The following is a 107307-nucleotide window of genomic DNA, read 5'->3' as shown; positions in this document are numbered from 1 at the left end:
CAGGCGGAACTGGAATTATTGGCAAATCATGCAGATCTGCAAGCTGCGAGACTGGCATTTTTACCTTCTTTAAATATTACTGGATTATTAGGATTTAATGCTTTTAAAGGTTCTTTATTGTTCAATCCCGGCTCGATAGCGTATAACGCACTGGGAGGATTAGCAGCTCCTATTTTCAATCGCAAAGGACTTAAAGCAGGCCAAAAACGTTTTGAAGCGGCTAGCATTGAATCGTTATATGCTTATAACAAAGCAATTTTGACTGGTTTCCAGGAAGTGAGTACAAGTTTGAAAAAGATTGAGAACACAAAGAAAATCGCCGATTTCAAAAAACAGGAAGTTGATGTTTTACAACTGGCAGTTATAACATCAAGAGATCTTTTCACGACTGGTTATGCTACCTACCTTGAAATCATTACGGCTCAGAAAAATGTTTTGGAAGCGGAACTGGCATTGACAGAAGTTCAAAAGGATCAGCATTTGGCTTTGATTGATTTGTATAGATCGCTGGGAGGTGGTTGGGAATAAATTTCGTTGGTTTTATATCGGCCATGCCTACGGCATTCTGTTATGATACAATCCGTCCTGAATCCCCCCGGGTTGAAACCCGGGGCTACAATGTCGGCCATACCTACGGCATTTTCTAAATATTCCATGACATGATTCGTCCCGGAGTTGAAACTCCGGGCTACAATGTCGACCATGCCTACCGCATTATTCCATCTGAATTGCCAACCCGACAATTTTACACCGCTGTTTGTTAACCTCAATATTTACGAAAAAATGCCGTAGGCACGGCCGACATTGTAGCGCAGGGTTTTAACCCTGGGCACTGGGATTCGGAATTTAAAAAAAGAACACGGCCAGCATCCGCCAACCGTGTTCTTTCAAGATAATTTATCTTCTAAAAGTTACTTCTTCTTAGCCCCTGCCAAACTTGGCTCTTTCGAAATTACGATTAGATCAGCAAGCATGCGTCCGGTTTCAGTAATGTAGATATCCTTCTTCTTTTTAGCTTCTTTCGGAGCATCAGCCGTTTTTGGTTTCGCGTCCGCCGAATCTTCGTCTTCATCATCGGACTCTTCGCCAAGCTGTTTCAAGGCAGCACGTTTCTTTTCAGCTTCATCACGTTCTACTTTACGTTTTGATTCCAATAAAGAAACCGTTTTGTTTTCACGCGCTTTTTTGAATTCGTCCATTGTTTTAACCAATGTTTTCAGCTCTTCATCCGATTTTAGCCGATGGTTATGTTTATCACGAAGCTGACTTACGATTTTCTCGCTGATATCATTTGTAGCTTCATATTTCGAAGATGCAATTTGATCCCATGGCAAAGCACTTGGCTGAGAACCTTCACCATATTCATTTACTTTGAAAGCTGTTGGCATTTCAAGATCAGGCATTACACCTTTCAACTGCGTACTGCTTCCGTTGATACGGTAGAATTTAGCAACTGTCAATTTAACCTGTCCTAACTGATCAGTTTCCTTTGGAACCCACTGATTAAGGTCGATCAAAGTCTGAACGGTTCCTTTACCATAAGTTTGTTCCCCTACGATAATTCCACGTTTGTAATCCTGAATAGCAGCTGCGAAAATCTCGGAAGCAGAAGCACTGAACCTGTTCACCATAACAGCCATTGGACCATTATAAGCAACAGTTGGATCATTATCCGACTGAACTTCTACTTCACCTTGTCCTTCTTTAACCTGAACAACAGGACCTCGGTTGATAAACAAACCGGTGAGAGAAACTGCTTCCGTTAACGAACCACCACCATTGTTACGAAGGTCGATTACGATACCATCTACATTTTCGGCTTGCAATTCGGTAATGATTTTTTGAACGTCGCGCGTTGTGCTGGAGAACTCCTTTTCTTTTTGCTGCGCTCCTTCAAAGTCACGGTAGAATAAAGGAACATCGATCACGCCAATTTTGTAATCTTTATTTCCATTATTTACAGAAACAATTTCCTTCTTAGCGCGCGAATCTTCAAGCTTTATTTTTTCACGTACCAGTCTGATTTCCTTTGGAGGCGTACTTGAAAGTGCATCCGCTGAAAGAATTTGTAAACGAACCACAGTACCTTTTGCACCTTTGATCAATTTCACAGCATCATCTACAAACCAACCTACCAAGTCAACAAACTTACCATCGTCACCTTGGGCAACACCGATAATCTTATCTTCTTTTTTAAGTTGCTTTCCTTTAAATGCCGGTCCACCTGGTATTACCTCAACGATTTTTATATAATTATCCTCCTCGCGAAGTAACGCTCCGATACCTTCAACCGACTGACTCATTTCCTGTTTGAAACGATCCGCAGATGTTGGTGCCATATAACTTGTATGCGGATCCAGAGATTCTGCATAAGCATTCATAAACATTTGAAAAACCTGTTCCGTACGGATCCGGCTTAAACCACGGTCACGGTTTTTATAACGATCACTCATTGTTTTCACAACTGAGGAATCCGCTTTTCCGGCAAGTTTCAAATCCAGTGCTTCACTTTTCAGATACTTTCTCCAGGTATCGTTAAGCTCTTCGTTTGACTTAGCCCAGGCCACTTTTTCGCGGTCCGTGTTCAGCGACTCATCAACTGTATAGTCAAACGGTTTTGGCGTTTTCAGAAGCGTCTGGATATATTCACTTCTTTCCTGATAACGCTTTCTGAAAAGGTTGTACATGTTGAATGGAACATCCAGTTCACGCTTTTGCAAAAAGTCGTCGAAAGAGTACCTGTACTTTTCAAATTCCGCCATATCAGAGGCAAGATAGTACAGTCGACCATGGTCGATACCATCAATGTATTTGTCAAAAATCGCCGACGATAACGAATCATTCAGTTTCGTTTTACGGTAGTGATAATTTGATAGTATTCGTGTCGAAAGCTCTTCCGCCTTATACTGAGCTGCCGTCGGTTTGATATCTTCCGCTAGCGAAGTTTCCGTAGTGACGATTGCATTTTGCTGTACGGGACCTCGCTGCCAGCCAAGTAATACAACAGGAATAAGAGTGATCAGGTATTTTTTCATTCGTCGAATTTTTGTTAACTATTTAACAATTTCTAATAATTCAACTTCAAAAACTAAAGCTGAATAAGCTGGAATCTGAGGACCTGCTGCACGTTCACCATAAGCCAGCGAATATGGAATATACAATTTCCATTTCGAACCAACCGGCATAAGCTGCAATGCTTCTGTCCATCCTTTTATTACACCATTCACCGGAAACTCAACCGGTTCACCGCGATCAACAGAACTGTCAAAAACTGTTCCATTGGTCAAAGTGCCATGATAATGGGTCTTTACTTTATCTGTTGCAGTAGGCTTCGGCCCATCGCCCATTTTTATTACAGAGTACTGCAAACCACTTTCTGTTGTTGTAACACCTGTCTTTTTCTTGTTTTCTTCCAAAAACTTTTCTCCTTCTATTTTTACCACGGCTCCTTTTTCTTCAGTTAATTTTTGAAAATATTCTCCTATAAATTTATTTGCTTCTTCTGACGAAAAAGTAGTTTTCTCTCCTTTAAGAGACGCTTGTATGGTTTTGGTTAAAATATCAGTATTGATATTACTGATTCCCTGGGACGTCAATGAATTAGAAAAACTTACACCGATCGCCGCTGATAGTGAATCCAACTTATTCCTGAGTACATTTGATGATGGCGCTGCTTTTGCTGCTGTAAGCGTAGTCTTTTTTGTTGTTGCGGCTGGTTTGGTAACTTTCTTGGGTGCTTGCGCAAATCCCTGTGAAGCGGCTAAACCGATACATAAAACTGAGGCTAAAATGGTTTTTTCTAATTTGTACATTCTACTTAAGGATGGTCTGAGGATTAAATTTTTGATAAGTAATTGTTATTAACGAACTCAATTACAACAAAAACACAATTAGTACCTAAAAAAGTTTTAAAAACCTTTTAAATGCTTGAATTTCCATATTTTTGCACCGCTATAATAGCGTAGAAAGGCAAACTTGGAAAAATCTAATTTTTATGGTGTAGTTTTTTAAGTGAAGTATTCTTTATTTAAAGAATTAACCCTACATTTGCGGCTGATTTCAAAAACTTACTACTATACTCTAAATAAGTCAATTATACTATGGTATCTGTTAGACCGGACGAAGTTTCGGCCATCCTGCGCGAACAACTTGCAGGCGCTAAATCTGAAGCAGAGCTCGAAGAAGTAGGAACAGTCCTTCAGGTTGGTGACGGTGTTGCCCGCATTTATGGCCTTTCCCAAGTACAAGCGGGTGAGCTGCTTGTTTTCGAGAATGGCCTGAAGGCCCTCGCATTGAACCTCGAGGAAGATAACGTTGGAGCCGTTTTACTTGGTGATTCAAGTGAAATTAAAGAAGGCGACACAGTGAAGCGGACTAAAGAGATCGCTTCAGTAAAAGTTGGTGAAGGTATTGTAGGCCGTGTTGTAAACACACTTGCTGAACCAATCGACGGAATGGGCCCAATCCAGGGTGAAACATTCGAGATGCCACTTGAGCGTAAAGCTCCGGGGGTAATTTTCCGTCAGCCTGTAACCGAGCCACTTCAAACGGGTATCAAAGCAATCGATGCGATGATTCCTATCGGACGTGGACAACGTGAGTTGATTATCGGTGACCGCCAGACTGGAAAGACTGCTGTTGCTATTGATACTATCATCAATCAAAGAGAATATTTTGATAAAGGCGAGCCTGTATTCTGTATCTACGTAGCTTGCGGCCAAAAGGCTTCAACAATCAAAGGTATCGAAGCAACACTTCGCCGTTATGGTGCAATGGACTATACGGTAATCGTAGCAGCCGGAGCATCAGATCCTTCACCAATGCAATTTTATGCTCCTTTTACAGGTGCTGCAATCGGTGAATATTTCCGTGATACCGGTCGTCCTGCGCTTATTGTTTATGATGACCTTTCAAAACAAGCGGTTTCTTACCGTGAAGTTTCCTTGCTACTTCGTCGCCCTCCGGGACGTGAAGCTTATCCAGGAGACGTATTTTATCTTCACAGCCGTCTTTTGGAAAGAGCTGCGAAGATCATCAATGATGATAGTATAGCGGCAAACATGAATGACCTTCCTCCTTCTCTTAAAGGTAAGGTTAAAGGTGGTGGTTCATTAACTGCACTTCCAATCATTGAAACACAAGCTGGCGACGTTTCTGCTTATATCCCAACGAACGTAATTTCGATTACTGACGGACAGATATTCCTTGAATCAAACTTGTTCAACTCGGGTATCCGTCCTGCGATCAACGTAGGTATCTCGGTATCACGTGTGGGTGGTAACGCTCAGATCAAGTCGATGAAAAAGGTTTCAGGTACGTTAAAACTTGATCAGGCTCAATTCCGTGAATTGGAAGCTTTTGCGAAATTCGGTTCCGATCTTGATGCTTCTACTAAACTTGCAATTGACCGTGGACGCCGCAACCAGGAAGTATTGAAACAACCTCAATATGCACCAGTACCAGTTGAGCACCAGGTTGCAACAGTTTATGCATCTACAAAAGGCTTATTAGACAGAATTCCGGTTGAAAAAGTAAAAGAATTCGACAAAGAATTCCTTACAATTCTTTCAGCACAATACAGCGAAACATTGAAAGCATTGCGTGCGGGTAAACTGGACAACAGTGTTACTGACGTGATCGACAAAGTAGCGAAAGAACTCGCAGCTAAATATTAATAGAGAAGCTTTAAGTAAAAAATCAGAAATGGTCTTACCATTTTTGATTTTTTACTTATTGATTACCTCAGGCGGACCGCATTTAATTTCCCTAAGATGGCAAGCTTAAAAGAAGTACGTAACCGGATCGTTTCGGTTAATTCAACCCAGCAGATAACCAAAGCCATGAAAATGGTGGCAGCTGCTAAATTGCGCAGAGCTCAGGATAATATCCTGCAAATGCGTCCTTATGCCCAGAAATTGGGACAAATGCTTTCAACTGTTTCCGCAGGTTCTGAAAGTTCAGTGGATAGCCCATTGAAAACAGTTCGTTCGGCTGAAAAGATATTGATCGTTGTCGTTACTTCCGATCGTGGATTGTGCGGTGCTTTCAATACGAATATTATTAAAGCTACGTTGGCGCTGATTGAAGCAAAATATTCAGTGCAGGCTGGCAAAGGAAATGTTGAGATTTTTGCAATCGGTAAAAAAGGTGCAGAAGCATTTAACCGCAGAGGTTTTACTGTGATCACTGCTTATACCGATTTGTTTACAAGACTTAAATTTGTCAACGTAAAAGAAGCAGCAGAAAAAATCATGAAGGACTTTTCAGTAGGCCGTTATGATGTGGTTGATCTGGTTTATAACGAGTTCAAAAACGTTGCTACGCAAATCATTCATACAGATCCATATTTACCGATCGTTGCGGATACTACTACCCAAAAAGTAAAAGCACCGGAGGTTAACTATATATTTGAACCAAATGAGGAAGAAATTCTTGCTGAGTTAATTCCAAAATCGTTGAAGATCATGTTATACCGTGCCGTTCTGGAATCAAACGCTTCGGAACAAGGTGCTCGTATGACAGCAATGGATAAAGCGACTGAGAATGCTCAGGATCTTTTGAAAGAACTGAAATTGATTTACAACCGTACGCGTCAGGCTGCGATTACAACGGAAATCCTTGAAATCGTTGGTGGTGCGGAAGCATTGAAGAATTCATAATTAGTTTTAAGAACTTATATATTTTGGCGAGCGGATCATCTTTTGGTTCGTTCGCTTTTTTTATGTGGAGTTTGAAAAATTGCACTTGCTTAAAACAGCTCGATTATCCGTTCGGCAAATAATTTTTTATGCAAAGTTTGAATAATAGTATCCTTGCCTGAACAACTTTTAATATCCGTCCGACGGCTGAAAAAAGCCGTCGGACGGAATGAGCGACCCCGTCGGTCGGCTTTTTCTGCCGTCCGACGGGTATTAAATATCATTCACTCAACAGCATGATAATCCACTCCTCCTCAATCAAATTCACAATTAAATTAATATTCCCTAGTTTTACACTTTATCAAAACAAACTCCACATGCTCAAAAAAACTTATTTCAAGTCGCTGTTACTTCTAATTATCTCAGGAATATTTTCTTCTGCGTTTGCTCAAAAAACACTTGACGAAATCGTCGCTTTGCATCTAACTGCTATGGGCGGCAAAGAGAAATTGTCGAAGCTGAAAAGTGTGAAAATTACAGCTGAAATGGAAGTAATGAAAATGCAGATTCCGGTTACCACAACCATCGTTCAGGATCGCGGCTTTCGCAGCGAAACGGTTGTTCAGGGATCAACAATCACGCAGGTTATTGACAACGACAAAGGCTGGTCTATAAATCCGATGGCGGGACAAACAAAAGCTACGCCGCTCCCTGACGAAGTTGTCAAATCACTTTCTGCTGAAACTGACTTGACCGGTTTGTATAACTATAAAGAAAAAGGCCAGACACTAACGTTGGACGGTGAAGATGATCTTGGCGGCGCAAAAGTTTACAAGGTTACACAAAACATGAAAAACGGATCCAAACGTACCAATTACATTTCCCAGGATACTTATTATATTTTAAAAGTTGTAGCCTCGGTTACTGTTCAGGGACAGCAAATTGAATCGAAAAATACGCAATCCGATTTTAGGCGGGTAGATGGAATAACCTATCCGTTTACATCCGAAGTTGAAACCTCCGCTATGCCGGGTGCTTCGATGGCGATGAAAATTAAAACGCTGGAAGTCAACCCAAAAATTGACGAAGCTATTTTTGTTATGCCAAAAGAATAAAAAATATTAAACCGTAAATATCTTATTACCAATACTTTAATTCTAAATCTAAAAAGATTGAGAATTTTTTTTGCCTAATATTAAACTTTTTCATTCAATTACATGTATATACATTAAATGTAGAAACATATTAATTAAAACAAAATATATTATGTCAACCAAAACATCATGGGTTATTGACCCAACGCATTCAGAAATTCAGTTTAAAGTAAAACACCTTGTAATCTCAACAGTAACAGGTTCATTCAAAACTTTTGAAGGGACGGTTGAAACAGACGGTGAAGATTTGACAACTGCCAACATTCAGTTTTCGGCTGATGTAGCAAGTATCGATACAAACCAGACACAACGTGACGAACACCTTCGTTCAGGAGATTTCTTTGATGCTGAAAACTATCCAAAATTGACTTTCACTTCAACAGGTTTGGAAAAAACAGGTGAAGATACTTACAAACTTGCTGGTGATCTGACCATAAAAGGCACAACGAAACCAGTAGTTTTGGAAGCTGAATACGGTGGAGCAATGACTGATTTTTACGGTCAGAGCAAAGCCGGTTTTGAAATTAACGGCAAAATAAGCCGTAAAGAATTTGGACTTACATGGAGTGCAACAACCGAAGCAGGTGGCGTGGTTGTAGGCGACGAAATTAAATTGGCAATCAATATTCAGTTGATTAAACAAGCTTAATTTTTCACAGAACAATTTAAGTGATCGGTTAGAAGAGTATTTACTCCTAACCGATCACTTTTTTGTATTTTAGAGGTTTATTAACCATACAATTAGTCGGAAAAATCCGTGACAATATTTCGATCCTACCCTTTTGGTCACCAAATTTATTAAGGGGCAAATGTGGAAAGTGTCGTCAATTAGTTACTACTTTTGACGCAAAAAAAGACTTACCTTGATCATTGAAACGCGCGCATACGCCCGGGCCGGGCTGCTGGGAAATCCTTCAGATGGTTTTTTTGGAAAAACAATATCGATTTCTGTCCGGAATTTCGGAGCATCCATTTCATTATATGAATCCCCTGAGCTTCATATAGAGCCCGAGCCACAAGATGGCAGCACGTTCAGGAGCATATTTCATTTGCGGGAATCTGTCAGCATGTTGGGCTACAACGGCGGCATTCCGCTTATTAAAGCAGGCATCAAGAAATTTGCGGATTACTGTGAGGAAAACAGCATCAAATTGCCAAACCGGAATTTCACGGTTAGATACCGTTCTTCAATTCCGCGTCAGGTTGGTATGTCCGGATCCAGTGCTATTGTCGTGGCGCTATTTCGTGCACTGATGCAGTTTTACAAAGTTGAAATTCCCATTGAAATATTGCCGCAACTTGTGATGGTTTCTGAAACGGAAGAATTGGGAATTGCCGCCGGTTTGCAAGATCGTGTCATTCAATGTTATGAAGGTTGTGTTTATATGGATTTTGATAAAACCTTGATTGAAAAACAGGGTCACGGACTTTATGAAAGAATAAATCCAGCATTACTTCCTAAGCTTTACGTTGCCTACAATACAAATCTGAGCAAGGTTTCCGGGAAAGTTCACAGTGATGTACGTGCAAGATTTGATCGTGGTGAACAGGATGTGATCGATGTTTTGGGACAGATCGGGCAGAAAGCAAAAGATGGATATACCGCTTTGCAAGAAGGCAGAGCAGAGGATCTGCATGAGTTAATGAATGAAAATTTCAATCTCCGTTGTAAAATCTATAACGTTCCGGAGTCTAATAAAAGATTGATAAATGCTGCCAGAGAATGTGGAGCATCTGCAAAATTTGCAGGTTCAGGAGGAACAATCATTGGAATTTATAAAGATGACGATATGCTTAACCAGCTTTTTGTCAAACTAAAAAAACATAACGCGAGGGTAATTAAGCCATTTGTAATATAGCTATCGGCAGTCGGCTTTCGGCAGTCAGTAACTGGCTCTATCAATTTTGTTGATACTTGCAATACATAAAAAATATTTAAAAACTTAACCAACTGGCAAAACGCTATCAACTGAACGCCGATAGCCGACCGCCGAAAGCCAAAACTTATGATTCGTAAAGCTGTAATTCCTGCTGCCGGACTTGGAACCCGTTTTTTACCGGCAACCAAATCGATGCCAAAGGAAATGTTGCCAATTATTGACATTCCTACTATTCAATATGTTGTACAAGAGGCTGTTGATTCAGGAATTGAAGATATTCTGATTATTTCAGGAAAAGGAAAACGTGCCATTGAAGATCATTTTGACAGAAATGTTGAACTGGAATCTCGTCTGGAAGAAAAAGAAGATATGATCTGGTTCAATGAAATGCGTCGTTTGGCCGATATGGCGAATGTGCATTTTGTTCGTCAGAAAGAAGCAAATGGTTTAGGTGATGCTATTTATTATGCACGTCATCATGTTGGTAATGAACCTTTTGCCGTTTTACTTGGGGATACTATCATGGATTCTGTCATTCCGGTAACGCAGCAATTAATGGATACTTATGAACAATATGGAGGATCCGTGATTGCGGTTGAACAAGTTCCTGCCAATAAGGTAAATCGCTATGGTATCGTTGGTGGAAATTCTTTGAGTGATACGATTCTTGAACTGACTACTTTGGTAGAAAAACCTGCCATCGAACTTGCTCCTTCTAATCTGGCCATTGCAGGACGTTACATTTTAACACCAGAAATTTTCAATTGCATTGAACAAACACCAAAAGGCAAAAACAACGAAATTCAGTTAACTGATTCGTTATTGCTTCTTTTAAAACGTGAAAATATTTACGCGCATCATATCGAAGGAAAACGTCATGATATCGGTGACAAACTTGATTATCTTAAAACAACGGTCGAATTTGCTTTGAAAAGAAAAGAATTCGCTGAGCCTTTCAGACAGTTTTTGATTGAGCTTTTGAACAAATAGTTTTAAAATAACGGAACAAACGTATGTCAAAAAACATAATCATCAGCGGCGCATCCGGAGGTCTTGGACAAGATGTTGTTAAAAAACTTTCTGATCTGGGAAATGACTTATACGTAACGTTTGGTTCGAAAAACGCACATGCTCTTGACACGTTTAAAAATGTGACAGGCTATGTCGTGGATTTGACAAATGGTGAAGACTCACTAAATTTTGTCAAGTCAACATTAGAAAAGGCAAAAACTGTTCAGGCAGGAATTTTCCTTGTGGGTGCATATGCGCCGGGAAGTCTTCATGAAACGGATGATGCGCTGCTTCAAAAAATGTTCAGTCTAAATTTCTTTACAACTTTCCATTTGGTAAAACCACTTATGGAACATTTTAAAGCAAATGGCGGCGGACAATTTATTTTCGTTGGTGCAAGACCAGCGTTGGAGGCTGATCAGGGAAAAGGAAATTTCGCATATGCACTTTCAAAATCGCTGTTATTTAAAATGGCGGAATTTATAAATGCAGAAGGAAAATCGGATAATATCACGGCAACGGTAATTGTGCCAAGCACCATTGACACACCCACAAATCGGGAAGCCATGCCGGATGCGGATTTCACTAAATGGATTTCAGCCGCTGATATTGCAGAAAGTATTGCTTTTGTATTAACCGAAAGCGGACAAAAACTTAGGGAAACTGTTTTGAAAATATATAATAACAGCTAAAAGCTATATCATAATTATACTAGAAAGTCCGCAAGCTACCCACCTTGCGGACTTATTCTTTTATATCAAAAATTTAATTCTTCCTCTTTTTGCTTTTTATTTTACTATCAGAATCTGTATTTCGATCCGTCGCTTTTTGTATTTCCGTTGTTCTGATAATTTCTGCTGGTACTGTAATTCGACCTGTTTTATTAATCCTGATTGAACCATCTGAATTAATCTGATTGGATACCGGAGCTTTTCCTCCCGGGAACTCATGAACTCCTTCCTTATTCGTTGGCAATCCATAATCAACCATTTCAGAAAATTTCGGTTTAATCTGAGCATTAACAAAAACAGAATCCGAAGTTTTTTTTGTTTGCCCGAAAGCTGTTTGAATGACTAAGCCCTGAACTAAAAATCCGATCAAAATTTTGGAATAAGCTTTCATAACTATGAGGTTGGGATGATGAAAATATCTAAAAACAGGTAGATTAGCAAGAGAAAACCCTTAAATTGAAAAAGATAATATTAAGGTAAATTCTCACTTCAACGTTGACAGTATGCGGCTTAGCTATTTTTACAAAGTTCTGGTTTGTTTTCAATTTATCTTCTTTCCGTTACTGTCCCAAAATAACCTTTACGTTTCTCAGAACGGAAATGATGCAAACAATGGAACAATCCTGTCTCCACTAAAAACACCGGCCGCCGCCATAACCAGGATAAGTAAATCAAAACAAACATATGTTGCCCTTCATATACGCAAAGGCACCTACAATCTTGATCAAACTTTATTGCTCAACAATAATAGGCTGAACGGAAAATCAGTCTTAATTGAAGCTTATAAAAATGAAAAAGTAGTATTAAGTGCTGGCCGGAAAATAATACCAAAGTGGAAAAAACACACAAGTACAATTTGGAAAACGAAAGTTGAAGGCCCCGATTTCGAAGCTTTGTTTATTAACGAAAAGCCCCAAATCCTTGCCCGTTATCCAAATTATGATTCCACGGCCAGAGTTTTTAATGGTACCGCAGAAGACGTACTTTCTCCTGAAAGAATAGCAAAATGGAAAAATCCCGCCGGAGCATATTTCCACGCTTTACATCAGGGTGAGTGGGGAAGTTTTCATTATCGCATCAAAGAAATTAAAGATGGAAAACCGGTTTTAGAAGGTGGCTGGCAAAACAACCGCCCTGCTCCTTTGCATTTAAAATACCGTTTTGTTGAAAATATTTTCGAAGAACTGGACGCGCCCGGCGAATGGTTTTATAATAAAAAGACAAAAACTTTATTTGTTTATCCTCGTTCCGGAATTGATCTGACAAGTGCCGATATTGAAGTTTCTCACTTGAAACATATCATAGAAATAAAAGGAACGCCAGAAAAACCTGTCCAAAATATCACAATCAAAGGCATTCATTTTGAGCATACGGAACGGACGATCATGGATCATTATGAACCGCTTTTACGGAGTGACTGGATGATCTATCGTGGCGGTGCCGTGTTGATGGAAAATACAGAAAACTGTGTCATCGAGGATTCTGAATTTGCCAATCTTGGTGGAAATGCGGTGATGATCAGTGGACATAATCATGCTTCCGGCGTAACCGGTTCCCATTTTCATGATATAGGATCCAGCGCCATTTGTTTTGTAGGTGATAGCTCCGCAGTCCGCTCGGCAGCTTTTGGTTATGATAATTTCATTCCCTACGCGAAAATGGACAAAACGCCTGGCCCGAAAAATAACCGTTACCCGTCCAATTGTTTTGCTGAAAATAATCTCATTCACAACATTGGTCAAATTGAAAAACAAGCAACGGCCGCACAAATTGAAATGGCGTCAGAAATCCTGGTCAGGCATAATACCATTTATCGTGTTCCAAGAGCCGGAATTAATATTGGTGATGGTTGTTGGGGTGGTCATTTGATTGAGAATAATGATGTTTTTGAAACGGTGATGGAAACAGGTGATCACGGTGCATTCAATTCCTGGGGCCGGGATCGTTTCTGGCATCCGAACAGGAAAGTAATGGATAGTCTGGTAGCAGCCCATCCTGAATTAATTTTGCTGGATGCCCAAAAACCAGTCGTAATCCGTAATAACCGTTTCCGCTGTGATCATGGCTGGGATATTGATCTGGACGATGGCAGCAGCAATTATCACATTTATAATAACGTTTGTCTAAGCGGCGGCTTGAAATTCCGCGAAGGATTTAAGCGTATTGCCGAAAATAATATTCTGATCAATAATTCATTTCATCCGCATGTCTGGTTTAAAAACAGCGGAGATATTTTCAGGCATAACATCGTCATGCGCCCTTACTTTCCTATTCTGGTCAATGATTGGGGACAGGAAGTGGATCATAATCTTTTTCCTGATGAAGTTGCTTTGAAAAGTGCGCAAGCCTTTGGTATTGATAAAAACAGTCGTTTTGGAGATGCTGAATTTGTCGATGCCAAAAATGGTAATTACCAGGTTAAAACATCCAGTCCGGCGCTAAGTATTGGTTTCAAAAACTTTCCAATGGACGATTTTGGGGTTACGAAAGAAAGTTTTAAAGCAATTTCGGAGAAGGTGCAGTTACCCGTTTTGCTTAATGCATCGCTCGAAAAAGAGTTGCAGGAAATAACCTGGCTTGGCGCGAAGATCAGGAATGTACAGGGTTTGGGAGACCGCTCTGCTTTTGGCTTACCGGATGAAAAAGGCGTTATTCTGGTTGAAATCCCCTCAACAAGTATTCTCACAAAAAGTAAACTACAAGCTGGCGATGTAATCAGAATGGCTAACAAAGAAGCTGCTGATAATGTAGTCCGACTTGAAGCGATCCGGCAGCAATATAACTGGACAGGAAGTATGGAAGTTGAGATTTTAAGAAATCAAAAACCATTAATCATAAAAATTGATCTGAAATAAAAAATTGATCCCCTAATCTTCCAAAGCAGTAATCTGAACCAATGAAATGGTACTGCGCTGCTTTTTCATCACCATAAATTCATAATCCTTGGTACGAACTTTTTCGCCGATAGAAGGAATACGGTTAAACTTGGAAATCAGGAAACCGGCTAATGTTTCATAATCACCTTCTTTGGAGATATCGTTTGGCAAATGTTCATTGATATCACTGATTGAGGCAGAACCCAAAACCAGATAATTCCCGTTTTCATTTTTAACAATCGGCGTTTCGTTATCGTATTCATCCTGAATTTCTCCAACCAGTTCTTCCAGAATATCTTCCATCGTTACAATTCCTTCAACACCACCATATTCATTAACAATAACCGCCATCTGCTGACGACTTAATTGAAAATCACGTAAAATAGCTCCGATTGGTTTCGATTCAGGAACCATGGAAATTGGCCTCACAAGCTCCGAAAGAACAATCTCACTTCCTTTCCGCATTTTCATCAACAGATCTTTCAAATGCAAAACACCTATAATCTGGTCCATGGAATCTTCATAAACCGGAATTCGGGAATATCCTTCTTCAATTATCTTTTCAAGATCTGCTTCTGTAAAATCATTGATATCCACACCTATAACTTTGGTTCGGGGAATCATAACCTGTCTTGCTATACGCTCTGAAAAGTTAAAAGCATTTTTGATCAGATCATAATCTGCGGCTTCGATCATTCCGCTTTCTTTCTGCTGCTGAACCAGATAACGTAATTCATCACTGCTGTGCACTTCCGTTCCATGTGTAGGCGTAATACCAATAGCACCTAAAATAAAATTGGCAATGCCATTTAAAATCCAGACAATGGGGCGAAAAACAAGGAAGAATCCGTGTAACGGATAAGACAAAAATAATGTAGTTGCTTCCGGACGCTGAATTGCTATGGATTTAGGCGCAAGTTCGCCAAAAACAATATGAAGGACTGTGATAATAGCAAATGCTGCTGGTAACGCAATTTGATGCGCTAAAACCGGGTCCAGCGATATGCCAACAAGCTCCATGCCGCTAATCAATATTTTAGAAACAACAGGTTCACCAATCCAGCCCAGGCCCAAACTGGCAAGCGTTATACCAAATTGTGTAGCAGCCAGATATCCATCCAGATTTGAAACAATCTGCTTAGACAAAATGGCCATTTTATTACCTTCCTGCGCTTTTTGTTCTAATTGGGAAGCTCTGATTTTAACGATAGCAAATTCGGCAGCTACAAAAAAACCATTCAGAAGTACGAGTACAAGGGTAATAATAACCTGAATTAACATTTTTTATTTTTTAAGTGATTTTAGCTTTTAATGGAGAGTAACCGGATCAATTGAAATAATAAAATCAGGTAAACTCAAAGATATAAAAAATGAGGTGATCAGAAAGTTTTTGTTTGATGACTGGTCAATTTTAGCCCGACTTTTGCGTTTTAAGCTTCATCACGGATTTTCCCATCTTCTGCCGGGCCGCGCATATGGATAATTAAACCGTTGAGAAAATTACGAAGCAACTGATCACCACAAGGTTTATAGTTCTCGTGTCCCTCTTTGCGAAATAGTGCGCCCAGCTCACTTGCAGTCACTTTAAAATCAACAAGCGCAAGAATTTGGATTATTTCGTCATTTCTCAAATGAAGCGCCACACGTAATTTTTTAAGAATATCGTTATTAGTCATCTTGTTCGGTTTGATTTTTTCAATTTAAATATCTGCAAATATCGCCCTAGTTTTGCTCTTGTCTTTCTTAAAATTGAAAAAACTAAATTTTGAGTAACTTACATCTATGAAAAGCGGACATGCTGATTTGCCTTTGCACTACGGAAGAGTGCCGGAATGGCTGGCTCAGCGAATGAGTTTATTGGGTGGAGCCATTGTGGAATCCATCGTGATTGAGTATGGCCGGGATGTTTTATTGCAAAAATTGAGTGATCCATTCTGGTTCCAGTCGCTGGGTTGTGTGTTGGGAATGGACTGGCATTCATCCGGAATTACAACGTCGGTTATGGGCGCTTTGAAACGCTCTGTAAATAAAAGATCTGCTGATCTGGGGATTTATATTTGTGGGGGAAGAGGGAAACAGTCCAGACAAACGCCGGCAGAATTACTGGCAATCGCAGATAAAACCGGTTTGGATGGGAATCTTTTAGTCCACAACAGCCGCCTTTCTGCCAAAGTTGATAATACCGCAATTCAGGATGGATTCCAGCTTTATCTGCATTCTTTTATTGTGTCAAAAGAAGGAAACTGGGCGGTAGTTCAGCAGGGAATGAATACGGATGAAAAAATGGCGAGGCGCTATCACTGGCATTCTCCGAGTATAAAATCTTTTATTGAAGAGCCGCATACTTCCATCTACGGAAAAAATCAGGGCATCATATTGAACCTTACGGATAAAGCAGCAGCTCCTACCCGCTCAGGAATTTTGGAATTAACCACTGAAAATCCTGACAAAATCATGCGGGAAGTTCGGAAGCTGATCATGCCTGAACATCATGACGTGCGCGCAGAAAATGTGAATCTGAAAAGATTGGGATCAGTATTAGCACTGGCACACGACAATCCGGTTCAGAATATGGAATCGTTGCTTTTGTTGGAAGGAGTCGGACCGAGAACGATTCAGTCGTTAACATTAGTAAGTGAAATTATTCACGGAACACCTTCAAGGTTTTCCGATCCTGCACGATTTTCCTTTGCACATGGAGGAAAAGACGGACATCCATTTCCGGTTCCGATCACGATTTACGATGAATCAATTCAAATTCTGGATAAGGCAGTTCAAAAATCCAGATTAGGCGATAATGATAAATCTGAAGCACTTAAAAATTTATCAAAAGTAGCCGCTCAACTGGAAAAAGATTTCCAGCCGAACAACCGCTTCGATGACCTGATCCAGGAAGAACGAGATAATTCCTGGAAATACGAAGGCCGAACCGTTATGGGAAAAGCAAAAAAACCAAAAGGAAACAACGGCCAGCTAGAATTATTCTGAAAAGAAAAACTCATAAAACTCCCCGCAAAAACCGCGCGGCGGACCGCTCCCCAAACACTGCGTTTAACAAAAAAAGAGTTACGCCAAGAAAAAACTCTCAGCGTAACTCTCCGAAAAAACTCCATTACGCTGCGTTTAACAAAACATTAAAACGCGTACCGCAACCCCAACTGGATCTGGTAAGGATTTCCCGAAGGAACCACAATACCTGTTGTTGGATTTACGTCATAATTGTAATTTTTTGAAGTCGCGTCAAAACTTTTAAGCGAGTAAATATTTTGTTTTGTAAGAATATCCTGTGTTCCCCATTTCTTATTCAGAAGGTTGGCTACGTTGAAAATATCAGCAGAAACTTCGATACTCTGACTTCCGAAAGTGCGGAATTTCTTTGCAATTCTTAAATCCCATGTACCATAAAAACCGTTGATACCACCGTTTCTTTCAGCAATTTTCCCCTGACTTTTACGGATGTAATCTTTCAGTCCGCTGTTTACTTCCGGATTATCAAGCAACGCCTGAATTCCTGTACGGTACTTGTCAGCTACTGCTGCGCTATTTGGATCGAAAATGTAAGCCAGGTCATTTGAGTTTACAAAATCACCATTTACGTTTCCGCCCACTGCAAGTGAATATCTTGTTCCACCCGTTCCTGAATAACGCACACCCACGCTCACACCATAGAAAGTTGGCAAAGTTCCGTAGATCACCAGCTTGTTACGGAATTGATTATCCGAGTAAGTAACCTGGCTCAAATTACGAGGATCGTCTTTTACCATCAAGGCAAGAGTCGCAGAATTCGCCACGTTTCCGTTATAAGAAGTATTGTCTTTTACATCATTGTAAGTATAACTCGCCGTAATTTCTCCGTCTTTGAAATACTGATACGTTGCATCCAATACCACAGCGTAAGAGTTAACTTTTCCTTTACTGTTCAATTCAAGCACACGACCAACTTTATCAGATTTACGACCTTTCTGCCAGTCAGTGGAGCCGTTTGAAGTAGCAATACTTGCAGCAGGAACAAACACACCGCGGTTACCTTCGTTCGATAAACGGAAGAATGGCTGATCCGCCATATTTCCATCCACGTACATATAATTATTACGGCCCAATGTCATATAACCGCTGATACCCATTTTGAAACGATCATTGAAAAAGTGACTATATGAGACATTCGCCTTATATATCGTAGGAACTTTTGCATCTGCCGCATTCATGTTAATGGTCGCGTTGTTCGTAACACCCGGAAGTTTAAGCAACTCCACGCCTGGTGCCGTTGCCGGATTATTTCTGTAACTTACAAAATCCGGTGTTGGCACATTTGCTCCCTGAATATCAACCGAAGCTACTTTTGTTCCATCAAACAACATGTTGTTGATCATAGCGTAGTTGTTGATATCCGATCCGAAAACACCTGCTCCGAAGCGTAAAATATCTTTTCCTCTTTCGTTGAAATCCCAGGTTACATTCGCACGAGGTTGAACCTGGAAAGTTTTGATCGTATTGTCCGTTCTCAATCCAAGTTCATTAAAAACCGTTTGGTTGAAATTTGGTCTGTTGATATAGTTGGCATAATCCACACGAACGCCTGCCATTAATTCAAAACCAGTAAATAATTTCGTCTGCATCTGGCCATAAACACCCATGTTCAGAATATTCTGTTTTACACTGTGATCAGGATTAAGTGCGATTTCACGTGCATAACGGTATGGTTTCAAATTCTCGAAATTGTCAAGACCAGTGAAATAAAAACGTCCGTTCATTTCACTTCCGTAAAGGGAATTCATGTTGGTATACATCAAATCAGTCCCGAAAGTGTAACTGATATTATTTGTATTGTAATAAACATTATCCGTAAACTGAACCGTATTGTTGTAAAAATGCTCAGGAATGTAACGCTGTCCACCAAGCTGAATCGTTGTAAAAACATCCTTTCCTTCAATTGATGAAGCTACACGTTCAACAATTGCACGTGGAATATTTCCAGCTGGTAATTGCGGGTTTGGAATACTGTTTTCCTTCGTATACATATGCTGTAATTTCGCCTCGTTGATCAAACGTGGATTTACAACCGAACGAAGCGTAAATAACAAACTGTTGTCCAAACCTCTTGATGTTCCGTAGGTTTCGTAGGTATTGATTGCACTATTATCACCAATGCTTTGGTTGTTTTTATCAAAACCGAAGTTATTACGAATGGTAAGCAAATGTTTCTTGCTCAACTGCCAGTCGATGCGTGCAAAAATAGATTCCGTTTGTTCTTTTTTGTCAAAAGAACCGAATTGCGCGGAGTTTGCAACGCCATATTTACTTCTGGCAATATTTTCGTAACGATCAAGAGAAGCCTTGGTTACACTAAAACGTTTTTCGTCCGTAGCACTCTGAATATCTGCAATTTGTAATGGTCGGGCATCCGCCTGATGATCCCATGCCACAAAGAAATGCGCTTTATCTTTAATGATTGGCCCGCCCAATGAAAAACCATACTGATAAGTTGAGAACGGAACATTTCTTTTGTTTCCGCGAATATCATAAGGACTTGACAACCAATCGGTACGGCCAAATACAAAAGCACTTCCGCTCAAAGTATTTGTTCCCGATTTTGTTACGGTACTAATAGATCCGCCGCCGCTTCTTCCGTATGTTACATCGTATTGGTTTGTAACAACCTTGAATTCACGAACAGCTTCCATCGAAATCGCGTAAGGAGAGCCGTTACGGTTTGTTGTGCCTCCGGAAGTTGCGTTTTTCGCTGTCATTCCATCAATGGTATAGTTGGTTGACGAAGCCAATTGTCCGGCAATACTTCCGCCTGATTTACTCAATGGAGACAAATCAATTAGTGACGTAAAATTCCGTCCGTTTACAGGAAGTTTGGCAATATCACGGGCCGTTACCGAAGTTGCAGCTCCAAAATTTCTAACTGCATTTTTCAAACCTGAACCGGTAACCTGAACCGCATCAAGTTCGTTTGCCTGTTCTTTAATTTCAAAATCAACGGTCACTAAATCTCCCTGATTTAAAGAATAACCCGTTTTCTTCTGTTCACCGTGACCGATGTAAGAGACAACGATCGTGTAAGGCTTACCCAAAGGAAGCTGTTTGATGATAAATTCTCCTTTTTCGTTGGTAGTAGTTGCCGAAGTAAATCCGGTTGATTCGTTGCGCACCTGAACTGTTGCGCCTGGAACGTGCGATTTGGTTCCGTCCACGACCGTTCCTCTGATCGTTGCCTGGTTCGTCTGGGCAAAAAGACTGGCCGTGAGAAATAAGGACATAATACATGTCCACACTGTAAATTTAAGTTTCATATCCTGGGATGAGTAGTTTTAAGGCTGCAAAACTAGAATCGTCAGGTTACGTGTATGTGTCGGTGATGTTATGAAAATGTGAAGGGGGATATTATATGACCCATAACAAACTTCAATCCAAAATTTTCATGAATTGTTAACTCAAATCAAAAGAGAGGAGCATAATTCTACGTACAAACAGCTAATCAAAAAAATAAGGTTGATCATGAAAATATAAATATTTCACGATCAACCTTAAAGTTTAGTACTCTTTTATACCCGTATATTTCTAATTATGCATTTTACCGGCAATATTTCAATCCAAAGATTTCAGCCATGGAGATTAATGTACAGCAGCAGTTTTACGGCAACAGCTTGGTAATTTATCATGTGCTTTTTGATTAGCAACCGATAAATCAGCGTCGTAGCCCGTATTGTTGATTGTGGCTTTGATCGCTTCTTCGGTCGTTTTATCAGGATTATATTTAACTGTCACAACCTTATCAGCCAAATCCAGATTCGATTCTTTAACTCCTTTTGACAAGCCCAGATTGCGTTCAATACGTGCCTTACACATTTCACAAATCGCAGAAGTTTTGAATTTCACTTCTTTGTCTTTACCATCCGCGTTGACAAAATTTACACTTAAAAAAAGTGCTGCTATGAATAAAATGATCGTTTTTTTCATGATTATGTTTTGATTAATAGTAAGTAAAAATTAATGACTATGAGCCGTAGAATCGGTTTCTGCGAGAGCGATTTCCCGTAAATCCATTTTACAAACCGGACATTTCCCAGCTTGTGCATAGGTCTTTTCTCCTTCGCATTGCATCGGACAAGCGTATTTTTTTTCAGCTACAGTATCCACTGCGGCATTTTCTACAACAGCCGGTTTTTCTGTTGTTTCTTTGGCCTTTTCCTGGTTTCCATCACAAGCGAATAGTAATGTTAATGACAAAGCAAAAAGAATTTTTCTCATGGTATATTTTGATTTATATGAATCATAAAGTTTTAATTTTCGACGCTCCTACCTGATCCAGCGCTTTTCTTGGAAGCGTATTCCCCTTTTTAAATTCCCCTGGTGTCATTCCGGTAACTTTTTTGAACTGATTACTCAAATGCGCCGCACTGCTGTAAGATAACCGCCAGGCCATTTCACTCAGACTTAATTCATTGTAAGAAAGCAATTCTTTAACTTTCTCCACTTTTTGGGCGATGATGTATTGTTCAATCGTTTGTCCGGTTTCGGATGAAAACAAATTGCTCAGATATGAATATTCATAACCCGTTTTTTGGGAAAGATAATCTGAAAAATTAACCGCAGCCGGTTTATGTCCTTTCAAATACTGCACTTCTTCGATAATAAGTGTTTTTATATTTTCTGCCAAAGTAGCACGTTTATCGTCCAGCAATTCAAATCCGTTTGCTTCAAGCATTTGCTTCACCTGAATTAATTTTTCAGCATCAAGTTCAGATTCCGTTTCAACTTCTCCCAATTCAATATGGCTTAACACAATACCAAGCTTGTCCAGTTCTTCGCGGACGACCTTGATACAGCGATCACAAACCATATTTTTGATGAATAACCTCATTTTTAATGTTTAATTATTAATGGTTAAGGGTTAATGACCTTTTCAATTCGAACTTCTTCGATTTATCTGATGATTTTATATCTGACTCCTGCATATACCATTCTGCCTATTACAGGCCCCCAAGCCATTCCTGCATCAAATTGTTTTCCAAATGGATCATTTGCCGCATAAATCGGGTTTTTCTGACGGAAGTTATTCAGGTTTTCACCTCCTAAATAAATGTCCCATTTTGGGAAAGTTCTCGTGATCTGTGCATTGACATTGAAATAGGAAGGAGCCTCTGTCGACATAAAGGATGAGGTATCACCGTGTCCCAGCATTCCGTACATGGGATCCATACTTGGTAAACGGCGTTTTCCATTCCATTGAACCGTAGCATCAAATTTCCATTTGTCATAAGGTAAAGCATATCCGGCGTTGAACAAAACCCGGTCGCGGCTTACCAGCATTTTTGGCAGCAATATGTTTTCATTATTCAATCCGTAAACCGTCTGTTTCACATCAAATAAACGATAAGCCAGTTTAAAATCCAGACGTTTTATAGGTGTTAAATTAACTTCGGCCTGAAAACTGTTGGCATATGCTTTTCCTTTCAAATTGTAAAAACGAATATATTTTGGATTCTCAAAATCGGCTACAAGCTGATTTTCAAAATTTGTCCGGTAAAAATCGGTAACAAATGTTCCTTGCATATCGCCAATTTTGAATTCCTGGGTCAGACTTGCGCCATAATTCCATGAAACTTCGGGACGTAATTTTTCCAGAAACACAACTTGCCGCGAGCTAACCAGATTTCCATAATATTCCGCCAATGGATTTGCTACCCGGAAGCCTCTGCCCGCTGATGCACGTAAAGTTGTGTTGCCCGTCAAACTGTATTTCATATGCAAACGCGGTGTAAACTGAGTGCCATAAAGATTATGAAAATCAACTCGCGAGCCGGCAACCAGTACAAATTTATCCAGATTGTTATATGTGTATTCTACAAAAACACCCGGTACGGATTCTCTTCTCTGTAAAGTGCTGTCTTTGTATTTTTCATTATAATTGTCAAGCATATAACTAACACCTGCTTTGTAAGAATGATTCGTGCTCCCCAGAATCGACTGGTAGATGAGATTTCCATACAAAGTTTCCTGGCGACCGTTATAGTTTGTCAGGCCAAAATAGGATTTAGAATCATGGACGGAAGCATTGATAATTAAGCCCAAACCTTTGTAAGGTTTGTCCGGGTAAAGACGGGCGATTTTAGAAAAGAATTCGTAACGATTAACGTTTGCGCCAAAACCATAAGCCTGGGTTGTGCCTTTCATCTCTTCCCGAAAACCCGTTTGTCCACCTACTCTGTCTTCGTGCAATGCCTTCACGCCCATTTGAACCATTGTTCTTTCACTCTGATATTTCCATCGGTTTATCACATTGTATTGATTGTAAAGTGGCAAATCCAGAAATCCGTCGCCATTTTTATCAATTCTGTTTCTTAAAGTACTGGCGTGCGTCAATAATCCTGTACTCCATTTTTCAGACAGCTTTGTTGCGAGATTAAGATTCATTTCCGCACGACCGAAATTGTTGACATACGTATTGAAATATAGCTTTTCACGTGTATCTGGTTTTTGAAGTTCCACGTTAATCTGTCCGGTCATGGATTCATAACCGTTCACTACTGACCCAGCACCTTTTCCCACATCAATCGATTGGATCCAGGTTCCCGGTACAAAATTCATCCCGAAAGTAGAAGCCAAACCGCGAATCGTAGGAATATTTTCAATATTAGTTTGAATATATGTTCCATTCAAACCCAGCATCTGAATTTGTTTGGCACCTGTTACTGCATCACTGTAAGAAACAGAAACGGAAGCATTTGTTTCAAAACTTTCAGAAAGATTACAGCAGGCGGCTTTTGCCAAAGCACGGGTTGTTATGATTTCAGTTTGATGCGGGGATAACCTGTCGATTGTGGAGGAACTTGCTTTTACGACAACTTCATTCAAAGTCTGGTCATTTTTCAAAACCACTTCCAATTCACTTTCCGCACCGATTTTGACAGTATCATTTTTAAAACCCACAAAACTGATCACCAGCTTATTGGATTGTGTAATACGTGGAATCGAGAATTTTCCACTTGTATCCGTTACAGAGGATTGCGAAGTTCCGGCCCAGTAAACATTAGCGCCGGTAAGTGGTTTTAATTTTTTCTCCCCCGCCAATTGTTCGAAAACTTTCCCGGTTATTCGTTGTGCAAACGAAAATTGCACGCATAGAAGCAGAATTGCTCCAATTAAATATCTTTTCATTATTGACTAAATCACGATGTAAGAGAAAAGCAATGTTTATCTCAAAAAGATGAGATACAAACATTAAAATCTAATAATCAGCGATTTATATCAAAAAAGACTGTACAAAAGACAGCATACTTCTCCCATGAAAGAGCGAGGAGAATGATATAGTATGAAGCGAAGATTGTGCAGGCGGATAAACCCATTCCTGCAACAAAAATACAAAAGACTGCACGGACCAAAGATCGCCATCAGCAACCATTTTCAGCGCTTTGGCATGAAGCTGAGCAATTGATGAAACGACATCAACTTTTTCAAATTTCTGTTGATCCTTGCAGCAATCGGTTTTTTTTAAGAAATTTTTCTTTGATTCTTTTAGGGCATTACTTTTCGCGCAGCAAGCAGAAACGACTTTCTCCTTACAGGAATCAGCTTTTTTTTCCGAAACAAATTTCATAGTCATCCCCTGCATCAGACACTGATGCTCCGTCAGTCCGAATCCTGTGCTGCTTATCAGCACCAGAACGGCCATCAGAATGGTTATAGATCTATGAAGTTTGTTTTTCATTTTTAGCTTTTAGCCAGATTCACAGGCAAAGTTATTAATTATCAGGCAATTTCAGTTGCAAGATATCCAGCTTTTTTAACAACATCAGCAACTTCTTCTGCCGATTTATCAGTTTCAACGGACAAAATACGATCCGGACTTTGCAGATCCACGGCCCATTTTTCGATTCCGTTCTCTGTTGTTAAAAAAGGCGTGACGGCGGCGATACAGCCTCCGCATTTTATATTGGTTTTGAATTTTATCGTTTCCATTGGATTGAAATGCTATTTGACAGAGATTCTATATTTTTCTCTTTGCAAAGATCGGCAGGAAAGATTTAAAAGTATTACAGAATTTTGGAAAGGTATTACAGAGTTATTGGTTTCTGTAAATTCTCTTCGAATTTTAATATCAGTTGCTATTGAAGTTTTAAAAACCAATAGACTTTATGTCTGGCAGCTCAACTTTATTGTAAATTTTTTCAAGAGAAATCGAACAATCTCCAATCAATACATATTCATCTTTTTCTGTGTAAGTGTGACTTAGCCATTCAGATTCATTGAGTTTCTTAATCACCTCAACTCTCTTCTTTTTGGATGAGACTAATACATATTCGTTAAAAGAGGGAATGGTTTTATAACAATCAAATTTTTCCAGTCTGTCATATTTCTCAGTAGAATCTGATAAAACTTCTATGATAATTACTGGGTTTTCAAGAGCATTTATTCCTTGTGGAGATTTTTCATAAACGGGTTTTCTACATACAACCACCACGTCCGGAAAGGTATATTTATCACATTCAAGAATTTTAATCAGTTGGTCACTGTTTAAAACCATACATTCTCCATCACTAAGGCAATTTTCCAGAGCCGTAGATAATGTAATACAAAGTCGATTATGAGCTGGTTGCGCCCCAGCCATAGCAAGAATCTCTCCTGCATGATATTCCAGTTTTACGTCAGATTTTGCCAATAAGTCAAAATATTCTTCGTGCGTCACCTGTGTAGTTGTTTGCATCATAACTTAGTATTTTAGTGTGTGATATTTTATCAAATTTAAGCTTTTCTGTATATGATCCAAATAATAAAATGACAAATTCCCGTCATAAACGTCACAAGCATACCTCGCAGATTCATTTGATTTTCAATTCATTCCATAATTGTTTATAATCACTGACAAGAACTAATAAATTGCATTTTTAAATTTTCCAGCACAGCTATTTATGAAAACATTCTCGTCCATTAAAGAACTGTTAACAGTCCTCAACCGGGAGCATAAGCTCATTATAGCATTGTTTGAAAAAAGGAAAAATCTTTCTTACAAATATGATCATGCGTTGGAACTGGTTGATTTCGATGAAGATAAAATAAGGACACTGATCGACTATTCTGTAATACGCGAAAACGGAACTAACCTTGAACTGGATGACCAATTCCTTCAATTTTTCGAGCAGGTATTAGCAGTGAATGAAGAAATCAATGTGTCCTATATCCATGAACATATTCAAAATATCAAGCACAATATCCTCTATTATTTACAGGAAAATAACGAAACCAGAAAATATGGATATCTGCGCCAGGTCAAAAATGCACTCAGAAAAATCGGTATTATCGCCCTGCGTAACGTCGTGGATCTGAACCGGAATATTGATCACGCCTTCAAACACGAACCCAACTATAAGATCAAAAAAGCAAAGCTGGAACATCTGGATGAAAAACGACATGATATTTATGCACTCATCGGGCAAACGGACCAGCTGATATCCGGCGAGGATGAGCAAACGTTTTTTAAAGTTGCTTCCGATGAAGAGTTAAACCGCATCATTATTATACTCAAATCACAGTTAAATGAATGTCAGCACAACCTGATCGATATTCAAAAACAGATTATTGAATTTCTTAACCGAATTAAATACCATAGTGGTGTCATTGAAAAACTCCGTCAGATCAAATATCTGAAAGACCAGTTTACACTGAAAAGTAAAACCAATATCCTGGAAATTCTTGCTGAAAATAACGCCGTTATTTTCGAACCAAATCCGGCTTATCCACTCAAAATATCGCTGGAAGTGTTACAGACTGACAATGAAATACTGGATTTAATTGGAAAAATATCCAAAAGAATCAGGTCAGGCGTGAAAGTAACACAGCCATTGGCGGGAAGTATTTCAGATGAATATCTGGAAACACAGGTAGAAGAAGAATTCCAGATCAATCTGGATGAAGTAAAAAACGGATTTCTGGCTGGCAGCAATAACCTTTTTGACTTTATTTTAAATTACAATTTTGATAAAGAAGTAAACTTCGACGAGCGTATCACGATTTACTGCCAGATGGTTTCTCAATATGATTCCTTGTTTAAAATTACAGAAACTTATAACAGCAGACAGGACGTAGAATTTGCCATGATTTATCCCAAATAAAACGACATGCAGGTACCCAAACAAACTTCTGATATATTCGAAATCATGAACAAGGGACAGTTTATTTGTTCCAACAGCAGTGATGAGAAGCTTCGCAAATTGTACTCCATTATTGACGACAGGTTTGACGACCTGTATGATTATTTTATATCAATCAATTTTATATTAGAAAAAGGCGACGAGTATTTTATGTTTACCAGAAAGGAAAATAAAACAGACCTTGAACGTAAACTGGAAGCTGCTTTTAAATGGATCGATATGCTCGACTTTTTTAAAACCTTTGATAATTCTTTTGGTTCGGGTTATCGGTTTACACCGTCGGATATTCTGGTAAAACTATCCGTGGATGCGGATTTGAAAAGTAAACTGGAAGGTTTGAAAAAACATACAAACGGAAAAGAAAAACATGCTGATATCCTCGACAAAATTTTAGATCTGTTGACGAAAGATAATTTCATCGATCTTGAAAACGAAATATCCACTTCCTACAAAGCACTTGCGTCGTTCAATTACATGGAGCAATTAATACTATCCATCAACATTCCAGAAGCCGTAATCAATGAGATTCCTGAATAAAATTATTTTTATTGAAAGCGCAAAAGTCAGATATGCCGAAGTAGCCATAGATGGGAATGTCCATTTCATTGGTACGCAAGGCGTTGGAAAAAGTACTGCATTACGGGCCATCCTGTTTTTCTACAATGCGGATAAAATGAAGCTTGGAATTGAAAAGAGCAAGGACTCTTTTGATGAATATTATTTCCCCAAGGGAAATTCCTCCATCATTTATGAAGTTATGCGCGAAACCGGCCCTTACTGCATTCTCGCTTACAGATCACAGGGCAGAGCCTGTTTCCGGTTTCTGGATGGACCTTATAAAATGGAAAACTTTATTGATGAAAACCGGATACCAAGGGAATGGGATGGTATACGTAATTCCCTGGTGCGCAATGGGCATCATTATTCCAGGAAAATTGATCGTTATGAAGAATATCGGGACATTTTATACGGCAACAACCGGGGGCTGGATTCGGAGCTGCGCAAATTTGCGTTGATAGAAAGCCGTCAGTATCAAAATATTCCACGTACGATTCAGAATGTGTTTCTGAATTCCAAACTGGATGCAGAATTTATCAAGCAAACCATCATTATGTCTTTGAATGAAGAAGATGTAAAGATACCGCTTGACAATTACATGCTCCATCTTCGCGACTTTGATACCCAACTGGCTGACATCAACAAATGGACGGAAAAGAACAAAGCAGGCGAAATCCCGGTACGGAAGCAGGCGGAAAAAATTGCCCGTTTACATGCAGAAATCAGGATTTTAAATCAGGAAAAACAGGGAGTTGCCGTTCAGTTATTCCAGAATTATGACGCTGAACAAAAGGATTTGCCGGAATTGGAAAAGCAGGCGGTTATTGAAGATGGCAAGTCGCAGATATTATTAAAAAGAGATAAAGATCTCTATGCCAGATTTGAAATTAAAAAAGAGGAAATTCAAAAGTTCATAAACAATCTGGAAAGCGATCTGAAAAAAGCAAAACGCAAAGCAGATGAATATGAGATAATGAATATATCTGGCATCATACAACGCGTGGCAAAAAAACAGGATGCAGAGCAGGAACAAAAAAGATTGCTGGAAGAAAAGGAATTACTTTCTTCAAAATTCAGGGAAATAAACAGTCGGTATGATGCACTGATTTTACAACAACAAAATGCATTTGCCGGTTTTGAAAATGAAACAGAAACCAGTAAGATTGCTTTACAAGCTTCATTACTACAATTCAAAAACGATATTAATGACCAGTATAAGGAATTGTTTGATGAAATAAGGAAACAAAATAAAGCCGCTTTGGAAACTGCCAGGGATACAGTTGGTCAAAAAAAAGAGGTTATTCAGGAGCTGAAACTTCAAAAGCAAAAAGCACAGCTTGAACGGTATTTCGAAAAAGAGACAGAGGCTGTAAATCTGGAAATCAATAAGTTAAAACAACAAATAAAAACAGCAAATGTTGATATAGCTGATTTCCAAAAACAAGTCGAAACGTTCCAAAAGCAATGGGAACTGGATACGAAGACAAATGAAATCAGTTTTGAGACAAAGGCCGAAAAAATAATTAGAGAGACGGAGAAATTTACAAAGTCTATTGCAGCAATTGAAACAAAACTTGTACAGAATCAAGATTCATTGTATAGCTGGCTAACGGAATATATACCGGGCTGGGAACTGACAATCGGGAAAGTGATAGATGAGGAGCAAGTGTTGTTCCATGCCGGACTTTCACCGCAATTGGTACCGGGCAACGACACGTTGTTTGGTATTAAATTAGATTTGGAAGAAATCAATAAAACAGTAAAAACAGTTGCAGATTATGAACAGGAGAAATTGCAGTTTCAAAAAAATACGGAGGTAAATAACATAAGTTTGAATGCTTTGCATGAGCAAAAAAAGGAAGATTCAGATAAGTTAAAACGAAAATATCAGCCTAAAATAAAAGACCTCAAAGACGCTGGATTTCAAGCAGAATATTTGTTGCAAAAATCAAAAGAAGATTTGCAGGAAAATGAAGTAAATCTTGCTGAATTAATAAAGAAAGCTGCAACGGAAAAGGCAAATACCATTTTCAAAATTGAACAGGATCTTGTAATTGCAGACGAAGAATTATTAAAAGGTCAGCAACATTATGCCAGTATTGAAACAGTGGTACAAAAACAAATTGAAAACAAAGAGAAAGAACAGAAGAAAAAAATAATAGCAGAAGAACAGTTGGCAATAGCACACATCAGCGAATTGGTCACTGAATTGGCAGTTAAAAAAGCACAAATTGATCAAAGAATAGTTGAGCTAAAACAACAGCAAAACGACGATCTCAAACGTGACGGTGCCGATACGGAACGTATTTCTGAAATTGACAATGCTCTGGATAAAGTAAAAAACGAACTGAATTTCATTGAAGATAACCGGGATAAAGTAGCTGAATATAATAAAGACAAAAGAGAGCTTTTTGATCATGTGGAACGCTTTAAAGCAGATAAAAAACTAAGAGAAAGCCAGCTTGAAACCGAAAAAGAGAAACATGAATTCCAACGAAAAAAGTTAAAGCTCGAAATCGATCTTTCAAATAATGTCATTATTGAATTAAGCAAAAGGGTTTCCACGGCCAAAGAAGGACTTAAAGCTTTCGAAGAATTTAAGCTGACAGAAAGTTATAGTGAGATTTCAGTGTATAACGTTGTCCAACAAAAAATTGCAAAAGAGAGACAAGCGCTTAAAGGGCTTATTGATTTGGTCAATGCGAAAATATATTCCTTGCAAGGCCGGTTCAGCAATTTGCAGGCAGCTGTTAACGCCTTTCTGGGCAACTTTTCTTTTAATAACATTTTTGATTTTAAAACCAGTCTCAGTGAACGGGAAGAGTTTATTGCTTTTGCTGAAATGTTATACGAGTTTTTGGAAGAAGATAAAATTGCACAATATGAAAAGCGGGTCAATGAACGTTTCGCCACTTTGATAAGACAAATTGGAAAGGAGACGACAGAACTGGTTTCCAAAGAAGGAGAAATTCAAAAGGTAATTACGGATATTAACGGCGATTTTGAAGAGCGGAATTTTGCCGGAGTTATCAAAAGTATCAAGCTAAGACTTTCCGGAAGCCAGAACAGGATTGTGACTTTGTTACTGGCAATAAAAAGTTTTAATGATGAACACGCATTAAGCCTGGGTGCTGCAAATTTGTTTTCAACGGTTGATAGCGATCTTCAAAATAAAAAAGCAATAACCTTATTGAAAGAATTTGCCAGGGAGATCATCAACAGAAAAGAAAAAGAGATCAGTCTTTCTGATTCATTTGAATTGCAATTCCGGATTGTAGAAAATGACAATGATAGCGGCTGGGTGGAAAAACTTGCCAATGTGGGTTCAGAAGGGACAGATATTCTGGTGAAGGCTATGATCAATATTATGCTGCTTAATGTTTTCAAAGATAACGCGTCCAGAAAATTTAAAGATTTCAGACTTCATTGTATGATGGATGAGATTGGGAAACTGCATCCCAATAATGTAAAAGGTATTTTGAAATTTGCGAATGACAGAAATATTTTGCTCATCAACAGTTCACCAACGTCCTACAACGCAAGCGATTATCGTTATACCTATCTTTTATCCAAAGACAGCAGAAGTATCACGAACATAAAAAGACTGATTAAAAAAGGAACTGATTTATGATACTGTCACTTTCATTGGCCGAAAAATTAATAATTCTTGCAAATGGCGGGCAGCTTTCGGCCAGCAGTGTAAAACATGCTTTTGTTAGTGATTTAATTACGGAAGGCATCATAACAGACAAGCGGTCTGGACGTACGAAAAGCACATTGCAGGTAATCAATACAGACGCATTAAATAAGTATTTGCTCAACAAATTTTCGATTACTGATTTGCAGCAATATGTTGAATTACTGAGAAATGCAGAAATTACGCGTGCTGAACTGGTACAGGTTGCCAGTAATTCAAAAACTATAAATCGCAGAACTTTCAAAGGTTTTCTTGTCAATAGTTACGAACCAATTGAAGCGCTTTTGAACGGCGTTCCATTTACTGTTAACCCAATTTCGGGTACTTTTCAGTTCATTTATGATTTTGAAAAATTCATTCCTGCGCCTGATGTGATTATAATCGGCGTAGAAAATTCGGAAAACTTTTCTAACATACAGAAACAACGTTATTTATTCCCCAATATTAAAGCTTTGTTTGTTAGCCGTTATCCGCAAAATCAAAGCAAAGATCTTATAAAATGGCTGCAAACGATCCCTAACCCATATTGGCATTTTGGCGATTATGATTTTGCCGGAATCAATATTTATGCCCGGGAATACAAAAAGTATTTATCGGATAAAGCATTATTTTTCATTCCTGAAAACATAGAACAGTTGATCCAGAAATATGGAAATCGGAAATTGTATGATCAGCAGCAATTGAATAACTTAGACTTGGCCGAGGAAAATATCCATTTCCTGATCGCTTTACTTCATCAATATAAAAAGGGATTAGAACAGGAAGCTTTGATAATTGGCAGATAACCTATTGATTAAATTCACTTCAAAGGTTCCAGAATAATCGATTTCAGCTTAAAAAGTTCTTTCCCCTCTTTCAAAGGTTTTACAACCAGATTATAAATCCCGGCTTTATCAATCGTAACCGTTGCTACCGGATGTTTTATAAACAACATAGGTTTATAAACGCTGAAATCAGAAGTGCGCAAGGTTTCGAAAAAGAATGTTTTTTGATCGAATTCCAGAACACCTTCCTGCTTGCTACCTTCCTCGGTACAGGCATATTCCAAATGTATTTTGTAATCCCCGGGCTCTGTTACTCTCACCTGAAACGTCACAGAATCAGTTGGTTTTCGCATTTCTGTAACACAGGTTTCATGCTTCCAATCTCCAAAATAATGGCTGAACGTGATGCTTTCAATTTTTGCCTTTCCTGAGACTTTTCCCATAATCGCATCAACTGAATTAAGCTCATATTGAGAAGAAACGATAACCGGCAAGTTCTGATCATAACTTTGCGGCTTTCCCTCATATTCAAGAACTAAAACCTGATCGGGATTATCCAAATCATTTTCCCGCAGTGAAATCTCAATATCTTCCCCTGTTTTTTTGAAATCCAGTTTATCTTTATTTTCCAAAGAAGAGATATTGGTAACCTGATTCGAAAAACCCGGAACCATCAGCTTTCCATTTTTGGGATAATTCAGGATATGCAAAAACAATTTACCGGTTTTGGAAGTCGTAACGCCCCAGGGCTGAGCAGGAATAATACCAAACGTGGACCCATAAATACTTTCCCCAAAACGATCCAGCCACTTCCCTGTTTCTTTTAAATATTTCACCGAATAAGGAGGAATATTCCCTTTTCCATCCGGGCCAACATTCAGCATCAGATTTCCTCCTTTGGAAGAAACGTTAGCCAATAATTGAATTATTTGCGTGGAAGATTTAAAATTCATATCATGCTGAATATAACCCCAGGAGTCATTGTGGGTGTATATCGACTCCCAGGCTCCGGCAATTAGCGCTGGCGGAACTTCCGAATCTCCAAAATCTTTATAATCACCCAATCCCTGACCTACCCGGCTGCTGAACAAACTTTTAGGCTGAATAACGCGTAATTCATCGATTAGCTTTTGCGTTTCTTTTTTGCTCAATCCTCCGGGTGTATCAAACCAGACAATACCTAGCGGGCCATAATTTGTGAGTAATTCTTTTAACTGCGGAAGTGCTTTTTCGCGATAATATTGCTGGTAGTTTTTCTTTTTTTCATTAAAATCCCAATCATTTCCGCCTCCATTAGGCTCATGCCAATCCTGAAACTGGGAATAGTAAAAGCCAAATTGAATGCCTTGTTTCCGGCTGGCTTCACTAAGTGCTTTCATCGGATCTTTTTTATACGGACTGGCCTTAACAATATTAAAATCGCTGATTTTGGAGTCGTACATCGCAAATCCTTCATGATGTTTTGCCGTGATAACGATGTATTTGATGCCCGCATCTTTGGCTAATTTTGCCCATTGTTCGGCATTAAAATCTACGGGATTGAATTCAGATGCCACTTTTGCATATTCCGGTACCGGAATTTTGGCCTGATGCATAATCCATTCACCGCTTCCATAATAGTTTTTGCCCTTCCAGACGCCGGCAAGTTTCGAATAAAGTCCCCAGTGAATGAACATTCCAAATTTGGCATCCTTAAACCATTGGATATTATCGTGCTCTTTTTCGGCCGACTCCTTATCCCACATTTTAGTCATATCCTGAGCAGAACTCAAAACAGGATTTGAAAAAATCAGAAGAATTAAGTAAAATCTTTTGATGTAAAAATAAATCATGAAAGCGTCTTTCTATTAAGTGCTGTTAACAGAAAGACGCTTTCAAACTTATTCTCCCTAACTATTTTACAATTTTAAACCGCGCAGCCTCAAACTATTGGTCACAACCGAAACAGAACTCAAAGCCATTGCAGCACCTGCGATCATCGGATTTAACAAAAATCCATTGATAGGATATAAAATCCCGGCGGCAATCGGAATTCCGATCAGGTTATAAATAAATGCCCAGAACAGATTCTGTTTGATCGTTGCCACCGTTTTTCTGGAAAGTTGTAACGCTTTTGGCAAAACCATCAGATCCGAAGTGATCAGCGTCATTTTCGCAACATCCATGGCAATATCAGATCCTTTTCCCATAGCAATACTCACGTCTGCCTGCACCAGTGCCTGTGAATCGTTAACGCCGTCTCCAACCATAGCCACTACTTTTCCTTCGGATTGCAATTTTTGGATAAACTGCATTTTGTCATCCGGTTTTACTTCTGCCAGGTAATTTTTTATGCCAACCTGCTTTGCAACCGCAGCGGCAGTTTGTTCATTATCACCCGTCAGCATATAAACTTCAATACCTTGTTCCTGTAACTTTTGAACTGCTTCGGCAGAGGTAGCTTTTAATTGATCTGCTATTGAAATCAATGCAATTTGAACCTGATTCACACTCACACCGATTACAGTCTGCGCAGCTTTTCGCTGAACTTTCGCAAGTTTTTCCATTTCCGGATTTAATACGGTGCCTTCTTTTTCCAGAAATGAAAGTGTTCCTATCAAGTAGTTTTCACCATTAACAACCCCTTTAACGCCATTTCCCGTTACAGATTCAAATTTTTCAATTTTGCCATTCGGATTTGTCTTGACAAACCTGACAACTGCTTGCGCTAATGGGTGTTCTGAACGAGATTCCAGTAAGCTGATTGCAGCTGCATGTTGTTCCTGATTTACCAGATTTTCCGCCCATTCCCAGTTTGTTACTTCCGGATGTCCTTGCGTTAAAGTTCCGGTTTTATCCAAAACGACAACATTCACTTCTTTCGCCTTTTCCAGACTTTCAGCGTCACGAATCAGAATATTGTTTTCAGCTCCTTTCCCCACGCCAACCATAATAGCCGTAGGTGTAGCCAGGCCCAAAGCACAGGGACAGGCAATTACCAAAACAGAAACCGAAGCCAGAAGTGCCTGCGTAAGTGCGTTTTCTCCGCCGAAAAACATCCAGACACAGAAAGTCATGATAGCGATTCCGATCACAACGGGCACAAAAATCCCGGCGATTTTATCTACCAAACGTTGCACCGGAGCCTTGCTGCCCTGAGCGGCCTGAACCGTTTTTATGATTTGAGCAAGAACGGTATTTTTACCAATTTTTTCAGCCGAAAAAGTAAAACTTCCCTGCTGGTTTATTGTTCCTGCAAAAACCCGTGAGCCCGTAATCTTTTCTGCCGGAATTGGTTCTCCCGTCATCAGACTTTCGTCTACAAAAGAATTTCCACTGATTACCTTGCCGTCAACCGGAATTTTTTCTCCTGAACGGATAATGATTTCGTCATGCAGCCGGACATCTTTAACCGAAATTTCAATTTCCTTTTGATCACGAATTACTTTTACCGTTTTTGGTTGTAATCCAATCAATTTTTTCAGCGCATCCGAAGTATTTGTTTTGGCTTTTTCTTCAAGCAGTTTTCCTAATAAAATAAAGAAAATGATCACCGAAGCGGCTTCAAAATACACATGTGGATGAAAGCCGCGTACATGCCAGAATTGTGGATATAAAGTATTAAAAGTGCTGAAAAGAAATGCAATTCCGGTACTTAATGCCACCAACGTATCCATGTTCGACTTTCCATGTTTCGCCTGTTTCCATGCATTTACAAAAAAATCTTTCCCAAAAATGAATAAAACCGGTATGGTTAAAGCCATCATAATGTAATTACCGAAAGGCAGATCCATAAAAAACATTCCGATAACGGCCACCGGAATAGCTAATATTCCGGCAAGAATTGTCTTCCTTTTCAGATCATTATAATGTTCAAGCTGGATTTTTTCCTGTTCGGCAATTGCTTCGTCGTTGTCGTCATTGATGATGAAACCGTATCCTATACTTTCCAGAACTTTGTCCAAAGCTTCCAGATTCGTTGTCTTGGGATCGAACTCTACGAAGGCAGACTGATTGGCATAATTCACACCGGCATTTTCTACTCCGGAAGTACTTTTCAGCATAGATTCCACACTCACGGCACAGGCCGCGCAGGACATGCCGGTCACGGGAACTGTAACTTTTTTTATATTGATAACTTTATGATCAGCTTCCATAATTTCTAATTCTTTGATACAAAGTTAACTTATCCTGAAACCGTTAGCATTACAGAATTAAGGTTGAGACTTGCAAGATTATCCTGATGTCAGGCCAGGCGCGTTCCATTTGGTAATGTCTTATCGGGACAAGCCAGAATTACTTCTCCGTCTTCCAAAATAAAACCTGTCGTCAAAACTTCCGAGCGGAAATCAGCGATTTGTTTTACTGGAAAATTGACGACACATAAAACCTGTTTCCCAATTAATTCCTCTTGCGTATAAAGTTTGGTGATCTGCGCCGAACTTTGTTTAATTCCAATTTCTTTTCCGAGATCAATCCAGAGTTTATAAGCCGGTTTCCATGCTTTCGCAAAATCTTCTACACGAATAATTGTTCCGGCCCGCTGATCCACTTTTTCAAAATCCTGCCAGGGAATCGGGCCCATAAGTTTTGGGTTAATTTTCTGTAAATTGCCTCTTCATAATTGCATTCAATTCAAGGCTTTCCCTATGCATGTACAAGAATTATCTTTAAAAAATTTCAAACGCTTTACTGATCTTAGCATAAAGCGAATACCTGAAAATACAAAACTGGTTCTTCTTATCGGAGCTAACGGCTCTGGAAAATCTTCTGTTTTTGATGCTTTTGAAACAATGAGCAGAAGTTTACGTAAAAGTGATCTTCTTTATTCCTCAGAAGAGAGGCAATCATACTATCGAAAAGACCAAACGTTTTCCACCTCTGTAACGATCAATTACTGGAAGGACCAAATCGTTATAGATAATGATATTTCGAATCAAATATACTATACCGATGGGATTCAAGCGCCTCTAAGCGAGGAAAACAGATCTGAACTTGCACAAAAATTCATTGGAAGAAGCAGCATAAGAATTGTCCCCCAAATAACGGTGAGTGCAAATCCTCAGACAATTCTTACGGATGCTGACGGGCCTGGTTCTTATATTCAAAATGACACAAGATTTGTAAACGATGTCTTTGTTTATATTCAACAAATTAACCAGGCTCTGCGCGAACCAGTTTTTCGTGGAAAACAGGTTGATGTATTACAAATATTTAAGGATTTTATCGAACCTCTAAATACTTCATTATTAAATATTTTAGGAGGAACCGAGCAAACGACTATCCAGGTGGCTGAATTTCAGGATGCGACACCCAACATTGCCGCCAAACTTATTTTCAGAAAAGGTGAATCCAAAATCAACTATGATCTCCTAAGCCATGGCGAAAAGCAAGTTGTAATATTATTACTCAATTTTATTGTCCGACGGGAATATTACAAAGACGTGATCATTTTCATTGATGAAATGGATTGTCACCTAAACACTGCTATTCAATTTTCGCTTTTAAAGGAAATCACAGCTCGATGGATACCCAACAATTCTCAACTTTGGACTGCTAGTCATGCGTTGGGTTTTATTGATTATGCGCATCAAAATGAAGAGTCGGTTATTATAGATTTTGACAATCTGGACTTTGATTTACCTCAAATACTATATCCGGAACCAAAATCCAACCTTGATGTCTATGAAATAGCGGTTCCTAAATCAATTTTATTTGAATTGATGCAGGGTAAAAAAATCGTTTTGTGTGAAAACAAAAATGATGAATACTATAATTTACTTCTACTACCTGATACCATTTTTGTAGGGGTAAAAGACGCAAGAGATCTTTTTCTACATGTAAAAAGAGATAACCGTTACATAACACTGCGAGATCGGGATTTCTTATCGGATGCAGAAATAACCAGAATACAATCAAAATATCCGAATCATAGAATTCTTGATTACTACGATTTTGAAAATTACCTGTATCATCCCGATAATATTTCAGAATTAGTAGTCGATTTTGAAAAGGAGGATTACATTAAAGATATATCTTCTCAAAAAGATGAAAAAATTGATTATTTTATTTTGCCATCTATTATTTCATCCAGACAGAGTTACGAAGAGTTTAAAACAGAGCCATCTATAAGAGATAAAGACGTTACTCAAATTGTATCTGACTTGAAAAGCAATGAGTTTGAACGGTTTTATAAATATTTCGATATGAAAGTACAGTATAATGGAGGTTTTCTACGGTCTTATAACTTATCAAAGGAAAAACTGGTTAATACCCGCTGGTTCAAATCTAAGATTGATCAGTTGTTAACGATTTCATAAAAAACTTACAACCTTATGAGAAAATTACTAAGTATAACGCTTGTCCTCATTCTGGGCTTTTCAGGTATTTCTTTCAAAGAGAAAGCGGTTTTGTTTTATATCGGAAGTCAGGACAAAACAGAAAACGCCTCCATTTCTTTGTGTGAGCTGGATTTATCAACCGGAAAAATCACGCTGAAAGATAACTTTAAGACAAGTCCCGGACCCGGTTATGTCAGTATTTCTCCAAATAAAAAAAACTTATACGCTGTCACTTCCGACAATAAAATTTCAGCCTACGCTATCGGAGCGGATCAAAAACTGACTTATTTGAACAGTCAACCTTCTGAAGGTTTGAATCCCTGTCACGTTTCGGTAGATCCTTCCGGGAAAATGGCTTTTGTTTCCAATTATACGGGCGGAAGTTTTGCGGCTTACACCTTGGCTGCCGACGGAAAAGTAAATCCTGCTACCTACTCTCAACAATTTACAGGAACCGGCCCAAACGAGAAACGTCAGGAAAAAGCACATGCACATTTTACTTCTGCTACGCCTAATGGGAAATATGTTTACACGGTAGATTTAGGAACAGATCACGTGATGAACTATGTCGTCAATACGCAAACCGGCGACATGAAACCAAATCCTGCCCAAGCATCTTTTAGTGCAAAACCAGGCGCTGGACCAAGGCATTTTGTCATTTCTCCTTCCGGGAAATATATGTATCTGCTTAACGAGCTTGACCTGACATTAACTGCTTGCTCGATTAGCGAAACCGGCGTTATTACTGCGCTGGCAAGCTACCAAACTGTTCCCGCTGATTTCAAAGAACCAAACACGAGCGCAGCTATCCATATGCACCCGAACGGGAAATTTGTATATACTTCCAATCGCGGACATAATAGCATCAGTACTTTTCAGATCAAGGCAAATGGAGAATTGGAAAAAGTGGATGAAGTGACGCAGGCTATCAAAACTCCGCGTGATTTCAATATCGATCCAACCGGAAAATATATGATCGTGGCCAATCAGGATAAAGACAATCTGGTGGTTTATGAGATTAATTCAAAAACGGGAAAACTTACATTTAAACATGAAAGTATTGCTGTGAAGCTGCCAATTTGTGTCGCCTTTTTATAGGCTTAAAACACAGCATCCACAATAACTGAATAGTGTGGATGCTGTAAATTGGAATATAATTTCTTCTATTTAGCGGACGCTAACTGTTTCTTTTTGTAATAATTAAGAAAATCATCCAGCTGTTCCACCGGCATTTTCCGGGCAATTATTTTTTTATTTTTATCCAGAACATAAATCGTTGGCGTCGTTACCACATCATATTTCCGATTAAAATCAATCTGGTTCAAAGGATCAAAACCATTGATCAAGCCGTCCAGATGATAGGTTGATACAAATGATTTCCATTCTTCCGCATTATGTTCTGTATCAATCGCAATAACTTTCACGCCATCCGCTTTATTTTTTTCATAAAAAGTTTTCAAAACCGGCGACGCCTCTTTACAATGTCCGCAAGTGGCCGCATAGAAAAACAACACGGTATAACTGGCATCAACAGTTTGTAAATCAACTTTTTTACCCGCCGGATCTGTAACGGTCAAGGTTGGAAAAGTTTTATTTACCAGTAAATATTTCAATGTGTTAACCTTTTCGCCAATGCGCTTTTTGGTGTCTTCCGAAACGCCCATTTCACCTGACAAATAATATTTATTGGCCATATGCACCCAAAGCGCCTCTGTTCCAACCGTTTTTGGATTTTCATATTGGTTGATAATATAAAAAACCACATACGATTTAACGTCTTTGTTAGCAGAAGCTTTGGCAACCAGCCAGTCTGTATCTTTTATGAGTGAATCCGGCGTTTGCACAACCAGGTTTTTGATATAGCGGTCCAGTTTTGTTTCAAGGAAAGGTGTGCGTAAAATCCTTTCGTCAGAAAAATCAACCTGATCCCAATAATGCGCTTTGTAATAATTGAATACCCAAAGTGAATCTGTTTTTCCGTTAGCAAGTTTCGGAGCAGGCGGAACTTCCGGATCGCTGGACATTTTCAATAATTTGGCTGTAAAAGTATCTGCGTTATCTTTTATAAAATTTTCACGATAATTTTTAAACTCATCCTGCGCCTGTTTCAATTTTACGGAAGCATCCGCAGACTGCGTTTTATTTAAATTCTCAATTTCCTTAACTCTGCTTTTCAATTCTTTTTGGTAAGCATAAAAAAGCTGATTTTCTTTTGAGCCCTTCACCTCCATGGCTCCTACAAAATCGGCCGTGTCGGTCACCATGGAAAAATTGGTTTCCTTTCCTGAATACACAAATTCCAGCCATTTCTGGTTACCCGGTAAAAGAAGCAAATAAAGTCCGCCCGGAAGATTTGTCTTTCCTTCAAAAACCATATGGCCTTTTCCGTCTGCTTTGGCAGTGTCTTTGGCTACAAATTGCTTGTTGCTATAACTCCAATGCCCCAAAACGCAGGAACTATCTTTTAACCCCTTTAAAGTTGCTTCAATATGATAACCCTGACCGAAAGAATGAGTAATTAAACTAAGGACAAAAAAAGAAATCAAAATTGCCGTATGCGTTCTTTTTTTCATTTGAAAATGATGTGATAATTATGAACTGTTTAATTATTAAGCTAAATCGTGGCTGAGAATACAAAACTAAACTCAAAACGCTTATCTCTGTAAGCTTCGTACCCAAATGTTTTATTTTCTGTCCAAAACAATCGATTTTTTGTTGATGCCATTCAGTATAAGCCTGATACTTATCCTGTATGCGCTGTTCACAAAAAAAGCAAAAAGAAAAAAAATAGCATTAATTTTTTCCTTTTCAATTCTCTACCTGATCTCGAATTCCTTCATTATCAACAAAGCGTTTCAGTGGTGGGAATACAAACCTGTTAACATCAGCGAAGTTAAGAAAACTTACGATGTTGGCATTGTACTCACCGGCGGCATGATAAGTTTATCGCAAACGGCGGATCATCCTGGCTTAGGCATTCAGGCCGACAGGTTTCTTCAGGCCTATTTGTTATATAAAAAAGGGAAAATCCGAAAAATACTAATTACCGGAGCAAGCCAGAAAATACTTACTGATGCAGGAAAAGGAGAGGCACAGCAAGCCGCAGCATTATTGATGCAATGGGGCGTAAAACCCGGTGACATAGTATTGGAGCTTAAAGCAAAAAATACCCGAGAAAACGCATTATTTACTTCAAAAATTTTGAATACCAAGTTCCCCGGCGAAAGTTACCTGCTCATTACTTCTTCCTTCCACATGCGCAGAGCAACAGGTTGTTTCAAAAAAGTTGGAATATCCGCTGACGTATTCCCGGCAGATTTTTACGGAAGCGATGAAGGTACAAGTTTTAAGGAAACTGTAATCCCGGACCCGAAAATTGTGGGTTTTTCCCAACTTCTTTTCCGTGAATGGGTCGGAATTATTATTTACAAAATAATGGGATACTGCTGATCCCGCCGCAAGTCAGGTAATTGCCATTTATTGTCATCGCTTGTATTACTACAACAAATGACAACAAGTGACTATTCCTGACAACAAATTTCAGTATTCGTTAAACACTTAATATTTTAACCATTCTCAACAAATCTTCGCTGATTGGTTTTGGAAGACGGATTGTATCTTCAAACGGCGTGTAAACAAGCTCGTTATTGATAATTCCGGCCATTACATTTTTTTGTCCGCCCAATAAACCTTCCAAAGCACCAAGTCCCAAACGGCTGGCAAGGATACGGTCATAAGCTGACGGAGACCCTCCGCGCTGGGTATGCCCAAGTGTTGTCACACGGATATCCGCGTTTTCATCCACCTGCGATTTAATTTTTTCTGCTACTTCTACGGCACTTCCGGCTTCGTCACCTTCTGCAACCACAATGATCGAAGACGATTTTGAACGGCTCCATCCCTGTTTCAAAGTTTCAACAACTTCTGAAAGTGGTGTCAATACTTCCGGCACCATCACAAGTTCGGCACCACCCGCAATACCCGACTGTACGGCGATATAACCCGAATCCCGGCCCATTACTTCAATAAAGAAAATCCGGTCGTGAGAACTCGCCGTGTCCCGGATACGATCAATTGCATCCAAAGCTGTATTTACTGCTGTATCAAAGCCGATGGTGTAATCGGTCCCGTATAAATCATTATCAATCGTTCCGGGAGCTCCTACCGTAGGAATCCCATATTCGTTACCGAAGATCATAGCACCTGTAAAAGTACCATTTCCGCCAATGGCAACCATTCCTTCAATGCCATGCGCCATAAGCTGGTCGTATGCTTTTTTCCTTCCCTCGGGCGTCATGAATTCTTTGCTGCGCGCCGATTTCAGTATCGTACCACCTCTTTGAACAATATTACTAACCGAGTGAGATTCCATTTTGTAAACATCACCGGCAATCATTCCACTATATCCTCTTCTGATTCCAAAAACTTCTATTCCATGGTATACCGCTCCGCGCACCACAGCACGGATACAAGCGTTCATTCCGGGTGCATCTCCTCCTGAGGTGAAAACTCCAATTCTTTTCATTTATCTATCGGGTTACTACTAATCAATTCTGAATACAGTTGTGTTTTTAACTTAAAGGCACAATTTCTGCAAATTTATCGGGTATTTTCTTAAATTTCACTTCCTATTTCTGAATTCTATCAAAAAAATACTAAAACAAGATTCAGATTTTACATCCCAAACATATATCAATACTTTTATATTTGCGCTTGTTAACAAAAATTTAACGTGCAAGAATAGATGTTCTTTGTGACTATCATGAAAGAAAAGTCATATTTGTACGTATTATTGACATTATAATATCACATTTTCAAATACCTGTCGGCTTATTATTATCAAAATGAAAAATTTATTTTCCTGGCAACAAATCCGGCCGCATTTTTTCGCGGTGATAGGTTTTATGGTTTTGTCATTAATTTATGCATTTCCTGTGCTGGAAGGCAAAAAACTTAATCAGCATGATGATGTACAGGCAAAAGCCGCGGCCCGCGAAGTAGTAACCTACCATGAAAAAACCGGGGAATGGTCAAACTGGACCAACAGCATGTTCGCCGGGATGCCAGCTTATATGATTGCGGGCGACTATCCGACCAGCATTTCTACAAAGATGGGACAGATTGTTAACAAAATCTTACCCGCACCAGCCAATTATTTCCTGATCGGATGTGTGAGCGCTTATATACTTTTTCTGGTTGCAGGTGCGGGAATCTGGCTTTCAGCTTTTGGTGCCATTGCTTTTGGCTTTGCAGCCTGGAATTTAGTAAGTCTTGAAGCAGGGCACGTTTCTAAAATGCTTGCTATTTATTACGCTCCTGGCGTTCTGGCAGGGGTAATTTTAGCATTTCGAAAAAACTGGCTTGCAGGAGCTGCCGTTACAGCTATATTTTTATCGCTCGAACTTTATGCCAATCACGTTCAGATAACGTATTATCTGGGCATTGGAATTATTGTCCTGGTCATCATTGAAAGTTTGCCTTATCTGAAAAACGGACAGATCAAAAAACTCGCTTTTATTCTCGTAGGCCTTGCATTTGCAGCTACCGTTTCTGTGGGAACACATACTACAAGACTTTGGAATGCCTATGATTATACCAAAGAAACGATTCGTGGCAAACCTGAATTAAGTGTTTCCAACGGTGCAAAAACGAATGACAAACAAGATGGCTTAGATAAGGAATATGCATTTTCTTATAGCTACGGAATTGGAGAAACGCTGACGTTCCTTATCCCGAATGCTTATGGTGGTTCAAGTCCAGGAGCACTTTCCAATACTTCTGAAACTTATAAAATACTTGTCAATAGAGGTTTGGATGCAGCGACTGCTAATAATGCTGTTCAGCAATTACCTTTATACTGGGGAGATCAGCCTATTGTAAGCGGGCCGGTTTATGCCGGAGCAATTATTTTATTCCTTTTTATTCTGGGACTATTTATTGTTAAAAGTCCTCTAAAAAACTGGGCGGCCGGTGTTATTGTACTTTATATTTTCTGGGCCTGGGGAAAGAATTTCGCAGTATTCAATAATCTGTTTTTCGATTATTTTCCGATGTTCAACAAGTTCAGGGCCGTCACGATGGTACTGGCGCTTGTTCAGCTTTTGATGGTTTTTGTCGCCGTTCTGGCATTAAATACAATCGCAAAAAAAGAGATTTTATGGAAAGATCTTCAGCGTCCTTTTTTAATAAGTTTAGGTATTACTGGTGGACTTTCACTGATTTTGGCTTTGATGCCTACTATCTTTTTTAGTTTTCAGGGGCTCAGCGACGCAGCAGTAGCAAATGATTACGCACAGATGGCTAAGGATCCGGCTTTTGGACAACAAATAGTAGCGGCAATTGTACAGGATCGTGCCGGATTAATGCGCAGTGATGCTTTCCGCAGTTTATTTTTCATTCTGGTAACGGCAGGATTGATCTGGCTTTGGACGAAAGATAAAATCAAAACGGCTTTGCTTTATCCGATTTTGATTCTGCTGATGATCATTGACATGTTTGGTATTGACAAACGTTACCTTAACAATGCTGATTTCATTGGTAAGAGTGCATCTTTGGCGGCTCTTGCTCCAAGTGCGGCAGACGAGAAAATCCTGACGGATACCGATCCTGATTATAAAGTTTTAGATGTATCGAGAAGTACTTTTAACAGTGCCGATGCTTCCTATTTCCATAAATCGATAGGTGGATATCATGGCGCCAAATTAAGACGTTATCAGGAATTGTTTGAGCATCAGATAGCAAAACAGAATGCTAATCCGGGCATATTGAATATGCTGAATACCAAATATATTTTAAGCGTCGACCAACAGGGAAATCAAATTGTACAACCCAATCCTGATGCTTTCGGACATGCATGGTTTGTTCGGGAATACAAAATTGTTCCAAATGCTGATGCTGAAATGGCTGCGCTGGACTCTTTAAAACCAAAACAAACGGCGATTATTGACCAGCGTTTTGCTGATAAATTAAAAGGATTAACACTTCAGGCAGATTCGACAGATAAAATCAGTCTGATCACTTATAAGCCCAATGAATTGATTTATGAAAGCAATTCAAAAAGTGAAGGCCTGGCCATTTTCTCAGAAATATATTACAACGTTCGCGACGAATGGAAAGTAACGATTGATGGCAAACCTGCTGATATGCTGCGTGCAGATTATGTACTGAGGGCACTTCGGGTTCCCGCCGGGAAACATTCAATAACCTTCAAATTTGACCCTGTTTCGGTGGCCACAGGGAAAACGATTGACTTGATCAGTTCTCTATTATTGGTTGGATTAATTGTGGGTGCAGTTTTTGTTGAGGTTAGGAAGAAAAGTTAGAGAACGAATGAATCCTAAAAGAAAACGTCCGGCGGAAATGATCCACCGGACGTTTTTTATAATTCAGATCTTAAAAATTTGTTTCTACAATTAAGCCAGGAAGTAAATCTTCTCCGCTTAATTGAACCGGAATATCTTTTTTAATTTCAACAGAACCATCTTTTCGATAGATGTAGGCTTTTTTGCCAATACGATCAATTAGCCAACCCAAACTACAACCGTTCGCATGGTATTCCTTCATTTTACTTTGAAGATCAGAAAGGTCGTCACTTAGTGATCGCACTTCCAACACAAAATCCGGACAAATTGGTGCGAACTTTTTTCGTTGTGCCTCTGGCAGAGATTCCCATCTACTTTTAGAAATCCAGGAAAGGTCGGGGGATCTAACAGCTCCATTTGGCAGCGTGAACCCGGATGAAGAATCGAAAACATAACCTGCCTTGCTCCCTCTATTCCAAATACCAAGTTCTAATCCAAATTCAAAATTATAATTTCCAGTATCCGATCCTGTTGGTACCATAACTATTATATTACCGTCTTTGTCACGCTCCATCAAAAGCTGGGAATTAGCCTGACAGAGATCAAAGAACATGTCTTCGGTGATACCGGCGACAGGACGTATGATTAACGGTAGTTCCATGCGATTTCATTGCTAGTGATTACGAAATATAACAAATTTCAGGCATCAGATCGTTTACTTTTTCTCAATCCCGCTCAAAATCCTGCCAATATCATTTGCTTTGGACATAAAATCAAGGCTTGTTGTTAAGTCCTTGCTATCAATGGCTTCCTTGAATTTTTTCAAAAATTCGATATAGTCGCCAAGTGCTTTTGAAACATTGGTTTTATTCTGGTCAAAAATCGGCGCCCACATTTGCGGTGAACTTTTGGCCAGACGCACGGTTGAAGAAAAACCGGTACTGGCCATATCGAAAATAGCCTTTTCGTCACGTTCTTTTTCCAAAACGGTCAATCCCAAAGCGAAAGAACTTATATGGCTTAAATGCGAAACATAGGCCAAATGCAAGTCGTGCTCCACGGGGGTCATGTAATGGATTTTCATCCCAACATCACGCAGGAAAGTATCTACCAGTGTAAGAGAATCCGGATCGCTTTTTTCTTTGTCGCAGATGATAACATTCTTCCCTGGCAGCAATTCTTTGAAAGCGGCGCCCGGACCTGAATTTTCCGTTCCGGCCATTGGATGAACCGCAACAAATTGGGCACGTTTTGGATGCTGATCTGCTATTTTACAAATCATTTCTTTAGTAGACCCCAAATCCATAATCGTCCGGCCTTCGGGAAGCTGATCCAGTAATTTTGGTAGTAAGGCAACAATAGCATCAACAGGCGTAGCCAGAACATTTAATTCTGAAACCTGCAAAGCATCTTCCAAAGTCATGATTTCATCAACAATTCCTTTGGCAAGTGCGATTTTTTGATTGACCAAAGAATGGTCTACGCCAACAAATTTTATATGCGGGTATTTTTCCCGAAGCGCCAATGCAAATGAGCCGCCAAGAAGGCCAACTCCTATAATACTGATTATCATATATTGAAATATTCAGGTTAGAATTTCTTCTAACCCAAAATAAGATTTTATGTTAAGAAAATTAATTTTTAAGCCGCTCAACTGCTTCCCAGATTCTCTCTTTTGGCATACAAAGAGAAAGCCTGATATAACGTTGTCCTTTGGGTCCGAAAATAAATCCGGGTGCTATGAATACGTGTTTTTCTGTAAGAAGATTATTAACCAGTTTTTCCGCCGATTCAACAGATTCTGGCAACTTTCCCCATAAAAACATGCCTTCCTGTTTTTTATCCCAGGTACAGCCAACGGCATTTAAAAATGCCTCGGAAGCTTCCAAGCGACCCTGATAAACAGCATTTCTTTGATCATGCCATTCCTGAGGATTTCCAAGCGCGGCTACCGCCGCCTCCTGTAAAGCCCAGAACATTCCGGAATCTACATTACTTTTAATCGTCAAAACTGCATCAATGTAAGGTTTTGCACCCGCAAGCCATCCCAAACGCCAACCCGCCATATTATGCGATTTGCTCATCGAATTAAGTTCTATGGCAACATCTTTTGCACCTTCGATAGACAACAAACTGATCGGTTCTTTTTTATTCAAAACCAGACTGTAAGGATTGTCGTGACAAAGCAGGATTTTATGTTTTTTGGCAAAAGCTACCGCGGCTTCAAATAATTCCTTTGTTGCAGGTGCTCCTGTGGGCATGTGCGGATAGTTCAGCCACATTAATTTTGTACGCGGCGAAACCAGACTTTCCATAATTTCCCAGTCAGGCTGCCATCCATGCTCTTCACGCAAAGGATATTCTTTCACCTTCGCTCCTACCATCTGGCTCACAGCACGGTAAGCCGGGTAGCCTAATTCCGGTACCAGGACTTCATCGTCGGGATCAAGAAAAGTTAACGAAATATGTGTTATTCCTTCTTTTGAGCCAATTAACGGCAAAATTTCCGAAGCTGGATTTAATGTAACACCATAGGTCCTTTGATAATATTCTGCAATCGCATTCCGAAAAGCCACTGTTCCTACATACGGTTGATAACCATGTGCCTGAGGCTTTAAAGCCGCCTCTGAAAGTGTTGTAAGTGTTTGCTCAGAAGGCATCATGTCCGGATTTCCAATCCCAAGATTGATCACGTCATGTCCTTCGGCTACCAGTTTTCTTACTTCGGCCAGCTTTACTGAAAAGTAATACTCGGACGTTTGCCGGGTGCGCTGGGCAGTTTCTATTATCATTGTTTAACGCATTAATTATTATTTCCGGCTAAGCCGGTCAAAATGGGACGCAATTTACGACTTTAACCGCAATAGGCGCAATGGTTTACGCAATGGACACAAAGTTTCCTCCACAAAGCCCTGAAAGGGCGTCATATTTTAGGATAGGGCAACGCCCTATCGATCAATGCGACCATGTAATGAATTTGTCGAATTCCGGAATTCCCCGAATCACGCACATCCGGAATGGTGGAATCCAGGAATTCCGCATATCCAGAATCGTGGGATTCCGGAGCCATAGAGGAATTCCCGGAGCCACAGGGCGATGCCCCATGTTGAAATATTACGCCCTTTCAGGGCTAAATTGGTTCTAAACATTTTTTGTATCAATCCGCCGTAATGCATTAATTTAGCAAAATGAACGTAAAACGTATTTTCTTTCCGATCTTGATTTTTCTGAGTGGTTGTTCCAAACCATCCGAAACAATTATTGTGGCCACAGCAGCCAATGTACAATATGTGATGAAGGAATTGAAAACAGAATTTGAAAAAGAATCAGGAAAAAAAATTGAAATTGTCGTCAGCTCTTCTGGAAAACTGACCGCTCAAATTCGTGAAGGAGCACCATTTGATGTATTTGTGTCTGCCGATACCAAATATCCCGAAGAAATTTTCAAAAAAGGCGATTCAGACGAAAAACCGAAAATTTACGCATACGGTACTCTGGCATTATGGTCGCTATCAATTCCTGAAAATGAATTAAATATCAAAGTTTTAAATACCGATAAAGTAAAAAAAATTGCCGTCCCAAATCCTAAAATGGCGCCATACGGCGAAGCGGCGGAACAGGCATTACAAAAAGAAAATTTATTGGAGCCTTTAAAAAGCAAAATCGTTTATGGAGAAAGCATAGCGCAAGCGGCACAATATATTACAACTGGATCTGTCGAAGCTGGCTTTACAGCATTATCTGTCATATTAGCACCCGAAATGAAAGGAAAAGGCCATTACACAATCATTGATTCAACATCATACAAACCAATTGCTCAGGCCGTATTATTACTCCGCCACAGCGAAAATTCTCCAAAAAAAGAAACAAGTCAAAAATTTTACAATTTTTTATTTTCCCAAAAAGCCAAAGCAATTTTCAAAAAATACGGTTACAAATAAATCAACCAAACAGGATACGAGCCACCATTCACTCATTCTATCATTCACTCATTCAAAATTAAAAATGGACTGGCAACCACTTTGGCTAACATTCAGGCTCGCAACAATTACCTCATGCATCCTGTTTGTATTGGCTCTTCCTTTGGCTTACTGGCTCGCTTTTACAAAATTTAAGGGAAAGGGAATCATGGAGGCCATTATTGGAATGCCGCTTGTGCTGCCACCGTCCGTTCTGGGCTTTTATTTTTTACTGGCTTTCAGTCCATCTCACTGGTTTGGCGCATGGGTCGAAAATATATTTGGGCTCAGACTGGTTTTTTCATTTCCCGGCCTTGTCATCGGTTCGGTCATTTACAGTTTACCTTTTATGGTTTATCCTTTACGTGCAGGATTGCAATCCCTTCCCGATTCATTAAGAGAAGCTTCTTTCACTTTGGGGAAAGGGAAGTGGGAAACATTTTATAGAATATTATTACCAAACTGCAAATCAGCAATATTAACTTCTTTAGTACTCACGTTTGCACATACAATCGGGGAATTTGGGGTTGTTTTGATGATAGGAGGAAATATTCCCGGCGTAACCAAAGTTGCATCCGTAGCCATTTATAATGAAGTGGAAGCTTTAAACTACGACGTTGCAAATCAATATGCGCTGGTACTTTTTGCTATAACTTTTGTTATTTTACTACTCGTATACTCCGTAAATAACCGATTCCTGCGTGTCAGATAAACTTCTTGATATTTCCATCCGGCATTCATTGCAAACAGCTCATGGAATTCTTCCGATGGAGATTTCGCTTCGGGCAGAAAAAGGAAGTATCATGGCCATAACCGGCCCTTCGGGAGCAGGAAAAACAACCTTGCTCAGACAAATTGCAGGATTGGTCACGCCTGATTTCGGACATATTAAATTTGGAAATGACATTTGGCTTGATACAACTAACAAAACTTTTCAGTCCCCGCAGCTTCGTAACATTGGTTTCGTTTTCCAGGATTATGCACTTTTCCCTCACTTAACTGTTAAAGAAAATTTATTTTTCGCGTTAAAAAAAGGAGACGATCCGGAAATTGTCACAGAACTTTTGGCTTCCGTTGAACTTACAAAACTCTCAGAGAGAAAGCCACATCAGCTTTCCGGCGGACAGCAGCAGCGTGTAGCATTGGCAAGAGCGCTCGTTCGTCAGCCTGATTTGCTGTTACTTGACGAACCTCTTTCTTCTCTGGACCATACTATGCGTCTTCGATTGCAAGAATATTTGTTAAAACTGCAAAAACAGCAGGGTTTTACTATGCTGATTGTTTCACACGATCTTGGAGAAATATTCCGGATGGCCAATCAGGTATTTGTTCTGGAAAACGGAAAAATCATAAAACAGGGCTCGCCGTCAGAAGTTTATATTCCCGAAAATAATAACAATGAAGAACTCACGATATATGGCGAAGTGCTCAGCTGTACCGAACATAGCGATCATCTGATTATCAGCGCGCTGATACAACAATCCGTTAGAAAAATTCGATTACCGCTTTACTGGTTATCAAAAATGTCGCCGGGACAATCTTTTATTTTACGTTATTCTATGGAAATTCCTCACATTGAACTCATCAATTAATTAGGGTAATTTTAGTATCTGCTTGTCTTTTCCTTCAAAAAACTAATCATTTAATCTCATGCGAATTCTATTCCGATTTTTACAAATTGCTCTTGTCGCATTCCCTCTTTTAGCAATGCAGCAGGATAAACCATTACGTGTAATATTCTTTGGTGATTCCATCACGCAAGCGGGAGTTGGCCCAAAAGGTTATATTACAATGATGACCGAAACGCTTAAAACCAACAATCAAAGTAATCAGTTTGAATTGATGGGCGCTGGCATTGGCGGCAATAAAATATATGATCTTTATCTACGGATTGAAGATGATGTTTTGTCAAAAAAACCGGATGTTGTTTTTGTTTATATCGGAATCAATGACGTTTGGCACAAAAGCTCGTCAGGCACAGGAACTGATCCTGATAAATATGTGAAGTTTTATGAAGCGATCATAAAAAAACTGAAAGCCCAGAATATCCGTATTATTCTTTGTACGCCTACTGTGATCGGCGAGAAAAATGACAATTCAAATATGCAGGATGGAGATTTAAATCAGTATTCAAAAATAATCCGCGACATCGCATCCAGAAACAGTCTTCAGCTATGTGATCTTCGGAAATATTTCCAGGATTATTTGGCGCAGAACAATCCTGAAAATAAAGAAAAGGATATTTTAACAAGCGACCGCGTTCATTTGAATGAAACCGGAAATAAATTTCTGGCGGATAAAATGATGGAAGCGCTGTTGAAGAAATAAGGTTAAAAAACTCAAACATTATTATAAAAACAAAAGAGGCCAACTTTTAAAAGTTGGCCTCTTTTGTTTTTATAAATTAAATTCTTCAAAACTGGCTTATTTCACACTGTTATTCCCAAAGTTTCCCAGGATACTCCCCAGCTTCATGCAAAGCCGATAAAGAAGCCTGAACCGTTGGTTTATCTTCCGGATAAGTTACCCCAAACCAATCGGAAGCACTGCGGAAAACGCGGCAATCACCCAAACCGTTTTTAATGATATAACTCATTACCGTAGGAATATAAAATTCAGCTTTGGGTGTATGTAAATTCACACGGGCATATTCTTCAAACAATTCCTTGGTTATGGGAAACATCGAAGGTTTGAATCCCCAGAAATTCATCGAAACAGGCGTTTCCGGAGCCAGCTCCGTTTTAACATCTTCTTCTTCGAAATAAATTTTGCCGTCTTCTTCAAATATCTTGGTACGTTCAACCACGGATGACAAATTGTGATCCTCTCTTTCTATACAAACTCCTCTTGAAACTGTCCCGTTTTCAGAAAGCGTTCTTTTCAATTCATAACCAATCATCGCATGTTGGTTATCATTTGTATCAGTCCTCAGGAACTCCGCCATGGTTTCAAAAGCGCCGAAACCGTAAAAATCATCTGCATTAATTACAGCAAATGGAGTATCGGTCTGATCCCACGCGCATAAAGTTGCATGTCCGGTTCCCCAAGGTTTTACACGCTCAACCGTTCCCAGATCTTCGGGCACATAAGATTGCACACCCTGAATAGCAAAATCATAATCGATCTTCCCTTTTAATTTTGGAGCAAATAAGGCTTCCGCCTCGTCTTTTATTTCTTTACGAACTATAAATACTACTTTGCCAAAACCGCTTCGAATGGCATCATATAAGGAATAATCAATAATGGTTTCGCCATTGGGACCAAACTGGTCAAGTTGTTTTATTCCTCCATAACGGCTTCCTATGCCGGCAGCCAAAATTAAAAGCGTTGGTTTCATTTACTTAGTTAAAAATTGAAAGTTAGAAAGTTGAAAGTTAAAGACGGCTTACTGCTACGATTTTTCTTTGTTGATACGCATAATTGACGCAAAAATTCCAGTAACAAAATTTGAATTTTGTCTTCCTGACACAATTAATTCAGGAAATACCCGGGTATCCTCTTTCCCTTCCACAAAAAAACAATAAAATAACGAAAATATACTACTTCTATCATTTTTTTGGGTTGATATAAAATAAAAAAAGCGCCGTGATAGCTCACAACGCCTTTACTATTATCCACAAAATCTAAAAATTTATACGGCAAAACTTTCGCCACAGCCACAAGTGCGTGTAGCATTCGGGTTAACAAACTGAAAACCTTTTCCATTCAGACCATCTGAAAAATCCAGAACAGTACCGGCAAGATATAATATGCTTTTTTTATCAACAATGATCTTAACGCCTTTATCTTCAAAAACCATATCCGTAGGATTTGTGTCAGAATTGAATTCAAGATTGTACGTCAAACCTGAACAGCCCCCGCCTAAAACACCTACACGAATCTGATAATCCTCTTCGTGCCCATCTGCCTTACGCAATTCTATGATCTTATTCTTCGCAGTATCGCTTACAGTAACCATGATCTTTTAATTTTAATGCTCTGGACTATGTAACGTTTAAAATTACGTAGAAAGTTCGTCAAATGTTAATTTTGAATAACACAAAAATCAGAAAAGGAAAAAGTGAATTGTAATGTTCAGAGTATGATCCATTTTCCGGTTATCAGTTTCTGTCCAAAACCACAGGTCCTCCCTTATTGATTAAGGAAACATGTGAAGTCGCTTCAATTCCGGCATTCGCAAATGTTGCCTTCATTACCTCTCCTACCTTCCTGGCATTCTCAACTCCCCGGCTTAATGCAAACATCGAAGGCCCTGATCCTGAGATACTGCACCCTAATGCTCCGTTATCCAAAGCCGCCTGTTTTACAAGATTGAAGTCAGGGATTAAAATAGAGCGCACAGGTTCAATAATCACATCCACCATCGAACGGCCGATCAGGTCATAATCTTCCATCATCAAGCCAGCCACCAATCCGGCTACATTTCCCATTTGAGAAATCGTATTTTTTAATGAAACCTCATCTCTGAGAATGTATCGTGCATCTTTCGTATTGATTTCAATATCCGGATGCACCAAAGTACAGAAAAGATCACCGGGAACGGGAATGGAAAAAACATCCAGAGGTGCATAACTTCTGATAATTACAAAGCCGCCCAAAAGTGCAGGACCAACATTATCTGCATGGGCGGAACCAGAAGCGATCCGCTCTCCTTCCATAGCAAAAGGCAAAAGTTCGGTTCTGGAAAGAGGACAATCCAGCAACTCATTCATGGCAACCACACCGGCTACTGCGCTGGCCGCACTGGAACCCATACCACTTCCCAAAGGCATGTTTTTATGCAAAGTAACTTCACAGCCAAAATCTTTAATACCAAGATGTTTAAGCAAATGGAGCATAACGCCTGTCACAGTGTTTTTTTCTGCTTTCCGTGGCAATCTTCCGCCGTCACCAAAAATATCTTTGATAACAACACCAGGCTCATCACGACGGCGTATCTCTACAACATCACCCGGCTCTTCAATAGCAAAACCGAAAATATCAAATCCACAGGAAACATTGGCGACAGTGGCGGGTGCAAAGACTTTAATATAATTCACTTTAAAAAATTGTTTTCCTTTAAATATTGGATGGTGGCGTCCAGAAATTTTTGCGCATCATCAACAGATTCCTTTGCATCTTCATACAAGACTTCGTCATACTCGTAATCACCAAATTGTCGTTTTTCAAAAGTACGTTTTAAGGCAAGACCGAGATCTTTTGAAAAACGTTGTGTTAGAATAAATTCTTTATGAAAAGCGTTGTGTGCTCCTGAATGAGATTTTGTAACAAATTGGATCGTAGAAAGTAAAGCCTGAATACAGTGAAACATGGAATAATAGGCTCTATTCAATGCAGCTTCATACCTTTCCTTAGCTAAAAACTCTCTTGAATCATCAAAGCAATCCATGGCTTTTGAGATAATATCATCGACTGAATTAATCTTCATAACATAATCCCATCCTCATGAATATTTTGATATAAAGGAGACCAATTTTGATTAAACCTGGATTTAGTTACCGGAATTGCGGAAACAGATATCGAATACTGAAGAGATAGTTCAAAAGTAACAGGAGACAAATTACTTATTTCCTTAAATGTTTTTATTTCATCATCATTCAAAACAACCAGATAATCTACATCCGAATCCTCGCGTTGCTCACCTCTGGCATAGGAACCATATAAAATTACCTTGCTAAGACGGTCGCCATACAATGCGCTTACCTGACTTACAAATTCCTCGGTTAGCCTGGCAACCGAGTCAGGAACTTTTCTATTGCTCATAATTGAAAATGGCTTTTTTGAAAAATCTCCAACAATTTAAAACCTTCTACCCCAAATAGCTACTAATGCTCATAATATCTGCAAACACTCCTGACGCCGTAACTTCCGCTCCTGCGCCTGGTCCTTTTATTACCAACGGGCGATCTTTATAACGCTCAGTCGTGAAGGAAACGATATTATCACTTCCGGACAAAGTATAAAATGGATGCTGCTGATTTACTGTTCTTAATTCAACAACCGCTTTCCCATTTTCAAGCGTCGCGATGTAACGAAGTTTTTCTCCGTTTGCTTCTGCATCCGATTGAAGATTGGCAAAATAATCGTCGGAGATGACCAGCTCGTTGAAAAACGCTTCAACCGTAGGTGCCGCAAGGCAATTTGCCGGCAAAAGCTGAGCCACTTTTACGTCTTCCGATTCTAGCGGAACGCCCACTTCACGGGCAAGAATTAATATTTTCCGGGCAACATCCGCCCCACTCAAATCGTCACGAGGATCAGGTTCTGTAAAACCCTGTGCTTTCGCTTCTTTTACAACATCCACGAATTTTATGCCGGGACCAAAAGAATTGAATATGTAGGATAATGTCCCGGAAAGAATCGCTTCAATTTTCAGGAATTTATCACCGCTGGCCATTAATCCCTGAATCGTATTAATAATTGGCAAACCTGCGCCTACATTTGTTTCATACAAAAACTTCACGCCTCTTTTTAAGGCAGTCCGTTGTAAGGAAATATATTCGGCGTAAGATCCGGAGTTGGCAACCTTGTTTGGTGTAACCACCGAAATACTTGCATCCAGCAACATATTATAATACTGAACGATGTCTTTATCAGAGGTACAATCAACAAAAACGCTGTTTGGAAGATTGAGCTCAATCATACGCTGAACAAAAGCCGGCAAGCTGGTTTTTACACCTTCTCCATCAATTCTTTCTTTCCAATGCGCTGAACCGATTCCGTCCGGATCAAGAAGCATTTTTTTTGTATTGGAAAGCCCGGCGATGTTCAGGTTTAAAAACTTTTCTTCCCGTAAATATTTATTCTGTTTTCTGACTTGCTCCAAAAGCGTACTTCCGATCAGACCTACACCAACAATAAACAAATTAAGCGACCGCGTTTCCGAATGGAAGAAAACACCGTGAATCGCATTCAGTGCTTTGGAAAGATCACTTTTTGAAATAACAACAGAAATATTAAGCTCCGAAGAACCCTGTGCCGTAGCGACAACGTTGATACCGTTTTTACCCAAAACAGAAAAAAGCTTTCCGGAAACACCGGTACTTTTTTTCATTCCTTCACCAACAATCGCGATGATGGACAGATTTTTTTCTATTGTAATACTATCAATATAACCGTACGTAATTTCCGATGCAAACTCTTTTTCCAAAACCTCGCTGGCTTTATTCGCATCACGGGGGTCAATTGAAAAACAGATTGAATGCTCCGAAGATGCCTGGGAAATCAGGATTACACTGATATCATTATGTGATAAAGCAGTGAAAAGTCGGCCCGAAATTCCGGCTACTCCGATCATTCCACTCCCCTGAATATTAACCAGCGCGATTTCATCAATCGAAGAAATCCCGGTGATTGGAAAATCTTTTTTATTCGCGTTTTTCTGTACATAAGTCCCTTCAAAATCAACATTGAAAGTGTTCAGTACTTTAAGCGTTATATTTTTAGCAAAAGCCGGCTGCAAACTTGGCGGATAAATCACTTTCGCGCCAAAGTGAGAAAGCTCCATGGCCTCGGCATAAGAAATCGAAGGAATTGTAAAAGCGTTATGCACTTTTCTTGGATCGGCCGTCATCATCCCATCAACATCCGTCCAGATTTCTATGGAATCCGCATCAAGCGCAGCTCCTAAAATGGAAGCTGTATAATCCGAACCACCACGTCCTAATGTTGTCGTGATACCTTCCGAAGTTGAAGCTATAAAACCGGTAACGCATTGCAAAGCCGATGCCCTCGCAAAATATTCCAGAATAAGCTGATTCGTAACAGCAAAATTAACATCGCCCATTCCGTATGTTTCGTTCGTACGGATAATCTGGCGTGCGTCGCAAAACTCTGCCGCGATACCTTTGCTTTTCAGGATTTCGGTGATAACAAGCGTGGAAAGTCTTTCTCCAAAACTCATGATCAGATCCATTGTCCGCGTAGAAAGTTCACGGATCCAGGAAACACCTTTCAAAATGTCTCCCAATTCATTGAAAAGTCCACGAACGGCAGCAAATGTACTGCTCTGACTTTTCACATTGATCAGTCCCCGAACGATCACAAAGTGGCGTTCCTCAACCACTTTCAGGAACTCAATATATTCACCGTTTCCGGCAGCGGCCATCTTTCCAATTTCGATCAGGCGGTTCGTGACACCACCCATAGCTGAAAAAACAACAGCGATTTTTTCACCGTTTGCCAGATTATTTTCAAGAATACCAATTACCTGTTTGATACTATCGACCGAACCGACCGATGTGCCGCCAAATTTGAGAACCTTCATTTAAAGCTATTACGAATTAACAAAATTTTGAATGAGCTGTGTGGACCACCCATTTACACAAGTTGCAAATATAGTAATTCAAACGCCTTATAGGTTGATTTTAAGAATGAAAAGCGGGACAGAATCCTACACTTTATCCTTTTTCTTCCTAAAAACCGATACGTCATACGCAAGGAAGAAAATTATAAAACCGGAATTTCCACTCCCAATCTTCAAACAATATCCTTTTCAATAATTCAAATCTTAAAATCACCGAAGTAGTAACCAAAAATCACAAACTAGATATAATACAATTAAAATTAAAATAGACAAAAATCTTATACTATTCGAAGAAATATTAAAATTATATATCAATAATTAGATATAAATGTTATTAATATTCTCTTTTTATCATTTTAAACGACTTTTTATTTTTAATTTTTTTACTTTTATAAAATATAATTCTGAATTAAATTATTTTAATATGAAAATTAAAATTGAGTCATTAATCATTTTTTGTACTCATTAAGCTTAATTTTTAAACCTAAAAATTGAAAAAAGTTACTTTTTATCATTTTATATTAATTTTATTTTAATTCGTTTTTTAATATTTCACTCCTTATTTATTCAAATATTACTATTACCAACTTAACTGTTTTATGATGAGAAAACTTTTTACAACTGGTTTCATGTCTCTTCTCCTTATGCTGAGCCTGGCTGGGTACGGACAGGAAGTAGCCGTTAAAGGCAAAGTGACCTCTAAAGGAGATGGCGGCCCCTTACCCGGAGCAAGTATATTGGTGAAAGGAACAAATCGTGGAAGCACAACCAATGCGGATGGAGAATTTACTATTACTACTGAAGCTAATTCTACTCTGGTTGTTTCTTTTATCGGTTTTAAATCACTTGAAGTTCCGGTCGGCACTCAGACAAATCTTAATATTGCTCTGGATGAAGATGCGACTCAATTTAGCGAAGTAGTGGTAACGGCCCTGGGTATTGCCCGTGAGAAGAAAGCATTGGGTTATGCAGTACAGGAAGTGAGTGGAAAAAATCTTACTCAGGCGCGTGAAACCAACCTTATCAACTCGCTTTCAGGCAGACTGGCAGGTGTTCAGGTAACAAACTCTAACGGAGCACCAGGCGCTTCTTCGCGTATGATCATTCGTGGAGCGAGTTCGATCGGAAGCAACAACCAGCCGCTTTTCGTAGTGGATGGTGTTCCAATTGACAACAGTAATTTCGGATCAGGAACAGGTGTGGATTATGGAAATGCTGCTGCGTCGATAAACCCGGATGACGTGGAATCGATCAGCGTTTTGAAAGGACCAAGTGCTGCGGCCCTTTATGGCTCACGTGGTGCTAATGGCGTAGTTTTGATTACCAGCAAAAGCGGAAAAGGCTCAAAAGGTATCGGTGTTTCTTTCAATACCAACACTTCCTTTGAATCAGTATTTCGTCAGCCTAGCTGGCAAAATGAATATGGACAAGGTGCCAAAGGCCTTTTCTCCTATAAAGACGGACAAGGTGGCGGTGTAAATGACGGTGTGGATGAAAGCTGGGGACCAAAATTGGACGGCAGATTATTGCCTCAGTTTGATTCTCCTATCGCTGCGGACGGAACAAGAACTCCTACGCCATGGATCGCACATCCTGAAAACGTTAACCAGTTTTACACAACAGGAAAAACCTATACAAATAACGTAGGTATCACAGGTGGTAACGAAAAAGCAGATTTCCGTTTGTCATTTACGAATTTGAAACAAAACGGCATCTTGCCTAACACAGATTACAAACGTCAGACTGTTTCATTGAACGCTGGCTGGAATCTTACTTCTAAATTGAATGTTAGAGCAACCGTTAACTACGTAAAAGACGGTAGCGATAACCGTAACAACTTCGGTTTATATTTCATCTGGTTCGGTCGTCAGGTTGACATGAACTCTTTGAAAAACTATACTAAACCAGGCAGCATTTACCAAAACAACTGGAACGACAACTATTGGACTAACCCATACTATCTGGTAAACAACAGTACACGTGAAAATGCTCGTGACCGTATGTATGGAAACATCGTTGCGACGTACAAATTGACTGACTGGTTGACTTTGACAGGCCGTTCAGGAACTGATTTTTACGAGGATCGTCGCAAGACAAGAGGCGCTGCACGTCAGGCAAAATTGGGAACAACCCAGCTTTATGACAGTTATAATGAAGAGCAGATTTTTGTTCGTGAATCAAACTCTGACTTTTTGTTGAACGCTACACATAAATTTGGTCAGTTTGATGTTACTGCCAACATTGGAGGTAACCACCGCTCTAACTTTGCACAAAGAAACTACATGGGAGCAACTGAATTAGCCATTCCAAGAGTTTGGAACATGGGTAACTCACGTCAGCGCCCGGTTGTTGAAAACTCGTTTATTGAAAAAACGGTAAATAGTTTATACGCTTCGGCTAACTTAGGTTTCCGCAATTATTTATTTGTTGATCTTACAGCACGTAATGACTGGTCAAGCTCTTTGCCAAGCAACAACAGATCGTATTTTTATCCATCAGCTGCGGTAAGTGCGATTATCTCTGACATGTTTGATATCAAATCTTCGGTTTTATCTTTTGCTAAAATCAGAGCCGGTGTTGCGCAAGTTGGTAACGATACAGATCCTTACCGTTTGTCAAGTACTTACAAATACGAAAACCCATGGGGAAGCACGCCAAGTTTATCAGAGAACAACGCGTTGTTAAATGCTGAATTAAAGCCTGAAATTACTTCTTCTTACGAGGTTGGAACAGATATCAGACTTTGGCAAAACCGCGTAGCATTGGATCTTACTTATTACAAAAAAGTATCATCAGATCAGATCCTTGACGTAAACGTGTCGAACACGACGGGTTATCTGTCCAAACTTTTGAATGCAGGAAAGATAGAAAACAAAGGTATCGAGATCCAGTTGACGGTTACTCCGGTTAAAGCGGGTGCTTTCCAGTGGGATCTTGGCCTGAACTGGGCACGTAACAAAAATAAGGTAGTTTCGCTGGCAAACGGTCTTACTACCTATCAGCTGAACACAAGCTACAACCCATTGACGCAGGCGACTTCTACAAGCAGCTTCCGTGGATTATCTGTTGAAGCGCGTGTTGGACAGCCTTATGGTACCTTCTTTGGAAAAGGATTTTTACGTGCTCCGGACGGACAAGTTGTTTATGATGCACAAGGATATCCAATGCTTGACCCGGTTAGCCGTGTATTAGGAAACTTCACACCTGACTGGATCGGTGGTTTCTCTAACACTTTCAAATACAAAAACTTTACGCTTAGTACTTTGATTGACGTTAAACACGGTGGAGACATTTTCTCTCAATCAATCAATGTAGGACGTTACACAGGTGTTTTAGCTGAAACAACATTAGGACGTGAAACAGGTGTTGTTGGACAAGGTGTGGTGAACACCGGAACTTCTGACAATCCGGTATATGTACCTAATGCGAAAAACATTTCCTCAGAAGAATATCACCACAAATATTACCTGCTTACAAACAACGAAAACACAATCTTCGATGCAAGTTATGTGAAGCTTCGTGAAGTGAAATTTACTTACATGATCTCTGGTAAGGTGATGAAAAAACTGCCGTTCCGTGACATCGCAGTATCGGTTGTAGGAAGAAACCTTGCCCTTTTGCATAGCAACCTTCCGCACATTGATCCTGAAACAAGTTATTACAACGACGGTAACTTACAAGGTATAGAAAACGGTCAGATTCCAACAACAAGATCTATTGGTTTCAACATCAGCTTCAATCTATAAGTAATTCTTTAATTGATATTTTATGACAAGCATTATAAATTCATTCCGCTCAAAAGTAGTACTCGCTGCAACCATTCTTTGCGTTTCAGCCTGTACCGGAGATTTTGATAAAATTAACACCAACCCAAACAGCGCAGCATCCGGAACAGCAGATCTTTTCATGCCGCATGGTATCCAAAGCGCAGTGGATATTCAGTCGGGCGGATCGCTTGGGATGGATATCGGAGAAGGTTTTTCTCAGCACTGGGCACGTATTCAGTATACCGATATCGATCAGTACACTGTTTCCAGCGACGTTTATACCGCTGGATGGTCTGGATTATACATCGAATCCCTTGCCGATTACACCCGCATTTACAAATTAGGTGCAGAATCCGGCAACACGAATTACCAGGCTGTGGCTGTAATCTTACGCTCTTGGGTTTTCTCTTTGCTGACTGATATTTACGGCGACATTCCTTACAAAAATGCACTTCAGGGCCTTGAAGGAACTTTACTTCCTACTTACGACTCTCAGAAAGACGTTTATGCAGGTCTGGTTGCCGAGCTAAAAACAGCGGGTGAATCAATTAACGTAGCTAATACAACGATGCCGATTGCGGGTGATATTCTATTCAATGGTGATATGCTGAAATGGAAAAAATTCGCAAACTCATTAAGTTTGAAAATTTTGGCCAGAATGATCGACAAAGCGGATGCTCCGATCAACGTTAAAACAGAGATCAGCAGAATTTTATCCGATCCTGCAAAATATCCTGTTATGGCTTCTGTTGCTGACAATATCCAGCTTAACTATCTGGACGCAACAAACAACCAGAACCCGGTTAATGTTAACCGCAAGACGCGTGATGACCATCGTGTTAGTGCAACATTGGTTGACCGCCTGACTTCTCTTAACGATGCACGTCTGCCAATTTATGCCAATTTACCTGCTGATGGAGGAACTTACAAAGGTGTTCCGAACGGCCTGGCTTCTTCGGATGCGAATGCACTTGGATTGACCAAAACATCAAAAGTTGGAAATTATTTTGTTGCCCCAACTGCACCGGGTGTAATTATGACTTATGCAGAATTGCTTTTCCTGAAAGCTGAATTCGCATACAAAGGAGTAACGATTACTGGTGATGCAGCTACCAATTATGCAGCTGCTATTACGGCGTCCTTTGCACAATACAAACTGGCAGCACCAACGGATTACATCGCAGCCAATGCTTTGAAAGCCGGAGCTGATGGTTTTACGCAGATTATGGAACAAAAGTGGATTGCACTTTACGGACAAGGCCTGGAAGCGTGGACAGAATATCGCCGTACCGGAATACCGGCACTTAAAACGCCTACACTGAACACAAACCAGAATGTCCTTCCAACAAGATTGCCATATCCAGGTTCTGAAGAATCTCTGAATTATGACAACTTCTCAGCCGCACTTGCAAAACAAGGTGGCAAAAATGATATGAAACTGAAACTTTGGTTTGCCAAGTAAAACTTCAAAGACCATTACAATTTTCGACTTGCATTATAACAAAAACAGGATATCAGCTTCGTGCGATATCCTGTTTTTTTATCCCGTTAAGTAACGAAAAATTATTTTGAGCGCCTCAAAATGCCAAACCCAGACCAGCTCCAACATTTACGACGCCGATAAACCTTTTCTCATTTAAACGGTCCGGATATTGTGTTCCACCAACATTTGCCACAATAGCAAGATCCTTAACTTCCGCTTTTGCTCCTATAACATCTCCGCTAATTTGGAAAAATAATGCTTTGACTAATGGTAAACGTAAACTTAATCCGGCACCAAATCCTATCGGTTTAACAATCGTATGATTTAAACTGACGTCAATTTTTGTTGCATTTGGATCGACGGTTCCTTCGGCTGTCAGTCCTTGTCCTGTTAAATAAACGGATGGCGTACTTGCCCTTACAATCCCACCCTGCACGTGCGCTTCAATCTGCACTCTGTTCATATTTAAATAAATAGCAGGACCAAAAAGTGCGGCTCCCATTTTCCACTCCGAAACATCACTTTGCCAGGTATAAGTCCTGCCAATAGCCTGCACATAGGAATTGGCTTTTTCAATGATTGGATCAGAATTCGTCTTGTTAACATTTAAACTCCCTGTGAGCCGGAACCCAAACCAGCGCCAGATCCGGTGGTCATAATTAACCTGGCCATAATGACCAGATCCGGCCAAACCCGCCAGCGGGTCATTCAGTTTTTCCCTGGCAAGTTGCCCGACAGGCAAGCTATATCCTCCAGTGACGGAAAAAAAGTTTTTAGTATCCTGCGCTTTGGTATCCTGATTTGCAAAAATCAGGATGGATAAAATCATGGCTGTGATGAATGGATAGAATTTCATAATTTAGGGAGTCTGTTTATAAAAAAACATAGAACTTCGATTTTGTGTTAATTCAGCAAGCTAAACACAAATCCAACGCTTTTAGTATATTATTTGTTCGTTAAGGCACGATTTAGGGTAATTTTTTCACCACAATTTAACCTAAACCTTATTTAATGGTAACATTTTGATTTGGTACAAAAATGGTAATGCAATAAGTGAACCAAATCACTACAATCATGGACAGGAAAGAAACAGATCAGGAAGCGAAAGCTACCAAAAACACTAAAAAGGTTTGGATGTGGGTGTTGGTTGCCGGCGTGTTATTGATGGCAATTGCTTTTTGGGGAGGATTCTTAAATCATGGCGAGCATTTCAGCGAATCAGATACTCCATCTGAAAATGCAGCAATGCCTGCCGATACCGCGGCATCAGATACAACCATGGAAGTTCATCCGGACACCATTATGAAAAGCGTGCGGGGCACTGAATAATCAATTCAGTGCTTCCCATAATATTTCGATCGGATGTTTTGCCTTCCGTCCGGTCCCATCCTTAATCTGATGCCTGCAACTAGTTCCGGGTGCGGCTATAATAACCTCATCCGGCTGTTGACGAACTGTTGGAAAAAGCACTAACTCTCCAATTTGCATGGAAACAGCATAATGCTCCTCTTCATATCCAAAAGATCCGGCCATTCCACAGCAACCTGATGGAATAAGCTGAACCTTATAATTTTCGGGTAAAGACAATGCTATTTTCGAAGTCAATAGCGACGACAAAGCTTTTTGATGACAATGTCCATGAAGTTTTATAAGACGCTGCTCTTTACTAAAAGAGGCTTTTGTAATTCTTTTAGCTTCAATTTCCCTTGTAATAAATTCTTCAAATAGCAATGCGTTGGTAGCAATATTCTGAGCATCGATTTTCAAATGCTCAGGAACAAGATCAATATATTCATCTCTGAACGATAAAATCGCAGATGGTTCAATTCCGATTAAAGGTGTTTTTTGCGTGATAATATCTTTCAGCAATTCAATATTTCGAATAGCGAGTTTCTGCGCTTCTTTTACCAATCCTTTTGATAAATACGACCTTCCGGATTCTGCGTGTTCCGGAATGATAACTTCGTAACCCAGCTTTTCCAAAAGCATCACTGCTTTTTTACCAATTTCTACATCGTTATAATTGGTAAACTCATCACAGAAAAGATAGACTTTGGAATGCGTTTCAACATTTGTATTTTTTGACTTTCTTTTTTCCCACCAATGTTTCAAAGTAGTACTTGAAAGTAGCGGCATGGACCTTTCCGGATGAAAACCCACCATTTTATTCGCAACTTTTCTAAGAGCCGGAGTTCCAAAAACAGCGTTGAAAGCCCAAGGGGCAATTGAAGCCAGTTTCATCTGTTTGCCAAAATTCGCAATCAGATTTGTCCGTAACGGAATTGAGTGCGTTTCGTAATATTGTTGCGTAAATTCAGCTTTCATCTTTCCTACATCAACGCTGGACGGACATTCAGATTTACACCCTTTGCACGATAAACAAAGATCTAAAATCTCTTTTACCATTTCCTGCGAAGTTCCTGCTTCGGCAGTTTCGCCCCCAGGCGTCAGGTATTGTCTTAAAATATTAGCCCTTGCGCGTGTCGTATCACGTTCTTTCCGTGTGGCCATGTAACTTGGACACATCGTTCCTCCTGTCAATTCCGTTTTCCGGCAATCTCCCGATCCGCTGCATTTTTCAGCCAGACGAAGCATTCCTTCCTGTTTTGAAAAATCAAAAGTCGTGGCGATATGAGGTTGCGGTTTGTCTTGTTCGTACCGCAAAAACTCGTTCATCGGAGGCGTATCAACAATCTTGTTTGCATTAAAAATGCCATTCGGATCCCAGATGCGTTTTACCTGACGGAAAATTTCGTACACTTCCTCTCCCATCATAAACGGGATAAATTCGCCACGAAGCCGCCCGTCTCCATGTTCCCCGGAAAGTGCTCCCTTATATTTTTTGACAAGAACCGCCGTATCTGCTAATACCTGTCTGAATTTCTGTTTTCCTTCACTGGTTTTAAGATTAATCATCGGCTCCACGTGCAATTCTCCCGCACCGGCGTGAGCGTAGTAGGAGGCATGTAATCCGTGACTGGCAATCAGTTTTTCCAGATCCGCGATATAGTCAGGTAAATCTTCAACGGCTACAGCGCAGTCTTCAATTAAATTAACAGGCTGCGTATCACCCGGTAAATTTCTGATTAATCCCAAACCTGCTTTTCTGATGTCCCAGGCCTTTGTTGCATCGTCACCAAATAATAAAGGATAAGCATAACCTAAACCTTCTGAAAGCAAATCGGCGATAAGAATTTCTGCCTGTTTTTTAACTTCTTCATCCGTATTTCCCCAAAATTCAACCATCAGCAAAGCAGCCGGATCGCCTTCAAGAAAAAATCTGTTTTTGGAATAAATATGATGGCCTTTGGTAAAATCCATGATATACCGGTCCACCAGTTCGGAAGCTTTCGGACTATATTTCATAGCAACGCGATTCGCATGAAGTGATTCTGCTAACGAGTTTGCATGGATACAAACAACACCAACCGAAGCTGGCGGCATATCTACTAATGCGATTTTGGCTTCTGTCACAAAACATAAAGTGCCCTCCGAGCCAGCGATAAGATTACATAGATTGATCTGATCTTTTTCAAAATTATTAACCAGCGCATCCAGCGCATAACCGGAATTTCGCCGTGTTACCGTTGGTTTTGCAAATTGTTTTTTGATTAATTCCTGATCAACCGGATTTGACAAAACCCCCCACATACCAGCATAAATCGCCTGTTCACGTTTTCCGGAAGTGTTGAGAGAAAGTTTTTTGGTATAATCTCCGACAACGGAATTATTAAAAACCGTTTCCGAACCGTCAGATAATAAAGCTTTCACTTCCAGTAAATGATCACGCGTTGTTCCCCAGCTTATCGAATGTAAACCGCAGGAATTATTTCCGATCATTCCGCCAATCATCGCCCGACTGGCAGTTGAAGTTTCCGGCCCAAATAGTAAACCATAAGGAGCCAGATGTTTATTCAAATCGTCCCGGATTACCCCGGGCTGAACTCTCACCCACTTTTCCTCCGCATTGACTTCAAGGATCGCTCCGAAATGTTTTGAAATATCGACTACAATTCCTTTTCCAACCACTTGCCCTGCAAGAGAGGTACCGGCTGCTCTTGGGATAAGCGTTACCTTTTGGTTGTTGGCAAATTTTATAAGTCTGCGAATATCCTCAACCGTTTTTGGCAAAGAAACAGCAAGCGGCATCTCCTGATAAACGGAAGCGTCGGTTGCGTAAATTTTTCTTTGAGCTGTATGTAATGTTGAATCATCGAAGTAAAGTTCTCCTTCAAATTCATCACGAAGCGTATTAAAATCAAGTAAGGTCAGGCGGTTCATCATTGTCTGGTGCCGGAAAAAGCAAAGTTTCTAAGTGTTCAGGAATTCCCGATTCACAGTCAAAGATAGCTCTACGTTATGAAAAATAGAATGATCGTCCTGACATCGGCCGTTTTGACGAAAAGAAATTCGATATTGGCACAGTTATTTCAATTTCCTGTAACGTTGGAGTTATTATAATCATTTGATTATAAATTCCTTATTATTCATATAAACAACAAAACCAATCTCTGCATTCATGAAAAAAATTACCACACTTATTTTTCTTCTTTCCAGTCTGTTATCTTTTGCCCAAAAGACATCGACCATCACATTAACTGCCACTAAATCCAATGGGGGCATTGTTTCGCTCGTTTTGGAAGATGTACATTTCCACCCCAACCTGGGAATAGGGCTTGCAGATACAAGGCTGGAACCACTTGCAATGGTTAATTTCAAAGAGAAAAACTCCGAAAGAGTTAGCACTGCATTAAGTGAACCGAAAATTATGCGTCTTCAATATAGCGGAGGTGGTGTAAATAAAACCTGGATGTTATTTATTCAGCCTGGTGATGATTTGACAGCAAGTTTTGCAGGAAATGCAGATGTTACTTTTTCCGGCAAAAACGCTGTTTACCAGGATTTCCTGAAAACCTATTTTCTTGAAAACCAGTACCAGTACTTACCGGTTTTCGGCTACAAACCATCTCAAATTGATAACAAAAGTGTAGCGCAGCAAAGTGATAGTTTGCAGAAAGTAAGACAAACCGCTTATGCGACATTTAAATCTTCAAATCCGCCATCACCTGCTTTTGATGCTTATGTTAGTGCTACGACAACGACTGAACCTTTCCTGATTCACAGATTACTTCAGGAGAAAATCATGCGTAGAAACCGAGCAAAAAAACTGGATCCGGCTCAGCAAAAGGAACTGGAAGATCTAACATTGGCTAATTTTAAAATTTTACCGGATGAGGCTTTATTGAGCCAGTCTTACCGTGATGAGTTGAGAAACTGGATTTTGATTCCAACAACCAGAAAATTCCCGCTGGATTCTGCCACACGTTACGAACTTAGTCCGGCAGCTGTTACTGACGTTTATGATTTCAGCAAAACAAAATTGCAAGGACATCCAAAACAGGAAGAATATCTTCAGACTTATTGGCTCAACTATGCGGCAACAGCGATTCCAACTTTGGAAACCAGCCAGACTTTGTTAACAGATTACAAAGCCAAATATCCAAAATCCGAATACACTGATTATTTTACCAAACTTTTAGAAACAAAAGCAAAGCTGACTCCTGGTTCAAACGCACCTGATTTTACGATGTTGGGCATCGACAGCACGGCTGTTACTTTGAGAAATCTGGAAGGCAAACCAACTGTGATGGTTTTTCAGTTTAATATCGGAGCACATGAACCTGGCCTGAAAGCGATGGAAGCAAAATATGCTGATAAAGTAACATTTACTTATGTAACGCTTATTTCAGGAATGCCATTTGGAAGCTGGAAAACCTATGCACAGGACAGAGCCGGCGTGAAACATTTATGGGCTTCGGAAGACAGTGCGGAATCATTAAGACAAAATTATGCGGTGGATATTCGCTATCCGTTTGTAGTAATCAGCGCTTCCGGAAAAATTGTTGAGCGCTGGTTGCCGCAAGAATTTCCTAATAATCAAAGTTTGGAAAAGGCTGTGGTTAAGGCGATTGGGAAGTAAAGAATTTTGATTTATTATATATAAGGAAAAAGTTGTCCATACGGCAACTTTTTCCTTATATATTTGTTCTACAATTGTACAGCACTATGAATGTTATCAGCCACAAAAAATTAAAAGATTTTTACGAAGTACATTCTGATTCAAAAGCGTATTTAACAGCCTGGTTTAAAACCGTAAGAAGAACGAATTGGAAAGATTTAAATACCTTAAAACAGGATTTTCAAAGTGCTGATCTTATTGCAGACAATAGAATCATATTTAATATCAAAGGAAACCATTACAGGCTGGTTGTTCGTATAAGCTTTGAACATAAACGAGTAATGGTTAAGTGGATTGGGACACATGCAGAATACAATAAAATAGATGCACGGACTATATAACTTACACAGGTATGGAAATTAAATTGATCGAAACGGAAGAAGAATACAATCAAGCCATAGCAAGGATTGATCTGTTATTCGATGCACCAAAAGGAAGTAAAGAAGCGAAAGAACTGGACTTATTAGTACTTATTGTCAATAAATATGAAGATGAAAATTATCCAATTGACGAACCAGATCCAATAGAATATATTAAAATTCGAATGGAGGAAATGGGCCTAAAAGCGGCAGATCTTGTCCCATATATGGGAAATAAAGGAAATGTATCAAAGGTATTAAACCGAAAAAGGGGCTTATCCATTGAGATGATTAGAAACCTGAATAAAGGTTTGGGATTTCCTCTGGACGTGCTTATTTCTGAACATGCCCTGGCTTCTTAACTTTAAAATAATTACCCAGTCACCTCCTTCACCTCTTGCCGAATAATAATCGAGTGAATCGTTTCATGATAAGTGTATTCAATTTCCAGTGAATAATTATCACAGATCTGCTTTACAATTGCCAGCCCTAACCCAACTGATTCTGCTCCGGCTGATTCCTTTTTAAACCGCTCGAATAATCTTTCCGGATCTGTACTCAGCGCACTACCTGTATTACTGATCTTTAAAAAGTTTTCATCCGATTCAAGATAAAGCTGACCATTTAAATAATTATGACGGATGGCATTGCTCAAAATATTATTCAGTAAAATATCAGCAAGTGAAGGCGACATATTGATATCAAAACGACTTCGTAAATCCATCTTTACTTCGATTTGTTTATGCGTTAAAATATCTTCAAAATCCGAAAGTTTGCTTTTCAATAAATCTACCAGATCAAGATCTTCGCTATCTGTAAATTGCTGATTTTCAATTTTTGCCAAAAGTAACAATCCCTGATTTAACCGGGACATCCTTCTGGATGCATGATAAATTTCCTCAATCCAGTACGTGTGGTTTTCACTCAAATCTTTGGATTGAATGAATTGTTCCACTCTCGCATTTATCAGCGCAAGAGGCGTTTGTATTTCGTGGGAAGCATTTTCGGTAAATTCTTTCAGGCTAGTATAATCATGCTGCATCTTGTCAGCCATCTTTTTCAACACATCATCCAGCTCGCTGAATTCGGTTACTTCACTTTGAGGGAGCTGTAATTTTTCCTTTTTTGTTAAATCAAATTCCTTAATTCTGGTCAGCGTATCGTAAAACGGTTTCCATAATTTTCCCGAAAGTCGTCTTTGAAACATGAACATACTGATCATAAGCAATCCTAAAAACGTAACCATAGCCGCGGAAATCGCCTCGATCAATTTGTAGGATTCAATCATGGATTTTCTGATCGCAACCCGGTGCGGAACGCCTCCAATAATCGTATAAAAAGTCAATTGACGGAACGGCCCGATTCCTTCATCATACCGATTTTGAAGCAGCGTATCTTTAAATACCACGGCATGGTTATACTCACCGCTTACCGGAACGACTTCAATTTTATTCTCAACAAAATAGGAATTGTTGTTCCAGGTGTCATGCGAGCGAATAAAAGATTCAAAGTCACGCATTTCAACTTTCAAACGCGTTTCTACTTCATCATAAATCATATATTTGATGATCCAGTAAAACGCAATCCCGACGGCCAGATAAATGACCAGCGAAACCATCAGATAAATGCGGCTTGTTTTTTCTAGTAGTTTCAAGAAGCTGCGAATTTATAGCCAATACCATAGATAGACTGAATATAGTCTCTTCCGCCCTTTTCAAGAATTTTGCGCCGTAGATTTTTAATGTGTGAGTAAACCATATCCAGAGAATCTGCCGAATCCATATGATCGCCCCAAAGATGTTCCGCGATCGATTCTTTGGTAAGTGCAACATCGATGTTTGACAAAAAATATAAGAGCAGATCATATTCTTTTCTGGACAAAAGTGTTTCCTTTTCTCCAACGAAAACTTTTCTGGCTTGTAACTGAACCCGGATCTCCCGCCAGGCCATATCATTATTTCCTCCAAAATTCCGGCGACGGATCAGTGATTTTACGCGGGCATTCAGTTCGGAAAGATGAAAAGGTTTGGTCATATAATCATCCGAACCGATTTCCAGTCCTTTTATCTTGTCTTCCAGTGTATTTCTGGCCGATATAATAATGATTCCTGTTGTAGCAGCTATCTTTTTCAAAGTTTGAATAATACCAAAACCTTCCCCATCCGGAAGCGTTAGGTCCACAATCGTACAGTCATATTGATACAAACTGACCTTTTCATCGGCCTGCCAGAACGTATTAGCAACCTCACAAATGAATCCTTCTTTTGTCAGATAATCCACAATGCTTTCCGCCAAACCTTTCTCGTCTTCGACAACTAATATTTTCATTTAAGAATGTAGTTATTATCAGGCAAAACTATATCCCGATGTTGGAAATATTTAGGAAATAATTTTATTCTATAAGATTAGTAGACTTTTCTTCTGAATTCCCAAATGTTTCCCAAATTGGCTTTTAGCTTCGTTTAAAATTTCCTGACAGCAATTATAACCTATTCCAATGTTCTATCAAATTCTTCAAAAAATCCCATTTCGGGATGCTTATTTTCCTGAAAAGCGAAAAAAGCAGACTTTCCCGAAAAAGAATTACCTGTTTCTGCTTATAACTTTATCTTCTGCCATAACTTTTCAAGCTGTTGCTCAAAAAGTTACGTTACTGCAAATCCTTGAAGAAGGCAAGCAAAACTACCCGTTCCTTAAAGCAAAACAGGCCGAAATAAAAGGAGCCGAAAGCCGGGTCAAATCTGTTAAAACGGATTATCTGCCATCCTTTATTGTGCAGGACCAATATACCTTTTCTACCGGAAACAGTGTGAACGGTGCTTTTTTGCCAAATGAAGGAAGCGCACTTTCCCCCTCTGGCGGGATTCGTACCGAGAATATCTATAAAGGTACTTTCGGCAGTTTCACAACGGCTATGGTCGATTGGAAAGTGTTCAATTTTGGAAAGGTTAATGCCAATGTAAAAGCCGCACAGGCCGATATCAACCGTACGCAGGCTGATTACGAAAACGAACTTTTCCAGCATCAGGTGAGAATTGTGGATGCTTATCTGGTTTTACTTATTAATCAGAAACTGGTTGAAGCACAACGTCAGAATCTGGAAAGAGCACTTGTTTTCAAGCAAGTTACCGATGCAGCCGTAGAATCCGGTATGCGTCCAGGTGTTGACAGTTCTTTGGCCGGAGCGGAATTTGCCAAAGCGCGTTTGTTACTTTTAGAAAGCAGAAGAGCTGAAAAAGTACAGCGTCTTCGCCTTTCTGAATTAAGCGGACATTTAGAAGATAGTATTCAGGTTGATACGATGCGGTTTTATTCACAACTTCCTGTGACCGTAAATTCAGAAAATACTTTCCTTAAAAATCCAGCGCTGCTTTTTTCACAATCGCAAATTGATGCATCTTATGTACGCAGTCAGGCTGTTAGAAAATCATTTCTTCCATCTATTTCTTTGACCGCGGCTGGCTGGGGAAGAGGTTCGGGCGTTTCTAATACCGACAATTCATATCGGACAGACTTTGGAAGCGGTGTTAATTATCAGGTTTACAATTATCTGTTCGGCCTTTCTACCCGTTGGAATCTGACGAGTATTCTTAAAGTTAGAAATGATTATAAAGCGGAACAATTTCAGGTTGAGCGCTTTAAAGAAATATTTAATACACAGAAAATTCAGCTGGACCGACAATCAAGAGAAGCGCAGATGCAGCTTGAATTGTCGTTGGAACAGGCAAAACTTACACCAATCCAGTTAGAGGCCGCGCATACGGCTTTTAATCAGGCAGAAGCAAGATATGAAAGTGGACTGACGGATCTGTTCACATTGGCACAAAGCGTAACAACATTGAACCGTGCCGAAGTTGACAGCTTTATAACGAATGGAAATGTCTGGCGTGCTTTACTGATGAAGGCGGCAGCTTCCGGAGATTTGTCACTGTTCCTGAACCAGTTAAAATAATTACTCCTTTTCTTTAAGATCAATCGTTATGTATCAACTCATTCGAACTGCCTTACGACAACCCATTTCCATCGTGGTTGTCGTCATCGGCATCCTGTTTTTCTCCATTTTATCTATCAGAACCATTCCTGTGGATATTTTCCCAAACCTGGATTTGCCAACGATTTATGTTGTGCAGCCTTACGGAGGTATGGCGCCCGACCAGATGGATGGTTTCATCGCCACTCGCTATCAGGATCACTTTCTGTATGTTTCGGGTATCCGTGATGTGGATGTAAAAACGATCCAGGGACTTTCGCTGATCAAGCTTTCTTTTTATCCGGGAACCGATATGGCGCAGGCCGCTGCCGAAGTCGCCAATAATGTGTCGCGGGCAAAAGCGTATATGCCTGAGGGTACCGTACCACCACAGGTCGTTCGTTTTGATGCGAGCTCGGTACCGATCGGACAAATGGTTTTTGAAAGTAAGTCGAGATCGCTGAATGAAATCCAGGATTTTGCCTCTTCCCGCGTGCGTCCGATGTTTTCCAGAATTCCGGGCGTTTCCAGTCCTCCGCCATTTGGGGGAAACCAACGTACGATTGTGATTCGTGTTGATCCTGAAAAAATCAGAAGTTACCACATGACACCGGAAGAAATCATTAAATCCATTGTCATCAATAATCAGCCTTCGCCGGCGGGAAATATCCGTATGGGCGATCGCACATTAATGACGCCGGTAAACTCTTTGATCAAAAAACCGGAAGATTTCCTGAATATCCCAATACGTATCGGAGCCGGACCTACCGTTTTTGTAAGAGATGTTGGTACCGTTGAAGATGGCGCCGACGTAACGGTAAGTTATGCTTTGATCAATGGTCGCCGCGCTGTTTATATTCCGGTTGTAAAAAAATCCGATGCATCTACTTTGGACGTTGTAAATAATATCCGGGCTGCTTTGCCTCAGCTGAGAAATGCGGTACCGGAAGATGTAAAAATCTCTTATGAATTTGACCAATCGGTTTACGTTACAAACTCGCTGAAAAGTTTAATTACGGAAGGTATTTTGGGGGCGTTATTAACCGGTTTGATGGTTTTGCTTTTCCTGAGAGACTGGCGAAGTGTAATTATCGTAGTTGTAACAATCCCGATTTCAATTCTGTCTGCGGTGATTTTGATGAATTTGTTTGGTCAAACGATCAACATTATGACGTTGAGCGGACTTGCGCTCGCCATCGGGGTTTTGGTCGATCAGGCGACGGTAACCATTGAAAATATTCACCAGCATCAGGAAATGGGCAAGCCCAAAGAACAGGCCATCTGGGATGCTTGTAAAGAAATTGCCTTTCCGGAATTCCTGATTTTGCTGGCAATTCTTGCCGTGTTTGCGCCATCTTTTGTTATGACTGGCATACCAAGAGGAATGTTTTTACCGCTTTCCCTGGCCGTAGGTTTTGCGATGATCGCGTCATTTTTACTATCCCAAACACTGGTACCGGTATTGGCAAACTGGCTTTTGAAAGATCATCCAAAACATGAGGCACCAACACTTGCGCTGGATTCTCAGGAAGTTCATGATGTGATTGAAGAAGGAGATCATCCGTCTTTACCACCAACAGGTTTTGAAAAATTCAAGCTGAAATATCTTAACGTTTTGTCCGGTATTATGTCAAAAGGAAAACTGGTCGTTCCTGTTTATCTGGTGGGAGCGGTGATTTTGATCGTTGGTGGATTTGTTTTGATTGGAACCGATATTTTACCCAGAGGAAACAGTCATCAATTCCAGATGCGTCTGCGGATTGCGGACGGAACGCGTGTGGAACGTACCGAAGAAGCTACTTTAAAAGTGCTTGACCTGATCAAATCCGAAGTTGGAAAAGAGCATGTGGAAATATCATCGGCCTATGTCGGAACCGTTCCTTCGAGTTATGGTACTTCCAATATTTTCGTATTCAACAGCGGTCCGCATGAAGCTGTTTTGCAGGTTTCTTTACATGAAGACTTTCCAGTAAAAATGGATGCTTTGAAAGAACGTTTGCGTGAAAGAATCGGAAAAGAACTTCCTAAGCTGCAAATCTCTTTTGAACCGATTGAGCTGGTTGACAAAATCATGAGCCAGGGATCTTCCACACCTATTGAAGTCAGTGTGGCTGCGAAAGATGTGAAGGAAGCAGGGAAATTTGCCAAGAAAATACAGGCTGAAATGAAACATATTGCTTTCCTGCGTGATGTTCAAATTGCTCAACCTTTGGAATATCCGATTCTGGATGTAACGATTGACCGTGAAAGAGCGGGACAATTAGGAATTACTTCCACGCAGGTTGCAAGATCCATGGTTGCGGCGACTTCTTCCAGCCGTTTTACAGACAAAAACTTATGGCTTGATGACGCGAAAGGTTTGGCTTATCAGGTTCAGGTTCAAATTCCGGAATATCAGATGACTTCCGTGCAGGACATTGGAACAATACCATTAAAAAGCGGAGCAAGTAATCCGTTACTGGCTGATGTGGCAACTTTTTCAGAAAAAACAACGCCGGGAGAATATGACCGCGCTGGTCCGAATCGTCTGGTTACAATTACCGCAAATCTTCAAAACATTGACTTAGGTACAGCTACAAAGGCGGTTAACAAGGCAATTAAAGACGCTGGCGACCCGCCACGTGGCGTGCTTGTAGAATTAAAAGGTCAATCGAATCTGCTGACTGAAACTTTGTCAAGTTTGCAAACCGGTTTGATGATTGCGGTAATTATCATGTTCCTGCTTTTAGCCGCGACTTATCAATCATTTAAACTTTCGCTCGTTGTACTTTCCACAATTCCAGCAGTGGTTGTTGGTTCAATTGGCTTGCTATTAATTACAGGTGCAACGTTGAATCTTCAATCTTACATGGGTCTGATCATGTCTGTCGGGGTTTCTGTTGCCAATGCGATTTTGATGGTTACCAATGCCGAAAACCTAAGATTGGAAATTGGTGATGCAGGCAAAGCAGTAACGCTGGCAGCCGGCAGCCGGATCCGCCCGATTTTGATGACCAGTATCGCAATGATTGCCGGTATGATCCCGATGGCTTCCGGTTTAGGGGAAGGTGGAGATCAGATTGCACCACTTGGACAGGCAGTAATCGGAGGTTTAATTGCCTCGACATTAGCGTCGCTATTGATTCTTCCTGCTGTCTTCACTTTGGTACAAAGAAAAGCGAGTGTTCATTCTGTTTCCCTGGATCCAGAAGATCCTGAAAGTAATTTCTTCCGTAAAAACCTTCAACCATCCATTTCCATGAATCCCATTAAATCAATTATCATACTTTTTATTGTTTCAGCAACGCTTATTTCATGCGGTTCTGAGGCTGGATCCGAGAAAAAATCGGAAGAAAAACCAGCAGAGGCCCAATCCACAGAAATGGCTTATGTGCAAAGTTTGCAGCCTTCCAAAAAAATGGCTTTACCTGGGGAATTGCTTCCGTGGAATAAAGTAAACATTCATCCAAAAGTGAAGGGTTTTGTAAAAACGGTTCAGGTTGATCGCGGTTCGATGGTGAAAAAAGGACAGGTTTTGGCAGTTCTGGAAGCTCCCGAAGTTATTTCTGAATTGAATCAGGCAAAAGCGCAATTGATTGCAGCGGAAGCAAATTTGAGCGAAATCACCAGCAAATACCAGATAAGTGGAAATACTTACAACCGTATCCTGCGTACCAACAAAACAAAAGGTGCGGTTTCTTTAAACGAGATGGATATTGCACATTCAAGAGTTTTAACGGACAGTTCGGCAGTGGCCGTAGCAAATGGCAACGTTCAGGCAGCTCGTTCTTTTGTCAATTCAAAATCCGAACTGGCAAAATACCTGATCGTTTCCGCTCCTTTTGACGGAATTATTACGGAAAGAAATATCAGTCCGGGTGCTTTGGTTGGCCCGGGAGAAAGCGGAGCAAAACCATTATTTGTTTTGGAAGACAATACAAAGCTGCGTTTAACACTGGCTATTCCTGAAAACCTTACCAGCGCAATTCCTGACAAAGGCTCAGTGACTTTCACTGTAACCGCAAGTCCGGAAAAACAATACACGGCTAATTTCGCCAGAAGTTCAAGAAGTTTGTCGGAAGCTAATCGTTCTATGATCACTGAATTTGACTTCAATAACAGCGGTCGTGAGTTGAAGGCTGGAATGTACGCGCAAGTTCAATTAAACACAGAACGTACCGGCAAAACCTTATTTGTACCTAGAACTTCTGTCGTAAATTCAAGTGAACAGGTTTTTGTGATCCGTCAAAAAGATAACAAAGCGGAATGGGTAACAGTGAAACCCGGAACTGTTGTAGATTCTCTCGTTGAGGTTTTCGGTGATTTGCATGAAGGTGATCCGATCATCAAAAAAGCATCCGAAGAATTCCGTAACGGCGAAGCTTTGCAAGTAGCGACAAAGACCGTTGCAAAGAAAAACTAAGTGCGTCCAAGCCGCAGAGCGGCAAAATATTTGTAGCAAACCTAATACCTCGGACTGCAAAAAAGGTGCAGCGCACCGCAATAAAAATCCACACCATTACAAATAAAAAAATGGGAGACAACGCAAAACGTTATCTCCCATTTTTCATTTATCAAAAAGCTTTTATTTTGAACTATACGTATCTGAAGTCGCCTGAGGAAATGTTCTCAAAATATCGACCATTGTATTTTTTACCATTGTTTCACGATCATCCTTTTTTGTAGGCGGTTTCACTTTTCCGGAAGCCCAACCCTGCCAGATCATCTTGTCACTATTCTTTTGATAAATATTCAGGATAAAACGGCTTTCCTGATAATTATAGGTTGAAATATTATTTCCACCGCCATACCACCACATGTAAGGGGAATAGTTGTTGTTAGACCTTACCTGCTGGCGCTCCTTAACGTCCGTCATAAAACGAACCAGAATTTCCGGATTTGGATCCAGTTTATAACCTTTGCCCTGCATAACTTCAATTACAGCATCTCTCAATCTTCTCTTATTCAGCTCACTACCCAACAATGGATCTTGTTCGTTATTACGCTCAGGCGCTACATTGAAAGTTTTGAATTGTTTAAGATTTACGGACGAATCATAATCATAACTCGTTTGAAGTGCCTGACTACAGGCAAGCATTAAAGTACCCGCCACAACCATCACCGCGATGGATTTTGTCACTTTCACTATCCTTTTCATATAGTTGATTTATTTTAGTTTACGATATATCTGACACCGGTTCAGCGGAAAGGTTTAATTCTTATCATCAGATATCTATTTAACTTAAAAATCTGTCAAATTAATATACCGGAAGAAAAATATCATTTATTACTCTTTTCCAAGCCGTTAAAAATCTGCTTGCTAACTTTAAAAATCGTCCCGTGACGGACTCCTTTTGGAAAACTTACCTTGCTTGAAACATCTTCCCAAACTTTCATATCTTTCGATCTGACTGCCCCATATTGATGGTCGCGGTACTTGTCGAAATATACAAAAGTGTATTCATTAATTGCGATTGCTGTCGGTCCTTCTGCCCAATAATTTCCAGTGATCGGAGGAGATGTTACGACAGGATAAGGGCCGGAAGCATGTTTTGAACTGACCACACGAATATTTTTTTCCGCCGGTTTCGGGTTTTCGTTTTTCACAAACATGTAATACAATCCATTTTTCTTCAAAATCGTAGCATCAATCACACTAAAGTCCGGATTATAAAAAAGTTTGGTTTTACTGAAAGTTTTGAAATCAGGCGTCGTAACGGCGTAAATCCTGTGATTTAAACCTTTTTCACTTTCAGAATCGGCAACATCGCTATGTCTTCCCGGAATTGTGGTTGCCCAGTAAATGATATAATTCTTCTTTTCATCATCGTAAAAAACTTCCGGAGCCCAGCTATTTTTCGCAGTCGGCTCATGTTCCATTACCGGAATAGCCTTTTGCTGAGACCAGTGAATCAAATCTTTGGAAGATGCATAACCGATAATTTTATCATGCCAACCTGTTGTAAAAATCATATGAAAAAGTCCATCCGGGCCTTTTATAATACAGGGATCACGCATTAGTTTATCCTTTCCAACCGTCGGTGTTAAAAATGATTTTTCGTTTTTAAAAGCCTGCCATTTAAATCCATCTTTGCTGTACGCAAAATGTAATCCATCCTGTCCGTTATCAACGAAATAGGAAAAAAGATAAACATCGTTTTGTGCATTTCCTGACTTATGAAAGACAACAAGGCTTACGAGAATTAAAAGGAATCTTCGCATGAAATTTGAATTTATTGAATCATTGTAAAAAGGAAAACGCATCCAAAATTACTTTCAGCTGCGTATAATTATTTCCCTTAGGTTTCTGTAATACTAATAATGATGATAAAAAACCAGCCTTTCGTTTTTCCTGATCAAACAAAATCCTGAAAGTGAAAGGACAGAACAGCCACTACCAACTTCACTTTTTCAACAACACGATTTTAGGGCATCAAAACCTTATCAATCACGTGAATTACACGTTATTTTGTTATTAAAATAAACTGTTATTTTGTTGGTATAGGATCTCCCGGACTTTTTACTTTCGGATCAAAAACAGCAACGCCTACTCTGGAATCCGCGCAGCCGTAATACAAAAGCCATTTTTTCTTAAAATAAACCATGCCTTCAATAAACACGGTTCCGGCAACATACTGTCCGCTTTTTTCAAACGGCTCCATCGGTCTGAAAAAGGGAACGTCCATTCTGCTTATTAATTTTGACGGATCATTTTTATCAAATAAAACCTGCCCGGCACAATAACTATTCGGGGTAAATCTTAAATCCCCATTTGCTCCGGCGTCATTTTTTCCGTTGTATAACAATACAATTCCTTTGTCTGTGACGATGGCCGGCGGGCCGCATTCGGTCAGATTGCTATCAAAAAATCCTTTTCTGGGAGAAATCAAATTAACCAGATTTTCCTTTTCATCTACCAACGGAGTCCAGTTAATCAAATCCGTTGAAGTTGCCACATTTACATTTGCTTCTCCAAAATAGAGCCAGTATTTCCCGTTTATTTTGGCAATAACCTGTTTATCGTTTACCAGTTTGGTAACGATTGAGCCCGATTTCGACCAGATATTATTGAATTTTCCATTGTATGCTTTTACAAAAGCAGGTCCATGTTTTTCCCATTTCATCAGATCTTTTGACGTTGCAATCCCAAGTCTGGCCTTATCACGATTCCACTGTGTATAAATCAAGACATAAGTACCATCTTCGGTTACTGCAACACGTGGATCTTCGCAACCGCCTGGCCATTCCATTGCTTTCTGGCTATCATCTCCCGGATAAAAAACCGGTGTTTTTTTCCTTTTAAAAGTAATTCCATCCGTACTTTCTGCATATCCCAAACGGGAAGTTCGCATCCCGATCTCTCTTCCCAACTTATCCTCCGCACGATAGATCACAACAATTTTCCCGTCTTTGATGGTAGCAGCCGGATTGAAAGTATCATTGGATTCCCAGGCAACCATTTTCCTGGTCATCGGATCCAGGAAGCGAGAACTCGTATCAGGAGAAATAACCGGATTAACATTTGCCGGCCTGACAAAACCGCCAAAAGCCCAATCGGGAAGTCCATTTTTTATCTGTGCATTAGCCTGCATTGAAATAAGTAAAATTGCCAGCAGTAGTCCTCTTGTAAAATTTCTCATTTAGTATAGCTTATGATGACGAATTACTTAGGAAAGAGGGAAAACCTGCTCGCCTACTTCTTTTAGCTGTTGGCGGTTAGAATGGCGCGTAGTGAGAATGAAGCTTAATAAGAAATCATATTTTATTTATTTAAAATCTCAACCCACAAAAAAACTACCCGCCGAAATGAATCAACGGGTAGTTTCAACAAACTTTGTTCGGGCAAAAAGCTAATTCCTAAAAGCTAATAGCCAATGCCTACTTGTTCGCAACCAGATTTACATCCAAAATAAAATCATTTGAAATTGCCTTGTCGCCAAGGTTTTCGAAGAAATTTGTTGAACGGAATTTAATGTCATATTTTGTACGGTCAACAGTTAATTTCGCAGTTGCAGCTACTGTTTTTCCATCTGCTTTTACTGTTACAGGAAACGTGATATCGTTTGTAATTCCTTTAATTGTCAGCTTTCCTGTTACGTCATATACGTTCGCTCCTTTTGCAGTTACCGAAGTAATATCAAGTTTAGACTGAGGAAATTTTTCAACCGCAAAAAAGTCATTGCTTTTCAAATGGCCTGTTAGTTTTCCATTGGAATCATTGTCCGTTAAATCCGTAACTGTCAAAGATTTTGTGTCTAAAACGAAGTTTCCGCCTTTCAATTTATCTTTATCCAAAATTAACGTTCCGCTGCTGATAGGCACAACTCCGGTATGTTCGCCGGTTACTTTTTTACCAACCCAAACAACTTTGCTTGCTTTTGTATCAACACTTAAACTTTTGTCAGCAACTTTTGACTTAGCCGGACCACCTGCAATCGCAGCAGCATTTACCCATAGACCCACCAATGCAAACACAAAGATTTTTTTCATCGTTTTCTTGAAATTAAATTGATTAGAGATTTTATAAAGATGTAAATAAATTCCTGAAAAAAGGTAATCGGGTGCGGAAATCGCACCCGATACACTGTACTAGCCCAATTACTACTTGATATAAAAACTTTAACTACTTTTATTTTATGCCAACAAACCCGGAATTTGCCAGTTGTTTAAGGATATCTTTTCCCTCCGGCCAGTCTTGCAGTTTTGATACGGCATTGATATGCCCTTTTTTTCCAAGATTTATAAACTCACTTCCCCATGCATTTGCAAAAAATTGCGAACGTTTGATCGAAGCGTAAATGTCATTGGTACTTGCTACAACGATACTTTTAAACGGTAACGGCAAAAAAGAAATGGGAACAAACCCCTCAACAAAATTCAATCTTTTTGATAGTTCAGCATCTGCCGGTGCAACCAGTAAAGCGCCTTCAATCCATGGAGACGAATATTTTGCTGCCCAGTGAACCACCGTTATGCAGCCCAGACTATGCGCAACCAAAACGGTCGGAGATGTCAATTTGCTGATAATCTCCTGCAATCTTTCTACCCAATCTTCACGGTTCGGCCAATCCCAGTTATCCTGTTCAATTCTGCTAAAAAAATCGGGTTGCTGAACTTCCCAAATGGTTTGCCAATGCTGCGGCCCCGAACCCGCCAACCCTGGAACTGTCAAAAAACGAGTACTCATATACTAAGCCAATCCGTTTCAAATGATTTAATTTTCGATCCCAAAATTAAATTTTATATTACAAAGTAATGTCTTATTCCTGATAAAAACAATAGAATACTTATTCTATTAACTTAATAGAGTATAATTATTTTTGAAACAATACCTTTTTTGCATTTCACCAAACATAACTATTTAATAATGAACAGATTATAACTGTGAAATTATTTTACAGCCATTACGCAACGAAAGCCTAAATTATTACTTCCGCTCGTAACTTCACCTTTTCCACGGCTTCCTGCCTTGTAGCGAATGCAATATTCGTCGCTGCACAGAAATGATCCGCCACGCTGAACACGTTTTACAGCACCGGGTTCATCAGGATCATAACTATCTTTTGGACCCTGAGGATTTTTAGCCGGACTTTTCTGATAATAATCCGGACGGTATAAATCCTCGCACCATTCCCAGACGTTGCCATCCATGTCAAACAAACCATAAGAATTAGCTGGAAATGTTTTAACAGGTGCGGCACCTGCATAACCATCTTCTTTTAAATTATTGTCAGGAAAACTTCCCTGATAAATATTGGCAACCCATTTGTTGGCGGGTTTCAGCTGGTCTCCCCAATAGTAGGTATGATTTCCTTTTCCTCCCTGTGCAGCAAATTCCCATTCAGCTTCTGTTGGCAAACGCTTTCCGGCCCATTTGGCATATGCAGTTGCATCCTCATAGGAAACATGAACGACCGGCAAATTTTCGCGGCCTTTAATCGAACTTCCTTTTCCCTCGGGCTGTGACCAACTTGCACCTGGTACATAATTCCACCATTGCAGGGGATTTTCCAGCGAAACTTTTTGTGCTGTCGGTGTAAAAACCGCCGAACCCGGAACAAGTTTATCTGCTGGAACTCCCGGATAATCGACTGGATTTAATGGACGTTCTGCAATGGTTTTATAGTTTGTGGCCTTAACAAAACGGGAAAACTCCGCGTTTGTTACCTCATGCTCATCCATGTAGAAAGGATCGACACTCACTTTATGCATCGGTCTTGAATCCGGGAATTCATCAGCGCCCATCAGAAATTCGCCACCTTTAATCAAAACCATTCCGTCATTGCTTCCTTTTCCTTCCACAATTTTTTCCTGACTTGCCAAAATTGCAGAAGCACGTGTAGGCATTCCGTCTGCGATACATTTTGCCAGACTATCCTTCGTTTTTTCTTCTGCTGTCTGTTTTGTCTGACAGCTTAAACCGATGACGGCGAGCGACATCAACAAAAATACTTTTTCAAAAACCTTCATCTCAAATTTTATTTATTTACTACCAACGACCTGCTGTTAACCGGTCTATTTCAACTAATTGAAATTTTAAAAATATCCTTCAAAGCACTTTTCGCTGCATGATATCCACACATTCCATGAACGCCTCCCCCCGGTGGCGTAGATGACGAGCAAAGATATATTCCTGCATCAGAGGTCCGGTAAGGCGATAAACTTAAAACCGGACGCGTATACAATTGAAAAATATCCTGAACTCCGCCATTAATATCCCCACCGATATAATTCGGATTATATGCCTCCATTTGTTCTGTATTCATTGTACTTCGGGCAATGATCAAATCCTTAAAACCCGGCGCAAAACGTTCCACCTGATTTTCAATCGCGGCCGTCATATCTTCTTTCGAGCCATTTGGTACGTGACAATAAGCCCACGCCGTATGTTTTCCTTCCGGCGCACGGCTATCATCAAATACACTTGGCTGGGATAAAAGCACATAAGGTTTTTGTGATTGTTTTCCTTCCGACGTCATTTTTTCACCTTCTGCAATTTCTTCCAGGGTATTACCCAAATGTACAGTTCCCGCACTTCGGCATGCTTCCGCTTTAAAAGGAATCGGCGCACTCAAAGCCCAGTCGATTTTAAAAACGCCCATGCCGTAACGGTATTTTACCAAACGATTTTTATACGAAGCACTTAACTTTTCTCCGGCAATTTCTACCAATTGTTTTGGCGTTACATCAAACAAAACAACTCTTGCAGGTGGAAGCTGATTCAATGATTTTACCAGAAAATCAGTTTGAATTTCCCCTCCCAAAGCCAGAAATCCGGCAGCCAAAGCATTCGCAACAGACTGAGAACCACCCTTCGGAATTGGCCAGCCGGCTACATGTCCTGCTGCCATCAACATCAATCCAATTGCGGAAGTTGTCAGGTTTCCTAGCGGCTGAATCGCATGGGCGGCCATGCCTGCCCAAAGTCCACGGGCGAGTTTTGTCTTAAATTTATTCGCCACATAAACAGCGGATGGAATTGCTTTTAATCCAAATTCTGCCAATGCCAGTGGATATTTTGGTATTGGAAACGGACCCAATAAATCCGGCAATAATTTGGGCAAATCCCGTACAACCGGACTCATAAAATTCAGATAAGCTTCCTCATCTTTTCCCAAACCTTTTGCCGTTTCTTCAACCGAACGGTCCAAAATACCAGCTGTTCCGTCATCAAAAGGGTGTGCGGCGGCATGTTTTGGATGAATTAATTCTAGTCCATATTGTTCAAGCGATAAACTTTTAAAAAATGGAGAAAGCACCGCCATCGGATGAACCGCTGAACAAACATCATGTAAAAAACCCGGCAGTGTTAATGCCTGCGTTCTCATTCCTCCGCCTATCTCCTTTTTACCTTCAATCAATAAAACAGAAAGTCCCTGTTGCTGTAAAGTAATTGCGGCAGCAAATCCATTAGGCCCTGAACCTACAACAATGGCGTCATATTCTGTTTTCTGCACAATCAATCTTATTTAGCTAAGTTCAAAATTTCCAAGGCGTCGGTATCCTTGTACTGAATCATAAGCGATTTCAATTCCGCTTTCAAATCAAGACCGATCGATTCGTACCCTGGCGCTCCGTAAACATTTGATATCTCCGTTGGATCTTTTTCCAGATCATACAATTCCCACGAATCCGCACCACCATAGAAATATGCCAGCTTATACCGTTTTGTCCTTATGCCAAAATGCGGATAAACATGATGCGGCTGCGGAAATTCATAATAATGGTAATAAGCTCCTTTTCTCCACGGCGTTTTGGTAACCTGTGGTGTGTGAAGCAAAGGCAAAAACGATGTTCCCTGGATATCAGCAGGGATTTTTGTTCCGGCAATATTGAGTAAAGTTGGCGCCCAGTCTATATTCAGAATTAGTTGTTCAACTGTTGTACCGGGTTTTATTACGCCGGGATAGCGAATTACAAATGGCGTTTTTAGCGATTCTTCGTATATAAATCTTTTGTCAAACCAGCCATGTTCACCCAGATAAAAACCTTGGTCAGAAGCGTAAATAACAACTGTATTTTTAGACAAACCACTCTGATCCAGATAGTCCAGCATTTTACCGATATTTCTATCAAGCGATTTTGCTGTTGAAAGATAATCCTTGATATAACGCTGATATTTCCATTTTACCAAAGCTTCACCGGTCAGTTTTTTATCATCAAAATCTTTGCTGATTTTATTTTCGTAGTAGTCGGAAAATATTTTTTTCTGCTCCGGTGTAAATCTTTTGTACATCCCGTCTTTCTCATAATCCGCATGTACTTTCAAATCTTGCCTTAGCAGCATCGTTTTATCAATCGTCATATCCTGCTTTCCGGCAGCGATGCGGTTTTTATAATCATCGAAAAAATTCGCAGGCAACGGAAAATCCACATCATCATAAGCCCCAAGATCCTGTAAATCCGGAAGCCATTCCCGGTGCGTCGCTTTTTCCCCAACAACCATAAAAAATGGTTTCGACTGGTCTCTTTCTTTTAGCCAATTCAACGAAAGATCTGTAATGATGTCTGTCACATAACCATTGACACGCGTTGTATCACCTTTTTGGCCAATCAAATCCGGATTGTAATATTGTCCCTGCCCGGGTAAAACTTTCCAGAAATCAAATCCAACCGGCAAACTTCCCAAATGCCATTTCCCAACCCAGGCCGTTTGGTAACCACTTTTTTGAAGAAGTGCAGGAAATATTTGCTGCGTTACATCAAACTTTTTTTCATTCACTTTATAACCATTCATGTGGCTATATTTTCCGGTAAGTAAAGTAGCACGGCTCGGACCGCAAATGGAATTTGTTATTAAAGCGTTTGTCAAAATAGCACCTTCACGCGCAATCCGGTCAATATTGGGTGTTTGTGCCAATTTGCTCCCATAGGCACTTATAGCCTGATAAGCATGATCATCGGAAAATATAAAAATGATATTGGGCCTTTTCTCTTGTCTGTTCTGGGCTAATAAAACGAAATCAGTTCCCAAAAAAAGGTACAAAAAAACGAGGATAAACGATAAAAATTTCAGGCTGATCTTTCGGGTTTGCATGGTATAAATAAACAAGTAACGAATTACTCTATAAAATTAGTAGACAAAATAACTTTATATACTTTCAAAAAACAAGGATTAATTAAAATAAGCCATTTCCTTCAAAATAATACTCACAAAAAAAGCGGAACAACCCAAGGTCGTTCCGCTTTAATACAAAAGGATTTTGATGCTTATTTAAGCGTTTCCTTCAAACCTTGTACCGTTTCCAGATGATGATTTAAAGTTGGTAATTTTTCTGCTGCCCAAGTTTTTATGTCAGCATCTATACCGTCTTTCGAAGCATCTTCAAATTCCTTAATGTCTTCCTTGTGGTCATCAACCATAGCAGAAACATAAGCTTTGTCAAAGTCCTTTCCGGTTTTCTCTGCGAGATCGTTATACATTTTCTGACATTTCTCGCTTAATGTTGTTGGCAAAGTAATATTCTTCTTAGCTGCCAGCGCTTTCAGTTCGTCATTCGCTTTCGAATGATCTTTTACCATCATTTTACCAAAATCTTTTACGCCGGGAGAAGCTGCATTTTTTTCAGCCAGCTCTCCTAATTGTACTTCCAGCATTCCGCCATCCGCTGCTGCAACCGCAAATTCTGTATCGTCTTCAATTTTTGTATCATCGAATTTTTTTTCGTTGGCATCTTCCGCCATGTCCTTGCTGTCTTCTTTTTTTGAAGAGTTACAAGACGAGAATGTCAATATACTTGCCAGAAACAGCGCACTTAATGTGACCTTATTCATAATTTCTTACATTTTAGGTGATATTTGGTACCAAAAATCAAAAAATTATGCCATCAAAATTTTCTTGGGCATCTGTCCTGAAAAGCTGTTTTAGCTAAATCGATCCCTAAATCCCATATCTCACAATGGCGATTTTATTCAACATTGAATATATTAAATCCGAAAGAATCGAAAAAATTTGTATTAATTTTATGTTCTGTTTAACCTATGAAAAAAGTTTGTTGTGTAAGACCTGGTAATCATAACTTTGTCAGATTCAAATAACATAAACCAGAACTTGACGCAATTTCAGGAGTACCAAAATATGACCCCGGATAAATTCTACAATATTTTTTTAGCAGATGATGACGAAGATGATACGTTCCTTTTTCAGGAAGCATTAGAACAACTTCCCCTATCGTCTAACCTTGTAACAGCTGAAAATGGTTTGGAATTGATGAAAAAATTAAATTCAAGTGAAGTCGTTCCTGACATAATATTTCTGGACATGAACATGCCGGTTAAAAACGGACTTGAATGTCTTTCAGAACTGAGGTCAACGGATACTTTCCGGAAAACTCCGGTTATTATTTTATCCACTTCCGTAGCGGGTTATCTTCTGGAATCAGCTTACAATGCAGGTGCTAACCTCTATGTTCAGAAGCCAACCAGTTTTTCGAGCCTGATCTGCATTCTTGAAAAATGTTTATCGAAGAAAAGTGATCTTGCTTCACACCAATGAAAAAGGAGAAAAATGTGCTTTGTCCGCCAGCCATGTGAACAAATATATCAGAATATATACCGGAGCAAATTTTTCCGCAAAAGATTTCCGTACCTGGACGGGTACTGTTACTGCCTTTGAGTTTTTGAGTAGCCAATCAGAATATAAAACCAAAAGAGAATTTACAAAAACAGTAAATACTTGCCTGGGTGCCGTAGCTGCACATTTGGGAAATACACGAACCGTTTGCAGAAAATACTATGTGCATCCTGCTGTTTTCCTGGCTTATGAAAAAGGAAAAATCCAGCGCATTTTTCATAAAGAAGTAGATCATGCCAAATATCTTTCCGATAATGAATTGCATGTAAAAGCATTATTGGCGCATCTGGCTTAATCCGTCGCAAGTTTGAGATCGTATATTTCTCACTATGCGAAAACTACTTTTAATATTAATCATTTTATTTCCCCTGGTGTCTTTTGGCCAGAGGATTGATAATATTGCCTCATTCAGAAATGTAACGGGGGAAAAATATCTCAGGATTCATTATGACAATGATTTCTACACCAAAACGGATTATTATTATACTCAGGGTTACAATCTGGAATTTGTCAATCCGGCCCTGAAAAAAAATCCGTTATCACAAACATTGCTGCGGTTAAAAAACAGCCGTACAAAATATGGTATTTCTTTTGAGCATTACGGTTTCACTCCTACCAGTATTAAAAGCAACGAAATTCTACGGAATGATCGTCCGTTTGCCGGCGTGATTATGCTCAAAAGTTTCGCCGTTTCTGTTGACACTTTGCACAAATCAAGATTGTCTTCCATATTAAGTACCGGTATGCTTGGCCCAGCTGCCTTTGCGGGTAAAATGCAAAAGAAAATTCATAGCTGGACGGGAGATCCCGAGCCGATGGGCTGGCAATATCAGATCCGAAATGAGGTGGTAGTTAATTATGAATTGAACTACGAAAAAGAAATTTTCAATGTTCCCGATATCATTTCTCTGAACACAAATTCAGGAATTCGTCTCGGTACGCTTTCTGATAAAATCCAGGGCGGAGCTACGCTTACAATTGGAAGATTTGATTCTCCCTTTCAAACACATGAAAAAAGAATTAAAAACAATTATCAGCTTTATTTCTATACCCAGCCTTTGGTTAGTCTGATTGGATATGACGCAAGTATGCAGGGAGGAATTATCAACCGGAGCAGTCCTTATACTTTAACGGCGGGACAAATCAACCGTTTCACTTTTCAGAATTCTTATGGGGTGATATTAAGTGTGCGGAATCTTTACGTTGAATATTACCGGACCTACCTGAGTAAGGAATTTGAAACCGGCAGAACCCATAAATGGGGTGGCCTTAAAATTGGATTCGCCTTCTAATAATACACAAATAGCTTATTATCAAATAGTTAAAAAACTATTTGACCCATAACTCCATACGTAAAAGTACTTAAATTACTCACCATCGGGAAAAAACGGCAACACTTCACCCCGGTTTTGCCATATAAAAACGCCTTCCGATACAAATATTTTGATGGCATAAAGTTTTTAAATCTGTCAGCATTATCCATTTAAAATTACACTGTTATGTCAGCGAACGAAAATCTTATAGAAGTATTAAATGACCTGATCCAAATTAACAACGACCGTATTGAAGGATACGAAAAAGCGATCAAGGAAACAGATGACATCGACGTAGACCTGCAAGGTTTATTCCAGAAAATGGCAAACGAAAGCAGAGGTTATGTATCGGAATTAACATCTCAGATTGTTAGCCTTGGTGGTGAGGTTGAAACAGGTACTACAAATTCCGGTAAAATTTACCGTATCTGGATGGATGTGAAAGCAACATTTACAGGCCATAGCAGGCAGGCAGCACTTGAAAGCTGTGAAGGCGGAGAAGATGCAGCACAAGAGGCATACGCGGATGCATTGGCATCAGATGCTGAAATCCCGGTTGACGTCAGACAACTGATTACAGATCAAAAAGCATCGTTGCTTACATCACACGATTTGATCAAAAAATACCGTGATGCACACCAAGCAGTAAATAGCTTATAATAGTCAAAATATACAAAAATCCCGGATTGAGAAATTCTCAATCCGGGATTTTTTAGTATAAGCAAATACAAAATTTCCGAGACTAATTTCAGCCAATCATTAACCCTTAATAATTACCCCTTAACAATTATAACCGCGCTAATAATTCTGCCTTCTTGGCCTTATATTCCTCTTCTGTAATATGTCCTTTTTCAAATAAACCTGAAAGCTTTTCAATTGTTGAGAATATTGAATCCTCCGAAATTGGTGCCAATATAGGTTTAGAAGCATTTTCTTTCTCATTCCATCCCTGAGATTTTACCACATCATAAGCAAGTCCGGGTGTTTCCTGGGTCAAATTTCCAGGTTCTGAAATCAAAGGTAAACTGGAAATATCAACCGGACCATCCTGGCTTGTTAACAAATAAGACTGCCCTGAGCCTTGTTGCTGCGAAACGCCGGAAATCTGGTGATGTTTTGTATCGTAAATTGCTCTGTTACCATTTTGTTCTATCACCAAACGGTGCACCGGCCCAAAATAAGCATATCGGAAATTATTTTGAGAACCACTCGATGTTGGATTACCAAAAACGGTCGGCCACGGTTTGCCCGAAATTCCGTTTTTACTTTCAATGGTTTGCTCAGTTGGTTCTTCAAAAAGAATTTCGGTTGAAACAAGTTGAGCAAGTTCGGTACAAAGCTGGTCGACGGTAATTTTCAAAGTCCGGTTGAACATATCGCCTACCATCGTCATTCCGCCCTTCATCCATTGACCGCTGCCGCCAAGTTCGGGAATATTAAATTGAGCCATTGTGGCATTGCCATTAATTACAGCTTTCAACATGGCGAAAACACTGTCCTTACCTAATTCATATCGTGATGCTATATCGTCAATTTTCTGTTGACCTTCTTTCGTGAGCGTTTTCATATGACTTCTTTTTATACCAAAACATTATATTTCAATTCAATATAACAAAAATGGTGCCATACAGCGCTTTTTCATTTTGACTGATCAACGATTTCCTGCCATTTTTTTTCAAGTTTTTCGTTATTCCGAATCCCTTTCTGATGAAATGCAACGTCTTTTGCATACTTAATTCTGTCGTCCGTAAGCGGATGCGTCCTTAGCAGATTTAAAGTTTCGGAATCCTTTGATTCCAATTTTAACAAAGAAAATAAATCAGCAAAACCTTTTAAGTTCAATCCGTTCGCCTGCAAAATTACAACCGCTTTTTCATCAGCATCCTTTTCAAGGTTTCGGGAATAATTTAAATTCAACAGCATATTGGAATTATCTGCGAGAACGGCCGTAATTCCATTGATATCATTGAAAATTAAGGAAATCAATAAATAACCGGATAAACTACGGAAAATACTTTTCAACGAATGCCGGTAATGCACATGCGCGACTTCATGTGCCAGAAGCGCTGCAAGTTCTTCTTTCGTTTTCATTTTTGAAATTATTTTATCAAAAACGACAATATGGCCGCCAGGCAAGGCAAATGCATTCATTTTATCTTCTTTGACCACAGTAACCTCAACCGGATAATCCGTTTTAAAATCAATTTCTTTTACAAAATCATTGACGCTGCGCGTCAGACTATCATCCTTGTTGTATTGAGAAATTACATTTTCATACATGGTTTCTCCCAGTTGCGTCTCCATACTTATTGGTATTTTATCTGCAACCGTTTCCGCGAACCATGGAAGAATATAAAAATAGGCTACGGCAAGTAAGCCAGCCAATGCACAGGCAAGTCCGGCAATGACAGTTCCGTTCTGATTTATTAATAAATCGATTTTCTTACGAAAAAACGCCTTTTCAGGATATAGTTTTTTAAGTGAAACGAGCAGATTTTCGTCTTTACATTCGATCGTTTGTTTGGGGAAATCACCATATCTGAAAATATAAAGTGAATTAAAACCAAGATCTCTCTCAATTCCATTGATTTCCCATTGAACTATCTGTTCATTTTGATCCTGATCAACATACTGAATGATCCAGTGATCCGGCTTCAAATCCAACGTTGCCTGATGTGTTACCGAAAACTTTCCATCGAAGTACAAAATATTGAAATGGTACATAAAACAGCTTCTCTTTATACCAAACCAATATCAATCATATCCGAAATATCTTCACCGGTTGCATCGCGATAATCCATTTCAGTTTGTTGAATTGCATTCACGTCCAGATTTCCTTCGATCAGAATATTCGAGAAAATAAAATTAAGCGTACGGACGGTCGCCCACGGAGTTCCAAAACCAAGAGTTAATATAACGATGAAAAGATTTCCAATAATCAGTTTGAAATATCCGCCCGCGGTTGCGGTCGAACGGAATTTTACAATTTCTCCGTCCTGCTCCATTTGGATATTATCGACAAAAAAACGGAACAAGTCTTTTACATACCAGAAAGAATAAACGCCCAGTGTAATTAACGTCAGAAAATAACCTTTTAGATGCAGCTTGAAATAGTCCGTGCCTCCGCCATTATACGCAAATGAAATGCTTCCAAAACGGAGGTGACCAAATATGTATTTTCTGATTTTAATAATAAACCAGAAATAGTAAATTCCTAAAGTGGAAATCGTGATCAGTGCACCAATGATAAATTCCTGCAAAAATTCCTTCCTATCGCCGCGATAGCCAAAATGAATTCCGCGCCAGGATGAACGCGACGCCCGGTATTTTGTGGAACCGTGAATGGCTATTGGAATTAGTAAAATAAAAGCTGCATAGGTTACTAAAAAGCCAATACTCATGATCAATGGCTTTTTTGAAAAAATACAGATTAGCAAAAATGCATAGATCACGATAAAAATTCCGATCGCTTTGATAAAGCCAATAAACATTTCTTTGCCCGTTCCGTGAAAAGTAAAACGGCTGCCTTCAAATTCCGTTTCCTGATAAACATATTGCAGAATTGCAGCTTTTGCCCATGGATAATACATTCCAACGGTAACAATGGTCAACAATAAATTGACGATGTAGATACCAAAAAGTTTGCTGCCTTCTCCATGAAAGGTAACTTGGCGTAGATCTTTTTCTTCCATTTTTAAAATTGAGAGGATGAGATGCTAAATATAGGATAAATAACATAAAATCTATTTTTCTTACTTTTAAAATAATCGTATTTATCAAATTGAATTCTCTGCCAGAAAAAAACAGTAAGCACTAGCAGTTTGCACCTTTTAATTAAAAATACTTTAAATCTGAAAATGAAATATTTATTAATTCCTCTGCTTTTTATCGTTTGCATCACATCGCTGAAAGCATCAAAAGTTGACACCGTTTCCACATATAGTCCTTCCATGCGGAAAAACATTAAGGCTGTTGTCATTACTCCTGACGTTATTAAATCAACTGAAAAACTTCCTGTTTTATATTTATTACACGGTTACAGCGGCAATCAGGCCGACTGGATCAGTAAGGTAAAAGCAGTGGCTGAATTTGCTGATCAGTATAAGTTAATCATTGTTTGTCCGGATGGAAATTTTTCAAGCTGGTATTTTGACAGTCCGGTTGATACTACTTTGAAATACGAAACCTACGTAAGTTCCGAGCTTGTATCATGGATTGATTCACATTACAAAACAATCAATAACAAATCCGGAAGAGCCATTACCGGTTTGAGTATGGGCGGGCACGGCGCATTATTTCTGGCGCTCAAACATCAGGATGTTTTTGGTGCTGCAGGCAGTATGAGCGGCGGTGTGGATTTGCGGCCTTTTCCTTTAAACTGGGATCTGGCGAAAAAGCTGGGGCCTTATGCAGAGTTTCCCGAAAGATGGGAAAGCCACAGTGTAGTTAACCTGACTTATCTTTTAACTCCAAAAACACTGCCATTGATTATCGATTGCGGAACGGAGGATTTCTTTTTTCCTGTCAACGTAAAACTACATCAGAAACTTCTGGACAATAATATTCCACATGATTTCATTACCCGAAAAGGTGCGCATAATTGGGAATACTGGACAAATGCAATAAGTTATCAGGTTTTATTTTTCTCAAAATTTTTTAAAACCGCAGCGTAAATTATAATAAAAAAGCGGGGCACAGTTTCTATTCGTTAGAAACTGTGCCCCGCTTTTTGTGAAATTCAATATTAAGTCAACCTCATCTCAAACAGATCTTTTGATTTGCTGTAAACATATGTGACTACCAAAAGTGTTATTGCTCCACCTACCAAAACGGTTGGAATTGGTCCGGCCAATCTTGTTGCCAATCCGGATTCAAATGCGCCAAGTTCATTAGAAGAACTTACAAAAATTCCACTTACCGAAGCAACACGCCCGCGCATTTCATCCGGAGGAAAAATCTGCATAATTGTTTGACGGATTACTACGCTGATACTATCGCAAATTCCAGTTGCAAATAACGCCGTACAAGACAGCCAAAAATTGGTTGAAAGAGAAAATATGATTGTAAAAACACCAAAACCAGCCACGGAAATTAACATATTTCGCCACGCCTGATGTGTCGGTGGGAAATGCGCCATAGCAAACATGGTAATCAAAGCACCAACGGACGGAGCGGCTCTTAACAATCCTAAACCTTCCGGACCAACATGCAGAATATCTTCCGCAAAAACGGGTAAAATAGCAATCACACCACCAAATAATACAGAAAACATATCCAGCGAAAGCGCGTATAAAATAATTTTAGTACTGAACACAAATCGCAAACCATCTCTCAGACTTTGCCAGATTGAGATCGTTGACAGTCGGTTATTAACCGGATTCGTTTTTATCAAAGTGATCAATACCAGACAAACTACCATCGTGATCATAATAGCGAGCAAGGTATGCGTCAACCCCATATATACATAGAGAAAACCCGCAATCCCGGGGCCGATCACGGCACCAGCTTGTGAAAATGTACTGCTCCACGTTGAAGAATTAGAATAAATTTCTCTGGGAACAAGGAATGGTTTCAACGAAGAAGAAGCCGGGGAATAAAAACCCTTTGCCAGCCCAATCAGAAAAAAAACTGAATAAACAGACCACAAATGCTGATTTGTAGTTAGAACAGCAATCCATTGAGGTTGAAAAAGGAAATATAAAATGGCAGACCCGGCAATGATTACCGACAAACTCACACGAAGAATAATCCGTCTGTCGTTACGATCTGCAACGTGGCCGCCGAAAAGAGAAACTGCAATGAAGGGAACAACTTCCGCCAGACCGATCATTCCCAAAGCCAAAGGATCATGGGTTAGCCGGTAAAGTTCATAGGCGATGATCACTTCCTGGATCAGGAGCGCGCATCTGTACAAAAAGCTATTGGCAAGAAAATAGCGAAATTCGGGAAAGCGAAGTGCGGAGTAAGCGTCGTGTTTGACTGGTGTATTCAACTTATTGTCAAATTAGTTAAAGAGAACCAACCTTGAACAAGAATGTGTTAGCCCGTATATAAGTAACAATAAATCAAAATCCGAGTTCTCGGTTTTAGTATAACTTTTCAAAAAAGTCCTTCCTCTGATATTTATATTTATTAAATTTCAATTTTCAACAAAATTGTACTATTCTATCATTCTATCATTCTATCATTCTATCATTCTATCATTCTATCATTAAAAAACTAAACCTTCACCCCGCTCAGTTCCTTTTGCACAAACAAATAATTCTCTTCATCAAAACATACAAAAATCACCTTTTCAATTTTGTCATTTTTGGACAGAAATTTTAAAACTGTTTGCACCGCAACTTGCGCGGCCACAAATTTTGGATAACCATAAACGCCTGTGCTGATATTTGGAAATGCAACGGATTTGCAGCCATTCATGGCGGCAAGCTGCAAGGAATTGATATAACAATTGGAAAGTTTTTCTGCCTCGTCCTTTTCGCCTCCGTTCCAAACCGGACCAACGGTATGGATTACGAATTTTGAAGGTAATTTTCCAGCCGTTGTAATTACTGCCTCACCGGTTTTACAACCACCTTGTCTTGCTACAATTTTTCTGCATTCTTCTAAAATTTCCGATCCGCCAGCTCTGTGAATGGCGCCGTCTACACCTCCACCTCCGAGCAAAGAAGAATTTGCGGCGTTAACTATCGCGTCCACAGCAAGTTTGGTTATGTCGCCTTTGATAAGTTCAATTTTGGATGTAGAATAACTCATATCGATTTGTCAAAAAAATTATATCCGGTTGCGGAAGTTTTGCTCTCAGCAAAAGTTATAATTATAAAAATTCGGCTGGCGAAATACATTCTTTCAAATAGTCAACAATGGTCCGGATTGTTCTTTCAAAGTCATCAAATGACGCAGGTTTTTTGAAAAAACCCTGAACAGAAGTAGAATAGGCATCAATTACCAATTGCTGGTTAGCACCTGTCGTGAAAAATAAATAGGGAATGCATTTGATGCTTTCCTGCTCATGATTATGCACAACATCCCTGATTTCCAGGCCATTCATTTTCGGCATATTAATATCAGACAAAATCAACAATGGTTTGGAATTTGTTGTATCAAGATATTCCATCGCTTTTATACCGTCCTCAAAAAACAAGATCTGGTTGCCGTAAGCAAGATTTTTAAAAGTCTCTCCTATCAAAAACTGATCTTCCAAATCATCTTCAATGACAATTATAGGTCCGTCAATATTCATCATTTGCTAAGTTTAGTTGAGAAGTTACATTGATCAAGAATTTATTAAAAGAACCATTCCCATTGACAGACTTAACGATTTCCCAATTAATAATCAGGCTTTTTAAGACAATAAAAAAGCCCGGAAATTCCGGGCTGATAGAGAAAATGTTACTTGCTTATTAATTTCAAATATTCCTCCCCGAGAGGTGATAAGGTATATCCCGGCTCATGGCTGATTGTCAGGCCAAGTGCTTTCAGTTTTCTTATATTCAGTTTTAGCCATTCTTTTTCTTTTTTTGCTTTAATCGCCAAATCAGCAGCCCGTAGTTTCGGGTTTTCCTGAATTGCGATTAAAGTTTTTGTAGTCCACTTGCCCACCTTGCTGAATTTATCCAGATTTTCCAGAGCAATTTTCAGTGCTTCCAGTTCCTCTTCATCGATAGCAACTTCTTCTCTTAATTCAATCCTGGGACTTTCGGAATCAAAAACGACCTCGATTTTATAAATTTCGCCATCTTTCTGGCTTTCCAGAAGCTGAACCAATGGTTGGGCGGCTGCAAATCCAGCCTTTTGTGCGTCTGCGTCTGTAATTTTATCAAGATCCGTTTTTCCCGTTGAAACAATCCGGATCACACCTACGCTGGTTTTTACAAGGCTGCCAGCATTCACCTGAAGTTTTTTCCATTTACGGAATGCCAGTGAAATGCTTCCTGCCTTTATTCCTTCGAGATGTTTTTGTTTAATGAGCATAGTTAAATCAATTTCAAAATTTTCATAAAGATAACCTTTCTAACCCAAAAAGTCTGACTTGAATATTTGATCCGGACATCACAACAATTCTAAAACATTTCTGGCAGGATTATTTATTATTTCCAAATACCAAACCATCACTTCCTTAACGAGCTCAACAATGACTGACCCAATACTACAAAACTGTATCGACCTTTGTAATGCATGTGCTGCTGCCTGCAACTACTGCGCAAGTGCTTGTTTGAAAGAAAAAGATGTAAATATGCAGGCAAAATGCATTAATCTGGATTTACAGTGTTCTGCTTTATGTTATGCGACGGCACAATTACTGATTTTAGACAGCGAATTTGCAGACAATCTGTGTAAAGTATGTGCCGATGTTTGTAACGCTTGCGCAGCTGAATGTGAAAAACATGCGAAAATGGGAATGAAACATTGTGAAATGTGCGCCGAAGCATGTAGAAATTGTGCCAAAGCTTGTGAAGAAATGGTACAGTTGGAAGTTAAATAAATAAAACGATCTTACGTTCTAACTTCAACAAACATAGAAAAGCTCCATGTTATTCAGATAACATGGAGCTTTTCTATGTTTTATAATTACTTCGAAGGCTAAACCGCGAAGTAATTCTATAAATTTCAGGAAAATTATCTACACAGATTGCGAACAACCTGTATATTAGATAAAAAATTAATAACCAGCGCATTCAATGAAGAGACTTTTCCTTAGCTTAATTTTCTTTTGCAATATTTTCACTGCTAATGCACAGGATAATCAGCCTTCGCCGGGAAGGACTGAGGCAGAAAATTACACCCAAATGAGCGGTGTTTCAACAGAAAACACAAGCGACACGGGCGGTGGACTCAATGTAGGTTATATTGATGCCAACGATTGGATGGATTACCAGATTCAGGCTTCGTCAGCAGGAACTTATACTTTCAATTTTCGGGTAGCCAATAGTTATGGAAACGGAATTATCGAGATTCAGGATACTAATGGATCTGTACTCGGACAAGTTAGCGTCCCACAAACTGGTGGCTGGCAAAATTGGACTACAATCAGCACAGAGGCTACATTACCGGCAGGGAATCAGACAATCAGGATTTTTGCCAGAGCAGGGGAATTCAACTTTAACTGGTTTGAAGCTTATCAGGGAAATTTAATTCCGGGCAAAATTGAGGCTGAAAACTTTACAGCAATCAACGGATCCGGAACTGATACTGCGGAAGATATTGGCGGAGGTTTGGACGTAAGCTGGATCGGTGATAACAGCTGGATGGATTACAGCGTCAACGTACTTTCTGCCGGAATATACACTTTCAAATTTCGCATAGCGAATGGTTTTAGTGACGATGCTTCACTCGCATTAAAAGCTGCTGATGGAACTGTTTTGGGAGAAATCAACAATCTTCCACGCACTGGCGGTATGCAGGGCTGGGCAACAACCAGTATGTTAGTGAATTTACCTGCCGGAAAACAAACACTACGAATTTTTGCAAAAAAAGGAATTTTCAGCCTTAACTGGTTTGAAGTTTCAGGTTCAAAAACATTACCAGGCAGAATCGAGGCTGAGAATTATGATGTTGCCAGTGACGTTCGCCCGGAAGATACAGCAGATTCAGATGGGGTGAAAAATTTAGGTTATATTGATGATGGCGATTTCATGGACTATAATGTCAATTTAGCAACAGCCGGAACTTATAATTTCAACTTCAGAGTAGCCAATCAATATGGAAATGGTAATATTCAGGTAAAAACCGCCGGTGGAAATGTTTTGGGAGAAGTTGATGTGCCTTTGACCGGCGGATGGCAGGTTTGGAAAACCATCAGTACAATAGCAACTTTACCAGCCGGAAATCAGATCATCAGAATATATGCAAACCGGGGAGCTTTCAATTTCAACTGGTTTGAGTTGGCCAAAACAAACCTTATCCCTGGAAAAGTACAGGCTGAAAATTTCAGTGCCGTAAATGGCGTTGCTTCTGAAAACACAGAGGACGTGGATGGCGGGCAGGATATTGGCTGGATCGGCGACAACAACTGGATGGATTATAGTGTGAAGGCAGCGTCAGCAGGTTTTTACACTTTCAAATTCAGAGTTGCTAATGGATTCAGTGACGACGCTTCATTGGAGCTTCGCGCTGCGGACGGAACCGTTTTAGGACAAATTAATAATCTGCCTCGCACAGGCGGAATGCAGGGATGGGGATCTGCCAATCTGATAGCAAAGTTACCAGCGGGCGATCAGGTTTTACGTGTTTTTTCAAAAAAAGGAGTATGGAGCCTTAACTGGTTTGAAGGAACTGTTTCACGCCCGGTACCAGGAAAAATTGAAGCTGAGAGTTTTGATATAGCAAGCGATGTAAGAACAGAAGATACTCAGGATGCAGATGGTGTAAAAAACGTAAATAATATCGATGCCGGAGATTACTTTGATTATAATGTTAATGTAGCATCAGCGGGAACGTATACTTTCAACTTCCGTGTATTTAAAAGCTATGGCGACGGACTTATTCAAATAAAAAATGCTTCCGGGGACATCCTTGGTCAGGTAGAAGTTCCAATTTCTGGCTGGCAGAACTATGTGACCATAAGTACCACAGCAACGCTTCCAGCCGGAAGTCAGGTTTTACGACTTTATGCTGATAAAGGTGACTTTTACTTTAACTGGTTTGAAGTGATCAGCGGAGGAACCGCACCAGTTAAATCCCCTTCGGTTATTACATTTGGTGAACTTCCTGCAAAACTGATGGGATCTGCTCCTTTTGAGCTGACTGTATCCAGTACAAATACTGAAACGCCGATTACGTTTGTTTCTTCAAACCCTTCTGTTGTTTCAGTTTCAAATCAAACAGGAAGCTGGAAAGCGACAATTTTAGCAGCTGATTCAGCTGTAATTACCGCTTCTCAGGCAGAGAGTACTGGTTTTAGTGCAGCAGAAAATGTAGCCAGAACTCAAATTATTCAATCCGTATCAACGCCGGTTGACCCGGAAAATCCTTCCACAGCTATCAAAATTCCCTTGGATCCAAAACGTTGGTATCAATTAAATAATACAAGTAACGGACTTGATGCTTTATTTGATGGTGACACGCAGACGGAAGTAAATACGGGATATGGACTTGCATTGGATCGCTATGACGCGTATTATCCTTTGCTTGAAGGAGAAGAAATCTCATTGGAAAGCATCAGGTTTTTTGACTTCACAGGCACTTTTAAAGATAATCCGATGATTTTATCCGTGATTACAGATCAATGGGAACGTATTCCTGTTGCAACATTCACAGGCGAAGTATACAATGGCTGGGTTGGTCCTTATCCAGGCAGACAATTGGCGGGTGACGCGTTATTCAAACTTGATAATAAAGTAACCAACATCCGTTATCTGGTTTTAAGCATCAAACACGGTTTTCCAACGGAAATGGAATTGTATGGTACTTATAAACCAACCACAAAAGCAGTTACCCCAATCCCTAAAAAAGATATCAAATTAAGAGATTTGTTTGGGGTTAATGCTTACGAATGGAATTTTGAAGACGGTCAAAGTCCATGGGAAATAAGTGAAACCAAAATGAACGCAGCAAAAAGTTTTACCGGAATCCGTCACTATATGGATTGGGAAAAACTGGAAGCCAACGAAGGACAGTTTTCATATAACCCAACGCTTAGCGGCGGCTGGAATTATGATGCAATTTACCAACGTTGCAAAGAGGCAAACATTGAAGTATTAGCTTGTTTGAAAACAGTTCCTGGCTGGATGTTAGCAACATATCCTGAAAGCGAACGTGATGCTGAAAATGTTCCGGTTCGGTATGGAAAGGATTTTGCTGATCCATTATCTTACAAAGATCAGGCTAGAGTGGCTTTTCAATACATTGCACGTTATGGAAGTAACACCAATGTTGACCCTTCATTATTGAGCGTTTATACCTTGCCAAGATGGACGGGCGATACTCCAAATACATTAAAAATAGGTCTTAATCTTATTAAATATATTGAGTGCGATAATGAAAGGGACAAATGGTGGAAGGGAAGAAAAGGCTACCAGACTGCCCGTGAATATGCTGCCAATTTATCCGCTTTTTATGACGGACATAAAAATACAATGGGACCAGGAATTGGTGTAAAAAACGCTGATCCAAATATTAAAGTTGTAAACGCAGGTTTGGTAACCGGCCCCGATTATATCAAAGGTATGGTTGACTGGTGCAGGGAATTCCGTGGCTACAATGCGGATGGCTCAGTCAATTTGTGTTGGGATATTGTTAATTTCCATTTATACACGGACAACGCTTCATCATCTCAAAGCGGAACATCAACGCGTGCAGCAGCTCCGGAAGTAACAACCGCTAATCAGCTTTTGGAAAATTTTGTACAGGTATCACACGATATTTCACATGACATGCCGGTCTGGATTACAGAGGCAGGTTACGATATCGCTCAGACAAGTCCGTTAAAAGTAATTCCAATTGGGAATAAATCTGCTTTGGAAACGCAGGGTGACTGGATTTTAAGAACCTCCTTATTTTCTGCCCGTCATGGTATATCAAAAATGTTCTTCTACCAAATGTATGATGACAATGATGGAGGAGGAATATTCGGTAGTGCGGGTTTAATAAACGAAGATCAGTCGCGCAGACCATCTGCTGATTACTTGTATCAGGTTAATAAACTTTTTGGAGAATATAGCTACAAGGAAACAACTTATCAGGATCCTCTGGTTGACAGATATGATTTGGACGGAAAATCTCTCTACATTTTAACTGTTCCTGACGAAAAAGGCAGAACTGCTAATTATACATTGCATGTAGGCGACTTCTCTCACGCAAAAGTATATCGTCCCAAAGCTGGAAGTGATAATATGGACATGGAAGAAGTTGAAGTTGTAGCCGGAAACATTACGGTTACTGCCACTGAAACTCCAATGTTTATTGTAGGATCAGCATCGAATGCAAGAATAGCCTCAACGGATTCTATCATGGCAACAGCTTCGCTTGTCACTGCCTTATCAACTACCGAAACCGCTTTGACTTTACACGAGTCTGTTCAGGTTTATCCTAATCCAACGGCTCGTTATATTTCAATTGATGTGATGAACAAAAATGATTCGCCGGTTGAAATAAATGTGTTTGACGCCGGTATAGGAAGACTTCACAAACAATTACATGTTAATAAAGAAAATCAGTCAGAATTAAAAGGAATTGATATTTCAGCCTTGCCGGCAGGAGTTTATATCATCGAAATTAAACAAGGTAACAACCGGGCTTTCAGAAAAGTGATTAAGGGATTATAATTGGAGATATTTATTTAGTACTATATTGTAAAGGTTGATCGATTTCCGGTCAACCTTTATTTTTGGTAAAATTCATATTGTAACAGATTTCTATTGAAAAGGATAAACCATGAAAATGTACCAGCAAGGATTTCAGCTAAAAGAAAAACGAAGAGGATTTCATTTAATTACTACGGAGGTTCTCTATGCTATGCCTCAAATTGCCGAGATAAAAATCGGTATGTCCCAGGTTTTCATTCAGCATACTTCGGCCTCTTTAACAATCAATGAAAACGCAGATCCTACGGTCAGAAAAGATTTTGAAATGTTTTTCAATAAAACTGTACGCGAAAACGATCCGGACTATCAACATGATTATGAAGGCTCTGACGATATGCCTGCACATCTTAAAGCTTCCATTCTTGGAAGCTCAGTTATGATCCCAATCCGAAATGGAAAGTTAGCATTGGGGACCTGGCAGGGCATTTATTTATGTGAACATCGGGATCGGGGCGGATCAAGAAGTTTTGTTGTCACCGCTTGGGGAGAATAATATAGAGCCTTTGATTATTTCAAATATTTATCGAACCATTGAAATGCATCAGACTGCATTTTCGCATCAAATTTATGTGGTCCGTCATAAAAAACAGCTTTGTAATGTTGAGCTGCATTTGCCTTTTTATACACTTCTACTAAGATTATATCCGCTTTTTTCATTTCTGAAAGTGTGTATAAGTCGTCGTGAATATTATTTTGCACCAAAGTGGGAAGTGGAACTCGAAGTCCCAAAATTTCCGGAAAGTCAAGGTAATTGGGAAGTAGCGGTGCGTAAGTCATCCAGGTGTGCGTAAATGACTTATGCAGAATCAGATCATTCCATGTTGTCATAAAGCCAACACAAACGGCACATTTAATCCTTGGATCAAGTCCACCAAGATATACAGTGCGTAATCCACCACCTGATAAACCGCCGCAGCCAATTCTATCCGGATCAACATCAGCACGATCACTCAAAATGGAAAGAGCAATTTGATCTTCCGCCAGCACAACACCAGGCCACGTTGTACCAGCAGAAAAAAGTGATTTAGACATAACATGCTCGTGCTCGCCGGCCCACTGGTTATAAAGCTCAATGTTCTCTGGTTTTTCAGAATCTGAGTCTGTTCTGTTATTTACGTTCAATGGTCCATAGCCCAAACCCTCAACGTCTTCATAACGTACACGTCTACTTCCAAAGGCGAAAGTGTCATGTACTAAAACTACGTAACCCTTCCTGGCAATTTCATTAGCCCAGGCTTTTCCACTATAATCTGTGGATTGATGATCCCGGATTAATGGGTGTGGATCATCGGAAGTACGAACAATTTTCCGGTAGCCAAAGTATTTTTTACCAGCGTGATCATGTAACGCCAGAATGCCCGGAAGTGATTTAGTCACACCAGAAGGTTTAAGTAAAACAGCTCTCGTAACTCTTCCATAGGGAAGTTGCCATGACAGCTCTTCTATTTCAAGTCCATCGAAAGTATACTTTTTTTCCACGGTTACTACTGGTACTTCCTGAATACAGGGTTTTGCAAGAAGTTCATTTACTTTGATCAACGCCTCGTTTTTCCATTGATCCAATGCTTGCCATTTAGAATTTCGGAATGAAAGAGCCGGTATTTCTTTTTTCAAGGAAGAAATCCATTGCCCGTAATCGCCAATTATACTTTTTGAACCCGGCATAGAAAGAAATTTATTTTGGGGATTTAATTGCTCCCGTTGACGTAGAGCCGTATGATAAGTTAAGGTTTCATTCTTTCTTATATTTTTATGAAGATTTTCTTTTTATACAAAAAGTAAAGCAATAGCCAAACGATAACCAACCCACCTAAGGCGTTAAATACTTCATGCCATTTCTCAGAGCTATGCATGTAGAATCCTTCAAACAATAAACGGGACGAAGCATTAAAGTCAATAAAACGCATGGCAAGATAAATAACCAACGAATTCATCCCAATTACCCGAAAGAAGAAAGCCCATTTTTGATAGCCCTTGACATCAATAACCCAATAAAACAATGCTAAAAGAAGAAACGCCATACCGGAAGTCAGCATGATAAAAGAACTTGACCACAAATGTTTGTTGATAGGAAATATAAAATTCCAGCATATTCCTATTACTATTCCAATAAAACCCATAATTGACAGCACTTTTACTTTTAAAAAGGATGATTTCATATCAAGTAAAATATCCCCTGCAAGCATTCCGAAAATCGTAATACATATAGCCGGAAATGTCGTTAAAATTGCAAGCTCATCATACTTGACTTGTTTCAGTTTTCCAGGCATAAAATTCCGGTCAAACCAGCCTGCCAAATTGCCTTCAAACGAAAAATCACCTGCACCAAATCCAGGAACCGGAATTAACAGCAAAGCCAGATAGTATAGAATTAGGGTTGATGCAGCCAAATACAGGCGTTGTGTCCGAGAAAAGTTTAAATAAAGAAGAGCACCGACAAAAGTAGCCACCCCAATCCTTCCTAATACACTTCCATATCGTATGTGTGCAGGATCAAAGAAATTAACAGGTGCATTTTTATCCAGAATTCCCAAAGCAATCAAGATCAGCATTCTGACAAATACCTTTCTAAGTAATTTTGCTTTAGTGACGTTTTTTGATAATCCAGCGGCCAAACTGAATACCAAAGAAGTGCCGGCCAGGAAAAGGAACAGAGGAAAAATGAAATCGTAAAATGTAAATCCGTTCCATTCAGGATGAGTAAATTGGGCTGAAACAGAATCTATAAATGCGATACCGGTTTTTCCGTTTAACAAAAAGATAAACGTTCCGCCACCTGATATCATCAACATGTCAAATCCCCGTAACGCATCTATGGATGCAAGTCTTCGGCTAATAAATTCCGATTGCGTAGTCATTGAAAAGGTTTTAGAAGGAATGTCTTCTTTTAAAAGCATAAGACTACGGATTTCTAATAATTGTGTAGATTAGGTTAGCTCTTAGGTTTTGGAATTAATCCGGAAGAAGGTGGACAAAGGTTTCATAAGACTCTAATACAATAACAATCCGTTCTGAATTTAAAACAAATTATTTTACATTCCCCCAAATTTTCGGACTGATTCCTTAACTTCTCTGTCCCGCCGAGCGTAGCCGGGCCGGGCTCGCGGGCGAGTAGGACTTACGCGTCGCGGAAGAGGTACGTAAGTATACCACAAAAAAGACCATCCTTTTGAGATGGTCTTTTTTGTCTTTGTAATAGTATTGTGGCGGCTAGCCTGCGTGTCCCGCACTAGGCGTGGCCCGTACTTTACCAGGTCGGATCGCGCAGGTTTGACCGGGACACGTTGACCGAGTCGCGCAGACCCAAGTATCATCGGCGGTTTTGTCCGGGATGGAAAGAGGTGAACAACAAAAAAAGACCATCCTTTCGAGATGGTCTTTTGATTTTAATAGTATTGTGGCGGCTACCTACTTTACCAGGTTTGACCCAAGTATCATCGGCGGTTCCGGGCTTAACTTCTCTGTTCGGGATGGGAAGAGGTGAACACCGGGCCAATAGCCACCAACAAGATTTTCTGTTGATTTGTGGTATGAGAAGAGTTGAAGCGAGTGTCGCCCCAGACCGTTCCAATAGCCACCAACAAGCTCTTTGTGAGTGTACAATGTTTGAATGATTGAATGATAGAGTTTTGAATGGTGGCTGCCGATGCAGTCATTCATTTATTCACTCATTCAAAATTCACTCA

The 107307-nt window shown here is 39.7% G+C and carries 88 protein-coding genes and 1 rRNA gene; 38 read left to right on the top strand and 51 right to left on the bottom strand.

The annotated features are described in order from the left end of the window. On the top strand, positions 1-528 hold a 528-nt coding region (locus FDK13_RS31965), incomplete at its 5' end, for a TolC family protein (RefSeq protein ID WP_170982970.1). Between the two features lie 383 nt (positions 529-911). Here FDK13_RS31965 and FDK13_RS31960 read toward each other — a convergent pair. Further along, positions 912-3035 carry a carboxy terminal-processing peptidase gene (locus FDK13_RS31960; protein WP_137344088.1) on the bottom strand — a complete coding sequence of 708 codons (2124 nt, stop codon included), beginning with the start codon at positions 3033-3035 and terminating at the stop codon, positions 912-914. Positions 3036-3053: 18 nt separating this feature from the next. Next, a complete protein-coding gene (gene bamJ, locus FDK13_RS31955; protein ID WP_137344087.1) occupies positions 3054-3812 on the bottom strand; it encodes a BamJ family beta-barrel-assembly machinery protein in 759 nt (252 codons plus the stop codon). A gap of 288 nt (positions 3813-4100) precedes the next feature. On the opposite strand from bamJ, the gene atpA reads away from it, so the two are divergent. From atpA to FDK13_RS31920, 7 genes are all read left to right on the top strand, one after another. Then, positions 4101-5675 carry a F0F1 ATP synthase subunit alpha gene (gene atpA / locus FDK13_RS31950; protein WP_137344086.1) on the top strand — a complete coding sequence of 525 codons (1575 nt, stop codon included), beginning with the start codon at positions 4101-4103 and terminating at the stop codon, positions 5673-5675. 96 nt (positions 5676-5771) lie between these two features. Next, positions 5772-6659 carry an ATP synthase F1 subunit gamma gene (gene atpG / locus FDK13_RS31945; protein ID WP_137344085.1) on the top strand — a complete coding sequence of 296 codons (888 nt, stop codon included), beginning with the start codon at positions 5772-5774 and terminating at the stop codon, positions 6657-6659. A 356-nt stretch (positions 6660-7015) separates the two neighbouring features. After that, the gene (locus FDK13_RS31940) at positions 7016-7753 is read left to right on the top strand and encodes an outer membrane lipoprotein-sorting protein (protein ID WP_137344084.1); all 738 of its coding nucleotides are present in this window, start codon (positions 7016-7018) and stop codon (positions 7751-7753) included. A gap of 151 nt (positions 7754-7904) precedes the next feature. Then, positions 7905-8441, top strand: a complete 537-nt coding sequence (locus FDK13_RS31935; protein ID WP_137344083.1) for a YceI family protein — start codon at positions 7905-7907, stop codon at positions 8439-8441. Between the two features lie 214 nt (positions 8442-8655). Then, complete coding sequence (locus FDK13_RS31930) at positions 8656-9651, top strand: mevalonate kinase family protein (RefSeq protein WP_137344082.1); 996 nt, start codon at positions 8656-8658, stop codon at positions 9649-9651. A 147-nt stretch (positions 9652-9798) separates the two neighbouring features. Beyond that, a complete protein-coding gene (gene galU, locus FDK13_RS31925) occupies positions 9799-10662 on the top strand; it encodes a UTP--glucose-1-phosphate uridylyltransferase GalU (protein WP_137344081.1) in 864 nt (287 codons plus the stop codon). A gap of 23 nt (positions 10663-10685) precedes the next feature. Continuing rightward, positions 10686-11375, top strand: a complete 690-nt coding sequence (locus FDK13_RS31920; RefSeq protein WP_137344080.1) for an SDR family NAD(P)-dependent oxidoreductase — start codon at positions 10686-10688, stop codon at positions 11373-11375. Between the two features lie 73 nt (positions 11376-11448). Here the strand turns inward: FDK13_RS31920 and FDK13_RS31915 are convergent, their stop codons facing one another. Then, positions 11449-11805: a hypothetical protein gene (locus tag FDK13_RS31915; protein ID WP_137344079.1), complete on the bottom strand. Its 357-nt coding sequence runs from the start codon at positions 11803-11805 to the stop codon at positions 11449-11451. Between the two features lie 112 nt (positions 11806-11917). Here FDK13_RS31915 and FDK13_RS31910 point away from each other — a divergent pair, with 112 nt between their 5' ends. After that, positions 11918-14269 carry a PDZ domain-containing protein gene (locus FDK13_RS31910; RefSeq protein WP_137344078.1) on the top strand — a complete coding sequence of 784 codons (2352 nt, stop codon included), beginning with the start codon at positions 11918-11920 and terminating at the stop codon, positions 14267-14269. 12 nt (positions 14270-14281) lie between these two features. Here the strand turns inward: FDK13_RS31910 and FDK13_RS31905 are convergent, their stop codons facing one another. Both FDK13_RS31905 and FDK13_RS31900 read right to left on the bottom strand, forming a co-directional pair. Continuing rightward, complete coding sequence (locus FDK13_RS31905; protein ID WP_137344077.1) at positions 14282-15571, bottom strand: hemolysin family protein; 1290 nt, start codon at positions 15569-15571, stop codon at positions 14282-14284. Between the two features lie 149 nt (positions 15572-15720). Next, a complete protein-coding gene (locus tag FDK13_RS31900; RefSeq protein ID WP_137344076.1) occupies positions 15721-15966 on the bottom strand; it encodes a DUF1456 family protein in 246 nt (81 codons plus the stop codon). A gap of 106 nt (positions 15967-16072) precedes the next feature. Here FDK13_RS31900 and FDK13_RS31895 point away from each other — a divergent pair, with 106 nt between their 5' ends. Beyond that, positions 16073-17278, top strand: coding sequence for a DUF763 domain-containing protein (locus FDK13_RS31895; protein ID WP_137344075.1), 1206 nt, complete (start codon positions 16073-16075; stop codon positions 17276-17278). 146 nt (positions 17279-17424) lie between these two features. Here the strand turns inward: FDK13_RS31895 and FDK13_RS31890 are convergent, their stop codons facing one another. The 8 genes from FDK13_RS31890 to FDK13_RS31855 all read right to left on the bottom strand — a co-directional run bounded on the left by FDK13_RS31890 (position 17425) and on the right by FDK13_RS31855 (position 26006). Continuing rightward, positions 17425-20556, bottom strand: coding sequence for a TonB-dependent receptor (locus FDK13_RS31890; RefSeq protein ID WP_229216308.1), 3132 nt, complete (start codon positions 20554-20556; stop codon positions 17425-17427). Positions 20557-20911: 355 nt separating this feature from the next. After that, positions 20912-21256 carry a heavy-metal-associated domain-containing protein gene (locus FDK13_RS31885; protein ID WP_137344073.1) on the bottom strand — a complete coding sequence of 115 codons (345 nt, stop codon included), beginning with the start codon at positions 21254-21256 and terminating at the stop codon, positions 20912-20914. A 30-nt stretch (positions 21257-21286) separates the two neighbouring features. Continuing rightward, positions 21287-21547 carry a heavy metal-binding domain-containing protein gene (locus FDK13_RS31880; protein WP_137344072.1) on the bottom strand — a complete coding sequence of 87 codons (261 nt, stop codon included), beginning with the start codon at positions 21545-21547 and terminating at the stop codon, positions 21287-21289. Positions 21548-21569: 22 nt separating this feature from the next. After that, positions 21570-22160 carry a helix-turn-helix domain-containing protein gene (locus tag FDK13_RS31875; RefSeq protein WP_137344071.1) on the bottom strand — a complete coding sequence of 197 codons (591 nt, stop codon included), beginning with the start codon at positions 22158-22160 and terminating at the stop codon, positions 21570-21572. Between the two features lie 62 nt (positions 22161-22222). After that, positions 22223-24457, bottom strand: coding sequence for a TonB-dependent receptor (locus FDK13_RS31870; protein ID WP_137344070.1), 2235 nt, complete (start codon positions 24455-24457; stop codon positions 22223-22225). An 85-nt stretch (positions 24458-24542) separates the two neighbouring features. Continuing rightward, positions 24543-25007, bottom strand: a complete 465-nt coding sequence (locus FDK13_RS31865) for an HYC_CC_PP family protein (protein WP_137344069.1) — start codon at positions 25005-25007, stop codon at positions 24543-24545. A 41-nt stretch (positions 25008-25048) separates the two neighbouring features. Continuing rightward, a complete protein-coding gene (locus tag FDK13_RS31860) occupies positions 25049-25258 on the bottom strand; it encodes a heavy-metal-associated domain-containing protein (protein ID WP_137344068.1) in 210 nt (69 codons plus the stop codon). Between the two features lie 157 nt (positions 25259-25415). Then, on the bottom strand, positions 25416-26006 hold the full coding sequence (locus tag FDK13_RS31855) for a Uma2 family endonuclease (RefSeq protein ID WP_137344067.1): 591 nt from the start codon (positions 26004-26006) through the stop codon (positions 25416-25418). 202 nt (positions 26007-26208) lie between these two features. On the opposite strand from FDK13_RS31855, the gene FDK13_RS31850 reads away from it, so the two are divergent. Genes FDK13_RS31850 through FDK13_RS31835 form a run of 4 tightly spaced genes read left to right on the top strand, consistent with a single transcriptional unit; the run spans position 26209 to position 32487 of the window. Then, complete coding sequence (locus FDK13_RS31850) at positions 26209-27408, top strand: hypothetical protein (RefSeq protein ID WP_137344066.1); 1200 nt, start codon at positions 26209-26211, stop codon at positions 27406-27408. A gap of 6 nt (positions 27409-27414) precedes the next feature. Next, complete coding sequence (locus FDK13_RS31845) at positions 27415-27984, top strand: condensin complex protein MksE (RefSeq protein ID WP_137344065.1); 570 nt, start codon at positions 27415-27417, stop codon at positions 27982-27984. Next, positions 27968-31636, top strand: coding sequence for an ATP-binding protein (locus FDK13_RS31840; protein ID WP_137344064.1), 3669 nt, complete (start codon positions 27968-27970; stop codon positions 31634-31636). The genes FDK13_RS31845 and FDK13_RS31840 overlap by 17 nt, the downstream gene beginning before the upstream one ends. Further along, positions 31633-32487, top strand: coding sequence for a DUF7281 domain-containing protein (locus FDK13_RS31835; RefSeq protein WP_137344063.1), 855 nt, complete (start codon positions 31633-31635; stop codon positions 32485-32487). The genes FDK13_RS31840 and FDK13_RS31835 overlap by 4 nt, the downstream gene beginning before the upstream one ends. A 14-nt stretch (positions 32488-32501) precedes the next feature. Here FDK13_RS31835 and FDK13_RS31830 read toward each other — a convergent pair whose 3' ends face one another. The 3 genes from FDK13_RS31830 to FDK13_RS31820 all read right to left on the bottom strand — a co-directional run bounded on the left by FDK13_RS31830 (position 32502) and on the right by FDK13_RS31820 (position 37030). Then, entirely contained in the window at positions 32502-34298 is a 1797-nt protein-coding gene (locus FDK13_RS31830) for an alpha-L-fucosidase (RefSeq protein ID WP_137344062.1), read from the bottom strand. A 66-nt stretch (positions 34299-34364) separates the two neighbouring features. Continuing rightward, positions 34365-36602, bottom strand: a complete 2238-nt coding sequence (locus tag FDK13_RS31825; RefSeq protein WP_137344061.1) for a heavy metal translocating P-type ATPase — start codon at positions 36600-36602, stop codon at positions 34365-34367. Between the two features lie 89 nt (positions 36603-36691). After that, on the bottom strand, positions 36692-37030 hold the full coding sequence (locus FDK13_RS31820; RefSeq protein WP_137344060.1) for a tRNA-binding protein: 339 nt from the start codon (positions 37028-37030) through the stop codon (positions 36692-36694). A 64-nt stretch (positions 37031-37094) separates the two neighbouring features. Between FDK13_RS31820 and FDK13_RS31815 the strand changes: the two genes are divergently transcribed. Together FDK13_RS31815 and FDK13_RS31810 are read left to right on the top strand one after the other, a co-directional pair. After that, positions 37095-38765: an AAA family ATPase gene (locus FDK13_RS31815; RefSeq protein ID WP_137344059.1), complete on the top strand. Its 1671-nt coding sequence runs from the start codon at positions 37095-37097 to the stop codon at positions 38763-38765. A gap of 15 nt (positions 38766-38780) precedes the next feature. Then, positions 38781-39884 (top strand): lactonase family protein, encoded by a 1104-nt coding sequence (locus FDK13_RS31810; protein WP_137344058.1) that lies wholly within the window; start codon positions 38781-38783, stop codon positions 39882-39884. Positions 39885-39949: 65 nt separating this feature from the next. Here the strand turns inward: FDK13_RS31810 and FDK13_RS31805 are convergent, their stop codons facing one another. Further along, complete coding sequence (locus FDK13_RS31805) at positions 39950-41359, bottom strand: TlpA family protein disulfide reductase (protein WP_137344057.1); 1410 nt, start codon at positions 41357-41359, stop codon at positions 39950-39952. Between the two features lie 145 nt (positions 41360-41504). Here FDK13_RS31805 and FDK13_RS31800 point away from each other — a divergent pair, with 145 nt between their 5' ends. Next, a complete protein-coding gene (locus tag FDK13_RS31800) occupies positions 41505-42236 on the top strand; it encodes a YdcF family protein (protein WP_229216307.1) in 732 nt (243 codons plus the stop codon). A 100-nt stretch (positions 42237-42336) separates the two neighbouring features. Here the strand turns inward: FDK13_RS31800 and pfkA are convergent, their stop codons facing one another. Continuing rightward, positions 42337-43311, bottom strand: coding sequence for a 6-phosphofructokinase (gene pfkA, locus FDK13_RS31795; protein WP_137344055.1), 975 nt, complete (start codon positions 43309-43311; stop codon positions 42337-42339). A 319-nt stretch (positions 43312-43630) separates the two neighbouring features. On the opposite strand from pfkA, the gene FDK13_RS31790 reads away from it, so the two are divergent. Then, on the top strand, positions 43631-46108 hold the full coding sequence (locus tag FDK13_RS31790) for a glycosyltransferase family protein (protein WP_137344054.1): 2478 nt from the start codon (positions 43631-43633) through the stop codon (positions 46106-46108). 70 nt (positions 46109-46178) lie between these two features. Here the strand turns inward: FDK13_RS31790 and FDK13_RS31785 are convergent, their stop codons facing one another. The 4 genes from FDK13_RS31785 to FDK13_RS35620 form a co-directional block, all read right to left on the bottom strand. Next, positions 46179-46748, bottom strand: coding sequence for a Uma2 family endonuclease (locus FDK13_RS31785; protein ID WP_137344053.1), 570 nt, complete (start codon positions 46746-46748; stop codon positions 46179-46181). Positions 46749-46802: 54 nt separating this feature from the next. Continuing rightward, positions 46803-47660 carry a prephenate dehydrogenase gene (locus tag FDK13_RS31780; RefSeq protein ID WP_137344052.1) on the bottom strand — a complete coding sequence of 286 codons (858 nt, stop codon included), beginning with the start codon at positions 47658-47660 and terminating at the stop codon, positions 46803-46805. A 61-nt stretch (positions 47661-47721) separates the two neighbouring features. After that, on the bottom strand, positions 47722-48879 hold the full coding sequence (locus tag FDK13_RS31775) for a pyridoxal phosphate-dependent aminotransferase (protein WP_137344051.1): 1158 nt from the start codon (positions 48877-48879) through the stop codon (positions 47722-47724). 163 nt (positions 48880-49042) lie between these two features. Continuing rightward, entirely contained in the window at positions 49043-49192 is a 150-nt protein-coding gene (locus tag FDK13_RS35620) for a hypothetical protein (RefSeq protein ID WP_170982969.1), read from the bottom strand. A gap of 83 nt (positions 49193-49275) precedes the next feature. On the opposite strand from FDK13_RS35620, the gene modA reads away from it, so the two are divergent. The 4 genes from modA to FDK13_RS31755 all read left to right on the top strand — a co-directional run bounded on the left by modA (position 49276) and on the right by FDK13_RS31755 (position 52374). Then, complete coding sequence (gene modA, locus FDK13_RS31770) at positions 49276-50028, top strand: molybdate ABC transporter substrate-binding protein (protein WP_137344050.1); 753 nt, start codon at positions 49276-49278, stop codon at positions 50026-50028. 64 nt (positions 50029-50092) lie between these two features. Then, positions 50093-50758 carry a molybdate ABC transporter permease subunit gene (modB, locus tag FDK13_RS31765; RefSeq protein ID WP_137344049.1) on the top strand — a complete coding sequence of 222 codons (666 nt, stop codon included), beginning with the start codon at positions 50093-50095 and terminating at the stop codon, positions 50756-50758. Beyond that, on the top strand, positions 50748-51638 hold the full coding sequence (locus tag FDK13_RS31760) for an ABC transporter ATP-binding protein (RefSeq protein ID WP_137344048.1): 891 nt from the start codon (positions 50748-50750) through the stop codon (positions 51636-51638). Before modB ends, FDK13_RS31760 begins: the two co-directional genes overlap by 11 nt. A gap of 58 nt (positions 51639-51696) precedes the next feature. Next, positions 51697-52374, top strand: a complete 678-nt coding sequence (locus FDK13_RS31755) for an SGNH/GDSL hydrolase family protein (RefSeq protein ID WP_137344047.1) — start codon at positions 51697-51699, stop codon at positions 52372-52374. 109 nt (positions 52375-52483) lie between these two features. On the opposite strand, the gene FDK13_RS31750 is transcribed toward FDK13_RS31755, so the two are convergent. The 6 genes from FDK13_RS31750 to thrA form a co-directional block, all read right to left on the bottom strand. Beyond that, positions 52484-53383 (bottom strand): nucleotidyltransferase family protein, encoded by a 900-nt coding sequence (locus FDK13_RS31750; protein ID WP_137344046.1) that lies wholly within the window; start codon positions 53381-53383, stop codon positions 52484-52486. A 294-nt stretch (positions 53384-53677) separates the two neighbouring features. Then, positions 53678-54004 (bottom strand): HesB/IscA family protein, encoded by a 327-nt coding sequence (locus FDK13_RS31745; RefSeq protein WP_137344045.1) that lies wholly within the window; start codon positions 54002-54004, stop codon positions 53678-53680. A gap of 142 nt (positions 54005-54146) precedes the next feature. Beyond that, positions 54147-55085, bottom strand: coding sequence for a homoserine kinase (locus tag FDK13_RS31740; RefSeq protein ID WP_137344044.1), 939 nt, complete (start codon positions 55083-55085; stop codon positions 54147-54149). Beyond that, positions 55082-55474 (bottom strand): HEPN domain-containing protein, encoded by a 393-nt coding sequence (locus tag FDK13_RS31735; RefSeq protein ID WP_137344043.1) that lies wholly within the window; start codon positions 55472-55474, stop codon positions 55082-55084. Before FDK13_RS31735 ends, FDK13_RS31740 begins: the two co-directional genes overlap by 4 nt. After that, positions 55471-55809 (bottom strand): nucleotidyltransferase domain-containing protein, encoded by a 339-nt coding sequence (locus FDK13_RS31730; protein WP_137344042.1) that lies wholly within the window; start codon positions 55807-55809, stop codon positions 55471-55473. The genes FDK13_RS31735 and FDK13_RS31730 overlap by 4 nt, the downstream gene beginning before the upstream one ends. Positions 55810-55855: 46 nt before the next feature. Then, positions 55856-58312: a bifunctional aspartate kinase/homoserine dehydrogenase I gene (gene thrA / locus FDK13_RS31725; protein WP_137344041.1), complete on the bottom strand. Its 2457-nt coding sequence runs from the start codon at positions 58310-58312 to the stop codon at positions 55856-55858. A 638-nt stretch (positions 58313-58950) separates the two neighbouring features. Between thrA and FDK13_RS31720 the strand changes: the two genes are divergently transcribed. Both FDK13_RS31720 and FDK13_RS31715 read left to right on the top strand, forming a co-directional pair. Continuing rightward, positions 58951-62097, top strand: coding sequence for a SusC/RagA family TonB-linked outer membrane protein (locus FDK13_RS31720; RefSeq protein ID WP_229216306.1), 3147 nt, complete (start codon positions 58951-58953; stop codon positions 62095-62097). Between the two features lie 22 nt (positions 62098-62119). Beyond that, positions 62120-63580 carry a SusD/RagB family nutrient-binding outer membrane lipoprotein gene (locus FDK13_RS31715; protein ID WP_137344040.1) on the top strand — a complete coding sequence of 487 codons (1461 nt, stop codon included), beginning with the start codon at positions 62120-62122 and terminating at the stop codon, positions 63578-63580. 115 nt (positions 63581-63695) lie between these two features. Here the strand turns inward: FDK13_RS31715 and FDK13_RS31710 are convergent, their stop codons facing one another. Continuing rightward, entirely contained in the window at positions 63696-64457 is a 762-nt protein-coding gene (locus FDK13_RS31710) for a hypothetical protein (protein WP_137344039.1), read from the bottom strand. Between the two features lie 218 nt (positions 64458-64675). Between FDK13_RS31710 and FDK13_RS31705 the strand changes: the two genes are divergently transcribed. Beyond that, positions 64676-64930 (top strand): hypothetical protein, encoded by a 255-nt coding sequence (locus tag FDK13_RS31705; RefSeq protein ID WP_137344038.1) that lies wholly within the window; start codon positions 64676-64678, stop codon positions 64928-64930. On the opposite strand, the gene FDK13_RS31700 is transcribed toward FDK13_RS31705, so the two are convergent. Then, a complete protein-coding gene (locus FDK13_RS31700; protein ID WP_137344093.1) occupies positions 64931-67882 on the bottom strand; it encodes an FAD-binding and (Fe-S)-binding domain-containing protein in 2952 nt (983 codons plus the stop codon). Between the two features lie 238 nt (positions 67883-68120). Here FDK13_RS31700 and FDK13_RS31695 point away from each other — a divergent pair, with 238 nt between their 5' ends. The 3 genes from FDK13_RS31695 to FDK13_RS31685 all read left to right on the top strand — a co-directional run bounded on the left by FDK13_RS31695 (position 68121) and on the right by FDK13_RS31685 (position 70341). After that, on the top strand, positions 68121-69581 hold the full coding sequence (locus FDK13_RS31695) for a TlpA family protein disulfide reductase (protein WP_137344037.1): 1461 nt from the start codon (positions 68121-68123) through the stop codon (positions 69579-69581). Between the two features lie 86 nt (positions 69582-69667). Next, positions 69668-69961 carry a type II toxin-antitoxin system HigB family toxin gene (locus tag FDK13_RS31690; RefSeq protein ID WP_137344036.1) on the top strand — a complete coding sequence of 98 codons (294 nt, stop codon included), beginning with the start codon at positions 69668-69670 and terminating at the stop codon, positions 69959-69961. Between the two features lie 11 nt (positions 69962-69972). After that, positions 69973-70341 carry a helix-turn-helix domain-containing protein gene (locus FDK13_RS31685; protein ID WP_137344035.1) on the top strand — a complete coding sequence of 123 codons (369 nt, stop codon included), beginning with the start codon at positions 69973-69975 and terminating at the stop codon, positions 70339-70341. Positions 70342-70352: 11 nt separating this feature from the next. Here FDK13_RS31685 and FDK13_RS31680 read toward each other — a convergent pair whose 3' ends face one another. Further along, positions 70353-71633: a sensor histidine kinase gene (locus FDK13_RS31680; protein WP_170982968.1), complete on the bottom strand. Its 1281-nt coding sequence runs from the start codon at positions 71631-71633 to the stop codon at positions 70353-70355. Continuing rightward, positions 71630-72307: a response regulator transcription factor gene (locus tag FDK13_RS31675; RefSeq protein WP_137344034.1), complete on the bottom strand. Its 678-nt coding sequence runs from the start codon at positions 72305-72307 to the stop codon at positions 71630-71632. Before FDK13_RS31675 ends, FDK13_RS31680 begins: the two co-directional genes overlap by 4 nt. A 169-nt stretch (positions 72308-72476) precedes the next feature. Between FDK13_RS31675 and FDK13_RS31670 the strand changes: the two genes are divergently transcribed. Together FDK13_RS31670 and FDK13_RS31665 are read left to right on the top strand one after the other, a co-directional pair. Next, positions 72477-73931, top strand: coding sequence for a TolC family protein (locus FDK13_RS31670; protein WP_137344033.1), 1455 nt, complete (start codon positions 72477-72479; stop codon positions 73929-73931). A gap of 28 nt (positions 73932-73959) precedes the next feature. Next, complete coding sequence (locus FDK13_RS31665) at positions 73960-78351, top strand: efflux RND transporter permease subunit (RefSeq protein WP_137344032.1); 4392 nt, start codon at positions 73960-73962, stop codon at positions 78349-78351. 162 nt (positions 78352-78513) lie between these two features. Here the strand turns inward: FDK13_RS31665 and FDK13_RS31660 are convergent, their stop codons facing one another. The 9 genes from FDK13_RS31660 to FDK13_RS31620 form a co-directional block, all read right to left on the bottom strand. Next, positions 78514-79086 (bottom strand): DUF4136 domain-containing protein, encoded by a 573-nt coding sequence (locus tag FDK13_RS31660; RefSeq protein ID WP_137344031.1) that lies wholly within the window; start codon positions 79084-79086, stop codon positions 78514-78516. 122 nt (positions 79087-79208) lie between these two features. Beyond that, positions 79209-80150: a glycoside hydrolase family 43 protein gene (locus FDK13_RS31655; RefSeq protein WP_137344030.1), complete on the bottom strand. Its 942-nt coding sequence runs from the start codon at positions 80148-80150 to the stop codon at positions 79209-79211. 266 nt (positions 80151-80416) lie between these two features. After that, positions 80417-81568: a beta-1,2-mannosidase gene (locus FDK13_RS31650; RefSeq protein WP_137344029.1), complete on the bottom strand. Its 1152-nt coding sequence runs from the start codon at positions 81566-81568 to the stop codon at positions 80417-80419. Positions 81569-81806: 238 nt separating this feature from the next. Continuing rightward, complete coding sequence (locus tag FDK13_RS31645) at positions 81807-82418, bottom strand: YceI family protein (protein ID WP_170982967.1); 612 nt, start codon at positions 82416-82418, stop codon at positions 81807-81809. Between the two features lie 139 nt (positions 82419-82557). After that, on the bottom strand, positions 82558-83115 hold the full coding sequence (locus FDK13_RS31640) for an RBBP9/YdeN family alpha/beta hydrolase (RefSeq protein ID WP_137344028.1): 558 nt from the start codon (positions 83113-83115) through the stop codon (positions 82558-82560). Between the two features lie 203 nt (positions 83116-83318). Next, the gene (locus FDK13_RS31635; RefSeq protein WP_137344027.1) at positions 83319-84398 is read right to left on the bottom strand and encodes a formylglycine-generating enzyme family protein; all 1080 of its coding nucleotides are present in this window, start codon (positions 84396-84398) and stop codon (positions 83319-83321) included. 50 nt (positions 84399-84448) lie between these two features. Further along, complete coding sequence (locus tag FDK13_RS31630) at positions 84449-85885, bottom strand: phytoene desaturase family protein (protein ID WP_137344026.1); 1437 nt, start codon at positions 85883-85885, stop codon at positions 84449-84451. An 8-nt stretch (positions 85886-85893) separates the two neighbouring features. Next, positions 85894-87465, bottom strand: a complete 1572-nt coding sequence (locus FDK13_RS31625; RefSeq protein WP_137344025.1) for a sulfatase family protein — start codon at positions 87463-87465, stop codon at positions 85894-85896. 173 nt (positions 87466-87638) lie between these two features. Next, positions 87639-88202, bottom strand: a complete 564-nt coding sequence (locus FDK13_RS31620) for a DUF4142 domain-containing protein (RefSeq protein WP_137344024.1) — start codon at positions 88200-88202, stop codon at positions 87639-87641. A 304-nt stretch (positions 88203-88506) separates the two neighbouring features. Here FDK13_RS31620 and FDK13_RS31615 point away from each other — a divergent pair, with 304 nt between their 5' ends. From FDK13_RS31615 to FDK13_RS31600, 4 genes are all read left to right on the top strand, one after another. After that, positions 88507-88923, top strand: a complete 417-nt coding sequence (locus tag FDK13_RS31615) for a response regulator (protein ID WP_137344023.1) — start codon at positions 88507-88509, stop codon at positions 88921-88923. After that, the gene (locus FDK13_RS31610) at positions 88907-89296 is read left to right on the top strand and encodes a hypothetical protein (RefSeq protein ID WP_229216305.1); all 390 of its coding nucleotides are present in this window, start codon (positions 88907-88909) and stop codon (positions 89294-89296) included. Before FDK13_RS31615 ends, FDK13_RS31610 begins: the two co-directional genes overlap by 17 nt. Positions 89297-89330: 34 nt before the next feature. Continuing rightward, positions 89331-90293 (top strand): lipid A deacylase LpxR family protein, encoded by a 963-nt coding sequence (locus FDK13_RS31605; RefSeq protein WP_137344021.1) that lies wholly within the window; start codon positions 89331-89333, stop codon positions 90291-90293. Between the two features lie 207 nt (positions 90294-90500). Then, complete coding sequence (locus tag FDK13_RS31600) at positions 90501-90974, top strand: ferritin-like domain-containing protein (protein WP_137344020.1); 474 nt, start codon at positions 90501-90503, stop codon at positions 90972-90974. A 127-nt stretch (positions 90975-91101) separates the two neighbouring features. Here FDK13_RS31600 and FDK13_RS31595 read toward each other — a convergent pair whose 3' ends face one another. The 3 genes from FDK13_RS31595 to FDK13_RS31585 form a co-directional block, all read right to left on the bottom strand. After that, positions 91102-91881: an SHOCT domain-containing protein gene (locus FDK13_RS31595; protein ID WP_137344019.1), complete on the bottom strand. Its 780-nt coding sequence runs from the start codon at positions 91879-91881 to the stop codon at positions 91102-91104. A 71-nt stretch (positions 91882-91952) separates the two neighbouring features. Further along, entirely contained in the window at positions 91953-93038 is a 1086-nt protein-coding gene (locus FDK13_RS31590) for a M48 family metallopeptidase (protein WP_137344018.1), read from the bottom strand. Positions 93039-93052: 14 nt separating this feature from the next. Continuing rightward, on the bottom strand, positions 93053-94006 hold the full coding sequence (locus tag FDK13_RS31585) for a YjgN family protein (RefSeq protein WP_137344017.1): 954 nt from the start codon (positions 94004-94006) through the stop codon (positions 93053-93055). A 165-nt stretch (positions 94007-94171) separates the two neighbouring features. On the opposite strand from FDK13_RS31585, the gene FDK13_RS31580 reads away from it, so the two are divergent. Continuing rightward, the gene (locus tag FDK13_RS31580) at positions 94172-94987 is read left to right on the top strand and encodes an alpha/beta hydrolase (RefSeq protein ID WP_137344016.1); all 816 of its coding nucleotides are present in this window, start codon (positions 94172-94174) and stop codon (positions 94985-94987) included. Between the two features lie 71 nt (positions 94988-95058). Here FDK13_RS31580 and FDK13_RS31575 read toward each other — a convergent pair whose 3' ends face one another. The 4 genes from FDK13_RS31575 to FDK13_RS31560 form a co-directional block, all read right to left on the bottom strand. After that, positions 95059-96306 carry an MFS transporter gene (locus FDK13_RS31575; RefSeq protein WP_137344015.1) on the bottom strand — a complete coding sequence of 416 codons (1248 nt, stop codon included), beginning with the start codon at positions 96304-96306 and terminating at the stop codon, positions 95059-95061. 227 nt (positions 96307-96533) lie between these two features. Next, positions 96534-97073 (bottom strand): O-acetyl-ADP-ribose deacetylase, encoded by a 540-nt coding sequence (locus tag FDK13_RS31570; protein WP_137344014.1) that lies wholly within the window; start codon positions 97071-97073, stop codon positions 96534-96536. Positions 97074-97134: 61 nt separating this feature from the next. Further along, complete coding sequence (locus tag FDK13_RS31565; RefSeq protein WP_229216304.1) at positions 97135-97563, bottom strand: response regulator; 429 nt, start codon at positions 97561-97563, stop codon at positions 97135-97137. 146 nt (positions 97564-97709) lie between these two features. Continuing rightward, a complete protein-coding gene (locus FDK13_RS31560; RefSeq protein ID WP_137344013.1) occupies positions 97710-98291 on the bottom strand; it encodes an ASCH domain-containing protein in 582 nt (193 codons plus the stop codon). A gap of 160 nt (positions 98292-98451) precedes the next feature. Between FDK13_RS31560 and FDK13_RS31555 the strand changes: the two genes are divergently transcribed. The 3 genes from FDK13_RS31555 to FDK13_RS31545 all read left to right on the top strand — a co-directional run bounded on the left by FDK13_RS31555 (position 98452) and on the right by FDK13_RS31545 (position 104114). Next, positions 98452-98802: a four-helix bundle copper-binding protein gene (locus FDK13_RS31555; RefSeq protein ID WP_137344012.1), complete on the top strand. Its 351-nt coding sequence runs from the start codon at positions 98452-98454 to the stop codon at positions 98800-98802. Positions 98803-98998: 196 nt separating this feature from the next. Continuing rightward, on the top strand, positions 98999-103582 hold the full coding sequence (locus FDK13_RS31550) for a carbohydrate-binding protein (protein WP_229216303.1): 4584 nt from the start codon (positions 98999-99001) through the stop codon (positions 103580-103582). A 109-nt stretch (positions 103583-103691) separates the two neighbouring features. After that, positions 103692-104114, top strand: a complete 423-nt coding sequence (locus FDK13_RS31545) for a secondary thiamine-phosphate synthase enzyme YjbQ (RefSeq protein WP_137344011.1) — start codon at positions 103692-103694, stop codon at positions 104112-104114. A 14-nt stretch (positions 104115-104128) separates the two neighbouring features. Here the strand turns inward: FDK13_RS31545 and FDK13_RS31540 are convergent, their stop codons facing one another. From FDK13_RS31540 to rrf, 3 genes are all read right to left on the bottom strand, one after another. After that, positions 104129-105286 carry a dienelactone hydrolase family protein gene (locus FDK13_RS31540; protein ID WP_137344010.1) on the bottom strand — a complete coding sequence of 386 codons (1158 nt, stop codon included), beginning with the start codon at positions 105284-105286 and terminating at the stop codon, positions 104129-104131. Between the two features lie 77 nt (positions 105287-105363). Further along, positions 105364-106518, bottom strand: coding sequence for an acyltransferase family protein (locus FDK13_RS31535; protein ID WP_137344009.1), 1155 nt, complete (start codon positions 106516-106518; stop codon positions 105364-105366). A gap of 498 nt (positions 106519-107016) precedes the next feature. Further along, positions 107017-107128: ribosomal RNA gene (gene rrf, locus FDK13_RS31530) — 5S ribosomal RNA — on the bottom strand. Positions 107129-107307 lie beyond the last annotated feature (179 nt).

It is taken from the genome of Dyadobacter frigoris (assembly GCF_005280585.1).
Lineage (GTDB): Bacteria > Bacteroidota > Bacteroidia > Cytophagales > Spirosomataceae > Dyadobacter > Dyadobacter frigoris.
This window is presented reverse-complemented; position numbering and strand designations above follow the sequence as displayed.

Coding starts and splice junctions, on each gene's coding strand:
- FDK13_RS31960 (WP_137344088.1), bottom strand. CDS start 3,035: ATGAAAAAATACCTGATCACTCTTATTCCTGTTGTATTACTTGGCTGG.
- bamJ (WP_137344087.1), bottom strand. CDS start 3,812: ATGTACAAATTAGAAAAAACCATTTTAGCCTCAGTTTTATGTATCGGT.
- atpA (WP_137344086.1), top strand. CDS start 4,101: ATGGTATCTGTTAGACCGGACGAAGTTTCGGCCATCCTGCGCGAACAA.
- atpG (WP_137344085.1), top strand. CDS start 5,772: ATGGCAAGCTTAAAAGAAGTACGTAACCGGATCGTTTCGGTTAATTCA.
- FDK13_RS31940 (WP_137344084.1), top strand. CDS start 7,016: ATGCTCAAAAAAACTTATTTCAAGTCGCTGTTACTTCTAATTATCTCA.
- FDK13_RS31935 (WP_137344083.1), top strand. CDS start 7,905: ATGTCAACCAAAACATCATGGGTTATTGACCCAACGCATTCAGAAATT.
- galU (WP_137344081.1), top strand. CDS start 9,799: ATGATTCGTAAAGCTGTAATTCCTGCTGCCGGACTTGGAACCCGTTTT.
- FDK13_RS31920 (WP_137344080.1), top strand. CDS start 10,686: ATGTCAAAAAACATAATCATCAGCGGCGCATCCGGAGGTCTTGGACAA.
- FDK13_RS31915 (WP_137344079.1), bottom strand. CDS start 11,805: ATGAAAGCTTATTCCAAAATTTTGATCGGATTTTTAGTTCAGGGCTTA.
- FDK13_RS31910 (WP_137344078.1), top strand. CDS start 11,918: ATGCGGCTTAGCTATTTTTACAAAGTTCTGGTTTGTTTTCAATTTATC.
- FDK13_RS31905 (WP_137344077.1), bottom strand. CDS start 15,571: ATGTTAATTCAGGTTATTATTACCCTTGTACTCGTACTTCTGAATGGT.
- FDK13_RS31900 (WP_137344076.1), bottom strand. CDS start 15,966: ATGACTAATAACGATATTCTTAAAAAATTACGTGTGGCGCTTCATTTG.
- FDK13_RS31895 (WP_137344075.1), top strand. CDS start 16,073: ATGAAAAGCGGACATGCTGATTTGCCTTTGCACTACGGAAGAGTGCCG.
- FDK13_RS31890 (WP_229216308.1), bottom strand. CDS start 20,556: ATGTCCTTATTTCTCACGGCCAGTCTTTTTGCCCAGACGAACCAGGCA.
- FDK13_RS31885 (WP_137344073.1), bottom strand. CDS start 21,256: ATGAAAAAAACGATCATTTTATTCATAGCAGCACTTTTTTTAAGTGTA.
- FDK13_RS31880 (WP_137344072.1), bottom strand. CDS start 21,547: ATGAGAAAAATTCTTTTTGCTTTGTCATTAACATTACTATTCGCTTGT.
- FDK13_RS31875 (WP_137344071.1), bottom strand. CDS start 22,160: ATGAGGTTATTCATCAAAAATATGGTTTGTGATCGCTGTATCAAGGTC.
- FDK13_RS31870 (WP_137344070.1), bottom strand. CDS start 24,457: ATGAAAAGATATTTAATTGGAGCAATTCTGCTTCTATGCGTGCAATTT.
- FDK13_RS31865 (WP_137344069.1), bottom strand. CDS start 25,007: ATGAAAAACAAACTTCATAGATCTATAACCATTCTGATGGCCGTTCTG.
- FDK13_RS31860 (WP_137344068.1), bottom strand. CDS start 25,258: ATGGAAACGATAAAATTCAAAACCAATATAAAATGCGGAGGCTGTATC.
- FDK13_RS31855 (WP_137344067.1), bottom strand. CDS start 26,006: ATGATGCAAACAACTACACAGGTGACGCACGAAGAATATTTTGACTTA.
- FDK13_RS31850 (WP_137344066.1), top strand. CDS start 26,209: ATGAAAACATTCTCGTCCATTAAAGAACTGTTAACAGTCCTCAACCGG.
- FDK13_RS31845 (WP_137344065.1), top strand. CDS start 27,415: ATGCAGGTACCCAAACAAACTTCTGATATATTCGAAATCATGAACAAG.
- FDK13_RS31840 (WP_137344064.1), top strand. CDS start 27,968: ATGAGATTCCTGAATAAAATTATTTTTATTGAAAGCGCAAAAGTCAGA.
- FDK13_RS31835 (WP_137344063.1), top strand. CDS start 31,633: ATGATACTGTCACTTTCATTGGCCGAAAAATTAATAATTCTTGCAAAT.
- FDK13_RS31830 (WP_137344062.1), bottom strand. CDS start 34,298: ATGATTTATTTTTACATCAAAAGATTTTACTTAATTCTTCTGATTTTT.
- FDK13_RS31825 (WP_137344061.1), bottom strand. CDS start 36,602: ATGGAAGCTGATCATAAAGTTATCAATATAAAAAAAGTTACAGTTCCC.
- FDK13_RS31820 (WP_137344060.1), bottom strand. CDS start 37,030: ATGGGCCCGATTCCCTGGCAGGATTTTGAAAAAGTGGATCAGCGGGCC.
- FDK13_RS31815 (WP_137344059.1), top strand. CDS start 37,095: ATGCATGTACAAGAATTATCTTTAAAAAATTTCAAACGCTTTACTGAT.
- FDK13_RS31810 (WP_137344058.1), top strand. CDS start 38,781: ATGAGAAAATTACTAAGTATAACGCTTGTCCTCATTCTGGGCTTTTCA.
- FDK13_RS31805 (WP_137344057.1), bottom strand. CDS start 41,359: ATGAAAAAAAGAACGCATACGGCAATTTTGATTTCTTTTTTTGTCCTT.
- FDK13_RS31800 (WP_229216307.1), top strand. CDS start 41,505: ATGCCATTCAGTATAAGCCTGATACTTATCCTGTATGCGCTGTTCACA.
- pfkA (WP_137344055.1), bottom strand. CDS start 43,311: ATGAAAAGAATTGGAGTTTTCACCTCAGGAGGAGATGCACCCGGAATG.
- FDK13_RS31790 (WP_137344054.1), top strand. CDS start 43,631: ATGAAAAATTTATTTTCCTGGCAACAAATCCGGCCGCATTTTTTCGCG.
- FDK13_RS31785 (WP_137344053.1), bottom strand. CDS start 46,748: ATGGAACTACCGTTAATCATACGTCCTGTCGCCGGTATCACCGAAGAC.
- FDK13_RS31780 (WP_137344052.1), bottom strand. CDS start 47,660: ATGATAATCAGTATTATAGGAGTTGGCCTTCTTGGCGGCTCATTTGCA.
- FDK13_RS31775 (WP_137344051.1), bottom strand. CDS start 48,879: ATGATAATAGAAACTGCCCAGCGCACCCGGCAAACGTCCGAGTATTAC.
- FDK13_RS35620 (WP_170982969.1), bottom strand. CDS start 49,192: ATGGGGCATCGCCCTGTGGCTCCGGGAATTCCTCTATGGCTCCGGAAT.
- modA (WP_137344050.1), top strand. CDS start 49,276: ATGAACGTAAAACGTATTTTCTTTCCGATCTTGATTTTTCTGAGTGGT.
- modB (WP_137344049.1), top strand. CDS start 50,093: ATGGACTGGCAACCACTTTGGCTAACATTCAGGCTCGCAACAATTACC.
- FDK13_RS31755 (WP_137344047.1), top strand. CDS start 51,697: ATGCGAATTCTATTCCGATTTTTACAAATTGCTCTTGTCGCATTCCCT.
- FDK13_RS31750 (WP_137344046.1), bottom strand. CDS start 53,383: ATGAAACCAACGCTTTTAATTTTGGCTGCCGGCATAGGAAGCCGTTAT.
- FDK13_RS31745 (WP_137344045.1), bottom strand. CDS start 54,004: ATGGTTACTGTAAGCGATACTGCGAAGAATAAGATCATAGAATTGCGT.
- FDK13_RS31735 (WP_137344043.1), bottom strand. CDS start 55,474: ATGAAGATTAATTCAGTCGATGATATTATCTCAAAAGCCATGGATTGC.
- FDK13_RS31730 (WP_137344042.1), bottom strand. CDS start 55,809: ATGAGCAATAGAAAAGTTCCTGACTCGGTTGCCAGGCTAACCGAGGAA.
- thrA (WP_137344041.1), bottom strand. CDS start 58,312: ATGAAGGTTCTCAAATTTGGCGGCACATCGGTCGGTTCGGTCGATAGT.
- FDK13_RS31720 (WP_229216306.1), top strand. CDS start 58,951: ATGATGAGAAAACTTTTTACAACTGGTTTCATGTCTCTTCTCCTTATG.
- FDK13_RS31715 (WP_137344040.1), top strand. CDS start 62,120: ATGACAAGCATTATAAATTCATTCCGCTCAAAAGTAGTACTCGCTGCA.
- FDK13_RS31710 (WP_137344039.1), bottom strand. CDS start 64,457: ATGAAATTCTATCCATTCATCACAGCCATGATTTTATCCATCCTGATT.
- FDK13_RS31705 (WP_137344038.1), top strand. CDS start 64,676: ATGGACAGGAAAGAAACAGATCAGGAAGCGAAAGCTACCAAAAACACT.
- FDK13_RS31700 (WP_137344093.1), bottom strand. CDS start 67,882: ATGAACCGCCTGACCTTACTTGATTTTAATACGCTTCGTGATGAATTT.
- FDK13_RS31695 (WP_137344037.1), top strand. CDS start 68,121: ATGAAAAAAATTACCACACTTATTTTTCTTCTTTCCAGTCTGTTATCT.
- FDK13_RS31690 (WP_137344036.1), top strand. CDS start 69,668: ATGAATGTTATCAGCCACAAAAAATTAAAAGATTTTTACGAAGTACAT.
- FDK13_RS31685 (WP_137344035.1), top strand. CDS start 69,973: ATGGAAATTAAATTGATCGAAACGGAAGAAGAATACAATCAAGCCATA.
- FDK13_RS31675 (WP_137344034.1), bottom strand. CDS start 72,307: ATGAAAATATTAGTTGTCGAAGACGAGAAAGGTTTGGCGGAAAGCATT.
- FDK13_RS31670 (WP_137344033.1), top strand. CDS start 72,477: ATGTTCTATCAAATTCTTCAAAAAATCCCATTTCGGGATGCTTATTTT.
- FDK13_RS31665 (WP_137344032.1), top strand. CDS start 73,960: ATGTATCAACTCATTCGAACTGCCTTACGACAACCCATTTCCATCGTG.
- FDK13_RS31660 (WP_137344031.1), bottom strand. CDS start 79,086: ATGAAAAGGATAGTGAAAGTGACAAAATCCATCGCGGTGATGGTTGTG.
- FDK13_RS31655 (WP_137344030.1), bottom strand. CDS start 80,150: ATGCGAAGATTCCTTTTAATTCTCGTAAGCCTTGTTGTCTTTCATAAG.
- FDK13_RS31650 (WP_137344029.1), bottom strand. CDS start 81,568: ATGAGAAATTTTACAAGAGGACTACTGCTGGCAATTTTACTTATTTCA.
- FDK13_RS31645 (WP_170982967.1), bottom strand. CDS start 82,418: ATGAAAAAAATCTTTGTGTTTGCATTGGTGGGTCTATGGGTAAATGCT.
- FDK13_RS31640 (WP_137344028.1), bottom strand. CDS start 83,115: ATGAGTACTCGTTTTTTGACAGTTCCAGGGTTGGCGGGTTCGGGGCCG.
- FDK13_RS31635 (WP_137344027.1), bottom strand. CDS start 84,398: ATGAAGGTTTTTGAAAAAGTATTTTTGTTGATGTCGCTCGCCGTCATC.
- FDK13_RS31625 (WP_137344025.1), bottom strand. CDS start 87,465: ATGCAAACCCGAAAGATCAGCCTGAAATTTTTATCGTTTATCCTCGTT.
- FDK13_RS31620 (WP_137344024.1), bottom strand. CDS start 88,202: ATGAATAAGGTCACATTAAGTGCGCTGTTTCTGGCAAGTATATTGACA.
- FDK13_RS31615 (WP_137344023.1), top strand. CDS start 88,507: ATGACCCCGGATAAATTCTACAATATTTTTTTAGCAGATGATGACGAA.
- FDK13_RS31605 (WP_137344021.1), top strand. CDS start 89,331: ATGCGAAAACTACTTTTAATATTAATCATTTTATTTCCCCTGGTGTCT.
- FDK13_RS31600 (WP_137344020.1), top strand. CDS start 90,501: ATGTCAGCGAACGAAAATCTTATAGAAGTATTAAATGACCTGATCCAA.
- FDK13_RS31595 (WP_137344019.1), bottom strand. CDS start 91,881: ATGAAAACGCTCACGAAAGAAGGTCAACAGAAAATTGACGATATAGCA.
- FDK13_RS31590 (WP_137344018.1), bottom strand. CDS start 93,038: ATGTACCATTTCAATATTTTGTACTTCGATGGAAAGTTTTCGGTAACA.
- FDK13_RS31585 (WP_137344017.1), bottom strand. CDS start 94,006: ATGGAAGAAAAAGATCTACGCCAAGTTACCTTTCATGGAGAAGGCAGC.
- FDK13_RS31580 (WP_137344016.1), top strand. CDS start 94,172: ATGAAATATTTATTAATTCCTCTGCTTTTTATCGTTTGCATCACATCG.
- FDK13_RS31570 (WP_137344014.1), bottom strand. CDS start 97,073: ATGAGTTATTCTACATCCAAAATTGAACTTATCAAAGGCGACATAACC.
- FDK13_RS31565 (WP_229216304.1), bottom strand. CDS start 97,563: ATGATGAATATTGACGGACCTATAATTGTCATTGAAGATGATTTGGAA.
- FDK13_RS31560 (WP_137344013.1), bottom strand. CDS start 98,291: ATGCTCATTAAACAAAAACATCTCGAAGGAATAAAGGCAGGAAGCATT.
- FDK13_RS31555 (WP_137344012.1), top strand. CDS start 98,452: ATGACTGACCCAATACTACAAAACTGTATCGACCTTTGTAATGCATGT.
- FDK13_RS31550 (WP_229216303.1), top strand. CDS start 98,999: ATGAAGAGACTTTTCCTTAGCTTAATTTTCTTTTGCAATATTTTCACT.
- FDK13_RS31545 (WP_137344011.1), top strand. CDS start 103,692: ATGAAAATGTACCAGCAAGGATTTCAGCTAAAAGAAAAACGAAGAGGA.
- FDK13_RS31540 (WP_137344010.1), bottom strand. CDS start 105,286: ATGCCGGGTTCAAAAAGTATAATTGGCGATTACGGGCAATGGATTTCT.
- FDK13_RS31535 (WP_137344009.1), bottom strand. CDS start 106,518: ATGCTTTTAAAAGAAGACATTCCTTCTAAAACCTTTTCAATGACTACG.